102 protein-coding genes and 3 pseudogenes (1 of these 105 running past the window's edge) are annotated in these 114,649 nt (G+C 71.2%); 61 read left to right on the top strand and 44 right to left on the bottom strand.

Translation table 11 applies throughout. The features are described from left to right. The 3 genes from AB0J90_RS18000 to AB0J90_RS17990 all read right to left on the bottom strand — a co-directional run. Window positions 1-1,091, bottom strand: partial view of a DUF6461 domain-containing protein gene (locus AB0J90_RS18000; protein ID WP_363597131.1) — the beginning only. The gene continues 1,138 nt to the left of window position 1, outside the view; 1,091 of the gene's 2,229 nt are visible here — the first part of the coding sequence; it begins with the start codon at window positions 1,089-1,091; its stop codon lies beyond the left edge, outside the window. A 151-nt stretch (window positions 1,092-1,242) separates the two neighbouring features. After that, the gene (locus AB0J90_RS17995; RefSeq protein ID WP_363597129.1) at window positions 1,243-1,386 is read right to left on the bottom strand and encodes a hypothetical protein; all 144 of its coding nucleotides are present in this window, start codon (window positions 1,384-1,386) and stop codon (window positions 1,243-1,245) included. Window positions 1,387-1,515: 129 nt separating this feature from the next. Beyond that, complete coding sequence (locus tag AB0J90_RS17990) at window positions 1,516-2,445, bottom strand: SDR family oxidoreductase (RefSeq protein ID WP_363597127.1); 930 nt, start codon at window positions 2,443-2,445, stop codon at window positions 1,516-1,518. Between AB0J90_RS17990 and AB0J90_RS17985 the strand changes: the two genes are divergently transcribed. From AB0J90_RS17985 to AB0J90_RS17975, 3 genes are all read left to right on the top strand, one after another. Then, window positions 2,444-2,773, top strand: a complete 330-nt coding sequence (locus AB0J90_RS17985) for a hypothetical protein (RefSeq protein WP_363597125.1) — start codon at window positions 2,444-2,446, stop codon at window positions 2,771-2,773. The two genes, AB0J90_RS17990 and AB0J90_RS17985, sit on opposite strands and share 2 nt — an antisense overlap. Window positions 2,774-3,019: 246 nt before the next feature. Further along, window positions 3,020-3,721, top strand: a complete 702-nt coding sequence (locus AB0J90_RS17980) for a ThuA domain-containing protein (protein WP_363597123.1) — start codon at window positions 3,020-3,022, stop codon at window positions 3,719-3,721. Then, window positions 3,700-4,818 (top strand): Gfo/Idh/MocA family oxidoreductase, encoded by a 1,119-nt coding sequence (locus tag AB0J90_RS17975; RefSeq protein ID WP_363597121.1) that lies wholly within the window; start codon window positions 3,700-3,702, stop codon window positions 4,816-4,818. Before AB0J90_RS17980 ends, AB0J90_RS17975 begins: the two co-directional genes overlap by 22 nt. Before the next feature lie 18 nt (window positions 4,819-4,836). Here AB0J90_RS17975 and AB0J90_RS17970 read toward each other — a convergent pair whose 3' ends face one another. Together AB0J90_RS17970 and AB0J90_RS17965 are read right to left on the bottom strand one after the other, a co-directional pair. Then, entirely contained in the window at window positions 4,837-5,010 is a 174-nt protein-coding gene (locus tag AB0J90_RS17970) for a hypothetical protein (protein ID WP_363597119.1), read from the bottom strand. A gap of 254 nt (window positions 5,011-5,264) precedes the next feature. Further along, entirely contained in the window at window positions 5,265-6,296 is a 1,032-nt protein-coding gene (locus AB0J90_RS17965) for a medium chain dehydrogenase/reductase family protein (protein WP_363597117.1), read from the bottom strand. A gap of 150 nt (window positions 6,297-6,446) precedes the next feature. Between AB0J90_RS17965 and AB0J90_RS17960 the strand changes: the two genes are divergently transcribed. Then, a complete protein-coding gene (locus tag AB0J90_RS17960) occupies window positions 6,447-7,094 on the top strand; it encodes a TetR/AcrR family transcriptional regulator (RefSeq protein ID WP_363597115.1) in 648 nt (215 codons plus the stop codon). A gap of 18 nt (window positions 7,095-7,112) precedes the next feature. Here the strand turns inward: AB0J90_RS17960 and AB0J90_RS17955 are convergent, their stop codons facing one another. After that, window positions 7,113-7,811: a helix-turn-helix domain-containing protein gene (locus tag AB0J90_RS17955; RefSeq protein ID WP_363597113.1), complete on the bottom strand. Its 699-nt coding sequence runs from the start codon at window positions 7,809-7,811 to the stop codon at window positions 7,113-7,115. Between the two features lie 183 nt (window positions 7,812-7,994). Here AB0J90_RS17955 and AB0J90_RS17950 point away from each other — a divergent pair, with 183 nt between their 5' ends. Beyond that, window positions 7,995-8,522, top strand: coding sequence for an isochorismatase family cysteine hydrolase (locus AB0J90_RS17950; protein ID WP_363597111.1), 528 nt, complete (start codon window positions 7,995-7,997; stop codon window positions 8,520-8,522). Between the two features lie 6 nt (window positions 8,523-8,528). On the opposite strand, the gene AB0J90_RS17945 is transcribed toward AB0J90_RS17950, so the two are convergent. Next, window positions 8,529-8,891 carry an STAS domain-containing protein gene (locus tag AB0J90_RS17945; RefSeq protein WP_363597109.1) on the bottom strand — a complete coding sequence of 121 codons (363 nt, stop codon included), beginning with the start codon at window positions 8,889-8,891 and terminating at the stop codon, window positions 8,529-8,531. A gap of 193 nt (window positions 8,892-9,084) precedes the next feature. On the opposite strand from AB0J90_RS17945, the gene AB0J90_RS17940 reads away from it, so the two are divergent. From AB0J90_RS17940 to AB0J90_RS17925, 4 genes are all read left to right on the top strand, one after another. Then, complete coding sequence (locus AB0J90_RS17940) at window positions 9,085-10,005, top strand: ABC transporter ATP-binding protein (RefSeq protein ID WP_363597107.1); 921 nt, start codon at window positions 9,085-9,087, stop codon at window positions 10,003-10,005. Beyond that, entirely contained in the window at window positions 10,002-11,636 is a 1,635-nt protein-coding gene (locus AB0J90_RS17935; RefSeq protein ID WP_363597105.1) for an anibiotic ABC transporter, read from the top strand. The genes AB0J90_RS17940 and AB0J90_RS17935 overlap by 4 nt, the downstream gene beginning before the upstream one ends. A gap of 54 nt (window positions 11,637-11,690) precedes the next feature. Then, the gene (locus AB0J90_RS17930; protein WP_363597103.1) at window positions 11,691-12,182 is read left to right on the top strand and encodes a MarR family transcriptional regulator; all 492 of its coding nucleotides are present in this window, start codon (window positions 11,691-11,693) and stop codon (window positions 12,180-12,182) included. 90 nt (window positions 12,183-12,272) lie between these two features. After that, on the top strand, window positions 12,273-12,851 hold the full coding sequence (locus AB0J90_RS17925; RefSeq protein ID WP_363597101.1) for a dienelactone hydrolase family protein: 579 nt from the start codon (window positions 12,273-12,275) through the stop codon (window positions 12,849-12,851). Between the two features lie 72 nt (window positions 12,852-12,923). Here the strand turns inward: AB0J90_RS17925 and AB0J90_RS17920 are convergent, their stop codons facing one another. The 4 genes from AB0J90_RS17920 to AB0J90_RS17905 form a co-directional block, all read right to left on the bottom strand. Further along, entirely contained in the window at window positions 12,924-14,144 is a 1,221-nt protein-coding gene (locus AB0J90_RS17920; RefSeq protein ID WP_363597099.1) for a S8 family peptidase, read from the bottom strand. Window positions 14,145-14,211: 67 nt separating this feature from the next. Next, window positions 14,212-15,447 carry a S8 family peptidase gene (locus tag AB0J90_RS17915; protein WP_363597097.1) on the bottom strand — a complete coding sequence of 412 codons (1,236 nt, stop codon included), beginning with the start codon at window positions 15,445-15,447 and terminating at the stop codon, window positions 14,212-14,214. Between the two features lie 209 nt (window positions 15,448-15,656). Next, a complete protein-coding gene (locus AB0J90_RS17910; RefSeq protein ID WP_363597343.1) occupies window positions 15,657-17,777 on the bottom strand; it encodes a glycogen debranching N-terminal domain-containing protein in 2,121 nt (706 codons plus the stop codon). A 322-nt stretch (window positions 17,778-18,099) separates the two neighbouring features. Beyond that, a complete protein-coding gene (locus AB0J90_RS17905; RefSeq protein ID WP_363597095.1) occupies window positions 18,100-21,513 on the bottom strand; it encodes a BTAD domain-containing putative transcriptional regulator in 3,414 nt (1,137 codons plus the stop codon). 191 nt (window positions 21,514-21,704) lie between these two features. Here AB0J90_RS17905 and AB0J90_RS17900 point away from each other — a divergent pair, with 191 nt between their 5' ends. Both AB0J90_RS17900 and AB0J90_RS17895 read left to right on the top strand, forming a co-directional pair. After that, window positions 21,705-22,583: an alpha/beta hydrolase gene (locus tag AB0J90_RS17900; protein ID WP_363597093.1), complete on the top strand. Its 879-nt coding sequence runs from the start codon at window positions 21,705-21,707 to the stop codon at window positions 22,581-22,583. A 126-nt stretch (window positions 22,584-22,709) separates the two neighbouring features. Continuing rightward, window positions 22,710-23,159 (top strand): amphi-Trp domain-containing protein, encoded by a 450-nt coding sequence (locus tag AB0J90_RS17895; RefSeq protein ID WP_363597091.1) that lies wholly within the window; start codon window positions 22,710-22,712, stop codon window positions 23,157-23,159. A gap of 102 nt (window positions 23,160-23,261) precedes the next feature. On the opposite strand, the gene AB0J90_RS17890 is transcribed toward AB0J90_RS17895, so the two are convergent. Then, entirely contained in the window at window positions 23,262-23,720 is a 459-nt protein-coding gene (locus AB0J90_RS17890; protein WP_363597089.1) for a hypothetical protein, read from the bottom strand. A gap of 240 nt (window positions 23,721-23,960) precedes the next feature. Between AB0J90_RS17890 and AB0J90_RS17885 the strand changes: the two genes are divergently transcribed. Continuing rightward, window positions 23,961-25,769, top strand: coding sequence for a protein kinase (locus AB0J90_RS17885; protein ID WP_363597087.1), 1,809 nt, complete (start codon window positions 23,961-23,963; stop codon window positions 25,767-25,769). Window positions 25,770-25,786: 17 nt separating this feature from the next. Next, window positions 25,787-26,401 carry an FHA domain-containing protein gene (locus tag AB0J90_RS17880; protein WP_363597085.1) on the top strand — a complete coding sequence of 205 codons (615 nt, stop codon included), beginning with the start codon at window positions 25,787-25,789 and terminating at the stop codon, window positions 26,399-26,401. A gap of 74 nt (window positions 26,402-26,475) precedes the next feature. Here the strand turns inward: AB0J90_RS17880 and AB0J90_RS17875 are convergent, their stop codons facing one another. From AB0J90_RS17875 to AB0J90_RS17860, 4 genes are all read right to left on the bottom strand, one after another. Beyond that, complete coding sequence (locus tag AB0J90_RS17875) at window positions 26,476-27,108, bottom strand: hypothetical protein (protein ID WP_363597083.1); 633 nt, start codon at window positions 27,106-27,108, stop codon at window positions 26,476-26,478. A gap of 115 nt (window positions 27,109-27,223) precedes the next feature. Beyond that, on the bottom strand, window positions 27,224-29,587 hold the full coding sequence (locus tag AB0J90_RS17870) for a glycoside hydrolase domain-containing protein (protein WP_363597081.1): 2,364 nt from the start codon (window positions 29,585-29,587) through the stop codon (window positions 27,224-27,226). A 26-nt stretch (window positions 29,588-29,613) separates the two neighbouring features. After that, entirely contained in the window at window positions 29,614-30,591 is a 978-nt protein-coding gene (locus AB0J90_RS17865; protein WP_363597079.1) for a hypothetical protein, read from the bottom strand. A 53-nt stretch (window positions 30,592-30,644) separates the two neighbouring features. Further along, window positions 30,645-31,085 (bottom strand): hypothetical protein, encoded by a 441-nt coding sequence (locus tag AB0J90_RS17860; RefSeq protein ID WP_363597077.1) that lies wholly within the window; start codon window positions 31,083-31,085, stop codon window positions 30,645-30,647. Between the two features lie 284 nt (window positions 31,086-31,369). On the opposite strand from AB0J90_RS17860, the gene AB0J90_RS17855 reads away from it, so the two are divergent. Both AB0J90_RS17855 and AB0J90_RS17850 read left to right on the top strand, forming a co-directional pair. Next, window positions 31,370-32,029, top strand: a complete 660-nt coding sequence (locus AB0J90_RS17855) for an acVLRF1 family peptidyl-tRNA hydrolase (protein WP_363597075.1) — start codon at window positions 31,370-31,372, stop codon at window positions 32,027-32,029. 137 nt (window positions 32,030-32,166) lie between these two features. Further along, window positions 32,167-32,580 (top strand): type II toxin-antitoxin system Phd/YefM family antitoxin, encoded by a 414-nt coding sequence (locus tag AB0J90_RS17850; RefSeq protein ID WP_363597073.1) that lies wholly within the window; start codon window positions 32,167-32,169, stop codon window positions 32,578-32,580. A 165-nt stretch (window positions 32,581-32,745) separates the two neighbouring features. Here the strand turns inward: AB0J90_RS17850 and AB0J90_RS17845 are convergent, their stop codons facing one another. Next, complete coding sequence (locus tag AB0J90_RS17845; RefSeq protein WP_363597071.1) at window positions 32,746-33,588, bottom strand: alpha/beta hydrolase; 843 nt, start codon at window positions 33,586-33,588, stop codon at window positions 32,746-32,748. 182 nt (window positions 33,589-33,770) lie between these two features. Here AB0J90_RS17845 and AB0J90_RS17840 point away from each other — a divergent pair, with 182 nt between their 5' ends. Further along, complete coding sequence (locus AB0J90_RS17840; protein WP_363597069.1) at window positions 33,771-34,820, top strand: aldo/keto reductase; 1,050 nt, start codon at window positions 33,771-33,773, stop codon at window positions 34,818-34,820. A gap of 26 nt (window positions 34,821-34,846) precedes the next feature. On the opposite strand, the gene AB0J90_RS17835 is transcribed toward AB0J90_RS17840, so the two are convergent. Then, window positions 34,847-36,040 carry an MFS transporter gene (locus tag AB0J90_RS17835; RefSeq protein ID WP_363597341.1) on the bottom strand — a complete coding sequence of 398 codons (1,194 nt, stop codon included), beginning with the start codon at window positions 36,038-36,040 and terminating at the stop codon, window positions 34,847-34,849. Window positions 36,041-36,277: 237 nt separating this feature from the next. Between AB0J90_RS17835 and AB0J90_RS17830 the strand changes: the two genes are divergently transcribed. Then, the gene (locus AB0J90_RS17830; protein ID WP_363597067.1) at window positions 36,278-37,258 is read left to right on the top strand and encodes a LacI family DNA-binding transcriptional regulator; all 981 of its coding nucleotides are present in this window, start codon (window positions 36,278-36,280) and stop codon (window positions 37,256-37,258) included. Between the two features lie 72 nt (window positions 37,259-37,330). Here the strand turns inward: AB0J90_RS17830 and AB0J90_RS17825 are convergent, their stop codons facing one another. Both AB0J90_RS17825 and AB0J90_RS17820 read right to left on the bottom strand, forming a co-directional pair. Continuing rightward, on the bottom strand, window positions 37,331-38,173 hold the full coding sequence (locus AB0J90_RS17825; protein WP_363597065.1) for a hypothetical protein: 843 nt from the start codon (window positions 38,171-38,173) through the stop codon (window positions 37,331-37,333). Further along, complete coding sequence (locus AB0J90_RS17820) at window positions 38,170-39,099, bottom strand: ATP-binding cassette domain-containing protein (RefSeq protein WP_363597340.1); 930 nt, start codon at window positions 39,097-39,099, stop codon at window positions 38,170-38,172. Before AB0J90_RS17820 ends, AB0J90_RS17825 begins: the two co-directional genes overlap by 4 nt. 122 nt (window positions 39,100-39,221) lie before the next feature. Between AB0J90_RS17820 and AB0J90_RS17815 the strand changes: the two genes are divergently transcribed. From AB0J90_RS17815 to AB0J90_RS17800, 4 genes are all read left to right on the top strand, one after another. Continuing rightward, window positions 39,222-40,448 (top strand): sensor histidine kinase, encoded by a 1,227-nt coding sequence (locus AB0J90_RS17815; RefSeq protein ID WP_363597063.1) that lies wholly within the window; start codon window positions 39,222-39,224, stop codon window positions 40,446-40,448. After that, window positions 40,445-41,107 carry a response regulator transcription factor gene (locus AB0J90_RS17810; protein ID WP_363597061.1) on the top strand — a complete coding sequence of 221 codons (663 nt, stop codon included), beginning with the start codon at window positions 40,445-40,447 and terminating at the stop codon, window positions 41,105-41,107. Before AB0J90_RS17815 ends, AB0J90_RS17810 begins: the two co-directional genes overlap by 4 nt. A gap of 92 nt (window positions 41,108-41,199) precedes the next feature. Beyond that, window positions 41,200-42,138, top strand: coding sequence for a lytic polysaccharide monooxygenase (locus AB0J90_RS17805; protein ID WP_363597059.1), 939 nt, complete (start codon window positions 41,200-41,202; stop codon window positions 42,136-42,138). A gap of 67 nt (window positions 42,139-42,205) precedes the next feature. Continuing rightward, on the top strand, window positions 42,206-43,303 hold the full coding sequence (locus AB0J90_RS17800) for a helix-turn-helix domain-containing protein (RefSeq protein WP_363597057.1): 1,098 nt from the start codon (window positions 42,206-42,208) through the stop codon (window positions 43,301-43,303). Window positions 43,304-43,325: 22 nt separating this feature from the next. Here the strand turns inward: AB0J90_RS17800 and AB0J90_RS17795 are convergent, their stop codons facing one another. Further along, a complete protein-coding gene (locus AB0J90_RS17795) occupies window positions 43,326-43,799 on the bottom strand; it encodes a helix-turn-helix domain-containing protein (protein ID WP_363597055.1) in 474 nt (157 codons plus the stop codon). Window positions 43,800-43,918: 119 nt separating this feature from the next. Here AB0J90_RS17795 and AB0J90_RS17790 point away from each other — a divergent pair, with 119 nt between their 5' ends. The 3 genes from AB0J90_RS17790 to AB0J90_RS17780 all read left to right on the top strand — a co-directional run bounded on the left by AB0J90_RS17790 (window position 43,919) and on the right by AB0J90_RS17780 (window position 45,958). Next, entirely contained in the window at window positions 43,919-45,388 is a 1,470-nt protein-coding gene (locus tag AB0J90_RS17790; protein WP_363597053.1) for an MFS transporter, read from the top strand. 32 nt (window positions 45,389-45,420) lie between these two features. Further along, window positions 45,421-45,630: a hypothetical protein gene (locus AB0J90_RS17785; protein WP_363597051.1), complete on the top strand. Its 210-nt coding sequence runs from the start codon at window positions 45,421-45,423 to the stop codon at window positions 45,628-45,630. 121 nt (window positions 45,631-45,751) lie between these two features. Beyond that, window positions 45,752-45,958 (top strand): hypothetical protein, encoded by a 207-nt coding sequence (locus tag AB0J90_RS17780; RefSeq protein ID WP_326559927.1) that lies wholly within the window; start codon window positions 45,752-45,754, stop codon window positions 45,956-45,958. Window positions 45,959-46,054: 96 nt separating this feature from the next. Here the strand turns inward: AB0J90_RS17780 and AB0J90_RS17775 are convergent, their stop codons facing one another. Together AB0J90_RS17775 and AB0J90_RS17770 are read right to left on the bottom strand one after the other, a co-directional pair. After that, on the bottom strand, window positions 46,055-47,287 hold the full coding sequence (locus AB0J90_RS17775; protein WP_363597049.1) for a CehA/McbA family metallohydrolase: 1,233 nt from the start codon (window positions 47,285-47,287) through the stop codon (window positions 46,055-46,057). 107 nt (window positions 47,288-47,394) lie between these two features. After that, window positions 47,395-47,973 carry a TetR/AcrR family transcriptional regulator gene (locus AB0J90_RS17770; protein ID WP_363597047.1) on the bottom strand — a complete coding sequence of 193 codons (579 nt, stop codon included), beginning with the start codon at window positions 47,971-47,973 and terminating at the stop codon, window positions 47,395-47,397. Window positions 47,974-48,198: 225 nt separating this feature from the next. On the opposite strand from AB0J90_RS17770, the gene AB0J90_RS17765 reads away from it, so the two are divergent. Then, window positions 48,199-49,104, top strand: coding sequence for an alpha/beta hydrolase (locus tag AB0J90_RS17765; RefSeq protein ID WP_363597045.1), 906 nt, complete (start codon window positions 48,199-48,201; stop codon window positions 49,102-49,104). Between the two features lie 117 nt (window positions 49,105-49,221). Beyond that, window positions 49,222-49,704, top strand: a pseudogene (gene smpB / locus AB0J90_RS17760) (SsrA-binding protein SmpB); the annotation flags it as partial. A gap of 62 nt (window positions 49,705-49,766) precedes the next feature. On the opposite strand, the gene AB0J90_RS17755 reads toward smpB, so the two are convergent. Together AB0J90_RS17755 and AB0J90_RS17750 are read right to left on the bottom strand one after the other, a co-directional pair. Continuing rightward, a complete protein-coding gene (locus tag AB0J90_RS17755; RefSeq protein ID WP_363597043.1) occupies window positions 49,767-50,909 on the bottom strand; it encodes a ricin-type beta-trefoil lectin domain protein in 1,143 nt (380 codons plus the stop codon). 236 nt (window positions 50,910-51,145) lie between these two features. Beyond that, entirely contained in the window at window positions 51,146-52,339 is a 1,194-nt protein-coding gene (locus AB0J90_RS17750) for a hypothetical protein (protein ID WP_363597041.1), read from the bottom strand. Window positions 52,340-52,448: 109 nt separating this feature from the next. Between AB0J90_RS17750 and AB0J90_RS17745 the strand changes: the two genes are divergently transcribed. Then, complete coding sequence (locus tag AB0J90_RS17745; protein WP_363597038.1) at window positions 52,449-53,270, top strand: SAM-dependent methyltransferase; 822 nt, start codon at window positions 52,449-52,451, stop codon at window positions 53,268-53,270. Between the two features lie 32 nt (window positions 53,271-53,302). Here the strand turns inward: AB0J90_RS17745 and AB0J90_RS17740 are convergent, their stop codons facing one another. Together AB0J90_RS17740 and AB0J90_RS17735 are read right to left on the bottom strand one after the other, a co-directional pair. Next, window positions 53,303-54,034, bottom strand: a complete 732-nt coding sequence (locus AB0J90_RS17740; protein ID WP_363597036.1) for an MBL fold metallo-hydrolase — start codon at window positions 54,032-54,034, stop codon at window positions 53,303-53,305. Window positions 54,035-54,062: 28 nt separating this feature from the next. Further along, a complete protein-coding gene (locus AB0J90_RS17735) occupies window positions 54,063-54,365 on the bottom strand; it encodes a metal-sensitive transcriptional regulator (protein ID WP_363597034.1) in 303 nt (100 codons plus the stop codon). A gap of 99 nt (window positions 54,366-54,464) precedes the next feature. On the opposite strand from AB0J90_RS17735, the gene AB0J90_RS17730 reads away from it, so the two are divergent. Further along, window positions 54,465-56,555 carry a heavy metal translocating P-type ATPase gene (locus AB0J90_RS17730; protein ID WP_363597032.1) on the top strand — a complete coding sequence of 697 codons (2,091 nt, stop codon included), beginning with the start codon at window positions 54,465-54,467 and terminating at the stop codon, window positions 56,553-56,555. A gap of 91 nt (window positions 56,556-56,646) precedes the next feature. On the opposite strand, the gene AB0J90_RS17725 is transcribed toward AB0J90_RS17730, so the two are convergent. Together AB0J90_RS17725 and AB0J90_RS17720 are read right to left on the bottom strand one after the other, a co-directional pair. Further along, window positions 56,647-57,354, bottom strand: coding sequence for a hypothetical protein (locus tag AB0J90_RS17725; protein WP_363597030.1), 708 nt, complete (start codon window positions 57,352-57,354; stop codon window positions 56,647-56,649). Window positions 57,355-57,502: 148 nt separating this feature from the next. Next, entirely contained in the window at window positions 57,503-57,910 is a 408-nt protein-coding gene (locus AB0J90_RS17720) for a spore-associated protein A (RefSeq protein WP_363597029.1), read from the bottom strand. A gap of 148 nt (window positions 57,911-58,058) precedes the next feature. Between AB0J90_RS17720 and AB0J90_RS17715 the strand changes: the two genes are divergently transcribed. After that, window positions 58,059-58,775 carry a hypothetical protein gene (locus AB0J90_RS17715; RefSeq protein WP_363597028.1) on the top strand — a complete coding sequence of 239 codons (717 nt, stop codon included), beginning with the start codon at window positions 58,059-58,061 and terminating at the stop codon, window positions 58,773-58,775. A 126-nt stretch (window positions 58,776-58,901) separates the two neighbouring features. Continuing rightward, window positions 58,902-62,492, top strand: a complete 3,591-nt coding sequence (locus AB0J90_RS17710; protein ID WP_363597026.1) for an ABC transporter ATP-binding protein — start codon at window positions 58,902-58,904, stop codon at window positions 62,490-62,492. A gap of 52 nt (window positions 62,493-62,544) precedes the next feature. Here the strand turns inward: AB0J90_RS17710 and AB0J90_RS17705 are convergent, their stop codons facing one another. The 4 genes and pseudogenes from AB0J90_RS17705 to AB0J90_RS17690 form a co-directional block, all read right to left on the bottom strand. Next, the gene (locus tag AB0J90_RS17705; RefSeq protein WP_363597024.1) at window positions 62,545-63,300 is read right to left on the bottom strand and encodes a hypothetical protein; all 756 of its coding nucleotides are present in this window, start codon (window positions 63,298-63,300) and stop codon (window positions 62,545-62,547) included. Window positions 63,301-63,388: 88 nt separating this feature from the next. Then, complete coding sequence (locus AB0J90_RS17700) at window positions 63,389-64,540, bottom strand: hypothetical protein (RefSeq protein WP_363597021.1); 1,152 nt, start codon at window positions 64,538-64,540, stop codon at window positions 63,389-63,391. A gap of 86 nt (window positions 64,541-64,626) precedes the next feature. Further along, entirely contained in the window at window positions 64,627-65,247 is a 621-nt protein-coding gene (locus AB0J90_RS17695) for a methyltransferase domain-containing protein (RefSeq protein ID WP_363597338.1), read from the bottom strand. A gap of 48 nt (window positions 65,248-65,295) precedes the next feature. Then, window positions 65,296-66,267: pseudogene (locus tag AB0J90_RS17690) on the bottom strand (NAD(P)/FAD-dependent oxidoreductase); the annotation flags it as partial. A 78-nt stretch (window positions 66,268-66,345) separates the two neighbouring features. Between AB0J90_RS17690 and AB0J90_RS17685 the strand changes: the two are divergent. Continuing rightward, window positions 66,346-66,927, top strand: a complete 582-nt coding sequence (locus tag AB0J90_RS17685; RefSeq protein WP_363597019.1) for an XRE family transcriptional regulator — start codon at window positions 66,346-66,348, stop codon at window positions 66,925-66,927. A 75-nt stretch (window positions 66,928-67,002) separates the two neighbouring features. On the opposite strand, the gene AB0J90_RS17680 is transcribed toward AB0J90_RS17685, so the two are convergent. Both AB0J90_RS17680 and AB0J90_RS17675 read right to left on the bottom strand, forming a co-directional pair. Next, window positions 67,003-68,352, bottom strand: a complete 1,350-nt coding sequence (locus AB0J90_RS17680; RefSeq protein WP_363597017.1) for an MFS transporter — start codon at window positions 68,350-68,352, stop codon at window positions 67,003-67,005. A gap of 44 nt (window positions 68,353-68,396) precedes the next feature. Further along, window positions 68,397-69,590 carry a SagB/ThcOx family dehydrogenase gene (locus AB0J90_RS17675; RefSeq protein ID WP_363597015.1) on the bottom strand — a complete coding sequence of 398 codons (1,194 nt, stop codon included), beginning with the start codon at window positions 69,588-69,590 and terminating at the stop codon, window positions 68,397-68,399. A gap of 511 nt (window positions 69,591-70,101) precedes the next feature. On the opposite strand from AB0J90_RS17675, the gene AB0J90_RS17670 reads away from it, so the two are divergent. From AB0J90_RS17670 to AB0J90_RS17655, 4 genes are all read left to right on the top strand, one after another. After that, the gene (locus tag AB0J90_RS17670; RefSeq protein WP_363597013.1) at window positions 70,102-71,346 is read left to right on the top strand and encodes a sialidase family protein; all 1,245 of its coding nucleotides are present in this window, start codon (window positions 70,102-70,104) and stop codon (window positions 71,344-71,346) included. Window positions 71,347-71,489: 143 nt separating this feature from the next. Continuing rightward, on the top strand, window positions 71,490-72,191 hold the full coding sequence (locus AB0J90_RS17665; protein ID WP_363597011.1) for a DUF998 domain-containing protein: 702 nt from the start codon (window positions 71,490-71,492) through the stop codon (window positions 72,189-72,191). Window positions 72,192-72,230: 39 nt separating this feature from the next. Then, entirely contained in the window at window positions 72,231-72,602 is a 372-nt protein-coding gene (locus AB0J90_RS17660; protein WP_363597009.1) for a YciI family protein, read from the top strand. A 26-nt stretch (window positions 72,603-72,628) separates the two neighbouring features. Further along, complete coding sequence (locus tag AB0J90_RS17655) at window positions 72,629-73,921, top strand: DUF6596 domain-containing protein (protein WP_363597007.1); 1,293 nt, start codon at window positions 72,629-72,631, stop codon at window positions 73,919-73,921. 15 nt (window positions 73,922-73,936) lie between these two features. Here AB0J90_RS17655 and AB0J90_RS17650 read toward each other — a convergent pair whose 3' ends face one another. Together AB0J90_RS17650 and AB0J90_RS17645 are read right to left on the bottom strand one after the other, a co-directional pair. Beyond that, window positions 73,937-74,479 carry an AAA family ATPase gene (locus AB0J90_RS17650; RefSeq protein ID WP_363597005.1) on the bottom strand — a complete coding sequence of 181 codons (543 nt, stop codon included), beginning with the start codon at window positions 74,477-74,479 and terminating at the stop codon, window positions 73,937-73,939. Window positions 74,480-74,683: 204 nt separating this feature from the next. Next, window positions 74,684-75,001 carry a hypothetical protein gene (locus AB0J90_RS17645; RefSeq protein ID WP_363597003.1) on the bottom strand — a complete coding sequence of 106 codons (318 nt, stop codon included), beginning with the start codon at window positions 74,999-75,001 and terminating at the stop codon, window positions 74,684-74,686. Window positions 75,002-75,262: 261 nt separating this feature from the next. Here AB0J90_RS17645 and AB0J90_RS17640 point away from each other — a divergent pair, with 261 nt between their 5' ends. The 6 genes from AB0J90_RS17640 to AB0J90_RS17615 all read left to right on the top strand — a co-directional run bounded on the left by AB0J90_RS17640 (window position 75,263) and on the right by AB0J90_RS17615 (window position 83,217). Beyond that, entirely contained in the window at window positions 75,263-76,621 is a 1,359-nt protein-coding gene (locus AB0J90_RS17640) for a serine hydrolase (protein WP_363597001.1), read from the top strand. Window positions 76,622-76,895: 274 nt separating this feature from the next. Next, window positions 76,896-77,360, top strand: a complete 465-nt coding sequence (locus tag AB0J90_RS17635; protein ID WP_363596999.1) for a hypothetical protein — start codon at window positions 76,896-76,898, stop codon at window positions 77,358-77,360. 32 nt (window positions 77,361-77,392) lie between these two features. Further along, window positions 77,393-79,444, top strand: coding sequence for a sensor histidine kinase (locus AB0J90_RS17630; RefSeq protein WP_363596997.1), 2,052 nt, complete (start codon window positions 77,393-77,395; stop codon window positions 79,442-79,444). 11 nt (window positions 79,445-79,455) lie between these two features. Then, a complete protein-coding gene (locus tag AB0J90_RS17625) occupies window positions 79,456-80,103 on the top strand; it encodes a response regulator transcription factor (RefSeq protein WP_363596995.1) in 648 nt (215 codons plus the stop codon). A gap of 128 nt (window positions 80,104-80,231) precedes the next feature. Beyond that, window positions 80,232-81,425 (top strand): UDP-N-acetylglucosamine 2-epimerase (non-hydrolyzing), encoded by a 1,194-nt coding sequence (gene wecB, locus AB0J90_RS17620; RefSeq protein ID WP_363596993.1) that lies wholly within the window; start codon window positions 80,232-80,234, stop codon window positions 81,423-81,425. A 199-nt stretch (window positions 81,426-81,624) separates the two neighbouring features. Next, entirely contained in the window at window positions 81,625-83,217 is a 1,593-nt protein-coding gene (locus tag AB0J90_RS17615) for a right-handed parallel beta-helix repeat-containing protein (protein ID WP_363596991.1), read from the top strand. An 82-nt stretch (window positions 83,218-83,299) separates the two neighbouring features. Here AB0J90_RS17615 and AB0J90_RS17610 read toward each other — a convergent pair whose 3' ends face one another. Continuing rightward, window positions 83,300-86,620: a ThuA domain-containing protein gene (locus AB0J90_RS17610; protein WP_363596989.1), complete on the bottom strand. Its 3,321-nt coding sequence runs from the start codon at window positions 86,618-86,620 to the stop codon at window positions 83,300-83,302. Between the two features lie 777 nt (window positions 86,621-87,397). On the opposite strand from AB0J90_RS17610, the gene AB0J90_RS17605 reads away from it, so the two are divergent. Continuing rightward, on the top strand, window positions 87,398-87,982 hold the full coding sequence (locus AB0J90_RS17605; protein WP_363596987.1) for a hypothetical protein: 585 nt from the start codon (window positions 87,398-87,400) through the stop codon (window positions 87,980-87,982). Between the two features lie 132 nt (window positions 87,983-88,114). Further along, window positions 88,115-88,549 (top strand): cold shock domain-containing protein, encoded by a 435-nt coding sequence (locus AB0J90_RS17600; RefSeq protein ID WP_363596985.1) that lies wholly within the window; start codon window positions 88,115-88,117, stop codon window positions 88,547-88,549. 77 nt (window positions 88,550-88,626) lie between these two features. Here the strand turns inward: AB0J90_RS17600 and AB0J90_RS17595 are convergent, their stop codons facing one another. Then, window positions 88,627-89,097 carry a YbaK/EbsC family protein gene (locus AB0J90_RS17595; protein WP_363596983.1) on the bottom strand — a complete coding sequence of 157 codons (471 nt, stop codon included), beginning with the start codon at window positions 89,095-89,097 and terminating at the stop codon, window positions 88,627-88,629. A gap of 346 nt (window positions 89,098-89,443) precedes the next feature. Here AB0J90_RS17595 and AB0J90_RS17590 point away from each other — a divergent pair, with 346 nt between their 5' ends. Beyond that, complete coding sequence (locus tag AB0J90_RS17590) at window positions 89,444-90,115, top strand: FadR/GntR family transcriptional regulator (protein WP_326559895.1); 672 nt, start codon at window positions 89,444-89,446, stop codon at window positions 90,113-90,115. Window positions 90,116-90,238: 123 nt separating this feature from the next. After that, window positions 90,239-90,826: a serine acetyltransferase gene (locus AB0J90_RS17585; protein WP_363596981.1), complete on the top strand. Its 588-nt coding sequence runs from the start codon at window positions 90,239-90,241 to the stop codon at window positions 90,824-90,826. Window positions 90,827-90,846: 20 nt separating this feature from the next. Here the strand turns inward: AB0J90_RS17585 and AB0J90_RS17580 are convergent, their stop codons facing one another. From AB0J90_RS17580 to AB0J90_RS17570, 3 genes are all read right to left on the bottom strand, one after another. Then, window positions 90,847-91,758 carry a universal stress protein gene (locus AB0J90_RS17580; protein ID WP_363596979.1) on the bottom strand — a complete coding sequence of 304 codons (912 nt, stop codon included), beginning with the start codon at window positions 91,756-91,758 and terminating at the stop codon, window positions 90,847-90,849. A 53-nt stretch (window positions 91,759-91,811) separates the two neighbouring features. Beyond that, window positions 91,812-94,193, bottom strand: a complete 2,382-nt coding sequence (locus tag AB0J90_RS17575) for a phosphoketolase family protein (RefSeq protein ID WP_363596977.1) — start codon at window positions 94,191-94,193, stop codon at window positions 91,812-91,814. 69 nt (window positions 94,194-94,262) lie between these two features. After that, window positions 94,263-95,102, bottom strand: a complete 840-nt coding sequence (locus AB0J90_RS17570; RefSeq protein WP_363596975.1) for a universal stress protein — start codon at window positions 95,100-95,102, stop codon at window positions 94,263-94,265. A gap of 168 nt (window positions 95,103-95,270) precedes the next feature. Between AB0J90_RS17570 and AB0J90_RS17565 the strand changes: the two genes are divergently transcribed. From AB0J90_RS17565 to AB0J90_RS17495, 15 genes and pseudogenes are all read left to right on the top strand, one after another. After that, the gene (locus tag AB0J90_RS17565) at window positions 95,271-95,507 is read left to right on the top strand and encodes a helix-turn-helix domain-containing protein (protein ID WP_121159297.1); all 237 of its coding nucleotides are present in this window, start codon (window positions 95,271-95,273) and stop codon (window positions 95,505-95,507) included. Continuing rightward, entirely contained in the window at window positions 95,507-96,076 is a 570-nt protein-coding gene (locus AB0J90_RS17560) for a Clp protease N-terminal domain-containing protein (RefSeq protein WP_363596973.1), read from the top strand. Before AB0J90_RS17565 ends, AB0J90_RS17560 begins: the two co-directional genes overlap by 1 nt. A 225-nt stretch (window positions 96,077-96,301) precedes the next feature. After that, window positions 96,302-97,438: a S1 family peptidase gene (locus AB0J90_RS17555; RefSeq protein WP_363596972.1), complete on the top strand. Its 1,137-nt coding sequence runs from the start codon at window positions 96,302-96,304 to the stop codon at window positions 97,436-97,438. 126 nt (window positions 97,439-97,564) lie between these two features. Next, window positions 97,565-98,557 carry a diacylglycerol kinase family protein gene (locus tag AB0J90_RS17550; RefSeq protein ID WP_363596970.1) on the top strand — a complete coding sequence of 331 codons (993 nt, stop codon included), beginning with the start codon at window positions 97,565-97,567 and terminating at the stop codon, window positions 98,555-98,557. Next, window positions 98,550-99,590, top strand: a complete 1,041-nt coding sequence (locus tag AB0J90_RS17545) for a YihY/virulence factor BrkB family protein (protein ID WP_363596968.1) — start codon at window positions 98,550-98,552, stop codon at window positions 99,588-99,590. Before AB0J90_RS17550 ends, AB0J90_RS17545 begins: the two co-directional genes overlap by 8 nt. A 62-nt stretch (window positions 99,591-99,652) precedes the next feature. Then, entirely contained in the window at window positions 99,653-101,119 is a 1,467-nt protein-coding gene (locus AB0J90_RS17540) for a phosphatase PAP2 family protein (RefSeq protein WP_363596966.1), read from the top strand. After that, window positions 101,116-101,808 carry a helix-turn-helix transcriptional regulator gene (locus tag AB0J90_RS17535; protein ID WP_363596964.1) on the top strand — a complete coding sequence of 231 codons (693 nt, stop codon included), beginning with the start codon at window positions 101,116-101,118 and terminating at the stop codon, window positions 101,806-101,808. The genes AB0J90_RS17540 and AB0J90_RS17535 overlap by 4 nt, the downstream gene beginning before the upstream one ends. Further along, complete coding sequence (locus AB0J90_RS17530; protein WP_363596962.1) at window positions 101,726-102,319, top strand: ATP-dependent Clp protease proteolytic subunit; 594 nt, start codon at window positions 101,726-101,728, stop codon at window positions 102,317-102,319. Before AB0J90_RS17535 ends, AB0J90_RS17530 begins: the two co-directional genes overlap by 83 nt. 44 nt (window positions 102,320-102,363) lie before the next feature. Continuing rightward, complete coding sequence (locus AB0J90_RS17525) at window positions 102,364-103,395, top strand: hypothetical protein (protein WP_363596960.1); 1,032 nt, start codon at window positions 102,364-102,366, stop codon at window positions 103,393-103,395. An 80-nt stretch (window positions 103,396-103,475) separates the two neighbouring features. Continuing rightward, a pseudogene (locus tag AB0J90_RS17520) lies at window positions 103,476-104,021 on the top strand (DinB family protein); the annotation flags it as partial. A gap of 423 nt (window positions 104,022-104,444) precedes the next feature. Continuing rightward, window positions 104,445-105,833, top strand: a complete 1,389-nt coding sequence (locus AB0J90_RS17515) for a M1 family metallopeptidase (protein ID WP_363596958.1) — start codon at window positions 104,445-104,447, stop codon at window positions 105,831-105,833. Between the two features lie 191 nt (window positions 105,834-106,024). After that, complete coding sequence (locus tag AB0J90_RS17510) at window positions 106,025-107,446, top strand: cellulase family glycosylhydrolase (protein WP_363596956.1); 1,422 nt, start codon at window positions 106,025-106,027, stop codon at window positions 107,444-107,446. Between the two features lie 683 nt (window positions 107,447-108,129). Beyond that, window positions 108,130-109,104, top strand: a complete 975-nt coding sequence (locus tag AB0J90_RS17505) for a trypsin-like serine protease (protein WP_363596954.1) — start codon at window positions 108,130-108,132, stop codon at window positions 109,102-109,104. Between the two features lie 131 nt (window positions 109,105-109,235). Continuing rightward, window positions 109,236-109,676: a carboxypeptidase-like regulatory domain-containing protein gene (locus AB0J90_RS17500; protein WP_363596952.1), complete on the top strand. Its 441-nt coding sequence runs from the start codon at window positions 109,236-109,238 to the stop codon at window positions 109,674-109,676. Window positions 109,677-109,844: 168 nt separating this feature from the next. Next, on the top strand, window positions 109,845-110,792 hold the full coding sequence (locus tag AB0J90_RS17495) for a sporulation protein (RefSeq protein WP_363597336.1): 948 nt from the start codon (window positions 109,845-109,847) through the stop codon (window positions 110,790-110,792). A 141-nt stretch (window positions 110,793-110,933) separates the two neighbouring features. Here AB0J90_RS17495 and AB0J90_RS17490 read toward each other — a convergent pair whose 3' ends face one another. After that, window positions 110,934-111,287, bottom strand: a complete 354-nt coding sequence (locus tag AB0J90_RS17490; RefSeq protein ID WP_363596950.1) for a hypothetical protein — start codon at window positions 111,285-111,287, stop codon at window positions 110,934-110,936. A gap of 261 nt (window positions 111,288-111,548) precedes the next feature. Between AB0J90_RS17490 and AB0J90_RS17485 the strand changes: the two genes are divergently transcribed. After that, the gene (locus AB0J90_RS17485; RefSeq protein WP_363596948.1) at window positions 111,549-111,950 is read left to right on the top strand and encodes a hypothetical protein; all 402 of its coding nucleotides are present in this window, start codon (window positions 111,549-111,551) and stop codon (window positions 111,948-111,950) included. On the opposite strand, the gene AB0J90_RS17480 is transcribed toward AB0J90_RS17485, so the two are convergent. After that, entirely contained in the window at window positions 111,937-114,192 is a 2,256-nt protein-coding gene (locus AB0J90_RS17480) for an ATP-binding domain-containing protein (protein ID WP_363597334.1), read from the bottom strand. The two genes, AB0J90_RS17485 and AB0J90_RS17480, sit on opposite strands and share 14 nt — an antisense overlap. Between the last annotated feature and the right edge of the window lie 457 nt (window positions 114,193-114,649).

Genomic DNA, 114,649 nt, shown 5'->3' with positions numbered 1-114,649 from the left:
TCCCGACCCCGGGCATGTACGCGCAGCCGGTAGTCACCCGGCCAGGGCGGGGTGATCTGCGGGTCGGCCGCGTCTGGGTCGACCACCCGGGCACCGCCGACGGCCGCTCGCCAGCTGACCTCGACGATCTCCTCCCAGCCCGGCTCGACCTCCGGCGGTGGCCCGTCCAGGATGCTCGACAGGATCCGGACGTGTCCCGCCTCGATGCCCGTACGGATGACCGCACCACCCGGGACGACCTCGACCAGCCCGTTGGCGGCGAAGTCGACCTCCGGGATCTCGGTGCCCTCCAGCAGCGCGAACCGGTGCCCGGACACCGGTGCCGACCCGCTGGAATGGCGGGGGAGCAGGTATTCCGCCCGGGCCCGGGCGAGCAGGGCCGCGGCGTAGCCGGCGGGCATCGGGGCCTCGCGTAGCAGCAGGACCGCCGTGCCGATCGCCACACCGATCACCGCCGGTGGTGTGGTGGCCCAGGGCTGCACGCCCACCCGGTGCAGGACGGCGGTGGTGGTGGCCACGGCCAGTGCGAGCCGGGCCCTGCCGTGTGCCGCGGCGACACCCTGCTCGTCCACGATCTCCGGCGCCACCGCGAGGAGGGCGGCCACCTGCGGATGGGTGGCCAGCCGACGGGCCAGCGCGGCGACCAGTGGCACCGCGCCCGGTCGGATCCGTTCCAGTACGGCCGCCCCGGTGACCGCCTCGCTCGTCCCGCCCATGCTCGACACGGCGAGGTTGCCGGTGAACGGTTCCGGCAGGTAGCCGGTCAGGTCCGGTGCACCGGCCGGGTCCAGCACGGGCACGGTCAGTTCCAGCGCGCCGAGCAGGCGTTCGACCAGCAACGACGGCAGCGAGTCGAGTGCGTCCCGTACGGGCGAACCACCCGTACCGGGTCGGTCGCCGGAGCGGAACGGAACCACCGGCCGGTGCCCGAGGGCCGAGCCGCGGACGGATCGGGTGTGGGGGTCGGCGGTTGCCCCCAGCCGACCGAGTTCGGCCGCCGGTGCGGGCGGGATGCGGGAGATGACGAGCGGCAGCACCATGGCGACGGGCCCGGCCAACTGCGCCAGTACCGCATCGGGAACCTCGACCACAGCACCCCCGCTGCCGAGACCTACCGGACGACACACTTTGCCACGACCGGCTGGAGACCTACCAGCCCGGCCGGCGCCCACGGCTGGTGAGGAATATAGGGCTGATTCGATGCACGGGAAAGAGCTGACCAGGGACGAGGCTCGGGCCCCACTACCCGGCGAACTCCCAGGCGCCTCGACCAGGGTCGGGAGAATCCGGGCCGTGGGTGCGCGCAGGTTGATGGCGCAGAAAGACGACGACCCGACGCGCCCGGCCGAGCAGTTCGGCGGCGCCCGCCGGCAGAACGCTTTCCATCGGGAAATCCTGGCATCCCGTCGGGCCCCTGCCGGCGGCGCTGTCCACGGTCCTCGCGATGGCCGTGGTCAGCGTCGCCACCGGCGGCGGGAGGCGGACTCCGTACCGTTCGACGCTCCTGTTCCTGGTTCAGTTCTTGAAGTAGTGGCCGGCGTCGAGGTCCGCGATGAGCCCGGGCTGTACGGGGTCCCACCCGAGCAGTTGCCGGGTCACGGCGTTCGACGCCAGGGCGTCGATGCCGAAGAAGCGCGCGATCCAGCCGAAGTGGTCGCCGGCCTTGTCGGCGGGGACGGAGACCACCGGTAGGTCGAGACCGCGACCGATCGCCTCGGCGATGGCGCGAGTGGGTACGCCCTCCTCGGCGGTGGCGTGCAGTGCCACGCCCGCCGGGGCGTTTTCCACGGCGAGCCGGACGAGCCTGGCGGCGTCGAGTCGGTGCACCGCGGGCCACCGGTTGGTGCCGTCGTCGATGTAGCCGGAGACACCCTTCTCGCGGGCGATGCCGACCAGGGCGGCCACGAAGCCGTGGTCACCGGAACCGTGGACGGTGGGGGCGAAGCGCACGGACGACGAGCGCACGCCACGCGCAACCAGCGACATGGCCGCCTGGACGCCGGCGATTCGCGGGTGGGCGCCGGAATCGGGTACGTCTAGCTCGGTGGCGAGTCGGCCGGACGCGAGCCCGAGTACGCCCGCGGCGATCACGAACGGCCGGTCGGTGCCCTCCAGTTCGGCGCCGATGGCGTTGATCACTGCCAGGTCGGTCTGTGCCGCCGCCTCCATCCGGGAGAAGTCGTGGTTGTACCCGAGGTGCACCACGCCGTCGGATCCGGCGGCTCCGGCCCGCAGGCTGTCGAGATCGTCCAGGTTGCCGCGCTGAACGTCGGCGCCGAGGGCGGCGACGGACGCGGCGGCGGTGTCCGAACGCGCGAGGCCGAGGACCTGATGTCCGGCATCCAGCAGTTCGGGGATGACGGCGGAGCCGATCCACCCGGTTGCGCCGGTTACGAAACAGCTCGTGCTCGCGCTCGAGGCGGCCCCGCAATCCGCCTCGCCCATGCAGGCCGTCGCGGCTGCCCTCGACGCCGCCGCCGTGGCGCTGGGGCAGCACCCCGAGCGCTCCCGGAAGCGTCAGTCCGTCATCGACGCCCACGCCGAACTGCGGGAGCGTGAGCTGATCAAGCTGGCGTCGCTGGCCGCCGCCCTCGCCGACGCCCTGCGCCGACGCGGTGTTCCCGAGCCGGACGCGAGCCTGGCGGCCGAGGCGGGCATCGCCGTACTCCGTGTCGCGTTCGAGCGCTGGATCGGCGAGCCGCACGGCCCGGACCTGCCGCAGACCATGCGCGAGGCGCTCGACCGCCTCAAGATCATCACCGCCGTTCGCTGACCGCGCCCTGATCGGCAGGCTCGGAAACCACGTCGACAGGCGAAGGCCCCGCCGTCGGCGACCCCGCCACGGCCTGCGCCGGGTGGCCGGGCCGGGGCATGAGTCGGGTGGGTGAAACCCGGCGCACGGCGACTTTGCCGGCGAGCCCGAGTACGGTTTCGGTGATCGACAGGCATGAACGTCGGTGGCAGGTCGTCGGGGCGGATGCGGCCCCCGGCGGCCCACGGAACGTGGGAGGGAGCGGGCGTGGCGCAGCGGAGGGCACTGGTGGTTCGCGGCGGCTGGGAGGGACACCGGCCGGTCGAGGCGACGGAGCTGTTCATCCCGTACCTCGAACGAAGCGGATACGCCGTACGGGTCGAGGAGTCGACGGCGATCTACGCCGACGCCACCGAGCTTGCCGACACCGACCTCGTGGTGCAGTGCGTGACGATGTCGCAGATCACCGCGGAGCAGGTGGCCGGGCTCAGCGCTGCGGTCGTCGCCGGTACGGGCTTCACCGGCTGGCACGGCGGCATAGTCGACTCGTTCCGCGCGTCGTCGGACTACCTGCACCTGGTGGGCGGACAGTTCGCGACCCATCCGGGCCGGGAGCCGTGCGAGCGGCAAGGCGGCGCCGAGGACAACTTCCTGCCGTACCCGGTGAACATCACCGACCTCGGTCGGGAACATCCGATCACCGCCGGGATCGAGGACTTCGACCTGGTCACCGAGCAGTACTGGGTGCTGCACGACGACCTGATCGACGTACTGGCCACCACCGTCCACCCGACCCGGGAGTGGCACCCGTGGCAGCGGCCGGTCACCTCGCCCGCGATCTGGACCCGTCGCTGGGGGGCGGGGCGGGTGGTCGTGACGACACCCGGGCACGACCTGGACGTGTTGGCGCATCCGAGCGTCCGTACCGTGATCGAAAGGGGGATGCTGTGGGCGAGCCGCACCGCGTAGGCATCGTGGGTCTCGGGGTCATCTCCCGCGCGTACCTGGAAACGCTCGCGGACCATCCGGCGGTGAGCGTCGTCGCGGTGGCCGACCTCGACGCTTCCCGGTCGGCGGCGGTCGCCGCCGAGCTTCGCGACGCGGAGGCGATGAGCGTCGAGCGGCTGCTCGACCGTCCCGACGTGCAGACGGTACTCAACCTCACGATTCCGGCGGCGCACGCCGAGATCTCACTCGGCGCGATCGACGCCGGCAAGAACGTGTACGTCGAGAAGCCGCTCGCGGTCACGTTCGCGGACGGCCGCTCGATCATGGAACGGGCCGCGTCGGCCGGCGTCCGCGTGGGCTGCGCACCGGACACCGTCCTGGGCACGGGTACGCAGACCGCGCGCGCCGCGATCGACGGCGGCCTGATCGGGCGCCCGCTGTCGGCGTCGGCCGTCATGGTCACGGCGGGGCACGAGCGCTGGCACCCGAACCCCGACTTCTACTACGCCCCGGGCGGCGGCCCGCTGCTGGACATGGGCCCGTACTACGTCTCGGCGCTCGTCCACCTGCTCGGACCGGTACGCGCGGTGGTCGGAGCCGCCAGCAGGCTGCGCGCCGAACGGGTCATCGGCTCGGGTCCACGCGCCGGCCAGCGGATCCCGGTGCAGGTGGACACCCACGTGTCCGGGGTGCTGGAGCACGTCGACGGTGCCCTGTCCACCATCACGAAGAGCTTCGACGGGGTGGCGACGACGGCCGCGCCGATCGAGGTGCAGGGGGAGACCGGCGCGCTCGCCGTACCCGATCCGAACTACTTCGACGGCGAGGTCCGCCACTTCCCGCTCGGCGGCACCGGCTGGCGTGCTCTCGAACCTCGGGCGGGTTACGTCGGCGCTTCCCGGGGCGTCGGTCTGGTCGACCTTGTCCAGGCCGACGGCCACCGGCCGCCGCGTGCCGGTGGCGAGGTCGCGCTGCACGTGCTGGAGACGATGACCGCCCTGCTCCGTTCGGCGGCCGAGGGGCGGCGGATCGAGCTGACGACGGCGGTGCGGCGGCCCGTACCGGTTCCGCTCATCCAGGTCGAGGACTGGAAGGGACAGGATCCGTACGGACACTGAGCCGGGTCGTGCCACCCGTCATCGCTGCCCGAGGAGTACGCCCGGGGTCGAGGTGCGGGCGCGTTGGGTGACGACGACGCGGGCCAGTACGAGCAGCGCCGCACCGATCGCCGGGAGGGTGACCGGTTCGTCGAGAAGCAGGGCGGACCAGCCCAGGGTGAGGACCGGCTGGGCGAGTTGGATCTGACCCACGTACGCGGGTCGCCGGTAGGGACAGGACGAGGGCCCAGCAGATCGTCCGGGCGGTGATGGCCGGTAGCACCGCGATGACCACCGCGCCGTGGGCCGCGGTCTGCGTGGTGAGTGCGAGCGAGGTGAACAACGGGAAGCCGACCACCACCCCGGCGGCGACGACGGCGAGCCGGCGCCACTGCGTCGCGGTGGGCCGCGGCGCTCGCACCAGGCGGAGATATGCCCAGGCCAGCAGCCCGGCGCCGACCGTGCGGCTACGGGTTCAGGACGACCTTTCCGGCGACGGTGCCGGATTCGGCCAGCCGCAGGGCGTCGGCGGTACGGGCGAGCGGCAACTGGGCGGCGATCCGGGCGGTGACCTCACCGCGTTGCAGGGCGGCGAACACCTGGCTGAGGTCGGCGCGCAGCCGGGCCCGGAACCGGTTCTTGGCCAGTGCCCGCCCGGCCCAAATGTTGAAGAAGTAGGCGTGTCGGCCGTTGGGCAGCGCGTTCCACAGCCACACCCGACCGAGCAGCCTGAGTACGGGCAGCTGCTTCGACCCCGTGTCGTCGCGGGTGGAGGCGCTGCCGTACGAGACGAGGGTGCCGCCGGGTGCGAGGAGCTGCCAGGAGTCGAGGATGCCGCGACCGCCGACGTGGTCGAAGACGGCGTCCACCCCGCCGGGAGCGAGTACGCGTACCCGGGCGGCGATGTCCTCGGTGCGGTAGTCGATCGGGATGACGCCCTGCTCGCGCAGTGCGTCGTGGTGGCGTGCGGATGCCGTACCGATCACCTTCACGCCAGCGGAGCGGGCGAGTTGCACCAGGACCGAGCCGACCCCGCCGTTGGCGCCGTGCACCAGGATGGTCTGCCCGGCACGCACCCGCGCCTTGCGGTGCAGCATCTGCCAGGCGGTGATGCCGTTGACCACCATGGTCTCCGCCTCGGCCGGGCCGACCCCGTCCGGCACCGGCACCACGTCGGCCGCCTCGACGAGCACGTGGCTGGCCCAACCGCCGACCTTGACCAGCGCGGCCACCCGGGTGCCGGTCAGGCCCGGCTCGACTCCCCCGCCGGCTGCGAGCACCGTGCCGACCAGGTCGTAGCCGGGGACGAACGGGAGCGCCGGCTGGTCGTAGTAGCGGCCGCGACGCATCTGCTGCTCGGCGAAGGAGACGCCGGTCGCCTCCATCCTGATCAGGACCTGGCCCGGGCCGGGGGAGGGGACGGCCCGATGCCGGAGTTGCACCCCTTCCGGCTCCACCGGGCCCGGCAGGACAACCTCGACGAGTTCTTCGGCACCCACGACAACCTCCGTTGCGCTTCACGTTAGTTTCTTGCTTTCGCGTTCGTTATAAGTTCTAACAGCTCACGGAAGCGAGTGTCAAGAAGGTTCGTGATAGGTTCTAACTAAATCTCGGCCGTGTAGCCCGGTGGCAGGAAGGTGGCAGGCGCGATGGCGGAAGCCGGCACGGAGACCCCCCGCGAGCGCTACCGCGCCCAGGTGCGTACGGAGATCAAGGAACACGCGTGGGGGCAGGTCGCCACCGCGGGGGCGTCCGCGCTCTCGCTCAACGCGATCGCCAAGCAGATGGGCATGAGCGGACCCGCGCTCTACCGGTACTTCGCCAACCGCGACGAGCTGATCACCGCGCTCATCACGGACGCGTACCGGAGCCTTGCCGACGCCTTCCGTACGGCCGCCGTGACCGGTGCCGACGTGGCCGCGCTGGCGCACGCCCTACGCGCCTGGGCCTTGGATGACCCGCAGCGGTACCTGCTCATCTACGGCACGCCCGTCCCCGGCTACCACGCGCCGGACGACGTCACCCTGGTCGCGTCCGAGATCATGACGATCCTGCTGGACGCCTGCGCCGCGCTCCCACCGGGGCGTCCCGCGACCCCGTTCGACGCGTACCTCGAAGACCACCGGCAGTGGGCGTCGGATCACCCTGCCTCGGCCGCGGCGCTGCACCGCGGCCTGATCTGCTGGACCCGCCTGCACGGCATCCTGTCCCTGGAACTCGCCGGCCACTTCACCGGGATGGGCTTCGACCCGGCCCGGTTGTTCGCGGCCGAACTGGACGACCTGACGGCGCCCTGACCGCCGTACCTCGCCTGCTCAGTGCCGGGGTGCGAGCAGTACGTCGACGACCTCGCGCAGCGGGCCGATCAGATCGTCGGAGGTCGCGTCACGCAGTGGCTGCAGCCCGACGGCGGATCGTACGACGGCGACGCCGACACCGAGTGCGACCAGGAGTTCCGCCCGCAGCAGCCGGTCCCGTTCCGCCTGCGCCCGTGACGTGTCGTCCGGTGCCGGTGTCGGGTCGTCGCGCGTCCGCGACGGGTCCGAGGCTTCGAGCACCTGGCGGCTGAAGTCCTGTAGGGCCTGCCTGCGCAGGCTGTCCACCCGCTCGTCGCCGGAGACACGCAACAGCAGCAGCACCGGGTGCTCGCTGAAGTCCGGCCAGGCGCCGGCCGACAGTTGGTGGCTGAGGGCCTCGGCGAGGGCCGCGCGGTCCGGGGGAAACTCGCCTTCGGACCCGGGGAATCGGGGCGTGGCCGCCAGTGCCGCCTTGAACAGCCCCTCCTTCGAGTCGAAGTACCGCTTGATGAGTGCGAGGTTGACGCCGACGTCCGCGGCCACGTCCCGCAGTGTCGTGCGGTCGTACCCGAGGCGGATGAACCGGCCGCGCGCGGCCTGTAACAGCGCTTGCCGGGTCGCGGCCGCGTCCCGCCGCCGACGGTCGCCTTCGGGTCCTCCGGCGGTACGTGCGTCGGCGGTGTCGTCCGCCGACCCGCCGTTTCCTCTCGTCGCCACCGACGACCTCCCCTCAGCCCGTCCCATCCGAAAGCCACGCACGTCGTCGCAGCATAGCTCCGCGACCGGGTAAGTAATCACTCGTTGACATCGCGACTCGACGCGAGCTAGGTTGCGAAGTAATCAATTGATGACTTATTTCACGTACGGAGGGTGACGGTGGCCAAGCAGGCTCTCCTCGTCATGGATGTGCAACGTGTCGTCGTGGACCGTTACCCCGATCCCGGCTACCTGCCGCGCCTGCGCGAGGCGATCGGCGCGGCCCGTACGGCCGGCCTTCCCGTGGTCTACGTGGTCGTCGGGTTCCGTCCCGGATACCCGGAGATCAGCACCCGCAACAAGATGTTCGGCGGGCTCGCGGGCAGGACGGGAGCGGCCGGCGACGAGCGGGCCACCCAGGTCCACCCGGACGTGGCACCCGAATCCGGCGACATCCTGGTCACCAAGCGCCGCGTCAGCGCCTTCACCGGCAGCGACCTGGACCTGGTGCTGCGGGCCGGCGACATCGACCATCTCGTGCTCACCGGCATCGCCACCAGTGGCGTCGTGCTGTCCACCCTGCGTCAGGCGGCCGACCTGGACTTCGGTCTCACCGTCCTGGCCGACGGATGCCTCGACGCCGACCCGGAGGTGCACCGGGTGCTCACCGAGAAGGTGTTTCCCCAGCAGGCGGAGGTCATCACCGTCGCCGACTGGGTGGCGGCACGCTGACGGCTCTCAGAACTGCCCGTTGGCGGTGTCGGACGGTCGGACGGTCAGCCCCGTCGACTCCGGCTCGGGCGCGAGGAACGTGTCGAGTCCGGTGGCGGCGAGGACACGGGCGACGACACCCGTGGCTCCGGTGACCCGCAACCAGCCACCGGCGTCGGTGCAGAGGTTGTTTCCGCGTACGAAGCCGCCGAGGCCGGTGGAGTCGCAGAACGTCAGCTCCGACAGGTCGAGCAGGATGCGGTGGTGACCGGTCTCCAGGAATTGGTCGACCTGGTCGTTGAGCTGGACGACGGTCGCCAGGTCCAACTCGCCGGCCAGCCGGAGTACGGCGGGGTCGTCACTGCCGCCAGTCGCGATGGTGAAGGTCATGCGCCCGTTCTTCCTTGCCGGAATCCTGCCAGTGAAGCTTCGCACGCGACCGCCCGTGCAACTGCCACCGCTAGGTAACGATAGGAGGCGGTTGAGCGACGGGCGTCTCAGGCAACTCCGCTCAAGAATCTTGACGAGTTTCATACATTTCTGAGCTTTCATGATTTCGTGAAATCTGTGTAGCGTGGATGGCATGACAACAGCTATCTCGGTCTCCGGCCTGGTGAAGTTGTTCGGCCGGAGCCGCGCACTGGACGGGCTCGACCTGTCCGTGGACACCGGTGAGGTGCACGGCTTCCTGGGGCCGAACGGCGCCGGCAAGTCGACCACCATCCGGGTCCTGCTGGGGCTGCTCCGCGCGGACGCCGGCCAGGTGGACCTGCTCGGCGGGCACCCCTGGCGGGACGCGGTGGCGCTGCACCGACGGCTGGCGTACGTGCCGGGTGACGTGAACCTGTGGCCGAACCTGACCGGCGGGGAGGCGATCGACCTGTTCGGGGCGCTGCGCGGCGGCCTGGACAAGCGACGCCGGGACGAACTGGTCGAACGATTCCAGCTCGACCCGTCCAAGCGGGCCAGGACGTACTCCAAGGGCAACCGGCAGAAGGTCGCGGTCATCGCCGCGTTCGCCTCCGACGTCGAGCTCTACATCCTCGACGAGCCCACCTCTGGGCTGGACCCGCTGATGGAGGCGGTCTTCCAGGAGTGCGTACGCGAGGTGAAGGCGCGCGGCCGTACCGTCCTGCTCTCCAGCCACATCTTCTCCGAGGTGGAGGCGCTCTGCGACCGGGTGAGCATCATCCGCAACGGGCAGACGGTGGAGTCCGGCACGCTGGCCCAGTTGCGGCACCTCACCCGTACCTCGATCTCGGTGGAGACCGCGCACCCGATCGCCGGCCTGGTCGACCTGCCCGGCGTACACGACCTCCACGCGGACACCACGCACGCCAGGTTCGACGTCGACACCGCGCAACTGGACCACGTCCTGCGGCACCTGACCCAGTTCGAGGTCCGTTCGCTGGCCAGCGCCCCGCCCTCGCTGGAGGAACTGTTCCTGCGGCACTACAGCAACGAACTGGCCGCCCCGGACAACCACCTGGCCGGTACGCGATGAGCGCGTTCACCGGCACCGCCCGGCTCACCCGGCTCGCCCTGCGCCGGGACAGGGTGCAGTTGCCGATCTGGATCCTGAGCACCACGGTGTTGGCCGCCGTGTCGGTCGCCGCGACCCGTTCGCAGTACCCCACGGAGGCGGACCGGATCACCGTGCTGCATACGGCCGTGCAGACCCCGGCCCTGCTCATGCTGCGTGCCGCCCCGACCGGGGCGAGCACCGGCGAGATGGCGATGTTCCAGATCCTGGCGTTCCTGGCCGTGCTGGCCGGGTTCATGAGCACGCTCGCCGTCGTACGGCACACCCGGCAGAACGAGGAGACCGGCCGGACCGAGATGATCGGCGCGACGGTGGTCGGTCGGCACGCCAGCCTGACCGCCGCGCTGATCGTCACGGTCGTCGCCAACGCCGTACTCGCCGCGCTGGTCACGCTCGTGCTGGCCGGCGGCGGCGAGCCGGTGCCGGGCTCGGTCGCGGCGGGGCTCGCGGTCGGTGCCGCCGGCATCGCCTTCGCCGCGGTCGCGGCCGTCGCCGCCCAGGTGGCGGGGAGTTCACGGGGGGCGAACGGGATCTCCGCCGCGGTCATCGGAGCGGCGTACCTGGTCCGGGGGCTCGGTGACGCGTTCGGCGAGATCCTGCCCAACGGCTACACGATGACCAGCGGCTGGGCGTCCTGGCTCTCCCCGATCGGCTGGGCGATGCGGGTGCGTCCGTTCGCCGACGAGCGGTGGTGGGTGTTCGGGCTGCCGGTGGCCCTGTTCGTGGGCGCGGTCGGGCTGGCCTTCGCGCTGACCGTACGCCGGGATGTCGGCATGGGTCTGCTCGCGGCCCGGCCGGGTCCGGCTCGCGGCGCTCCGGGGCTGCTCGGTCCGTTGGGCCTGGCGTGGCGGCTACAGCGCGGCACGTTGATCGGCTGGGCCGTCGCGGTCGCGGTGACCGGGGTGGGCATCGGTTCGATCGGCGGCGCGGTCGAGGAGGGGCTGGGCGAGAACGAGGGCGTCACCAGGACCATCAACAACCTTGCCGGTGGTGGTGGCGGGGGAGCGCTGGTCGATGCCTTCTTCGCGGCGATGATGGCGCTCTTCGGGGCGCTGGTCGCCGGCTACCTGGTCCAGGCGCTGCTGCGGCTGCGGGCCGAGGAGTCAGCGGGGAGGGCCGAGGCCGTGCTCGCCACCGCCACCGGGCGGTTGCGCTGGCTGGGCGGGCACCTGGTGGTCGCGATGGTCGGGGCCGTGGTGCTGCTCGGGCTCGCCGGGGTCACGATGGGCCTGACGTACGGGTTGAGCGTGGGCGACGTCGGCGGCGAGCTGGCCGAGCTGACGGCTGCGGCGTACGTGCAGTTGCCGTCGGCGTTGATCCTGGCCGGGTTCGCTGTCGCGGTGTTCGGGCTGGTGCCCCGGATGGCCGTCGGGCTGGCCTGGCTCGGGTTCATCCTCTGCCTTGTCCTCGGGCAGTTCGGCGGCCTGCTGAACCTGCCGGCGTCGGTGCGGGACGTGTCCCCGTTCAGCCACGTGCCGGCGTTGCCCTCCGCCGAGATCACCGCGACGCCGCTGGTGGTGCTCTCCGCCGTGGCGTTGGCGTTCGGTGCTGCCGGCCTGGTCCTGTTCCGGCGGCGCAACCTCACACCGTGACGCCGTTCCGGGCCACCTCACCGTGATCTTCACAGAATAGTGAAAGATAGGAAGATGCAACCTGACGGCCGGCGCGACGAGGAAGCGGTCCGTCGCTTCGTCGAGCACTTCGCTCTCACGCTCAGCGACATGGGCATGCCCCGGATGGCGGCGCGGGTGTTCGCGGCGCTGATGGCCGCCGAGGAACCCGGCCTCACCGCGAGCGAGATCAGCGAACGGCTCGGGGTCAGCCCGGCGGCCGTCTCCGGAGCGGTCCGTTACCTCATGCAGGTCGGCATGGCGGTACGGGAACCGGCGCCGGGCTCTCGGCGGGATCTCTACAAGGCGCCAAGCTCGTCCTGGTACTCCTCCACCGTCCGGGGTGGGGTGTACCAGCGGGTCGCCGACGTGGTGCAGGAGGGCGTGCTGGCGGTCGGCGACGAGAATTCGTTGCCCGGTGGCCGGCTGGCCGACATGCGGGACTTCTTCCATTACGTCCAGGGCGAGATGGGGGTGCTCGTGGATCGTTGGGAGCAGGCCCGACGTGAGGCCCGTACCGGGTCCTGAGCCGGGTCGCGGTCCGGGAAACTGTCGGGGGCCGGGGCGATACTCGTCGCGGCGGAGCCGCCCGGCGCCGCGACGGTGAGGGGGAGCGGTATGGCCGAGGTGTTGTTGTTCCACCACGCGAACGGACTGACGGCGGGGGTGCGCGAGTTCGCCGAGCGGCTCCGGCGGGCCGGTCACACGGTGCACGTGCCGGACCTCTACGAGGGGGAGGTCTTCGACAGCCTCGAACAGGGTGTCGGGCACGCCCAGAAGATCGGGTTCGACACGATCCTCGACCGTGGTCGGGCCGCCGCGCAGGTGCTGCCCGCGCAACTCGTCTACGTGGGCATCTCCCTCGGTGTGCTGCCGGCGCAGATGCTGGCCCAGACCAGGGCCGGTGCCACGGGTGCGCTGCTGCTGGAGGGTTGCGTGCCGGCCACGGAATTCGGCGGGACGTGGCCCCGGGGCGTACCGGTGCAGATCCACGGGATGGACGCCGACCCGTTCTTCGCCGGGGAGGGCGACCTCGACGCCGCCCGCGCGCTGGTCGACAGCACCTCGGACGCCGAGCTGTTCCTCTACCCCGGCAACCGGCACCTGTTCACCGACAGCAGCCTGCCCTCGTACGACGAGTCCGCCGCCACCCTGCTCGACACCCGGGTGCTCGGCTTCCTCGACACCCTCGGCTGACCCGTTGCGGCGCGGCATCGTTGCGGGCCGCCCCGGTCCCGCGCCCCGAGGGCGGGGGACCGGGGCAACCGGTCAGGGACCGCAGTAGAGCAGGCGGTTGGGTGAGCCGGCACCCGGGTTGGACACCACCCCACCGGTCGCCACCGCCGCGAGGTGGCTCGCCACCTGCGCCGGGGTCCACGTCGGGTGGTCCTGGAGCAGCAGCGCGACGCAGCCGGCGACGTGCGCGGACGCCACCGAACTGCTGCTGATCGTGTTGGTCGCGGTGTTGCTGGTGTGCCAGGTCGACGTGATGCCCTGGCCCGGGGCGAAGATGTCCACGCAACTGCCGAAGCTCGCCGAACCCATCCTGGCGTCGGTGATCGTGGTGCCGGCGACGGTGAGCGCCTGTGGGACCCGGCCGGGCGAGTAGTTACAGGCGTTGCTCGCCGAGCTGCCCGCCGGTACGACAACCGAGATGCCCCGGTTGATCGTGTTGATCACCGCGGCGTCGAGCGCGGTGCTGGCGCCACCGCCGATGCCCATGTTCACCACCGCCGGGCGTACCGCGTTCTGCACGGTCCAGTCGATCCCGGCGATGACCTGCGCGAAGCTGCCGCTGCCGGCGCAGTTGAGCACGCGTACGGAGACCAGCCGGACATCCTTGGCCACCCCGTGCAACTGGCCGCCGATGATGCCGGCCAGATGGGTGCCGTGTCCGTTGCAGTCGTCCGCCGGCAGCACCCCGTCTACCGCGTCGAACCCGTCCACCGCCTGACCGGTGAAGTCGACGTGCGTCTTGCGGATCCCGGTGTCGATCACGTACGCGGTGACGTTCGGTGCGGTGTTCGGGTAGACGTAGAGCTGGTCCAGGGGGAGTTGGTGCTGGTCGATGCGGTCCAGGCCCCAGGACGGCGGGTTCGGTTGCACCCCGGCGTCCAGCGGTACGAGATGGTTCTGTTCCACGTACGCCACCGCGGGGTCGGCGGCCAGACGTCTGGCGGCCCGCTCGGACAGGCGCACCTCGAAGCCGTTGATGGCGGCGTGGTAGACGCGTGCGACCGTACCGCCGTAGTCGACGCCGAGCCGGTCGGCGCTGGCGGCGACCGCGGCCGGTCCGGCGGCGGTGGCCTGGTCGCGCAGCACGACCAGATAGCTGTCGGCCACGGCGCTGGCCCCGCCGGCGCGCAGGATCCGCCCCTCGGGCGGGTCGGCGCCCGGTGCAGCGGACGCCGGGGTGGTGGTGCCGACGCTGAGCACCGCGAGCAGACCGGCTGCGAGCAGGCGCCGGCCTCGGATACCTGATGTGGTCATCGTGTGGTCCCTCCGGGCAGGCGGCCCCGGGGCGAGACTCGCCCCGGGGCCGGTCGTTCGGTTCTGGTCAGTACGTCGGAGGCAGGTAGAGCAGCCGGTTCGGTGAGCCGGGACCGGGGTTGATCACCACGCCGGGCGTGGCGGTGGAGTTGATGTACGAGTGCACCGTGGCCGGTGGCCAGCTCGGGTTCGCCTGGAGCACCCTGGCTGCCGCGCCCGCCACGTGCGGCGAGGCCATCGAGGTGCCTTGCAGGCTGGCGGTGGCGGTGTCACTGGTGTACCAGGACGACAGGATGCCGACACCGGGCGCGAAGAGGTCCAGGCAGGTGCCGTAGTTGGAGAAGGTCGCCCGGACGTCGTTGCTCTGGGTGGCGCCGACGGTGAGCGCGGTGGTGACCGACGCGGGGGAGTAGCCGCAGGCGGGCTGGTTGTTGTTGCCCGCCGCCACCGCGTAGGTCACGCCGTCCAGGATGGAGTTCTGCACGGCGGTGTTGATCGAGCCGTTGAGGGCGCCGCCGAGACTCATGTTCGCCACCGCCGGCACACCCGCCCCGTGGTTGCTGGTCACCCAGTTCACCCCGGCGACAACCCCGGCGAGGGTGCCGCTGCCGGCGCAGTTGAGCACGCGTACGGCGACCAGTCGGACGCTCTTGGCCACGCCGTACGTGCGGCCGCCGACCGTACCGGCGACGTGGGTGCCGTGGCCGTTGCAGTCGTCGGCCGGAAGTGCGCCGTCGACCGCGTCGTAGCCGTAGATCGCCCGGCCGCCGAACTCACTGTGGGTGATCCGGATACCGGTGTCGATGACGTACGCGATGACACCGCTGCCGCTGCGTACGTAACTGTAGGTCGCACTCAATGGAAGGTTCGGTTGGTCGATCCGGTCCAGCCCCCACGGTGGGTTGGTCTGGGTCACCGAGGTCGTCACGGTGTAGTTCTGCTCGACGTACGCGACCGCCGGGTCGGCGGCGAGCCGCTTGGCGTCCGATTCGGACAGCCGGGCCTCGAAGCCGTTGAGCGCGTCGCCGTACACGTGGCCGGTGCTGCCGCCGTAGCGGGCGGCGAGGCTGCCCGCGCTGCTCTTGACCTCGGCCTGGCGGGTGCCGGCACGGCCGCCGACCGCGCTGTCCTTGAGTACCACGATGTAGCTGCCCGGCACGGCGGTGGTGCCGGCGTGGTACCTGATCTCACCGGTGGCCGGGGCCGCGGTCACCGGCCCGGCGACCATGACCGTGGCCACGGTGGTGGCGAGCACGGTGCCGATGACGGCCATCCGGCGCTGGGGTGTGCGTGGAAGCGTCAATTTTCCGAACCTCCCTCGATCGGGTCGCTCCCACGGGCCCCGTGACTCCGTGGAAGGCGGACCTGAATGATTGCGGAGATCCTACAGCCGCATTCATTAGCGTGTATATACCCGATGCAGGGAAACCCTTGGAAATGAATCTCCATTAGCAATTCCGAACAACAAATGCCAGGTCCGGTAAGGGATCGTTTTCGCTTACTGGACCTGGCTCAGCTCACGATGCGGACGGACGCCTTGTCCCCGGCGGCCTCGACGTTCCACAGTGTGCCCATGGCCGGCACGCCGTCCATCGCGACCCGCCCGAACTCCACCGGCAGCAGCGGGTCGGCGACCAGCTGGGCGTCACGGATCTCCAGGCCGAGCAGGGTACGGACGAAAAGCATCGGCGCACCCGCCGACCAGGCCTGCGGACTGCACGCGGTCGGGTACGGCACCGGCAACCGGCCGTACGGGCGGTCGTAGCCGGAGAAGGCCTCGGGGAGCCGATAGTTGGAGTACTTGGCCGCGTCCAACATCGCCACGATGATGCGGTTCGCCTCCTGCCGGAAGCCGTAGCGGGCCAACCCGTGCGCGATGAGCGAATTGTCGTGCGGCCAGACCGTGCCCGCGTGGTAGCCGATCGGGTTGTACCCCTCGTCCTCGGTGGACGTGGTGCGTACGCCCCAGCCGGAGAACATCGCCGGGGACATCAGGTGGTCCGCCACGATCCGCGCCCGCTCGGGCGGGACGATTCCGCTCCAGAGCAGATGCCCCATGTTCGACGTCATCGAGTCGATGCAGCGCTTGTCGCCGTCCAACCCGATCGCGTAGTACCCGCCGCGCGCCTCGATCCAGAAGTCCCGGTTGAACCGGTCGTACAGTTCGCCGGCCTGGGCGCGCTGCCGCCGCGCCAGCTCCGGGTCGCGCAGCGGACCATCGGCCAACTCCGCGAGACGCATCCGCGCGTCGTAGGTGTAGCCCTGGATCTCGCAGGTGGCGATCGGCAGCACCGGGATCGACCCGTCGGCGAACTTGATGCCGTCCCAGGAGTCCCGCCAGCACTGGTTGCCCAGCCCCTGCGCGGAACGGGTGGCGTACTCGATGTAGCCGTCGCCGTCCAGGTCGCCGTACTCGTCGATCCAGCGTACGGCGGCGTCGATGTTGTCCCGGAAGCCGAGTACGAGCGCGTCGTCGCCGGTCCAGCGCCAGTACTCGGAGAGCAGGATGAGCCAGAGCTGGGTGGCGTCGGCAGTGCCGTAGTACGGGTTGTGCGGTTTCTGCTTCAACTGGGTCAGCTCGCCGCTGCGGACCTCGTGCAGGATCTTGCCGGGCTCCTCGTCGCGGAAATCGTCGAACTGGGTGCCCTGGGCCGCCGCGAGCGCCAGCAGCGTGCCCCTGGCCAGGCTCGGCCCGGCGACGATCGTCTGGTAGGCGCTGATCAGCGAGTCGCGGCCGAAGATGGTGAGGAACCAGGGCAGCCCTGCCGCCGGGAGGATGATCGGTACGCCGCCCGCGGCCTTCTCGATCCGCAGTGCGGCCAGATCCGCCTTCGTCTTGTCGAGTACGCCGCGCAGCAGCTCGGAATCGAACCGCAACTCGGCGCACTCGTTGCTCCAGACGCTCACGGCGTCGTCGCGTACCCCGCCGAAGACCTCCCCGAAGTGTCGGTGCTTCGGGGTGACCTGCAGCGCGCCGAACTGGAGCGGGACGGTCAGCTCACACTGCCACTGCTGACCCGGTTCGAGGCGTACGTGCCAGACCAGGTCGTCACCCTCGGTCCGACTGGCCGGCGGCTCCGCCTCGACCCGGGTGCTGGCCCGGAAGACTCCGTTGCGGTAGGAGAAGTCGAGGTGTGTCCCGTGCGAGCCGTGGGACCGGACGATCGTCTCCGACCGGTCCGGAATCGAGTCCTTGATCTCGAAGAGGTCGGCGAAATCGGCGCCTGCCGACAACCGCAGATCGAAGGTAATCGGGCGGTTGGCGAAACACTCCAGCTTGATGCGCTCGTGCATGCCGTCGCCGATGAAGCGCTGCCGGCGTACGCCGATGCTGTTCGCCTGGATGCCGTCGAAGCCGGGATTGGTGAGGAAAAAGGCGGCCGAGTAGTCCTCGACCGTGCCGGAACTCAGCAGTAGGAGCGTTTCGCCGCCGATGCGCAGCACCCAGCGGTTCAGGAACCGGGTGTCGTCGTGGACCAGCCCGCCGATCGTGCCCTCGGGAATGTCGCCGGTCGCGTCCGAGATCATGAACGTCCTGCCCTCGACCACGGCGACCGCGTCCGGGCCCAGCTCCGGGGGTAGGTTGCGGACGACCGCGCTCGGCAGCCCGGGTTCCGACTCCAATCCCGGCATCGGATGGGCCGGGGTCGGCCTACGCACAGCGTCTGTCACGTACGCCTCCAGCCGAGAGAAACGGTGACATTCATAGGCTCACGCCCAGCCTAATGCTCACCCGACAGCGCGGGCCGGACAATGGCGGCTCCCGGCATTCGAGGGCATCGGACGATCCGACCCTCAATCACGATCAGTTCACGCGAATGGTCCTCCCAATAGCGGATCCGGACGTTTTCCCCAACGTGTTCCTCGCGGTCCCGGAGGTCGAAATCAGGGCGCGGCCGGGGGGCGGGCTCAGGTCCCGGGGCGCTGGCGCAACGGCACGGTCATGCACCCGATCCTAGGAATGCCGACGACCCCCGGCGGTCCCCGAAATGTGCCCTTCCCGCGCCGTCCGGTAGTGGCCGGCGGCTTCGGCGGAGAGCCCCAGCGCGGTGGCGAGGTCGCCGAGATACCCGGCCACTGGCCCGAAACTCAGTACGCCGCTGCCCGCCCCGGCCAGCTCGCCCGCGGCCGGCAACAGTCCCCTGTAGACACTCGTGATCATGGTCCGGTCGTCGAGGGCGAGGGCAGCGCGGGCGACGAGGCAGAGCCGGGCCTCCAGCAACAGGTCGCGCGGCGACTCCGGGACAAGCGACAACGCGACGGCGGCCTCCTCCCGACGGCCGGCGGCGAGCAGGGTCAGCGGCAGGACCCACGGCTCGTACGGACCCCAGTCACGGTCGGGCCACCCGGTCCCGTCCGGCACCGGCTTGCGGAGGTCGAGCGAAAGCAGGGCGAGGGGGAGCAGCCCCTGTGCCATGCCCGGCATCCCGCCGCCGTCGATTCGCGCGGACGCGGCACGGTACGCCGCCTCGGCCTGCGCCAAGTGCCCGGTGAGGGTCAGGCGCAGGGCGGCGTAGCACTGGGTGAAGACGCCGACCAGCGGCAGGTCGTACCGCTGCGCGAGACGGTCGGCCGCCCGCGCGTGCACGTCGGCGGCGTCCAGGTCGGCGACCGCGCAGCGGGCCTGGAGCAGGATCAGGTGACCCAGCACCTCGAAGGTCACCAACTCGTGCCGGGCACCGAGGTCGACCAGTTCGGCGCCGATGCCGGCGCGTTCGCCGGAGAGCCCGGTGCGCCCGAAGGCGTGCATGAAGCGGGCGTCGAGGGCGAAGGCCAGCACCGCCGGGTCGCCCACCGTCCGGGCAATCGCCTCCGCCTCGTACGCCGCCCGCCGACCCCGGTCCGTGGTGTCGCCGCGCGTCTCCAGCGCGATCGTGCTCAGCAGGCGGCTGCGCCGCTCCGCCCGGTCCTCGCCGAGCGCGGCCAGGGACTGCTCGGCGGCGCCGACGACCAGCCGGGACAGGTCCTCGTCGTCGTTGCGGGTCCAGACCGCCGGTACGTCGAACGCGGTGACGACCGTCGCGGTCAGTTCCGGATCACCGAGCCGCGCCGCCGTGGTGATGGCCTCGGCCCGGTACCGGCGTGCCTGGTCCAGGTCCCCGGTCACCGCGACCGTACGCCCCAGCCCCATCACCGCCGCCAGCCGCCCACGTACGTCAGTGGCGTCGGCGCGGTCGTGGGCGGCGAGCGCCTGCCGCCACAGCCGGGCCGCCTCGTGCGGGTTGGACCGCCGTTCGGCCTGCTCGGCGGCGGCGCGGGAGTACCGGGCAGCGCGGGGTGCGGTGACGCTGCTCGCGGCGCGGTCGAAGTGGTGGGCGAGCGCGGTCACGTCGTCCGGGTGCAGCCGCTCGATCGCTTCGGCGACGTCGGCGTGCCACCGGGCCCGGCGCAGCGCGGACAGGTCGCCGTAGAGGGTGTCGCGCACCAGGATGTGGGTGAAGCCCGGCCGCCCGTCGGCACCCCGTTCGACCAGGAAACCGGCCTCCAGGGCGCTGTCCAGGGCGTCGATGATCGGCACGCCGTCGCCGGCCAGCGCGGTCAGTACCTCCGGGTCGATGTCCCGGCCGATCACCGCCGCCTGCCGCAGGAGCATCTGCGCCGGTTCCGGCAGCCGGGCCAGGCGGTGCCGGATGACGTCGCGTACGCCCGCCGGGACGGTTTGCAGCGCGGCAACGCCCTCGGCGGCGAGCAGTCGCGCGAGTTCGCGTACGAAGAACGGGTTGCCGCCGCTGCGGCGATGGATCAGCAACGCGGTCGGCGGGTCCAGGTCCCGCCGGGCGACGGTGCGGGCGAGTTGCCCGGTCGCGGTCTCGGACAGCCCGCCGAGGTAGACCCGTACCGGCTCGGTGCGGGCCAGCCGGGCCAGGGCCCCGGTCAGCTCCGGGGTGATCTCGGTGGCGCGGTACGTGCCGACGACCAGCACGGGTCCGGTGAACGGCTCCGGATCGACCAGCAACGCGGTCAGCAGATCCAGGGTGGCCTCGTCGGCCCGGTGCAGGTCGTCGACGACCATCAGGGTCGGCCCCCGACCCGTTACCGCCGCCAACCGCGCCACCGCGGCCCGGCGCAGGCGGAACCGGGCCACCGCGGGGTCCTCGGCCGACCCGCCGTCCGCGCTGCCGGACCGGGCGGGACCGGTGAGGTCCGGGCCGGTCCCGGTCCGGCTTGGCGGGCGTGCGGATGCCGGACCCGGCTGGTCCCGGTCGGACGTCGGGCCGGTCAGCGCGTCGGTGATCTGCACCCACGGCCAGTCGGCCGGGGCGCCCTCGTACTCGGGCACACGTCCCCAGGCGGTGGCCCAGCCGCGCGCCGACAGTCGTCGCGTGAGCGCCTCGGCCAGCGCCGTCTTGCCCGCGCCCGCCTCACCGGAGACCAGGGCGAGTGTCGGCCGGCCGTGTCGGGTCACGGCGTCGGCCGTCTGCTCCAGCCGGGCCAGTTCCTCGTCACGGCCCACGAACGGGCGCGGTTCGTCGACCGCGGGCTCCCTGTCCGGTACGGCCACCGCGCCGACCCGCCCGGACCCGGGCGCCACCCCGCCGCCCAGCGGTACGCCGACCACGGTGCCAGCCTGCGTCACCGACGGGTCGAGGTGTGGGGCGTGGGCGAGGATGTCGGCCTGCAGTTGCCGCAGCCGGGGGCCCGGATCGACGCCGAGTTGCGCGGCCAGGGTCTGCCGTGCCCGGTGCAGGGCTGCCAGGGCTTCTCCCTGACGGCCCGCGCGGTACAGGGCGGTGGCCAGCAACTGCCAGGTGTCCTCGCGCAGCGGCGCAGACTCGGCGGCGGCCCGCAGGTCGACGGCGGCCTCGGCGGCCCGACCCAGCGCCAGCAGCGCCTCGGCCCGTCGCTCCACGGCCAGCATCCGCACCTCGTCCAGCCGGTCGACCTCCGCCCGTGCCCAGCTCTGCCCGGCGTACTCGGCGTACGCGGGGCCTCGCCACAGGCCGAGCGCGTCGTCCAGGCCGGCCAGCGCCGCACCGGCCCGCCCAGCGGCCAGCAGTGGGGCGGACTCGGCCACCCGCGATTCGAACCGCCAGGCGTCGACCGCGTCCGGTGCCGCCCGCAACGCGTACCCGGGTGGTGCGGTGACCAGCAGCCGGGCCGGCTGGCGGGGCGGCCGGTCCGGTTCCAGCGCCCGCCGCAGATCGGACACGAACGTACGGATCGCCGCCACCGCGCCCGACGTCGGCTCCTCCCACAGGTCCCCGGCGAGCCGGTCGACCGGTACGACCCGGCCCCGGGCGATCAGCAGCCGGGCGAGCACCGTGCGCTGGCGGGCACCCTTCAACGGAACCGGACCACCCCCGGTGCTGGCCTCGACCGGACCCAGTACGCCGAAGGCCACCTCGGGTGCCGTCGGCTGCCTGGTCATGGCACCAATGTATGCGGCTGTCCCGGTCGCGGGTCGCCGTGCCGGCGGTGTACTCATCCGTTGCTGACCCGCCACTCATCACCGCCCGGCACGCTCGACGGGCACGACCCGGTACGGCGGCGAAAGCTCCGATACCGCAGGAAAGAGCCATCCGTATACAGACCACCACTGCGACCCAGGAAAGGCCCACCGTGGAACCCAGGATCGATGGATTCGACTACCGGCGCGTCACCGTCGCCGAGGACGTCGCGCTCAACGTCGCCGTCGGCGGCTCCGGCAGCCCGATCGTGCTGCTGCACGGCTTCCCGCAGACCCACCTCATGTGGCGGCACGTCGCGGCCGACCTCGCCGCCGACCACACCGTGATCTGCCCCGACCTGCGCGGTTACGGGGCCAGCGACAAACCGGCCGAAACCGACGGGAGCACGTACTCGAAGCGGACCATGGCCGCCGACATCGTCGCACTCGCCCGCGCGCTCGGCCACGACCGCTTCGCCCTGGCCGGGCACGACCGGGGTGCCCTGGTCGCCATCCGCGCCGGTCTCGACCACCCCGACGCGGTCACCCGACTCGCCTCGCTCGACGTGCTGCCGACCCTGGACATGTGGGACGTGATGCACGGTGCCAGCGCCGCCGTCGGCTTCCACCTGTACCTGATGGCCCAGCCGCCGGGACTGCCCGAGCAGATGATCAGCGCCAGTGCCGACGCCTTCTTCGGCTACTTCCTCGACATCTGGACCCGCAACCCCGAGGCGATCCCGGCCGACGTGCGGGCGGCGTACCTGAAGGCGTCGCGGGAGGCCGTACCGTCGATCGTCGCCGACTACCGGGCATCGGCCGGCATCGACGTCGACCACGACCGGGCCGACCGGGCGGCCGGGAACCGGCTCCGCATGCCGGTGGCCGTCCGCCAGCAGGACTGGGGCGACGCGCTCGGCTTCGACGCGGCCGCACTGTGGCGCCCGTGGGCCCCGGACCTGGACCACGCCACCGTCTCCAGCGGTCACTTCATGGCCGAGGAAGGCCCCGCCGAGGTGGTCAAGACCCTGCGCTCGCTGCTGGCCCGATAACACCTTCCGAGCCGGCCCTGACCGCTCTGAGCTGGGCGTACGTCGGCGATCGTCGCCCTCGGAACGCCTTCGTCGACACCGGACCCGTCTGCTGACGGTCCATCGTGGAATGCGAGCATGTCGGGCATGCAAATCTACGAGGACGCCCGTACGGTGTCGCGGGCCGATCTGGCCGCGTGGCTGCGCCAGCTGGCCAGCCAGTTGGAGTCCGGTGGACAGATCTTCTACGGCGCCGCTGGCGCGGTCACGGTCGCCGACCAGGTCCGGTGCGAGCTGGAAATCGAGCGTGAGGGCGGCACGGAGATCTCGGTCGAGATCGAGTTCTCCTGGGCCGCGCCCGAGCTGGCCGGATCGACGGACGACTCGGACGAGGCGGAAACCGACGAGGACGACGAGGAGGAGAGCGAGGAGGACGGTACGGCGGCCAGCGAGCCCGAGCCGGCCACTGCCGTCGGCGAGTCCACCGAGGCCGAGCCTGCTGCGGCCGAGTCCACCGAGGCCGCCGAGGCCGAGCAGACGGAGGCTGAGCAGACGGAGGCCAAGCCGGCCGAGGCGAAGCCGGCCGACGCCGCCTAGGCGTCCGGGGTCGGGCGGCGCTCGGGCGAAGTGAGCCGGCGCCCACCGGCAACGGAAGAGGCCATGCCCCCGTTTGGACATGGCCTCTTCCGTTCTCCGGCGTCAGCAGACGGTGCTGGTCGAACCGCCGGTCGAGTTCAGGTAGCCGGTGACGTGGGTGCAGTGCGCGGCGGTGTTCGCCGCGGCGCCCCACAGCTCGGCACGGGTGGTGTTGTTCAGCTCGCCCACGCCGTAGTCGGAGCCACTGTCGGAGTGGTCGATCACGTGGACGTACAGGTCCCAGTTGGAGTGGGTGTTGCGGTACTGCTCCCAGACGTAGATGTAGGCGTAGTTGTAGCCGCAGCCGTAGTACTGCTTGACCGAGGCCGCCTCCATGCCACCGACCGTGAGGACCCGGGTCGTACCGATCTGACGGACGCTGGAGCAGCTGCTCGGCGTACTCGCCATCGCGGGCGAGGTGTTGAGCAGCGATACGGCGCCCGCGGCGGCGAGTGCGGCCGTGACGGCGAGGGTACGGCGGAGGAACGACATGACGCCCTGCTTTCTCTGCTGGATCTGCATAGCCGTGCTCCACGAAACCAGGCGGCGAACAGCGCGGGTAGGTGGCGAACTGGCCACCTTTCCGTCCCCTCGACCGCGACACGGGCAGCCGTACATCGCCGGGTCAGCGGTGCCGGTGGTGCCCGAGCTGCCGGAAAACTCCCCGATCGTCGCATCCTTACGGCGTACCGTCCGACGTGCTCGGTAGGATCGTCCATCAAGGCCCATAAGGTCGGGTCGATGTCGGGGGAGTGAACATCTGTGAGCCGCCAGGAGTCCCGAACGGTTGTGGGCCTGGACGTCGGCGTACCCGGCTGCGAGCATGCGGTCGAGATCGGCCGGGGCGGCTTCGGTGTCGTCTACCGCGCGTGGCAGCCGGCTTTCTCCCGTACGGTCGCGGTGAAGGTGCTCGCCGCCGACCGCCTCGACGAGTCCTCGCGGATCCGGTTCGAGCGTGAGCTGAAGGCAATGGGCCGGCTGTCCGGCCACCCCAACATCGTCACCGTGCACCAGGCGGGGCACACGAGGCCGGGCAACCCGTACATCCTCATGGCGTACGAGGAAGGCGGCTCGCTCGTCGACCGCATCCACGCCGACGCCGGTAGCGGCCGGGGGCCGTGGCACGACGCGGTGGCCGGAGGCGTCACCGTGGCCGGGGCGCTGGAGACCGCGCACCGGGCCGGGGTCCTGCACCGCGACGTCAAACCGGAGAACATCCTCGTCTCCCGGTACGGCGAGCTGAAACTCGCCGACTTCGGCCTGGCCCGCCCACTCGGGCAGATCGTCGGCCGGACGCAACGGGTGACGGCGAGTGTGCTGCACGCGGCGCCGGAGATCCTCCGTGGCGAGCCGGCCTCGGTCGCCTCGGACGTCTACGCGCTCGCGTCCACCGTCTTCACCTGGCTCAACGGCACGGCCGCGTTCGCGCCGACGGCCACCGAACCGATCGCGCGGGTGTTCGAACGCATCGCCACCGACCCGGTGCCGGACCTGCGCCCGTACGGGGTGCCGGAGGCGGTCTGTGCGGCACTCGAACGCGCGATGGCAAAGGACCCCGCGGCGCGGCAACCTTCCGCGGCGCAGTTCGCCCACGACCTGCAACGGGCACAGGAGGTGTCCGGTCAGCCGGTCACCGAGCTGGTCCTGGGCGGCGCCGATGCCGAGGGTTGGATCGACGAGGCGCCGACGGCGGTCACGCCCACCCGGTCCGGCATGTCGCTCTCCGCGCGGATGCGGGCGGCGCTGCACCTGTCGGCGACCACGCAGCACCTGGCACCGCCGCGGCGTACGGCAAGCCGGGTGATCGGCACCGCGCTGCTCGTCGCCGCGACACTCGCCTGCGGTGGCTCCCAGTTCGTGCCGGCACCGGCACCGGTCGACCTGGTGTCCAGCGTCGACTTCGGCGATCAGGAGCTCGGTGCCGAGGCACAGGAGCGCCCGATCACACTGCGCAACGGCGGATCCCGGATCGTGCGGGTGAACCGGGTGGCGCTCGACGGTGCGGGCGGCGCCGACTTCCGGATCGCCGCCGACCGCTGCACCGGGCGCACGCTCCAGCCCGACAGCAGATGCGACGTACGGGTCGCCTTCACGCCCCGAGCCACCGGCACCCGGCGCGCGACGCTGGAACTGGGGTTAGCCGGGCCGGGCGACGTCCGTACGGTGGTGGTCGCCGGCACGGGCCTGAACAGGTACGCCAGCAGGGACAACGCCCCGCCGGGTCCCTGCTACGCGGACGCGTACCAGGTCGGGCAGTCGGCCTACGGCTACGCCGGTGGACTCAAGGCGATCTCGGTCAAGCAGTACTGGTCGCCGAGCTGCCGCGCGGTGATGGCGTACGTCTGGATCTGGAAGCAGTACCGGGACAACGCCGGTCCGGCCGGCACATGGTCGGTCGACCTCGCCGTCGGCGACCGGCCGGTGCAGCGGGCCAGGGCCGTCGGTCAGCCGCTCGAACTGTGGACGGAGCCCGTACACGTGCCGGGCGGTTGCACCACGGCCACGGCAACGCTGGTCGGCACCGGTCTGACCAGCCAGATGACCGCCACCACCCCCGACCACTGCACCTAGGTCGGCGGGGACTTCGGATGGACGGTTACTTCGAGGTGCACCAGGCCGGCGCCGTACGGCTGGTGCCGCTCTCGGCCGAACTGCTGACCATCGGGCGGGCACCTACCAACGAACTGGCGATCGACAGCAAGAAGGTGTCGCGGCTGCACGCGGTCGTCGAGCGTTACCCGTCCGGGTGGGCGATCCGGGACCTCGGCAGCACCAACGGGACCACGGTCAACGGCAGCCCGCTGCGGCGCAGCCAGATCCTGCACGACGGCGACCGGGTCGAGATCGGACCCGCCCGGCTGCTCTTCCGGGCCCCGGCGGAACACCCGACGACCCGGACGGTGACCACCACCCCACCTCCGGCGCCGCCGCCGCTGACCAGGCGGGAGCGGGACGTACTCGACCTGCTCTGCCGGCCGTTCACCGAGGGCGGTACGGCGTTCCCCGAGCCGCCGTCGGTCCGGCAGCTCGCCGCGCAACTCGGACTGACCGACAGTGCCGTGAAGAAGCACCTGACGAACCTGTACGACAAGTTCGACCTGGTCGCCAACTCGGAACGGCGACGCTTCGCGCTCGCCAGCGAGGCGGTACGGCGCGGGGTCTTCAGTGCGCCACCCGTCGACAACTCCGGCCCGTCGGCCTGACCCGAGCCGGTCCGTGACGGGTACGGGCGCCGGACGAGCGGGCACCCGTACCCGTCACGGTCGTGGCCCGGTGGTCAGGCCGGCCGCTGGCGGCGCTCCAGCGCTCGCGCCGCGGACCGACGTCCCGGCTGAGCGAGGTCGACCGGTGACCCGGCGCCCATGCCGGGCCTGTCCCGCCAACCCCCGATCTTCGCCGCGACCCGCTTCAGCGCCGGGTCGCCGGGGGCGACGTCGATCTGGAAATGCCCCTCCTTGGGCTGGTACGGGTCGTCACCTCCCCAGCGCACCACGCCCTCGCACTCCGCCAGGATGTCGCGGACCACGAGCAGTTGCGCGGCGAAGAGGTTGCCGGCCGAACCGATCGGATACCGGCCCGCCCGGATGACGATCGCGGTGCCGGAGAGTTGGTTCGACTCGAACGGCGCCTTGACGTACCGCCCGGTGCGGTGGCCGTGCACATCGCCCCGGCCGAGCGGATCGATCTCGTAGCTGAAGCGGCGCGCGACGTGCAGCAGGACGGTCGCCACGGTGCCGGGCAGCAGCGCCACGACGGCGCCGCTGCCCTCCACCGGGTAGCTGTCGACCTTCGTCGGGTCGATGACGGGAAATCCGTTCTGGGTGGTGCTCCGGGTCCATCCACCAGGGCTCGGCGCCGCCCGGGACGGGGTCGGGAAGCCGCCGGCCGCGACGGCGGCGGCCCCGGACACGACTCCGATGGTTGTCAGTACCTGCCGGCGGGACAGTCGCATGCTCTCACTCAAGGGTCTGCCTCTGCTCTCGTACTCGCCACATCGGTAACGGCTGTTGTCGGTCCCGCACGCCTCAGTGCCCGCCCTGTGCGCGCAACGCCGCGACCCGTGCGTCCTCCAGGCCGACGTTGGCCAGGAGCATGTCGGAGAAGCCCTGGCAGAACTCGTCGAGCTTGTCGTCGGGCAGCAGATGCGGCATGAGCGTCGGGATTCCGCCGGTGCTCTGGATCAGGTAGGCCCGACCCGCGGAGACGACGAGGTCGTCGTCGAACGTGAGGATCTGCCGCGCGATCTCCTTGGCGTCCTGCGCCGAGCCGAAACGTCCCTCGTAGAACCGCTTGAAGCGGGAGAGGTAGCCCTCCCCCCAGTAGTTGGCGTGGACCGCCGCCACGATGTTGGTGCCGCCGCGGACGCTCATCCCGATGTTGTACGCATCGGAGTCCTCGATCAGGTCACGCAGCTTGAAGGTCCCGACGCCGTCGACCTTGGCCAGCCGCTCCATGCAGTACGTGTAGCCGGACGAGTAGCTGTGGCTGTCCCGCCGCCACTCGCCGTAGAAGGTCATCCAGTCCCCGGCCCAGCCGGCGACATCACCGCGGTTGGTGGTGGTGCCGGGCGGTCGGCCCTGGAGGTAGACCCCGTTGCAGGAGGCGGCGAGGTGGGACACCATCACGTCGACCCCGTAGAAGGGATCGCGGAACCGCTCGACCACCGGCACGCGGATGTCGAGGACGTGCGCGATGAATGCCCGGTCGACATCGCCGATCAGGCCCGCCCACAGCGCGTCCCCGTAGTCCTTGTGGCGCAGGAACTCCAACACCCGCTGGCTGGGGTTGACGTTGCCGCCGTACATGACCGCTATCTGGAAGAGCCGTTCGACGTACGTGACGAAGTCGCCGAACGGGGCGCTGGGGTCGTTGACCGAGGAGACACCCAGGTCCGATTTGGGTCGGTGCACGTTCTTGTCCACGTTGATCGAGCCACTGCCGGAACCGACCCACAGGGTCTGGATCTGGTTGAAGGCCCAGTTCTCCGGCAGCGGGAAGCCCATGTTGCCCGAGTACCCGGCCGACATGCCGGAGACGAACGACCAGCGGGCGTAGGTCCGCAGGGTGACCTGTTGGCAGACGTTGCGCGAGGCGTACACGCCGTGGACGTACCGCTTGCCCTGCCCGGCCAGCCCCGCGACGACGCCGTAGAAGTAGGGCACGATGTTCGAGTCGATGTCCTCCTGGGTGGCGTCGTAGTCGACCGCGAAGTAGATCACCGTACCGGCGTTGAAGCCGTAGCCGACCGCCGCGGCGTGCGCGCCGAGGGCATCCTGATAACCCTGTGAATAGGTGAAGTACGAGAGTTCCTCGCCGTAGTACTGGGAGATCGGGAAGACTCGCAGGCCGTTCTGGAAGATGGTGGCGAGTTCGCCGGGCTGGATCCGTTTGTTCAACGTCCCCCAGGGCTGCTCGTCCAGGTAGCGACCGACGATCTCGTAGCGGGCGGCCCTGAGTGCCTGCGCACGCTCGGGGGTGATGGTGGTGATGCAGTCCACCGCCGTGCCCGGGCGACTCTGGTCGCCGTGCGAGACCAGGAGTTGGCACCAGGTGGCGAAGTCGGCCTGGCCGTTGACCGGCAGCGCGGAGAACCTCTGGAAGTCGCCTACGGCGGTGGTGAGCGCGGCGTCGTAGTGGTCGGTGAAGGTGCTGTAGGTGCTCTGGTCCTCCTCCAGTCGTACCCGGTTGAAGACCATGCTGGCGCTGAAGATGCTCACGAAGATGCCGGTGTTGCCCTCGGTGAGCTGGTGCGCCCGCAGCCCGGCCTGGGTTCCCGGCCCGAAGACGCCGGTGGCCTGCTCGTCGCTCATCCCCAGTTCGTACTGGATCGCCAGGTAGAGGGCCTGTTGAACGGCCCGGGAGAAGATGCCGTCGCAGGGGATGACGAAGAAGTTCGCCCGGCTGAAGTAGCGGCCGTTCATCCACTGCTGGATCTCGCGTACGGATTCCGTGCCGCCGGCCAGCACCACGTACGCGTCCATGGTCAGCAGTGCCTTCACCACCTTGGGCTGCACCACTCCGCCGAGCCGGTCACCCAGGCCGGCATTGATCATGAGTCCGGTGACGGCGAACTGGGTGTCCAGGGTGAAGACGCCGGAGATGCCGCCGGGTTCGTATCCCTTGCAGTAGCAGGCGCACTGGATGATCCGGATGATGTTCTGGTTCGACTCGGTGAGCTTGACCCCGCCCCGTGCCGCCAACAGCCCCAGTGTGGTCGGGCCGAAGCTGTCCGAGAGGGCGGTGATGCCGAGTTCGTGCTGGAGTGCGCGGGTGAGGGCGTACATCGTCGCCCAACCGGTCTTGCCGTTCTCGGTCACGGTTTCGAAGCCCGCCACACCGCCGTAGGTGGCGTTCACCCACTGCTGGGCTTCCAGGACTTTCTGGTCCAAGGCCGTATCCCCCTGTTGGTCGTTGGCTAGCTGCCCCCGGTCGGAGCCCCCACCACCCCGGATGCGGTGGCGAGCACGGAGTCGATCCTGTTGCGGATCGCGGTCAGCTCGTCGCGGTGCTGGTGGATCATCAAGTCCTGGTACGCGCTCTCGACGCCGAACCACGTGCCCACGACGTTGGTCTGGCGCTTGCAGGCGACATCCGTGACGGCGGTCCGAAGCTCCGCCGGCTCCGGTGCCGCCGTACGGAGGTCCATCGCCCCCAGCGGGGCGAGGGGATCCGGGAAGCTGAGGCCCTCGGCCCTCATGCAGGTAGACCAGTCCGCGAACACGGCGGTCAGCCGCGGGTCGGTCTTCGACCGGTCGAACGCCGCGAGGTCGATCGAGGTGGTCAGCGACTCGCCCAGTGCGTCGCGGTCGGCCAGTCCGAGCTCACGCTGGGCCTGACCGGCGCAGCCACCCGCCGGGATCGGCTGCCCGCGGTGGGTTCGGCCGGTGGCACCGGTCTCACCGGGAGGGGCGTGCCGGCCGGACTCGTTCCCGGTCAGCACCAGGTTCTCCACCGCCGAGGGTTCCGGGCCGCTCGGCCCGTGCTCCGTACTTCCCTGGTCGGGGGCGAGGTGGTAACCCCAACGGGCGGCGGTGGCGGCGTCGGTCACCCCGTACCGGCGGGTCATCCGGCCCAGGCCCGCTCCACCACCGGCCGGGCGCCGCTCGGCAACCGCGAAGCGACGCAGACAGTCGTTGGTCAGCACCAGCCGGGCTGCGCCGAGCAGTTCCCGCTGGTCCGACGTGAGCTGGTACGCCGCAACCGGCAGCACCAGTTCGTCGACCCGGTCGGTGCGGGGGATGACGCCGATGGGCGGAGGGCTGACGGCGCCCAGCGAGCCCCGGATGGCCGGGGTCTTCTCCCGATGGTCGCCGTCCCCCGATGAACACGCCGTGCTGAGGCTGCCCAGCACCAGAATGGCGGCACAACCGACCGCCCATCGACGTACCCGCATTGCTGTCTCCTAGGTGGACGTACCCGTGCCGGCGGTGGCCGGGGCCGGGTGGGCTACGGGGCGGTCCAGCTCAGCGAGCTGTTCTTGTTGGTCACGCTGCCGAGGTTCCAGGCCCACGAGCCGTACTCGCCGGCGACGTTCAGGTCGACCCGGCTGCCGCTGTAACCGGGATCGGACCAGAGGATCGCGATCCAGTGGGTGTCGTGGTTCGCCGCCGACGCCGAGTTGTCCCAGACCCTCTGGCCGGCGCCGGTGCCGTTGTTGGGGAAGTAGGTCGCCGGGTTGGCCATGTTGTAGATGGAGTTCCGCAGACAGATGGTCGCGCCGGTGTGGTCCTGGGCCCACCAGAGCTGCACCGGCCCGCCGTTGCGGTCGCTGCAGTTCGGATCGATGGTGGCGTGGGCCGGCTGGGGTAGGGCGACGAGCGTCGCCGCGACGACCGCGGCACTTGTCAGCAGGCCCTGGACAGCCCGCCGTCGGCGGATGGATGTCACTGTTAGCTCCCGTTCCCCAGGCAGGACCTGGATGAGTGGATCCGTTGCCAGGGACGGTATGGAAGGGCCGCATCGGTGGCGTATCGGTGCTGCATCCACCGGCGTTGATCGGCGGGTGGCCGTGCCGTGGTGGGCCCCGCGACGGGAACGGGAAAGGTCGCGGCCAGGCGATCCGGGCGCCGGGCCACTCGGGTCGCCCGCGCACGGGCCCGTGGTTTGCGAGACTTCACCCTGGAAGGTGATGGCTCAGCAGGCAGCCACGCCCTGATCAGGCTGGAGGTCGGGTGACGAAGGCGCGGCCCGCCGCCGGTGGTGGGCGTTGGGTGGAGATCTCACCGGAGCGGATCCGGGGCTGGCTCGACGGCTTCTACGGCCGGCACGACGGTGCCACCGAGCAGGGGCTCGTGCTGACCGGGGTGAACAACGGCGACACCGCCACCCTGTCACCGCCGCCGGGGCTCGCCGACGTGCGGGACGTCGACACGCTGCTTGCCAGTCTGATCCGACCACCCCGCATCGCGCTGCTGCTGGTACGCAAGGGCGCGGTCGCCACCGGCGTCGTGGACGGTACGAGCGTGACCGTCTCCAAGGTCGAGCGCTTCTACGTGCAGGGTCGCACCGCGGCCGGCGGTACGTCGCAGCACCGCTACGCTCGACGTCGCGAGAACCAGGCCCAGGCCGCCGCCCAGCGGGCCGCGGACATCACCGCCCGGGTCCTGCTGCCCCACGCGCCGGGTGTATCCGCCGATCCCGACGACGCCTTCCGGGCCCTGGTCTGCGGCGGGGACCGGTCGATGATCGACGTGGTGCTGGCGGACCGGCGGTTGTCGCCGCTGGTGCCACTGCGCCATCCGCGGCTGATCGAGTCGCCGGAACCACGCCTGGCCGTACTCGAGGACGCGGCGGTCGCCGCGAGGAGGATCTGCATCCACCTGGTGCCGTGACGGGTACGCCGGACAGGACCCCCGCTGTCCGTCGCCCCGCCTGCCGTCCGGCCACTCGGATATCGGCATCGGCCGACAGGCCACTGTGGCCGGTCCGGCCGAGCGGGAGTGTCGTACCCCCGGGGCAGCATGTGCACATGGCTGCCCCCGCCCTGGCTCACAGCATCGACCAGTCGCGCGTTCTGCCGCTGCGCGAGGTCCGCACCCGACTGACCCAGCTCGTTGCCCTGGCCGAGCTGACCGACACCGTCACGGTTGTCACCCGCGACGGCGACCCGCGCCCGGTCGCCGCGATCGTGCCGGCGTCCGCGGCCCGGTCCGTGGCACAGGCCCGCGCCGACGCCGAACGGGTCGCGGCGGTCTCGGCGGGTTGGGCCCGCCGCCTCGACGAGCTTCACCAGCAGGGCATCCGCCGGCACGCTGCCGAGATGCGTGCGGTCACCGACGCCCTCGCCGAGGCGTGGGCCGAGCTTGACCGGCGGGTCACGCCGGGCAGCGACCCGGCCCTCGCCCGGCTGCGCGGCGCGCACGCCGACCTCCTCCGCGGCTGAGCCGACCCTCCGTGCCGAGCCGGCTGGCGGGGCGATCAGGGCCGGCTGGCGGGGCGATCAGGGCCGGCCGGCGGGGCGATCAGGGCCGGCCGGCGGGGCGAGCTGAGCCGGCTGGCAGCGCGAGCTGAGCCGGCTGGCAGCGCGATCAGGCCGAGGACGAACGGTCTACGGCCCGGTGTTCGTGGCGCGCAGCCAGTCCATCGCCACCGCGCTCGCGTCGAGGACCGAGACGTGGCCGTCGCGCGGACGCAGCCACAGTTCGGACGCGGGGCAGTTGTCCACCAGCCAGTCGGCGTGGGAGGGCGGCACGACCCGGTCCTGCCCGCCCTGCACGAAGAGGGCGGGTGCGCCGACCCGCGTCACGTCGAAGCCCCACGGCGCGACGAAGGCCAGGTCGTCGGCGACCAACCCGTCCGGCCCTTCGCCACCCGCCCGCTGGGCGTCCGCGCCCAACGACGCCCAGGTGCCGTCCAGCGCGGCCCAGTCGGCCGAGGTGAAGCTGTTCACGTCGAACTCGTCGGTGGCCGCATGACGCTCGCGTGCCGCGCGTCCGGCGGCGGCGGCACGCAGGCCACCCGGGGCGACCATGCCGGCGTACCAGTCGAAGGCCTCGGTGAACGGCGCCAGACCGGCCAGGCAGACCACGCCGGTCACCCGGTCGGGCAGCAGGGCGGCACAGGCGAGGGCGTGCGGACCGCCGCCGGAGGCGCCCATCACCGCGAACCGGTCCACCCCCAGCGCGTCGACGATCTGCGCTACGTCGGCCGCCGCGGACGCCACGTCCCGACCGGCAAGGGGACTCGACCCGCCGTAGCTGGGCCGGCCGTACGACAGCAGGCGGATGCCCCTCGCGCGGGCCGCCGTCAGGAGGGGTTCGAGCGGGGCGCCGGTCTGTGGTGAACCGTGGTGCCAGAGCACCGTGAACGGGTCGACACCGTCTGTGACGCCGCTGTCGTAGGCCTGCACCCGGCGGCCGTCGCGCAGCCGTATCTCCTGCTGGGACACCATGATCGGAACAGTAGCCCCAGGGTGGGACAAGACCTGTCCGGTGGTGGCCCCGGACAGGTCGTACGGCAGGCGCCGGGCCTGCGCGGAATCGACGGATATCAGCAACCTGACCGCGTACGCGTTCGGCCCGCGCCGCGTAGCCTTTGCCGCGCGGGTGACTGTCCGGCGACGGGAGAGAGCGCGTGCGATATCGAACGCTGGGCCGCAGCGGGCTGCGCGTGTCGGAGCTGTTTCTCGGCACGATGACCTTCGGCGAGGACTGGGGCTGGGGCGCGCCGGTCGAGGAGTGCCGCAAGCTGTTCACCGCGTACGCCGAGGCCGGCGGGAACGTGATCGACACGGCGAACCGGTACACCAACGGTGCCAGCGAACGCATCGTGGGCGACCTGCTCGCCGCCGACCGGGACCGGTTCGTGGTCGCCACGAAGTACACCGTCTCCAACGACGGCACCGATCCGAACGCCTCGGGCAACCACCGCAAGAGTCTGGTCCGTTCGGTGGAGCAGAGTCTGCGCCGGCTGGGCACCGACTACGTAGACCTGCTCTGGGTGCACATCTGGGATCGGGGTACGCCGATCGAGGAGACCATGCGCGCGCTCGACGACATGGTCCGGTCCGGCAAGGTCCTCTACGTCGGTGTCTCCGACAGCCCGGCCTGGGTGGTCGCCCGAGCCAACACGCTGACGCAGTGGCGCGGCTGGAGCCCGTTCGTGGGGCTCCAGGTGCCGTACAGCCTGGTGCAGCGTGACATCGAGCGGGAACTGTTGCCGATGGCCGCCGAGCTGGGGCTGGGCGTCGCCGCCTGGTCCCCGCTCGCCCGCGGGCTGCTCTCCGGCAAGTTCACCCGCTCCGAACCGGCGACGTACGGCCGCTCGGAACCGGCGACACCGACCCGGATCAGCAGGAGCGACGCCAGCGAACGGGAGCTGGCGATCGCGCGCGAGGTGGACACCATCGCCGACGAGTTGGGCGCCACCTCGTCACAGGTCGCGCTGGCGTGGCTGATGGCCGGCCGGTCGAACCTGCACCCGGTGGTGGGCGCCCGCCGGATCGAGCAGCTCACGGACAACCTGGCCGCCGTCGACCTGGAGTTGCCGGCCGAGGCGGTACGGCGGCTGGCCGAGGTGAGCGCGATCGAACTCGGCTTCCCGAGTGACTTCATCGCCTCCACCAAACGATTCGTCTACGGGCGGGTGGGCGAGCGGGTGGACCTTCCCGAACCGGGCAGGTGACGCGGCAACCTCCGCTGCCTGCCCGGTCAGGTGCCGATGGGCGTGGGCCGCTCGGCCGGCTTACGCGTCGTCGGTACCAGGGCGAGCGCCGGTACCAGCAGGATGGGCACCACGAGCAGCGCCTGCAACGTACCGACGTGGTCGCCGAGCAGTCCGACGACCGGCGGCCCGGCCAGGAACGCGGTGTAGCCGATCGTCGCCACCACGCTGACCCGGGCGGGCGCCCGGCTCTCGTCGTCGGCTGCGGCGCTCATCCCGACCGGGAAGCCGAGCGAGGCGCCCAGCCCCCAGAGCGCGACGCCGGCCAGTGCCACCGGGGTGGAGTTGGCGAAGACCGCGATCGCCACACCGACGACGGCCAGGGCGATCGTGGCGAGGAGGACCGGCACCCGACCCCACCGGTCGAGCGCGATCGTGCCGGCGGTCCGCCCCACCGTCATCGCGGCGACGAAGATCCCGAACACGGCGGCGCCGGCCGCCTCGCTGACCCCGTGCCCGTCGATGAAGGCCACCGCCACCCAGTCGTTGGCGGTTCCCTCGGTGAAGGCCATCACCAGCACCAACAGGCCGACGAGCAGCGTACGGGGTTCGCGCCAGGCGCGTAGGACACCGCTGTCGCGGCTGTGGTGGCCGGTGGCCGATTCGTCGTCGACCTGCTCGCCGGCCCGGGCGGTCAGGAAGGAGCGGACCGCGACCAGCGTGCCGAACAGCACGAGGGCGGCGGTCAGGGCCAGGTGCGCGAGGACGGGGAAGCCGGCGTGGGCGCTGGCGGCACCGAGACCGGCACCGGTGACGGTGCCCAGGCTCCAGGCCGCATGGAAGCGCGGCATGATCGTGCGCCGCAGTCGCCGTTCGACCAGTGCGGCCTCGACGTTCATCGCCACGTCGGTCAGGCCGGAGCCGTAGCCGATCGCGGCGAGACCGACGGCGACCACCGGGACCGAGGCCAACCCGCCGATGCCGACGCCGACCACCACCAGTCCGACCGCGACGAGCGTGGTGGCGCCGGCGGTGGTGCGGGGGGAGCCGGCCCGGTGCACCACTGCTCCGGCCGTCACCATCGCCAGGATCGCGCCCAGCGACATCGCGAGCAGCAGCAACCCCAGTTGTCCGGCGCTGAGACCGAGCCCCTCGCGCGCGGCGGGCACCCGGGAGAACCACGACGCGACGGCCAGGCCGTTGAGCGCGAAGACGAAGGCCACGGCGGTACGGGCGGCGATGACCTGCGGGCCTGGCGGCGCCGCGGCCGGGGGCGTCGGTACGGCCGGACCGGCCTTGGTCGAGCTCACGGGTGACTCCTTCCGCGTCGGGGTGGCCGACGCACTAGAAGATCGCACCCCTGAGAGCGCTCTCACCGCAAGGGTAACCTTGTCCCTGTTACCTGAAACGGGCCGCCCGGCGCCGGTTTCCGGTGCCGGTGGAGGGCCGGAGGGCCCGGAGCGGAGGATGACATGACGATGCCGCCAACACGGCGGATCACGCTCGAGGACGTGGCGAAGGCCGCCGGTGTGTCCCGTGCCACCGCCTCGCGGGTCATCTCCGGATCCGGCCCGGCGTCCCCGGACGTACGGGACCGGGTCCGGACCGCCGTACGCCACCTTGGCTACCAACCCGACCAGGTGGCCAGATCACTGGCGAGCGGTACGGGATTCCGGCTGGTCATCGCGATCGTCGGCACGACACCCCGGGTGCTCGACGACCCGTACGTCGACCGGGCGGTCGCCGCGGCGGCCGAGACCGCCTCCCCGTACGGCGTCGGGGTGTCCCTGCAGTGGGTGCCGCGCGCCGCTCCCCGCCTGGACAAGCTGGCCGACGACCGCAGCGTGCGGGGCGTGGTGCTGATCAACACGACCGAGGCCACCCTCGCGGCGGTGCCGGCGGCACTGCACCGACGGGTTGCCTCGATCGGCATCGGCTCCAGCCGGGTGCCGTCCTTCGACGTCGACAACGCCGCGGGCTCCAGCGCGATCGTGCACCACCTGTACGCGTCCGGCCGGCGTCGCATCGCCATGGTCACCGGTCCGCCGTGGCTGCCGTGCGCCTGGCGCTCGGTCCGGTCCTACCAGAACCTGATGCGCTCGACCGGCCTCCCGGTCCGCCTCGTCGCCGGGGACTTCTCCGCGGCCGGCGGCCAGCAGGCGATGCGTACGGTGCTGCGGCGCTGGCCGGACACGGACGCGGTCTTCGCGATCAACGACGCCACCGCGCTCGGCGCCATCGCCGTCCTGCGCGAATCCGGCCACCGGGTGCCCGACGACGTGGCGGTGGCCGGATTCGACGACATCCCGTTCGCCGAGCTGAGCGCCCCGGCGCTGACCACGGCAAGCCACCCGGTCGGCCAGATCGTCTCCGCGGCGGCCACCGCGGTCCTCGAAGGATCCCGGGTCGCCCCGGCCGCCATCTTCCCCTCGACCCTGGTCCGCCGGGCCAGCGCCTGACGTCGCCGGCTGCGGGGGCGTGGGCGCACCCCCGCAGCCAGCGCTCACACGTCGTGGCGTCGTACGAGGCGCTCACACGTCGCGGCGTCGTACCACGACCAGGGCGACGAGGGTCGCGACCAGGGGCCAGACCGCGTAGACGATCCAGGACTCGGTGATCGTGGCGATGCGGACGTCGGGCCCGGTCGGCACCCAGTCGACGGTCAGGCGCTGCCACGCGGTGAGCAGCATCGCCTGGTCGAGAGTGGCCGACCAGCGGCTGTCCGACGCGAAGAACAGCGGCAGCATCAACAGGACGAAGATGCTGGTGATCACGGTGGCGGCGGCGTGCCGGATCAGGACGCCGAAGCCCAGGCCGATCAGCGCGCAGATCGGGGCGAGCAGCGCGGACGCCACCAGGGCCCGGAACACGGACGGATCGGTGACCGAGACCGCCGCGTCCCGCAGGTCGAGGATGGACTGGGAGACGACGAACGTACCGGTGGCGATGAACGCGCCGGCCACGGTCCAGACCGCGGTCACGACAACCGCCTTGGCCAGCAGCACCGAGCCGCGGGCGGGTACGGCCACCGTGGTGGTACGGATCAGGCCGCTGCCGTACTCGCTGACCATGGTGATCGCGCCGACGCTCGCGGCGACCAGCATCAGGGTCAGGTACCCCTCCAGCGGGAAGGCGTCGCCCAGCGCGAACATGTGCTCCCGCTGCACCTGCGGGGGATAGCGCGGGAAGTTGTGGTAGTCGCCGAGTGCCGCCAGCGCCGCGGTGCCGAGGGCGAAGAGCGCGGCCAGGGCGAGCATCCACCCGGTGGACCGCAGCGACCACATCTTGATCCATTCCGCGCCGAGCAGGTCCCGGAAGCGGGCGGGCGGTTCGACGACGGGTGCCGGTGGCGTCACGGCGGCGTACGTGCTCATCGGGCCTGCCCGGCCAGGTACTCGACGCTTGCGGCGGTCAGTTCCATGAACGCTTCCTCCAGCGAGGCGGTACGGGTGGTCAGTTCGTGCAGCACGATCCGGTTGTCGAGGGCGAGTACGCCGATCCGTTCCGCCGGCAACCCGGTCACGGCGAGCTTCTCGGACCCGGCCGACCCCTCCGGCTCGACGTTCGCCCCGGCCGCCGTCAGCACCGCTGTGAGCTCGGCGGCCTGCGGCGTACTCACCAGCACGCTGAGCCGGGTGCTGCGGGCGGCGAAGGACCGCAGCGACTCGGCGGCGATCAGCCGGCCCCGGCCGATGACGACGAGCTGGTCGGCGGTGTTCTCCATCTCCGTCATCAGGTGACTGGAGAGGAACACGGTGCGGCCCTCGGCGGCGAGGCGGCGGAACAGGTTGCGCACCCAGAGCACCCCCTCCGGGTCCATGCCGTTGATCGGCTCGTCGAACATCAGCACGGGCGGGTCGCCGAGCAGTGCCGTGGCGATGCCGAGCCGTTGTTTCATGCCGAGCGAGAACCCGCCGATGCGGCGGCGGGCGACCTCGGACAGGCCCACCTCCTGTAGCACCTCGTCCACCCGGCGGCGGGTGATGCCGTTGCTACGGGCCAGCGCCGACAGGTGCGCCACGGCGCTGCGACCGCCGTGCACCTGGTGCGCGTCGAGCAGTGCCCCCACGTGCCGCAGCCCGCGCGGATGGCTGCGGAACGGGACACCGCCGACGGTGGCGGTGCCGCCGCTCGGGGCATCCAGCCCGAGGATCATCCGCAGCGTGGTCGACTTGCCGGCCCCGTTCGGGCCGAGGAACCCGGTGACCTGTCCGGGTCGTACGGTGAAGGAGAGGTTGTCGACGGCGGTCGTGCCGCCGTAGCGCTTGGTGAGTGCGTTGACTTCGATCACAACGCCGATCCTGTCGAGCGGACCGGGCGCGGACATCGGGCCGGCGGCGGCAATCGCGGCCCGGACTCAGCCCGCGGGCGTACGTCCGTAGGCTGCTGTGCCACCGGTACGGAGCTGGCTATTCTCGCAGCGTGGACGCCATCTCGCAGTCCTTCCGAGCACCGTTGCGCGACCGCCTGCCGCTCCCGGTGTGGACGGCCCTGGCCTGGGCCGGGGTGCTGGTGTTCCCACTCGTCCTGGCGGTCACCGTGGTCAACGGGTCGAACGACGGTCTCCTGGGCCTCGACCTGCTGGGTGTTCCCCAGCGGTACCTGCTGCCGGCGATCACCGTGGCCCTGCCCGCCACGCTGCTGCGCCGCCAGCCGCTGGTCACCCTGGGGTTGACGCTCGTCAGCCTCGTCGTTGTGACGACGACCCTGCAGACCTCGCAGCCGGGCTACGCGGCCGACCTGCGCAACATGCACCTGCTGGCGATCGGCGTCGCCGTGGGTTTTGTCGCCGCGACCCGTACCCGTCGGGTGTCGGTTGTCGCGGCCGCCCTGGCACTCGTGGTCCAGCTCGGCAGCGGCCTGGTCATCGGCGGCTTCGGGCCGGCCACGCGGCCGGAGGTGCCCACCCTGGCCCTGCTCACCGCCTGGATGATCGGCAACTCGGTACGCACCCGCCGCCGCTACGCCGAGGCGGTACGCGCCCAGCACGCCGCCCAGGCGGTCACCGCCGAGCGCCTGCGCATCGCCCGTGAGCTGCACGACATGGTCGCCCACAGCATTGGGGTGATCGCGATCCAGGCCGGTGTCGGTAGCCGGGTGATGGACACGCAGCCGGCCGAGGCCCGCAACGCGCTCCGTACGATCGAGGCCACCAGCCGGGAAACGCTCGCCGGACTGCGGCGGGTGCTCGTCGGCCTGCGCCGCGGCGGCGAACAGAACGAGGCGGACCCGCCACCGCCCCCGGCGCCGGGACTCGACGACCTGGACCGGTTGGCGGCCACCACCTCGAAGGCCGGTGTCCGGGTCGAGGTGCGGTGGCAGGGGGAGCGGCGCCCGCTACCGGCCGACATCGAGCTGTCCGCGTACCGGATCGTGCAGGAGGCGGTGACCAACGTCGTACGTCACGCGGGGACGCCGCGGTGCCGGGTCACCGTCGACTACCGGGACGAGGAACTTCGGATCGACATCACCGACAGCGGTCGGGGCTGTCCGCTGCCCGGCACCGGCTACGGCATCACCGGGATGCGGGAACGGGTGGGTCTGCTGCACGGCGAGTTCACCGCCGGGCCGCGCCCCGAAGGCGGCTTCCAGGTGACGGCGGCGCTGCCGCTGCCCGTGCCGGCCCGGTCACCGGGGCGGCTGCCGTGACCGTACGCGTCGTGCTCGTCGACGACCAGCCGCTGGTCCGCTCCGGCCTGCGGGTGCTCATCGCCGACACCCCCGACCTGGACGTCGTCGGCGAGGCCGGTACGGGCACCGAAGCGGTCCGGGTGGTCGGTGAGGTGCGGCCGGACGTGGTGGTGATGGACATCCGGATGCCCGACATGGACGGGATCGAGGCCACCCGCAGGATCACCGCCGGAGCGGGAACGGCACGTGTGCTCGTACTGACCACCTTCGACGAGGACGAGCACGTCTACGGCGCACTCCGGGCCGGGGCGAGCGGATTCATGGTCAAGGACATGGCCCTGGACGACATCCTCGCCGGGATCCGGGTCGTCGCCGCCGGGGACGCCCTGATCGCGCCGAGCGTCACCCGCCGCCTGATCGCCGACTTCGTGGCCAGCCGTCAGCCCGCCGCCCGGCAGCCGAGGCGACCGGTCGTGGGCATCACCGACCGGGAACGGGAGGTGCTGACCCTGATCGGCCGGGGGCGGTCGAACGGGGAGATCGCCGACGAGCTGTACATCACCGTGGCCACCGCCAAGTCGCACGTCGCCCGGCTGCTCAGCAAGCTCGGCGCCCGCGACCGGGTGCAGCTCGTGATCACCGCGTACGAGGTGGGGCTGGTGGCGCCGTCCGACTGAGGCGGGTCACGCAGAGCCTTCGGCGGCGGTTCGGGCGGGCGTCGAACCTTTCGCCACCGGTTCCCGTACCTCCGGGCGGGAGGTCGACCAGGATGACCGTACGTCGAAAGCTCTTCGTCTTCGCCGCCGCGAGTGTGGCCGCGGCGCTGCTGTCCGGGCTGCCCGCCGGGCCGGCTCTGGCCCACGGGGCGCCGGGTAACCCGCTCAGCCGGTCGGCGGCGTGTGGCCCGGAGGCACCCCGGACCAACGGCTCGGCCGCGTGCCGGGCCGCGGTCGCCGCCGGCACCGTCGTGGAACAGTGGGACAACGTACGGGTTGCCGGGGTGGACGGACGCGACCGGGAGAAGATCCCGGACGGCAGGTTGTGCAGCGGCGGCGTCGCCAAGTTCAGGGGCCTGGACCTGGCCCGGGCGGACTGGCCGGCGACGAAGCTCAAGGCGGGTGCCGAGTTCACCTTCACCTATCGGACCACGATCCCGCACGAGGGCATCTTCCGGTGGTACGTCACCCGCGACGGTTACGACCCGACCCGGCCATTGGCCTGGTCCGATCTCGGTGAACGCCCGTTCCTGAGCGCCACCGACCCGCCGCAGACCGATGGCGCGTACCGGATGCGGGGCCGGCTGCCCTCCGGGCTCGCCGGCCGGCACGTGATCTTCGCGATCTGGCAGAACACGTCCACTCCGGACACCTACTACTCCTGCTCGGACGTGATCTTCGAGGCCGGTTCGGGACCCACCAGCGCCGCTGCCCGGCCCGGCGGTGCCGTCTCGGCGAGCGCCCGCCCCGGCACCGCCGCCTCCACCGGCGCCAGCCCGGCGACCGTGACCGGCATGGGATCACCGGCCGATCCGCCCGGTGCCGGCGCGGGTACGGCCGCCGCCGCGACGACCACCGACGGTGGCGGAGCGCTCTGGTTCGGCCTGGCCGGGTTCCTGCTCGCGGCCGGGGTGCTGGTCCCGGTGGTGCTGAGGCGGCGGTCCCGGCGTACCGCACGGCGGGTGTCACGGGCGCCGGCCTGGCCCTCCTGACCCTCCGTTACCGAAACCGGGGGCAGCGAATAGGGAATGTCCCGGAGTTTCACTAAGATCGCTGTTTGTGTCGGGTGTGGATGCGCATTTTCCACTGCCTGGCCGGGCCGACGGCCCGGCCGAGTTCGTGGCCCTCTTGCAGCAGCTCAAGGAGCGGTCCGGGTGCACCTACCGGCAACTGGAGGAACGGGCGGTCAGCGCCGGTGACGTCCTGCCGCGCAGCACCATCGCCGACGCGCTGCGCCGGCAGTCGGTGCCGCGGCCGGAGGTGGTCGCCGCCTTCGTCCGGGCCTGCGGCGCCGGCCCGGAGGAGGTCGAAACCTGGCTGACGGCCCGGGACCGGATAGCGTCCGCGAGCCCCACCCCGTCGACGCCCTCGGCTCCCGTCGAGCCACCGTCACCTGCTGCGAGCGAACCACTGCCACCGGCAACGAGCGAATCGCCACAGCCGGCGCCGACCGGACCACCACAGCCCGATTCGGCGGCACCGGGTACGCGGTCGACTTGGCTGCGCCAGCTCGTGGTCCTGCTGACCACTTTCGCGGTGCTCGCCGCGGTGGCCGGTGGGGCCTGGCTGCTGTCGCAGGCGCGGCCGGGCGGGCCGTGGTCCTCCGATGGCGGCACCACCTTCCCGCCCGACGATCCTCGGCCCACCGCGTCGACGGCCCGCCCGGAGCTGTCCGGATGGGTACGCATCCGCGTCGCCGACCGGCCGGACCGCTGCGTTTCCGAGGGCCGCGAGCACACCGGCCAGTACCCCGCTGCGGTCGCGGTCCAACGGGCGTGCGCCGGAGCCGAACCGCCCCAGACCCTGTTGCAGCGGGTGGGCGGCGAGCACTACTTCATCAAGTGGGTCCATCCGGTGGAGGGGACGGGGTGCCTGACCGTGCTCACCGGCGGGTCGGTGGTGGGGGACATGCTCGAACCCTGGGATGACTGCCGCGAGGACCGCGCCGCCCAGCTCTTCCGGATCGAGCCGGTCGACCTGCCGGTAGCGGGCGGCTACCGGCTACGGCCGGCCTACACCGACCTCTGCCTCGGCTTCCCCGACGGTGGGCCGGGCTCGGGCGCGGAACTGCTCCGGGAACCCTGCACCGGCGCGGCGGAGCAGGAGTTCCTGATCGAGTTGATCTCTCCGACCGCTGTTCCGGGCCCCACCGGCTGAGCCGGTTTTCCGTACGGGCGGCTCAGCGCTGCCCGGCGAGGACTTCCCGGGCGATGAGGTCACGCCGGGTCGCCTCCGCTTCCGCCGCCTCCTGCTCGGCGGCCTCGCGGACGTCGTACGCGGAGCGGGCGGCGGCGATCTCGTTCTGGTGCCCCTCGGTCCAGGTGACCAGCGCGCGGATGGTCTCGTGCAGGGTCGAGCCCAGCGGCGTGAGTTCGTAGTCGACCCGGGGCGGCACGGTGGCGTGCACCGTACGGCGCACCAGGCCGTCGCGTTCCAGGTGCCGCAGCGTACGGGTGAGCATCCGCTGGCTGACGCCGTCGATCGACCGGCGTAGCTCGGTGAAGCGCAGGCTGCGCCGGTCGAGCAGGGTGATGACCAGCAGCGACCACTTGTCGGCGATCCGGTCGAGGATCTGCCGGACCTCGCAGTCGGCCCGGGTGTCCCACTGGAGGACCTCGTGGTCGTCGGTATCCGCGCAGTAACCGGGGGACATTGAAGTGCCGCCTTCCATGCCTACCGATGGTGCCTGACGATGCTGTTGGTTACAAGAGGGAACCGGCAGTCGTCGGAAGAACCGACGCCGGTCCCGCCACACTCGTGAGGAGTTGGCTGGTGTCCATATCGAATCGCCGGATGGACGGTCGTGCCCGAGCCGTGCTCTTCGTGCTCTGCGGCGCGATCTTCCTGGAGGGGATCGACGTTGCGATGCTCAACGTCGCGCTGCCGTCGATCCGGGCCGACCTCGGGCTCAGCACCGGGATGCTCAGCGGGGTGGTCAGCGCCTACGTGCTCGGGTACGGCGGTTTCATGCTGCTCGGGGGCCGGGCCGCCGACCTGCTCGGCCGACGGCGGATGTTCCTGCTCTGGCTCGTCGTCTTCCTCGTCTTCTCCGGCCTCGGCGGTTTCGCCACCGAGGGCTGGATGCTGCTGGTGGCGCGGTTCGTCACCGGGGTCGCCGCGGCGTTCCTCGCCCCCGCCGGGCTGTCGCTGGTGACCACCAACTTCCCCGAGGGGCCGCTGCGCACCAGGGCACTGGGCATCTACGCCGGCATGGCGGCCGGCGGCTTCACCCTCGGCCTGGTAGCCGGCGGCCTGCTGACCTCGATCGGGTGGCGGTGGGTGTTCTTCGCCCCGGTCATCCTGTCCGCGCTGATCCTCGCCGCGGCCATCCCGCTAGTCCGTGACTCGGCACCCCGTGACCCGGGACCGAGGCAGCGCCCGGCGGGCGGGTTCGACCTGGCCGGTGCGTTCGGCATCACCGGTGCGATGTTGTTGTTGGCGTACGGCGTGGTCCGGCTGGAGCGTCCGGGTGACGGCCCGGCCGGTACCGTCGCCGCGTTCCTCGGCGGACTGCTGCTGCTGGCCCTGTTCGTCTCGATCGAGCGGCGGTCGGCCAACCCGCTGGTACGCCTGGGCATCCTGCGCAACCCCGCCCTGGTACGCACCAACCTGGCCGCCCTGCTCTTTGTCGGGTCCTTCGCCGGCTTCCAGTTCCTGGTCACGCTCTACCTCCAGGAACTGCGCGGCTGGAGTGCCCTGCAGACCGGGCTGGCGATGCTGCTGATCGGTCTCGACGTGGTGCTGTCGCCACTGCTCACCCCGCGCCTGGTCGACCGGTTCGGCAACGTACGGGTGCTGTTCGGCGGGCTGCTGCTGGCCGCCCTGTCGTACGCGCTGTTCCTACCGGTCGGGCCGGACTGGACGTACGCGGCGATGGTGCCGACGATGCTGCTGCTCGGTCTCGCCTTCTCCCTGGCGTACGGGCCGTTGACGATGGCCGCCACGGACGGCGTACGGGAATCCGAGCACGGTCTCGCCGGGGGCCTGCTCTACACCGCTATCCAGTTCGGCACCGCGCTCGGCCTGTCGGCGGTGACCGCCGTCAACGTCGCCGCGCTCACCGAAGCCGACTCACCCGGCGCGACGCTCGACGCGCTCCGGGCCGCGCTGCTCGTGCCGCTCGTCCTCGTGGTCCTCGGCGCCGCGATCACCGCCTTCGGGCTGCGCTCCGGCAGGTCCACGGGGACTGCCGAACCGGTCCCGGCGCACCAGCCCGCGGCGGCGGGCACGGTGGGAGGTTAACCCGCCACCGGGCGTGGGTACGGGTCTGCGGTATGAGTGCAGAGAGCAGTGACCGCAGGCAGGTCGAGCGGCGCGCCGAGTACCTGCTGCCGGAGGAACGGGCGGCCGGCAGCGAGGACCCGCTGGCACAGGCGGAGGCGATCCTCACCGAATCCGACCGGCGTACCGCGGGGCTTCCGGCGGGTCCCGGATCGGTTGTCGAGCACCGTACCTCGGACCAGACGGTGAGCCCGACGGACTGAGTTCGTGCCTTGCCCGGTGGTACTCGGTGTCGCTTTGATGGCCGACTGGCGGGTAAGCCCGGATCGTCGTAGTCTTCCCGCGGTTCGGCGCGGTGCCGGACTGTCTAAGGAGGACAAAGGGATGCTGGGACTCGAGAAGAAGCTCTCCAAGGCGTGGGAAGGCAAGAGCGCCCAGGAGATCGCCGACGCACCGGTCACCGCCATCGAGGGTGTCTCGGCCGGCGACGCGGAGCTGCTGCTCAAGGCGTTCGGCATCAAGACGGTGCGCGACTTCGGCACCAACAAGTACTTCCGGTGGGCCGAGTCGATCGTGACCCTGGCTGACTGAAAACGCTCGTACGCCCGACGGTGAGGTGCCGCGCCGTCGGGCGTACGACGGCCTACCCGGCGGCCGACCGGACCGCCGGACCCGGCTTTCAAGGCTTCACGGCTGGAGCCACCAGGGGCTGGAGTAGGCCACGCCCCAGTCGTTGCAGGGGTGGCCGGCGGGACCAGGGCTCGGGTTGGCCTGGGTCGGGTCGGACACCCGCAGCACCACCCAGTTGCCGTCGGCGAGATCGAGCGGGACGGTGAACCGGGTGACCTGACCGGCGACGGTGTCGACCACCAGCGGCACGGTGGGCGCGTCGCTGCCGGGGCGCAGGACCTGGACCCGCAACGGTTTGCCGACCCATTCCGGACCCCGGTCCAGGTCGATCTCGAAGCTGACGTCGCCGCGGATCACCGGGACCACCCCGCCCATGCGTACGCCGTTGGCGGTGGCGTCGAGCCGTAGGCCGGAGACCCGGGTGGCGAAGAAGCGGCGGGCACGCATCGCGGCCAGCACCTCCTGCCGGGTGTTCTGGGTGACCCAGAGACCGGTACGCCCCTTGCCCTCCGGGAAGCCCCAGTTGGTCCCGTGCTCGTCGGACACCCCGGTGAGGCCTGGGCGCCAGCCGGCGTTCAGGCAGGCCACGAGCGGTGACGTCTGCCCGCTGCCCCAGCCGTCGAAGAGGTAGTCGTCGCCCCGGTTGAACATCTCCAGGCCGATCATCGGCTCCCGCACACTCGACGTGTAGCGGAAGTTGTCGAACCGGCCGATCTCGCGTCCGGGGTGGTTGAAGCCGGCGACGCCGCCGGAGCCGGCGATCCAACTGTAGAGCCGGCTCATGCTCGACGACTGGAGCAGGTCGGTGTAGTTGCCGGAGAACCAGACGTTGACGTGGCCGAGCAGCGGGTGGGACCACTCGAAGCCCCGGATGGCGGTGTACTGGCCCGGGTCGTCGGCGGCGTCGGCGAGGGCGCCGGTGCGATCCCACTCCGAGCGGGAGAGCCCTTCGATGGAGAACAGCGTGGCGTGGTCGGTCAGCGCCGCGACGTCCAGGCCCGCGTCGCGCATCGAGGCGAAGGCGAGCGCCGGGTCTCCGTCGCCGTCGGACATCACGGTGTGGTTGTGCAGGTCGGCGTGGACCAGCGTGGTGCCCTGGGTCAGCCGCGAGGCGCGGGCGGCGCCGGTCCCCGCGGCCCGGGTCGGTCCGGCGGCGAGCGGTGCGGTGGCCGCCCGGGCGGTGCCGGGTGCGGCGGCGAGCGTCAGCAGCCCGCCCGCGGCGCCCGCGATCAGCGTGCGTCGGGTCGTACCGTCATGGCGGTGTCCGGTGTCCGGATGGTGGTGAGTCATGCGGGACAGTGCATACGACGGCCGGCAACGGATAGATAGGCGCAGTTGTCCGTCCGGTGAAGTCTGTCAATCGCTTACCCCGTGCGCGCGGGGCCGTACGCCGGAGGTCAGCGGCGGATCGCGGCGTCGACCAGCGTCTCGGCAACCGTACGGGCGGCGGCACCCGCACCGGCGTTGCCGTCGAGTTGGGCGGCGACCGAAGCCCCGTCGTAGAGCAGTACGAGTTGCTCCGCGAGCTGGTCCGGGTCGGCGACCCCGGCCTCGGCCGCGAAATCCCGGAACGTCGATCGGGTCCAGCCCCGTGACGTGGCGCAGGCCTCGCTGACCTTGCCGCCCGGTGTGGCCTCGGCGCTGGCGTTGACGAAGGCGCAACCCCGGAAGCCGGGCTGGTTGAACACGTCGGTCAGTGCGTCGAACACCGCGAGGATCCGGTCGCGGGGCGCCTCCACCCCGGCGAGCCTGCGAGCCACCCGGTCCTGCCGGCGGGCGAGCCGGCCCAGCAGGTACGCCCGGATCAGCTCGTCCTTGCTGCCGAACGCGTTGTAGAGGGTCGCCTTGGCGACCCCGGCGTGCTCGATCACCCGGTCGATGCCGACGGAGTGCACGCCTTCGGCGTAGAACAGCTCGTCGGCCGCTGCCAGCAGCCGCTGCCTGGCCGACGCCCTACCGGTGGTTGTCACGGACATGCTCCGAGATTACTAGACAGGTCGCCCTAGCCGAGGCGGAGTTTGAACATAACGGTCTGTCTAGCCGGCTTTGCGGGTGTGATTTCCGCTACGTGCCTGGTCGAGGCGCCGATGGCCCGGGTCTCCGGGACTCTTTATCTCGTAAGGTAATGTTCCTTCCGGGTATCACTTTATCCCGTACGGAATTATCTGCCGTGCTCGACGAGCCGAACCAGGAGACCACTCATGCCCGAGGTGACCCTGCCCGACGCAAGCACGATCGAGGTGGAGGTGCGCGGGACCGGACCGACCGTGCTGCTCCCGGTCGACCCCCGGCCCACCGAGGGGGCGGCAGCCGACGAGATGAGGCGCTGGGGCATGGATCCCACCCTGGGCCGGACCCTGGTCGACGGGCTCGCCGACACGTTCCGGGTGGTCGCGTTCGACTACGAGGGACACCTCAAGACGGACCCGAAACCAGACACCCTGACCCCGGACGCCATCGTCGAGGACCTGCTGACGGTGGCCGACGCGGTGGGCGCCGAGCGGTTCGCGTACTACGGGTACTCGTGGCTGGCGCTGAGCGGGTTGCAACTGGCTCTGCGTACCGATCGCCTGTCCGCGCTGGTCATGGGCGGCTTCCCACCGATCGACGGACCGTACGCGGAAATGCTCGCGGTCACCACCGCGACCCACGCGATGTCGCCTCCGGCCCCGACCAGCCCGCCCGCCGACCTGTCGGCGGCCCCGCCCGCCGACACCGCGCAGGACCCGACCGGGTCGCAGGCCTGGACGGACCCGGCCGACTTCGACTGGTCGTCGGCGGAGGTGACGCTGCCCGAACCGCAGACCCGGCAGTTTATGACCCTGTACCTGGCGCTGCGGACGTTCGACGACCGGGCCGCCCAGGCCGGCATCACCTGTCCCCGGCTCTGTTTCGTGGGCTCCGCGGACACCATCCCGTACGGCGAGCGCTGGGGTGGCGTGACCGTGGACATCGCCGGCCCGGTCGACAAAAGTCGGGCCGAGTTGGAAGCCCTCGGCTGGCAGGTACGGGTGCTCGACGGGCTCGACCACACCCAGGCGATGCAACCGGCGAACGTGCTGCCGATCCTCCGCCCCTGGCTCACCGCATCCCTCTCCCGTCGCTGATCCGCGTCGTCCTGCCGCCGCTCGGGTCGCTCGGGTCGCTCCGGCACAGGGCGCTCGAAGTATCTTGGTAGCTCCGCATCGCGCGGGCCGGACAGTCATCGGGAGGCAGCCGCGTCCAGGGAACCCGAGCGCAAGCTCATCGCCTCGAACAAGAAGGCGCGGCACGACTACGCGATCCTCAAGACGTACGAGGCGGGCATCGCCCTGCTCGGCACCGAGGTCAAATCGCTGCGGGCGGGCCGGGCGTCACTGGTCGACGCCTTCGCGCAGGAACTGGACGGCGAGATCATGCTGTACGGCCTGCACATCGCCGAGTACGCGTACGGCACCTGGACGAACCACCAGCCGCGCCGGACCCGGAAGCTGCTGCTCCGGCGTACGGAGATCAACAAGATCCTGGACCGGGTACGTGACCCCGGCCTGACGCTCGTACCGCTGTCGATCTACTTCTCCAACGGGTGGGCGAAGGTCGAACTCGGCCTCGCTCGGGGCAAGCGTTCCTACGACAAGCGGCAGACCCTGGCCGAGCGGGACGCGAACCGCGAGATCGCCCGGGCGCTCAGCCGACACCTCAAGGGCCAGTCCCGCCAGCGCGCCTGACCGTCCGCCCGAAGGTGCCCCCTCCTGCCCGGCATACCCGACAGCAGGGGGCACCTCCTGCCTTAGCGGACGGACCAGCGTTGGGCGGGGGTGGCGTTGCAGGTGTAGAGCTGGGCGACGGTGCCGTTGGCGGTGCCGCCGCCGGCCACCTCGACACACTTGCCCGAGGCGGGCACCACCATCGAACCGTCGGTGCCGAAGGTGAAGCGCTGCGCGCCGGTGCCGTTGCAGGTCCAGATCTGCACCTTGGTGCCGTTGGCGGTGCCGCTGCCGGAGATGTCCAGGCACCGGTTGCCGTACACCCGCAGCTCACCGCTCGCGGTCCGGGTCCAGCGCTGGTTCGTCCCGCCGTGACAATCCCAGATGTGCACCTGGGCGCCGGCCACGGTGCTCACGCCGGAGACGTCGAGGCACCGCCCCGACTGGGGGTTGACCAGTGACACCGGGGTGCCGACCGGTGGCACACCCGGCGGGGTCAGGCTGGCCGGCACGGACTGCAGGGCGGTGAACCACCGGGCCGCCATCTTGTCGTAGCCGGCGGCGTTCGGGTGCACCCCGTCGGCGAGGTCGGCCGTGGTCAGGGCCGAGAACATGTCGACCAGGTGGGTCTGCGGCCCCTTCTGCGCCACGATCCCGGGAATGGTGGCGTTGTACGCCTGCACCCGCGCCTGCAGGGTCGGGTTGGTCTCGGGGGTGATGGTGGCGACGAACAGTTCCACCGAGGGCGCGTTCAACCGGATCTTGTCGATCAACGCGGAGAGCCGGGCCGGCGCGTTCGGTACGTCGTAGTTCTGGTTCATGTCGTTGGTGCCGATGTGCAGCAGCACCGTACGCGGGTTGGTCGCCTGGAGCCAGGCGACGATGTTCGCGTCGAGTTGGTCGATCCGCCAGCCGGAGTGGCCCTCGTGGTCGTGGTCGCCGAGGCTCGCCGGCCCGTTGAAGCCGGAGCCGACGAAGTCCACGGTGTACCCGCTGGCGACGAAGCGCTGCCACAGGTTGATCCGGTAGCCGCCGGGGACGTTGAAACCGTCGGTGATCGAGTCACCGAGCGGCATGATCCGTACCCCGCCGTTGGACTCGGCCAGTGTCACCGGCGGTGCCTGGACGGTGGTTGCCTGCGCCGGGACTGCCTGGGCCAGGGCGATCCCGGTGGTGAGGGCGAGTCCGAGGCCGGCTGCGGCGAGCCGGCGTCCGTTCCATCGCATGGTGGTCCTCTCGTCGGTGCCGGCCGGGGGACGGTGGCGCGATTGCACCGCTGGGCGAGAGCGGAAGCGCCGGTACGGTCGGCTGTATCGAGACTTCGCGATGGGATCGATCCCACGCGAGAGCATCGGCGGCGCGGACCCGACGAACGCCGCCGCCACTGCGCCGAACGGTCCACCGGCATCGACGGCCGGCACGAAGCACCCCGCACCCGAGGCCGGGTCTTGCCGCGCACTGCCTAGCGGTCGGCCCGGGCAGCCGGGGTGGCGTACGCGTACGAGCGCAACCGGGCGTGCGGGTTCGGCAGTCCGTACTCGCCGAGCAGCATGCCGAAGTTGCCGAACTCCAACTGGTCGTACCGCCAGGTGTCGGGTGCGTCGGCGAGCACGCGTACCAGTCGTCTCTGGTCGGGGTCGAGGCTTTCGAACGGGGTGCCGGCCGGCACCGGACCGGACGGGAAGGCGTACCGCAGCGCCTCGCCGAGCACGGTCAGCGCCTCCACGGCGTGCACCAGCGGCAGCCGGGCCAGGTTGGCGGCGAACGCCGCATCGGCGTGCGCGGCACCGAGTCGACCGAGCGCCAGGGTCGCGTACCCGGCCAGGTCGCCATCGAGGTACGGGATCCGGTGGTCGGGCCGGCTGCCGCCACCGGCCCAGCGCAGCAGTTCGGCCGCCACCGCTGCCCCGGCCGACGAACCGTGCAACCGGGCGAGTGCGATCGCACCTGCCCAGCGGACCAGTGGAGAGCCACCGTCCAGCGCGGCGGACGCGACCCGGTCGGCGCCGTCGGCGTCGAGCAGTCCGGCGGCGACGACCGCGACCGCCGCCGGTCCCTCGTCCGTACCGGCCGCGATCTCCGCCAGCGCCGCGAGACTCGCCGCCGCGTGCTCCGGCGCCGCCGTCGCCGGGAACCACCCCAACGTGTACGCCACGATGGTGCGCAGGTCGGAGTCGTCCTCGCGGAGCAGGGCACGCAGCACCGGCAGGCCGTCGCGTACGGCCTCCCAGGCGGTCAGGTCGGCGTACGCGTCGATCCGGCCGTGGTCCTCCGGGGGCAGTTCCACGCCCTCCCGGTAGCGCCGCAACGCCTGCTCGCCACCGTCGGCGCGGGTACGGATGCGGTCCACGTCGATCCCGTCGGGCAGCCACGCCTCGTCGGAACCGATCGCGACCAGGACCAGGAACTGGGCGACCAGAACCCGGTCCGGGGTGGCCGGGTCGGCGACCAGGTCGAGCAGGAAGGGCACCGCGTACGCGCTCGCCTCGTAGCGACTGCCCTGGTGGACGAGGCTGCCCCACAGCTCGCCGAACGCCGCGTGGCGCACCGACTCGTCCTCGTCGGCCAACTCGCGCAGGTTCGCCGGTACGTCCTCGGCGGTGCCGTACGCGTGCCGCAGCTTCGACCAGTCGACGGCGTCGATTTCCGGTGACATCGCCCCATCCTGCCCCATCCGCTCACGCGGTCCACAGAGGATCGGAGGACGGCGAGCGACCCGTGTAGGGTCGCCTGCACGAGTGGCGACATCGTTTACGGAGGCTTTGGTGGAACGTCGTAGCGAAGATGCGCGCGGGGTCGATCTGCGTACCGACCGGGCGCACGGCGCGCGAATCTACGACTACATCCTGGGCGGCAAGGACAACTTCGCCGCCGACCGCGAGGCCGGCGAGGGCTCCTTGCGGATCTGGCCCGCATTGCGGGTTCACATGCAGGCCAACCGGTCCTTCATGCACCGGGTGGCGCGGTTCCTGGCCGCCGAGCGCGGGATCCGGCAGTTCCTCGACATCGGCACCGGGCTGCCGACCTCGCCGAATCTCCATGAGATCGTGCAGTCGGTCGACCCGACCGCGCAGGTGGTCTACACCGACAACGACCCGCTCGTGCTCACGCACGCGCGGGCGCTGATGGTCGGGACGGCACAGGGACGCACGGCCTACGTCGCGGCGGACATGCGTGACCCCCAGACGATCATCTCCGCGCCGGAGTTCCTGCAGACCCTCGACCTGACCCAGCCGGTCGGGTTGCTGCTGATCGCGATCGTGCACTTCATCGAGGACGACGCGGAAGCACTGCGGGTGGTGCGGCAGGTCGTGGACGTGCTGCCGTCGGGCAGCTACCTGGCGATGTCCATCGCGACCGACGAATTCGACCGGGTCCCGCTGGCCGAGGTCCAGCGGGAGTACAACCGGCTCGGCGAAACCCTCGTCTTCCGTGACCGTGCCACGGCGCTCGGGTTCTTCGACGGCTTGGAGTTGGTCGAGCCGGGGCTGGTCCAGGTGCACAAGTGGCGCCCGGACGGGTCCGAGGATCCGGGGATCGCAGACAAGGACATCGCCATGTACGGGGCGGTCGCGCGTAAGCCCTAGGTCGGTCCCGTGCCCGCGTGGTGAGGCCGCCGTCAACCCCCGGCGGCGGCCAGCAACTCCCGCGTCTGTTCGGCGGTGTGCGGGTGGTCGTGGCTGTCGACGTACCAGTCGAAGCGGCCGGAGACGCCCTCGTCGAGCAGCCGTCGGACCAGGCCCACGTCGTAGCCGTCGCCGGGTTGTCGCAGGTGCAGCGGCGGCGGGTAGAAGCAGTCGCCGAGCAGGAGTACGCCCGAGTCCGGCACCGCCACCACGGTCGAGTCCTCGGCGTGCCGTCCGCCGACGTGGCGCAGTTCCACCGCGGACGGCAGGGTGAGGGTGTCGTCGAATTCGGTGTGCGGCGGGATCACCGCGAAACCCGACCAGTCCGGCATCGCCCACGCCCGGCCCCGGTAGCTGGGGCCGAGCAGGGGGTTCGCCTCGACCTCGGCGCGCAGGTAGGCATGACTCCACGGGCGCAGGGCCTCCTCGGCCAGGATCCGTGCCCCGGCGCGGTGACCGATGACCTCGACCTCCGGCCAGGCGCAGGCGCCCCAGACGTGGTCCCAGTGGTGGTGGGTGTAGACCAACTGCCGTACGGCCGGTAGTCCCGCCGCCTCGATCGCGGACCGGATCCGGCGCGCGTGGCCCGGACTGTTACCGGCGTCGACCAGCACGCTGCCGGTGTCGTCGGCGATGACGGCGACGCCGCCCTGGACGTTGCCCGAGTCCTCGTCGTGGGGGTACCACCACACCCGTCCGGCGAGTTGCCGCAGCGACCGACCCATCAGCGCACGTTAACACCGGTGCGCCAGGTCAGCCTCGCTTCATCAGCCGGCCGACGGCGGCCATCATCTCGGTGGCCATCTCGTCGGCCCGCCCCTCGGCGGCGCCCTCGTGCATGCAGTGCCGGGCGTGACCGTCGAGCAGGCCGAGGGCGACCTTGTCCAGGGCCGCCTGTACGGCCGAGATCTGGGTGAGTACGTCGATGCAGTAGCGGTCGTCCTCGACCATCTTCTCGACCCCCCGGACCTGTCCCTCGATGCGTCGCAGCCGGGAGAGCAGCTGGTCCTTGCTGGCGGTGTAACCGCGGGTCGGGGCGGGGGCGGGTGTGGTCATCGGTCAACTATAGCTAACCCCCTGGGGGTATGTTACGGTCTCGCTGTTGATACCTCCGGGGGGTATATCTTCGGAGGTGATGGCGAGGGGGTCTGGGGAATGCGAGCCGACATGGCGACCGAGGCGGACCAATCGGACACCGAGCCGCATCACCACCACGAAGGGCACGGTGAGGCGGGCGGCGGCCACCAGGGACACGACAAGCACGCCGGGCACGACCCGGAACTGTTCCGGCGGAAGTTCTGGCTGAGCCTGGCGCTCACCGTGCCGATCGTCGTCACCAGCCACATGGTGATGGACTGGTTCGGCTACTCGATCGACTTCCCCGGCATGTCCTGGGTCGGCCCGGTGCTCGGCTCCGTCGTGTTCTTCTACGGCGGCTGGCCGTTCCTCGTCGGCGGCCTCGCCGAGGTACGCGACCGCGCGCCGGGCATGATGCTGCTGATCTCGATGGCGATCACCGTCGCGTACGTGGCCTCGCTCGCCACCAGCGCCGGCGCCTTCGACCTCGACTTCTGGTGGGAACTCGCCGCCCTGGTCACCATCATGCTGCTCGGCCACTGGCAGGAGATGAAGGCCATCGGACAGGCGCAGGGAGCCCTGAGCGCGCTGGCCGCGCTGCTGCCAGACGACGCCGAACGGGTCGACGACGACGATCGGGTCAGCCGCGTACCAGTGCCGGAGCTGCGGGTGGGAGACCTGGTGCTGGTACGCCCCGGCTCCCGCGTACCGGCCGACGGGCAGATCACCGACGGCCGGGCGGAACTGGACGAATCGATGATCACCGGAGAGTCCCGCCCGGTACGCCGGGAACCCGGTGACCGGGTGGTGGCCGGCACGGTCGCCACCGACTCGGCGATCCGGATCCGGATCGCGGCCGTCGGCGACGACACCGCCCTCGCCGGCATCCAACGGCTCGTCGCCCAGGCGCAGGCGTCGAGCGGGCGGGCGCAGGTGCTCGCCGACCGGTTCGCCGCGCTGCTGTTCTACGTCGCGCTGACCGCCGCCGTACTGACCTTCGGCGCCTGGGCCGCCTTCGGTGACGTCGACGAGGCCGTGGTGCGTACCGTCACGGTGCTGGTCATCGCCTGCCCGCACGCCCTCGGGCTGGCGATTCCACTGGTGATCGCGCTTTCCACGGCGGTGGCGGCGAAGGCCGGGATCCTGGTCAAGGACCGGCTGGCGCTGGAGCGGATGCGCACCGTGCAGGCTGTCCTGTTCGACAAGACCGGCACCCTGACCAGGGGCGTGCACACGGTCACCGGGCTCGCCGTCGCACCCGGCCAGACCGAGGACGAGGTACTCCGGCTCGCCGCCGCGGTCGAGGCCGACAGTGAGCACCCGCTGGCCAGGGCGATCGTCGCGGCCGCCGCCGAACGCGGTGCGCCGGCCACCGCGACCGACTTCAGGTCCCTGACCGGGCGCGGCGTCCGCGCCACCATCGACGGCCGGGAGTACGCCGTCGGCGGCCCCGCCCTGCTCCGCGAACTCGACGTACGGGTGCCGGCCGAACTCGCCGCCACCACCGATGGCTGGTCGGCGCGGGGTGCGGCCGTACTGCACCTGGTGCGGATGGGGGACGGGTCGGCCGAGGCGCTGGGCGCGCTCGGACTGGCCGACGAGGTCCGCCCCGAGGCGCGGGAGGCGATCGCCCAGTTGCGCCGGCAGGGCGTACGGAAGATCGTCATGATCACCGGTGATGCCCGGCCGGTGGCCGACGCGGTCGCCGCCGACCTGGGCTTCCGGCCGGGCGTGGACGAGGTGTTCGCCGAGGTGCTGCCCGCCGACAAGGACCGGGCGGTGGCCGACCTGCAAGCCCGTGGGCTGCGGGTGGCGATGGTCGGTGACGGGGTCAACGACGCTCCGGCGCTGGCCCGTGCCGACGTCGGGATCGCGATCGGTGCCGGCACCGACGTGGCGATCGAATCCGCCGGGGTTGTCCTCGCCTCGTCCGACCCGCGCGGGGTGACCGGCGTGATCCGGCTGTCGAAGGCGTCGTACCGCAAGATGTTGCAGAACCTGGGCTGGGCCGCCGGCTACAACATCGTCGCGATCCCGCTGGCCGCCGGAGTCCTGTCCTGGGCCGGCCTGACCCTCAGCCCAGCCCTGGGCGCCGTCCTCATGTCCGCCTCCACCATCGTCGTAGCCGCCAACGCCCAACTCCTCCGCCGCCTCCCCCTCACCCCCTAAACCCACTGCGGCGATCTTGCACTTGTGGTGGTGCAGAAACCCGGACCGGTAAGGCGATTCGGGCGCCACAAGTGCAAGATCGCCGGATGGGTCAGCGGGGGGCGACGTCCGTCAGGTTGGCGCCGGACGGCGGTGCGAACAGTCGCTCGTCCACGGAGTCGGAGAACTTCACCAGTTCGATGGAGGCGCGCTCGCCGGTGTTCGAGATGCCGGAGAACGAGGCCAGTACGCCGGACTCGGTGACGCAGACCGAGAAGTCCTGGAGCAGTTCGTCCGTACCGCCCTGGGGGTCCTTGATCCCGGTGACGTCGGCGCAGAGCGAGTCCTGTCCGGCGATCGTCTTCTCCGAGGTGTCCACATCGGTGTTCGGCACTATCGCGGCGGCGGCCACCATGCCCAGGGCCAGTTCGGGGGTGATGAACGCCGGTCCGGCGACTCCGGCGACCATCGTGGCGTCCGGCCCGGCGGAGGCGTTGTTCGGCGTCCGCTGGCACTCGCCGCCATCGCAGATGATCATGCTTTCCGGGGTGGTGATCAGCCGGCCGTCCCCGTTGCTCAGGACCGACCGGGGCGGCTGCTGGGCAAGGGTGATCGTGGCCTGTTCGGCGCCGACGATCGTGTACTCGGCGGTGTAGGTGAGTTCGGCGGCCTTACCGAGCCGGTCGGCGAACTCCGACAGCGCGCCCGCGGTGTCGACGGCGTTCTGCACGGTGCTGATGACGCCGCATCCGGCGCCCAGCGCGACAACGGCGGTGAGGCTGAGAAGCAGGCCGGCGACGCGGCCACGAGACGAGGTCATGCCAGTTACTGTGCGACCGGCGGCGGCTCCCCGACGGGTACGTCACCGTACGCGGCACGAATCCGGGAGAAGCACGCCTCACCCGACGGCAGTGGTCCGGGCCGGGGCCTGGGCACGAACCACTGCCGTCGGGCGAAGCGCTCCGGCCTCAGCCGCAGTGGTCGTTCCACTCGATCATGCGGATGTACTTGTTCCCGACGATGCCGCCCCAGTCGACACAGTCGTTCGGCGCGTACACGTACACCGGGCCGGCGTACTGGGTGTAGTTCCCCTCGTCGTCGATCCAGGTCCCACCGGAGCGCTCGATGCTCGCGGCCATGAAGTCCCGTACGCCGGGGGTGTTGGTGATGGTGACGACGCAGTTCCAGCCGTTGTTGTACGTGAGGAAGATGGTTCCTGCCCCGTTGCCGGCACCCATCGAGTCGATCACGCTGTAGCCACTGCCGCAGGCGCCGTTGTAGCTGGCGGCCTGGGCCGGAGCCCCGGTCACGGCAACGGCGGTGGCGGCCAGTGCGGCCACCGTGCCGACGCCTGCCAACCTTCGGAGAACGTTCATGGGGTTCCTCTCGTCGACGCCATGAGCCGTCTGCCAGGCAACCAGGCTCCGGACCGTGCCGACAGGTGGCGAATTGGCCACCATTTCCTCCCCGTACCCGGTGGCGGTTCGCTGCTCCGGCGACAGCGGGGCAGGCGACAATGCCACGATGAGCGGGCAGGCGGACCAGAGCGGACCGGACCACCACGCCGGCTCCTCGCCGCACCCGGTGCCGGCCTGGCGGCGCCGACATCCGGGGGAGCACCGGTGGCCGGTGACCCTGGTCATCGCCGCCGCGATCGTGCTGCAACTGGTCACCCCGCCACAGCTCGCGTTCAGCCCGAGGTGGCTGCTGCCCGCCGTCGAGGGAACGCTGCTGCTCGTACTGCTGGTGGTGAACCCGTTCCGGATGAACCGCGAGTCAGCCGCCGTACGCGTGGTCGAGCTGGCCCTGGTCGCGGCGGCGACGATGGCGGTGATCTGGTCCGCCGGCCGGCTGGTCATCCTGCTGGTGACCGACGCGGCCCGGCAGGACCCCGCGACGATCCTGCTCAGCGGGGCGGCCATCTGGCTCACCAACGTGATCGTCTTCGCGCTCTGGTACTGGGAACTCGACCGGGGCGGTCCGGCGGCGCGGGCGAACGTGCGGCGCCCGTACCCGGATCTGCTCTTTCCGCAGATGACCGCCGCGGACCTGGCGCCGGCCGACTGGCGGCCGGTCTTCCTCGACTACCTGTACGTGGCGTTCACCAACTCGACCGCGTTCAGCCCGACCGACACGCTGCCGCTCAGCCGCTGGGCGAAGACCGCGATGATGCTCCAGTCGGCCGTGTCGCTGCTGGTCGTGGCACTGATCATCGCCCGTGCGGTGAACATCGTGCACTAGCGGCGTGCCGGCGAGCGGCCCGGAACGACGCCCGTATCGATGATCACAGTCCGCGGTAATTGCGTTGAGTGATCCCGGATTTACCGCCAGGCTGGAGGCTCCGCCCACTACGCCCGGGAGCTTCCGATGCGCCTGCTCCGCGATCTGTGGGCCACCTCGCCGCGCCGTGTCGCGGCCGTGGCCTGCCTCATCGTGCTCGGTGCCGCCGGGCAGTCCGCCGCGTTGGCGCTGGCCGGACCGGTGCTGCTGGACCGCTCGACCACGCTGTTCACCGTGCTGGCCGTCTCGCTGGTCTTCGCGGTGCTCAGCGACCTGCTGGTGGGCCTCGTCGCGGCCGGGCTGACCGCCGACTGGGCCGCCGACGTCCGCCGCCGGCTCTGCCGGGTCGCCTTCGGCCAGGACCTGCCGAGGCTGGAGACCACACCCGTCGGGGAACTGCTCGACCGGATCGACGGCGACGTCTACCAGGTCGCCGCCGAACTGCGCGGCAGCGGCGTACGGATCGCGCAGCTACTGACCGTCGGGGTGCTGTCGATCGCGCTCGCGGTCGGCGTCTGGTGGCCGGCCGGGGTGGTCATGCTCCTGCTCGGCGTACTGCTGGCGATCGGCCTGGCCGCACCCACCCGCAAGATCGGGCCGGCCCGGATGGGCGAGGAGGAAGCCTGGTCGGACCTGGCCGCGGTGATGGAGGAGTCGATCCACGGACAGGACGACATCCGCACCAGCCTGGCCCGCCCGTACGTACTGCGGACGTACGCCCAGCGCGCCAGCCGGGTGCTGGCCCGGGGACGGGTGGTGTGGGTGCTCTCCGCCCGGGTCACCACCATCGCCGTCGGTGTCACCCGCGCCGGCATCGCCGCCGTCGTACTCGGCGGGGTGTGGGCGCTGACCACCGACCGGATCGACGGGGCCCGGCTGACCGCCGTCTGGCTGCTCGCCCTCGCCTTCGGTGCGACCGTCGAGCACGTCAGCCGGATGGTGCCCGAGTTGCAGTACGCCCTCGGCGCCTGGGGGCGGGTGCAGTTGCTGCGCGACTCACCGCAGGAACCGACCGGTGGTGCCGACCCGATCGACGGTGACCTGGACGTCCGCGGCCTCACCTTCGGCTACGGCACGGCCGAGTCGGACAGCGGGCGCCGGCTGGCCCTGCGCGACGTACGACTGACCTTCAGCCGAGGCCACTCGTACGCCCTGATCGGGCGTACCGGCTCCGGCAAGTCGACCCTGGCCAAGGTCCTCACCCGGGCCGTCGAGGTGCCGCGCGGCGCGGTGTTCCTCGGCGGGACCGACCTGTGCGACCTGGACCTGGAGGGCCTGCGCCGGTGGATCGGCGTGGTCCCGCAGCGCACCGAGATCCTGGCCGGGACGCTCGCCGAGAACGTCGCCCTGTTCGACCCGGAACTGCACGCCTCGGCGGCCGGTGCCCTGGACGAACTGGGCCTGACCTCCTGGGTGGACGACCTGCCCGACGGCATCGAGACCAAGCTCGGCGAGGGCGGGCACGTCCTCTCGGCCGGACAGGAGCAACTGGTCGCGTTCGCCCGGATCCTGGTCCGCGACCCGCACGTGGTGATCCTCGACGAGGCCACCGCCCGGATGGACCCGGTCACCGAGTCACGGGTCCAGTCGGCCACCGAGCGGCTGCTGCGCGACCGGATCGGGATCGTCATCGCGCACCGGCTGTCGTCGGTGCAGCGCTGCGACGAGGTGGTGGTGCTCGCCGACGGAGAAGTGGTCGAGGCCGGACCGCTGCGCGAGTCGGAGCGCTTCGCCCGGCTGCTCGCCAGCACCCAGGCCACCTTCGACGTCGAGCCGGAACCGGCCCGCCGGGTCGGGGCCGGGGTGGGCGTCGGTGCCGGTGGTGGGCTCGCGCTGGCCCCGCCGGACGGCGACACCCTGCTGCGGGTGGATCCGGTCCGGGGCGCGCAAAGCGGCGCGGCGACGGCGAACGGGACCGCCACGGCGGTGGCCGAGCTGGTGCCCGTACCGCAACGCGCCGCCGTACGGGCGAAGGCCGATCCGCCGCCGCTGCCCGAACCGGCCCGGGCGCGTACCGTGCGGGAGATCTTCCGGCTGGCCGGCAACGACCCGCGCTTCGGGCTCAGCGCGCTGGGGATGTTCCTGTTCATGGTGCTGCTCGGACTCGACGGCGCGATCCTGCCGTGGCTCTGGGCCGACCTCGTCGACGGGCTGGACGACCCGCTCTGGCCGGCCGTCGGGATCGTGGCCGGGCTGGTGGCCGTGGTGCCGATGTCGTACTACACCGGGCGCTGGTTCCCGGAGTGGTGGGTCCGGCAGTTGCTCCGGATCAGCCTGCGACTGGTGCACGGGCAGACCGGTCCGCGCCGGGTCAGCGCACACACCCCGGCCGAGGTCGTCGCCCAGGGCGGCGACACCGAACGGGTGGTGATGCTCGCCGACAACCTGCTCGACCAGGCGGCGTGTTTCGTACTGCTGATCTCGATGACGGTGGTGTCGGGGACGCCGGTGCCGGCGCTCTTCTTCGGCGGCACGATCCTCTTCTCCGGCCTGGCCGCCGCCCTGTTCGGGCCGATCCTGGAGCGCTCCGCGCGCAAGACGGTCGCCGCCCGAGCCGCGTTCGCGACCGCCCTGGTCTCGTCGCTGTCGGCCGCCCGTACGGTGAAACTGGCCGGCGCCACCCGGTCGGTGCTGGCCCACCTCGCCCGACTCGACGTCATCCGCAGCGACCGGCAGCGGCGGGAGATCTCGACCCAGGTGTGGGCCCGTTCGACCCCGTCGATGATCGGTGGACTGCTGCCGATCGCCGCCTGGGCGCTCTACCTCAACGGCTCGCTCTCCTCCGGCGCGACCCTGGTGGCGGTCTCGACCCTGGGGGCGGTGCGGTGGTTCGCCTGGACCACGGCATCCCTGGTCTCGCAACTGCCGTCGGCCCGGGTCTGGACCCGGCGTACGGTCGCGATGAGCGGGGTCGGGGCGTACTCGGCGGCGGTGCCGGGGGTGGACCTCTCCGAGGGAACCGCACCCGCACCCGAGGCGGCACCCCGGCACCCGCTGCGGCGGCTGGACCTGGTCGGCTTCAGCGCCGTCCACGAGGACGGGACGGTCGGCGTCCACGAGGTCGACCTGACCGTCGAGACCGGACAACTGGTGCTGGTGGTCGGGCCGGTCGGCGCGGGCAAGTCGTCCCTGCTGCGAGCCCTGGCCGGGATCGTGCACCACACCGGGGACATGCGCTGGAACGGGCAACCCGTCACCGAGCCCGAGCTGTTCCTGCGCCCCAACCAGGTCGGCTACGTGGCACAGCTACCGCGGGTGCTCTCCGGCACGGTCGCCGACAACATCCGGCTCGGGCACGAGGTGGACGCCGTCGGCGCCATCTCGACCGCGCAGCTCGAACACGACCTGGCGGCGGCCGGGGGCGGGCTCGGGCTGCTGATCGGGCACAAGGGGACGCGGCTGTCCGGTGGGCAGTTGCAGCGGCTCGCCCTGGCCCGCGCGCTGGCACCGCGTACGGAGTTGCTGATCGCCGACGACGTCTCCTCGGCCCTCGACGTCACCACCGAGCTGGAACTGTGGCGGGCGTTGCGCGGGCACGGGGTGACCGTGGTCGGCTCGACCTCGAAGCGGGCCGCGTTGGCCCAGGCCGACCACGTGGTGGTGCTGGTCGACGGCGCGGCGGTGGCCCAGGGCACGTGGCGGGAACTGGCCGACCGGTGGGGCCACCTCGCGGGGTGAGCCCACCGGGGCGGTCTTCCCGGCGCCCACCGGCACGGTTCGGGCGGGTCGGTCAGCGGCGGTCGACGGTGAGGGTGGAAACACCGGCGGTGGCGTCGATGTCGTACCGGTCGGTGGCGGTCTCCCAGGCCGGCGGTGTGATCACCGTGCCGCCGGCCACGCCCGAGCGGCTGCTGCCGTCCACGGTGACGGTGCCGGCGCCGCCGCCGGCCCGTACCCGTGCCGGAGCGTCACCGGTCAGGTGGACCAGGAACTGGCTGGCGCCGCCACCCATCACCACCCGGACCGTGCCGCTCGCGGGCGGCAGGATCACCTCGGCGCGGTTGGTGCCGGCGCTGAAGTCGACCTCCGCGACCCGGCCGCCGGTCAGGTCGACGGTTTCCTCGCCGGCACCGCCACCGAGCCGGATCCGCCAGCGGACCGCGTCGCTCAGCACGATGCTGACGATCGCCGGCCCGGCCCGACCGGTGCCGGCGAGTCCCGCCAATACGGTGTCCCCGTCGACGTGCACCGACGGCCGCACCTTGGCATCCTCCGGGGTGGAGATGCGGTAGAGGTCGTCGCCGAGCCCGGCGGTGCTCACCCGGACCACGTCGGAGCCGTTGAGCAGGTCGAGCGTCGCCTCCTGCCGCTCGGCGCGCGCCCCGGCGGCCACGTGGTCGGCCGCGCGGTCGGACTCGGTAGCGGTCGTCCGGTCCGGGTTGTCGTCCGACCAGCGGCCGTCGTGCCAGGTGCAGGCGGAGAGCAGCATGGCGGCGGCGAGCAGACCGCCGGCCGCCCGCCGACCCCGGACCAACGTACGGGTCACCTTCGTCGCCTCCTCGTTTCGGCCTGTACGCCGCTACTACCCAGGGCGGGCATCGCCGACGCCCCGGAGGCTGGTGCCCTGCCGGCGATCATCGGCGGAAGGCGAGCACCCCGAGCACGCCGACGATCGCCAGGGCCAGCATGGCCAGGCCGAGCCCGCCGAGCAGGCGGGCGACGAACACACCGTCCGGTCCCTCCGCCGGCTGCGCTCGGCTGCTCGCCGGGGACGCGCTCGACCCCGACCCGTTCGGCTCCGAGCTGCTCGACTCCGACGTGCTCGGTGATGCCGGCCCGGTCGTACTGGCGGCGGGCGCGGGCGCTGTCCTGCCCGCCGGGGTGTAACCGAGCACGGTCGGTCGGGTGGTGGCCGGTTGGTCCGAGGTCTCGGAGACGGTCAGCAACAACCGGCCGTCGCGGCTGTACGTGATCGACTCGCCCTGGGGTTCGTCCGGCAGTGGCGTGATCCGGGGTACGCCACGGGTGACCGCCTCGACCACGTTGCCGTCGGTGACGTCGAACTCGATCGCGTCGGCGTAGGTACGCAGCACCACCCGGCTGCCGTCCGGCGCGGTGGCGCCCCCGGTGACCATCAGCCGACCAAAGGCGGACCAGGGATTGTCGGTGCCGGTACGGGGCAGGCTCAGCTCACCGACCTTGCGCATCCGTACGGTCGCACCGGCCCGCAGCGGCCCGTCGGGTACGTACAGCCGAGGTGTGCCGGGGTCCTTGGTGACGACGATCGGCGTGCCGTCGCCGGCTAGCAGCAGTGCCTCGGCGTCGTGCGCACCATCCGGATAGGACAGTCGGTGCAGCACCGGTGCCTTGGCGCCCTTGGCCAACTTCCACAGCGCGACGTTCGTCCGGGCCCGGTCGTTGTCACCGATGTCGGCGATCCAGATCGTGCCGTCTCGGGCGATCGCCACGTCCTCGGTGTCACGCGGGCGGCTCGGGTACGACACCGTCCTGGTCACCTTGCACGATCTGTCGAGGAAGAAGACCTTCCGGCGGCTCTCCAGGTCGGCACTGTCGTTGACCACGACGTAACCGTCGTCGGTGGCGACCATGCCGGAGATCTCGATCAGCCGTTCGTCGGCGATGACGCAGACCTCGGTGCCCTTGGCCGGTGCGGCCACCACCGGTGTCGGCGCCACCGCTTGCGCCGGTGCGGCGGTGAGCCCGAGGAGCGGGGGCGTGGCCGCGACACCGACCAGTGCCGCCACGAGGATCCCGACGCGCAACATCGCGCAAGTCTGGCACCACCGGAACCGTCCCGGCCGACAGGGGAGGCGGACCGTGACGGTCCGCCTCCTGTTCCGGAGCCGCGTCGTCAGTGGCGGCGGGTGGCTCGCAGGACGGCGTCGTGGATGGTGACGGTCCGGCCCTCCGGATCCGTGGCCTGCCGTTGCGGTGTCGCGACGACGATGTCCCATGCGTTCGGGTCGAGGGCGGCCGCTACCTGTTCGGCGGTGAACATCAGGTCGGCCCGGTCGGGACGCCCCATCGAGGTGTCCAGGTCCGACGGGTGGTGACCGACGACGAGCAGGGTCCCGCCCGGCCGTACGGCCGCCGCCAGGCGGTGGTGCAGCGCCTGGAGTGCCGGTCGGGGCAGGTGCATGAACTGCGCCGACACCAGGTCGTATTGCGCGGGTGCGGGATCCCAGGACATGACGTCGGCCTGTTGCCAGGTGAGCCGCTCGGCGACGTCAGCGCCCTGCTCGGCGGCCCGTGCGGCGGCGCGCTCCAGCGCCACCCCGGAGATGTCGACGCCGGTGACCCGCCAGCCCAGGGAGGCGAGCCAGATCGCGTCGGCGCCCTCGCCGCTGCCGACGTCCAACGCCGTCGCCGGTGCCAGGTCGGTGGCGGTGCTGACGAGGTGCGGGTTCGGGTTGCCGCTCCAGATCCGGTCGGCGGACCCGTAGCGCTCGTCCCAGAACTCCCGGGTGAACAGGATCTCGTCGGTCGAGTGCTGGTGTGCGGCGCCGTGTCCGGGTGCCGCCGTACGCGACCCGCGGTGCGCCGCGACCGCCGCCTCGGTCTCCTCCCTGATCAGGTCCGCGTTGATCGCGGCGGCGGCGGTGACGCCACCAGCGGCCGCCATGACCACCTGCGCGCCGAGGTCGGTGACGTTGCCGGCCACCCAGACGCCCGGCACCTCGGTCGACCCGGTGGGGTCGGCGGCGATGCTCTCCCCGACGCCGCGCGGGTCCTGGGTGGGTTGTAAGCCCAGGGTGGCCAGCACCTGCGAGGCGGCCACGAACCTCGGGGCGACCACCAGTGCCTGGCGCGCGACGACCGTCCCGTCGGTCAGGCGTACGCCGGTGAGGTGGTCGTCGGCCACGTCGAGGGATTCGACGGTGCCGGGAACCACCCGGATGCCCCGGGCGGCGAGTTGTTCGGCCTGCTCGTCGGTCAGCTCCGGTGCGGTGTGGGTGAACAGGACCAGGTCGGGTGTCCACTGCCGGAACAGCAGCGCCTGGTGTACGGCCATCGGCCCGGTGCCGAGGATGCCGATCGCCCGGTCCCGCACCTCCCACCCGTGGCAGTACGGGCAGTGCAGCACGTCCCGGCCCCACCGCTGCCGCAGACCTGGGACGTCGGGCAGTTCGTCGACCAGTCCCGTGGTCACCAGCAGCCGTCGGGCGGTGACCAGCCGACCGTCGCCGAGAGCCACCTCGAAGCCGTCGTCGGTGCGGCGGGCGCCGACCGCCTCGCCCTGGATCAGGAGGCCGCCGTAGTGGTCGACCTCCTTGCGGCCAGTTTCGAGTAGTTCATGTGGGTTCATGCCGTCACGGGACAGGAACCCGTGCACCCCGGCGGCGGGGGCGTTGCGGGGCGATCCCGCGTCGATCACGATCACCGAGCGCCGGGCCCGGCCCAGCACCACCGCCGCGCTCAGCCCGGCGGCACCCCCGCCGACGACCGCGACGTCGAACGTCCGGGTCGGCTGTTCTGCCAGTTCACTGGTCATGGTGACCACCTCCGCGACCACTGTGCGACCGTCGGCACAGATCGGCAAACATTCTTGCCGTTGTGGCAAACTGGGCCGATGGACGACAACCTGGAGAGCGTGCTCACCGCGGTCGGACCCCGGCTGCGTACGCTGCGCCGGCAACGCGAGATCACGCTGACCAGCCTCGCCGAGGCGACCGGCATCTCGGTCTCCACCCTGTCCCGGCTGGAGTCCGGCCAACGCCGCCCGACCCTGGAACTGCTCTTGCCACTGGCCCGCGCGTACGGCGTCCAGATCGACGAGCTCGTCGGCGCACCACCGACCGGGGACCCCCGGGTGCACCTGCGCCCGGTCAACCTCAACGGCATGACCCTGGTGCCGCTGACCCGTCGCGCCGGTGGGCTCCAGGCGTACAAGATGCTCATTCCGGCGGCCCGGCCGACGACGGTGCCGGAGCCGAAGACCCACGAGGGCTACGAGTGGCTCTACGTCCTCAGCGGGCGGCTCCGGCTGGTCCTCGGCGACCAGGATCTTGTGCTCGTACCGGGTGAGGCGGCCGAGTTCGACACCCGCGTACCGCACTGGTTCGCCAGCGCCGACCCCGCACCCGTCGAGGTGCTCAGCCTCTTCGGCAGCCAGGGCGAACGCGCGCACGTACGCGCGAGATCCCTACCCTGACGGCAGCAACGGTGGGGCGATCGGGCATCGGAACTCGACGCGTCACGCCGGGCCCGATCCGGGGCCCGGCAAGGGTTACCGGGAGTCGGTCGCGTCCGCCTTGTCGGCTGCCGGTGCCGTTGACTGCGGGTCGGAAGGCGCGGCGGTCGTCGTACCACCGGCCGCCACCCCCGGGCGCCGGGTCAGGATCCGGATCAGCAGGGCGACGATCACCGCGAGCCAGAAGATCGACAGGCCGTCGTAACCCAGCGCGGCGGCCATCACCCCGGCGAGCAGGGCACCGAGCGCGGAGGCGAGCTGGACGAGGAAGTCCGAGGCACCCTGCGCCATCGTCCGAAGCTGACCCTCCGTGGCCGAGGTGATCAACACGGAGCCGGCGAGATAACCCGCCGACCAGCCGGCGCCGAGCAGCGTCAGTCCGATGCCGACCATCACGGTGTCGCCCTCCGGTGACATCGCGAGCACCACCGCGGCCGTGGCCATCACGCCCAGGCTCGTCACCAGCAGTGGGTACGGTCCCAACCGGTCGGACAGGTAGCCGACCAGGGGACCGGGCAGGTACATCGCCGCGGAGTGCATGCCGATCACCAGGCCGATGGAGGTGAGCGTGGCAGCGCCGTGGCTCAGGTGGATCGGTGCCATGTTCATCAGCGAGATCATCGCGGTGTGTACGGTGACCACCACCGCGATGCCCTGCCGGATCATCGGATTGCGCAGGCTCGCGCCCAGCGCGGCACGGGTGTTGCGGCGCTCGCGTACCTGCTCGCGTCCCATCGACCGGGCCAGCAGCAGCGGATCCGGCCGCAGCGTCACCAGCACCAGCAGGCCGGCCAGGGCGAGGCCCACGGCCACCGCGGCGAACGGTGCGGTGAACTCCGCGAGGCGCCCCGCACCGAGCTGTTCGACCCCACCGGCCAGCGGCGGGCCGACCACGGATCCGGCGATGGCGCTCCAGGACAGGATGCCCATCGACCGCCCGATCCGGTTGGAGTCGGCGAGGTCCGTCACGGCGAATCTGGCCTGGAACCCGGCCGAGAGCGCCGCGCCGACACCCACCGCGCCGACGAGCAGCAACGGATAGCTCGACAGCGACGCGCTGACCACCACCAGCGCGGAACCGGCCGCACCGGTGAGGTAGCCGGTGGAGATGCCGGCGCGTCGACCCCGCTTCGCCGAGAGCGCGGCCAGCGGGATGCTGAACAGCACCCCGCCGCAGAAGATGAGGGCCTGCGCGAAGCCGGCGTCACGGGCCGATCCGGTCATCCGCTCGGCGATCAGCGAGACCAGTGGCCCGGTCATCGCGAAGACCAGGGAGAACACCGCCTGTACCACCAGGATCGACACGACGACGCGACGCTGGATGCGGCGCAGCGCCGGGTCGTCGGCTTTGGTGGCCTGAACCGGTGGGCCGGGCTGGGTTTGCACGGTGCTCTCCTGGGTGGAAGGTGGGGCACCGTGCTCGCCGGTGCCTATGCGGCTGGTTTCTGCGGGGCGGATTCCTGCGGGGTACGGCGACCGACCTCGTCCGGGGCGTCGGCGATCGGATGTCCGTCAGTACGCCGGGCCGGCACACCGGCGGCCAGTACGTAGACGGCGGTCTCGGCGGCGCCGTCGACGCCCAGGGCGGCCTCCAGTTCGGAGTCGCGGAAGGCGTCGGTCTGGCACGGTCCGAGCCCGACCGCCGTCGCGCAGAGTGCGAACGTCTGCGCGAGATGACCGGTGTCGAGCAGGACGGTACGGAGCATCCGGGCACTGCGGTACTTGAACATCGCCCGCTGCACGTCGATGGTGAGGAAACAAACGAAGCCGGCGGTCGTCACCATTTTCTGGTCGAAGGTGAGGCGTCCTAGTTGTACGGTGTCGAAGTCGTACGAGAGGACCTCCAGACTATGGTCCGACGGCGAATAACGGTAGAGCCCCGGCGGGATCGACTCGACGTTGCGGACCGCCACGTAACATTCGCTCTCGTGCCTGGCGCCGCCGCACGGACTGGTTCGCAGCATCAGCTTGCCGAGTACGCCGGCATCGAAGAAGTGCATCGGTGCGAACGTGTAGTGCAGGACGGTGGAAAAGCTGCGCAGTGGCACCGCGTCCTCGGTGAAATGACGGTGGGTACGGCGCGACAGCAGTACGTCGGCGAAATCGCGGTCCAACGGCAGGAACGACCGGGTGAGCATGATCCGTTCCGCGTCGACATTGCGCGCGAACATCTCCGGCGCCGGCCCGCTCGCCCTGATCTCGCCGAACACGGCGGCGCGGCTGGCCGCGATCTCGGGGTCCGCGCTGGCGCCTTCGGTGCTGATGTACGCCGTGTCCTTCGTGTCGAAGTGGAAGAACTGGGCGGACTGTCCCCAGGCCTGCCAGCGGTCGAGGATCCGGTCCTCCTCCTGCGCGGCCTGCCGCGTACGCAGCAGTCCCGCCTCCGCGAGGTCGGTGACCGCCTCCAGCACCGAGGCCGGGTCGTAGTCGTCGAAGCGGTGGCTGACCTGCTCCGGATCCGTCCAGTCGTCGAACTGGCTCAGGATGTCCAGTGCCGCCCCGTCGACCGCGACTCCGTTCTTCTCGCCGTTTTCCGGGGTCCGATCCAGATAGTCGTCGAGCACCATCTCACCGTTCACCCAGTACGCCACCAGCGAGCGTGCCCGCCTCAGTTCCATAGCCATTTCCTCTCCGTGGGGCGCCAGACAGCCAGAAAAGGGGGACGGGGCTACCGTCCCCCTTTTCTGCTAGGAAGTCGAGGCCGAGCCCGTTCTGCCCTGAAGGGTGTTCGGTCGGCAGAACAGGGAGCCCGCACGACCCGACTCGTCCACCGGTCCTGATCGGGATCAGGTCGGCTTGCAGGCCAGCATCTTCTTCTCACGCAGAACGGTCTTGCGCACCTTCACGGAAACCTTCTTCATGTTCGTCACCCCCTCGTCATCGGTTGTGAACATCCTTGACGTTCACATTCTGTGACGACAACTTCGAGAGTGCTCTGGTCGGAAATGCGGCGCGGTGGGGAATAGTCTCGTCCGGGCGTCACTACCGGCCCGGACGGGATCTGGCTCACCGGCCGCCTGATCGGCGGGACGGTGACCGTGCCGAGGTTCACCTTGAATTCATCGCTCCGGCTTCGCCGGGAACGACCCGGTCGGTCCACTTTGTTGCGTACATGTCGGTTGACAGCATGGCCGCATGACCAGGTTGAAGAGGACATCCCTCGTACTCATCGGAGCCCTGCTGGCCGGCGTCGCCGCGCAGGCGGTGGCACGACCGGCGGACGCGGCCGCGGCCGTACACAGTGAGAGGTTGCTGTTCGACGGCGGTGGAGGTGAGGTGCTCAACGGCATCACCTACCACTCGTTCCGCATCCCGTCGCTCGTCCGCACCAGGGCCAACACGCTGCTCGCCTTCGCCGAAGGCAGGGCGTCGGACAACCGGGACTGGGGCAACATCAACCTCGTCTACAAGCGGTCGACCGACAACGGGGGCACCTGGTCCGGGCTGCGCGAGGTGGTCGGCGCCGGCCAGGGGACCTGGGGCAACCCGACGGCGGTGGTCGACCAGAGCAACGGCAAGATCTGGCTCTTCATGTCCTGGAACCCGGCCGGCTACAGCCAGAACGGTGACGACGGCACCACCCGGATCACCGCCTGGGACCACCGCAAGGTGTACGTCTCCAGCAGCACCGACGACGGCGTGAGCTGGAGCGACCCGGCAGACCTGACCGCCACCCTCAAGCCCAGGACGTTCGGCAACGGCGCGACCTGGGCGTGGGACGCGATCGGACCCGGTGTCGGCATCCAGACCACCGGCGGTCGGTTGGTCGTCCCCGCGCTCTACCGCAACATCTACAGCGACGACCACGGCCTCACCTGGAAGGTGCAGCGACTCACCACCACCGGCGGCGCCGCCCAGGAGGGTACGAGCGAGGGCACGGTGCTGGAGCTGACCGACGGACGGCTGATGCGCAACGACCGGGCGGTTTCCTCGGTCTGGGAGAGCGCCAAGCGTCGTTGGGTGTCGCGGGGGACGATCGAGTCCGGCTTCAGCGCGTACGCGCCGGACAACACGCTGCTCGACCCCCGCGCGCAGGGGTCGATCATGCGCTACAACCTCGACTCGCCGACCCGGATCGTCTTCCTCAACTCGGCGAGCACCGAAACCCGGACCAAGATGACCGTACGGATCAGCTACGACGAGGGCCGGACCTGGCCGATCTTCCGGCGGCTCGCCGACGCGCCGCTGCCGGCCTGGGCCGGGCTGGGCAGCGGCAGCGTGGCCGAGGGCGGCTACTCCAGCATGACCAAGACCGCGGACTACACCGTCGGCGCCCTGGTCGAGGTGAACGAGAACACCGGCAACAGCGACACCTCGCACCGCACGATCGTGTTCCGCAAGTTCAACCTCCCCTGGATGCTCAACGGCGCCACGGAGTAGCCGGCGTCCCCGGGCCGGCGGGACGGGCGCCCGGAAATCTCCGCAAGAAAAGTTCGGCGCCGGTGTCGAAATCTCCTCCTCCCGTTCGAGCAACAGGTAGCGGGCCGGAGAGCGGCCCCACGAACCGAAGGGGGACAGCGTCCATGTCCCAGTCGAATCCGCCCGTCACGGTCGAGGCGGTGGCCGACCGGCCGGCCGCCGCCGGGCTCAGGCTCACCGGGCGGCTCCTGGCCGCCGGTGTCGTCGCCGGCCCGCTGTACGTCCTGGTGTCGGTGGCACAGATGGTGGCGCGGGACGGCTTCGACCCGACCCGTCACGCCTGGAGCCTGCTCGCCAACGGCACGGCGGGATGGATCCAGGTCACCAACCTGATCGTGACCGGCCTGCTGGTGATCGCCGCGGCGGTGGGGCTGCGGCGTTCGCTCGACCCCGGACCGGCCGGCACCTGGGCTCCCCGGCTGCTCGGGATCTACGGCCTGGGCCTGGTCGGCGGCGGGATGTTCCGGGCCGACCCGGCACAGGGCTTCCCGGCGGGTACGCCGGAGCAGGGCACCGGCACCTCCTGGCACGGGCTGCTCCACTTCGGGCTGGGCGGCGTCGGCTTCGTCGCACTGGTCGCGGCGTGTTTCGTGCTCGCCCGCCGGTTCACCGCCGACGACCAGCGAGGATGGGCGGTGTTCTCACGCCTGACCGGGGTGCTGTTCCTCGCCGGTTTTGTCGCCGTGGCCGGCGGTGGCGGCAGTTCCTGGGCGACGCTGTCGTTCACCGTGGCGATCGTGCTGGCCTGGGCCTGGCTCTCGCTGATCTCGGTGTACCACCACGGCCGGTCCCGCCGACTGCACTGACAATCCTTCCGCCCCGACACCACCCGAGGGAGTTCGACCATGCGATACCTGGCACTGCTGCGGGCCAAACAGCCCACCACGCCCGTACCACCGGAGTTGATGGCGGCGATCGCCAAGCTCGGTGAGGAGGCGACCAACTCCGGCAGCCTGCTCGACACCGGCGGGCTGGCGCCGAGCGCGGCCGGCGCGCGGGTCACCGTCACCGGCGGGGACCTGACCGTGACCGACGGCCCGTTCGCCGAGGCGAAGGAGGTCATCAGCTACGCGCTCTACGAGGTACGGGCCAAGGAGGAGGTGGTCGAGTGGACCTCGCGGTTCATGAAGGCGCACCGGGACCTCTGGCCGGGCTGGGAGGGCGACGCCGACATCCTGAAGGTGTACGGCCCGGAGGACTTCCCGCTCCCGGAGTGACCCGATCGGTGGTTGGATCGGTGGTCGTGACGGCTACCGATCCGGCACCGGACGATCCGGGGCAGGCCGCCAGACGTGCCGTGGAGGCGGTCTGGCGGATCGAGTCCGCCCGGTTGATCGCCCGGATCGCCCGGCTGGTCCGCGACGTCGGGCTGGCCGAGGAGATCGCCCAGGACACGCTGGTCGCCGCGTTGGTGCAGTGGCCGGCGACCGGCGTACCCGAAGATCCTGGGCCGTGGCTGACGGCGACCGCGAAACATCGCGCGGTCGACCTGCTGCGACGGCAGCAGCGGTACGCGACCAAGCTCGACCTGCTCGGCCGCGACGTCGAAATCCAGCAGGAGTACGCCGAGGCGGCCCTCGACGACGCCCTCGACGACCACATCGGCGACGACCTGCTGCGGCTGATCTTCACGGCCGCGCATCCGGTGCTGCCGGTGCAGGCGCGGGTGGCGCTGACCCTGCGGATGGTCGGCGGCCTCACCACCGGCGAGACGGCGCGGGCGTTCCTGGTGCCGGAGGCGACCGTGGCCCAGCGCATCGTCCGGGCCAAACGCGCGCTCGCCGCCGCGCGGGTCCGGTTCGAACTGCCCACCCCGGCGGAACTGGTGGACCGGCTCGCCTCGGTACTGGAGGTCGTCTACCTGATCTTCAACGAGGGGTACGCCGCGACCGGCGGCCCGAACTGGTCCCGGCCCGAGCTGTGCCAGGAGGCGTTGCGGCTGGGCCGGCTGCTCAGCGGCCTGCTGCCGGACGAGGCCGAGGTGCACGGCCTGACGGCCCTGATGGAGTTGCAGGCCTCCCGGCTGGGCGCCCGGACCGACCCGCAGGGGCAGCCGGTGCTCCTGCCCGACCAGGACCGCCGCCGCTGGGACCGGCTGCTCGTCCGGCGCGGGCTCGCCGCCCTCGACCGTGCCGAAACCCTCGGCGGCGGCGTCTACACCCTCCAGGCCGCGATCGCCGCCTGCCATGCCCGCGCCACCCGCGCGGAGCTGACCGACTGGTCCCGGATCGCGGCACTCTACGAGGTGCTCGCCCACCTCCAGCCGTCCCCGGTGATCCTGCTGAACCGGGCTGTCGCGGTCGGCCTGGCCGACGACCCGGTACGCGGACTCGCGCTCGCCGACGACCTCACCCGCGAACGGGCGCTACGCGACTACCCCCAACTCCCGGCCGTACGCGGAGAACTGCTGGCCCGGCTGGGACGGGCGGACGAGGCGCGCGCGGAGTTCACCCGAGCCGCCGAACTCACTCGCAACGACGGTGAGCGGATCCTGTTCCAGCGGCGTGCGGACGGCCTGCGCCAGCCAACGGAGTAGCGGCGGCCCGATCGGCTAGTCCGGCAGGCGGGCGTCGGCGAGCTTGGCGAGGATCTCGTCCACGGTCTCGTCCGGCGTCTGGTCGGAGTTGTCCAGCCACAGCCCGATCCTCGGGGTGTCCCGACGCAGCGACCGGTCCAACACCTCCACCGTCCAGTCGCCGTAGCCGCGCTTGCCCCGGAGGCTCTCGCGCGTGTGCACCACCTCCGGCCTCGGCGCGAGGACAACCAGGTGCCGGGGCCGGGCGGTCAGCAGGTCGACGTACTCGGCCAGTTCGGGACCGAGGACGACGTCCTGCACCACGGCGGCGAAGCCCGCCTCGGCGTACCCGTCCGCGACGCTCGCGGCGAGCCGGTAACGCAACCAGAGCTGCGCGGTCGCCTCGGTGGTCTGCTCCGGCGTGAGCTCCTCCCGGTTCGTGACCATCATTCTTCGGAACACGTCTCCTCGGACGTGGGCGGCGAGGGGAAGCCGTTCCGCGAGGCGCTGCGCCACGGTCGACTTGCCGGCTGCCATCACCCCGGTGATGACGATGACGCCAGGGGTCGGGACGGACACTCCAGCCTCCTCCGGTATCGCGGGTCGTGCGAACCCGCCGGGCTCCAGTCTCCCAACGGACCGCCCGGCCGGTGTGTCGTACGGCGGAGCGAGTCCGGCGGGTGGTCCGAGGACCACCCGCCGACGTCACCCACTTCACCAGCCGCGAGACGGCACGGAACCGATGGTCAGCCCGCTCTGGCCAGCCGTGGTCGTCGGTGCTGGTCAGTCGGCGTGCCCCCAGCCGTTGCTGTCGACCGCGCCGGGGTGGTCCCAGCCGTTGGCGGTGACCGCATCGGGGTACTCCCAGCCGTCGGCGGTGACCACGCCGGGGTGGTCCCAGCTGTTGGCGGTGACCGCATCGGGGTACTCCCAGCCGTTGGCGGTGACCGCGCCGGGGTGGTCCCAGCTGTTGGCGGTGACCGCGCCGGGGTAGCCCCAGCCGTTGGTGTGCGCGTCGCCGGCCTGGGCCGGTGTTGCCATGATGCCGAGTGTCAGTGCCGCCGCGAATGTCGCGCCGACCAGTAGACGTCCTACTCGCATGTTCCATTCCTTCCTGAAACCCCCGTTGACACTGTCGAGTCTGACCGGACCGGTCGTGTCACATCCACTGCGATCTACACCATTCGGACTGCGCCGAATTGCTGGCGACCCGGCCCGGTGCGGGTGGCGGCTCCCCTCGCCGGGGCCGGTTCGGCCGGGTTCGTGCGGGTCGTCCGCGACCCGCCGGGGGCGTACGCACGGTCGGGTGATGTCCGTGCCGAGCCGCCTCGGTCGGCCTGTACGGCTGGCTACGTTGCCGGGGTGAACCAGAACCGACCGCGGGTCGCCCGGCACCGGCGAACCGCCGCCATCGCCGCCACCGTCGCCCTGCTCTGCGGTCGGCTGGCCGTGCTGGCGGTGACCACCCTGATGGTGATCGTCGGGATGCCGGCACCCGCGCACTCCGGCCGTCCCGACATCGGGCCCGCCGATGGTCGTGACCCCTGGTCCGCCGACCACGCCGATCCGTCGCCGCCACGGACCGAATTGGCCTGGCTCGCCACCGAGAACGCCATTTTCGCGGTCGACGCGGCCGAACGCATCGTGCGGTACCGGGGCTGCGACGGTGACACCGGCCGGGTGTTGGACCAGGGCATGAGGGTGACCGACGGGGTCGCCAGCGGACGGGTGACGGTCAACGGCATCACGTACGTCTACCGGGTGCCGTTGCGCGGTCGCACCGAAGGGGCGGTCGAGATCCACCGCCCGGACCTGGAGCCCGTGGTGCTGAGCGGTGAGGTGGTGACCAATCCGCAGCCGCCCGTCGACCGGCGGCGCGGTGCGGAGCTGTTGCCGCTGACCGAGCAACTGCGGGAGATCGTGGCAGCGTCGCCCAACCCGACCGGCGTTGCCGTACGCGACCTGTCCGGCCGGTACGGCGACCAGCAGATCGGGGTGGACGGCACCTTCCGGCCGAAGGCCGCGAGTGTCATCAAGCTGTGGATCCTCGCCGAGCTGCTGCGCGAGGTCGACTGCGGCTGGCAGTCGTTGACCGACGGTGTGCTGGTCCTGCCCGAGGATGTCGTCGGCGGCTCCGGCGAATTGCAGCACGAGACGTTCCCACAGGTGGTGACGCTCTACCGGCTCGCCCGGTACATGATCATCTACAGCGACAACACGGCGGCGAACGTACTGATCAACCATCTCGACGGGTTCGTCCGGGTGAACGCGCTCATCGACACGATGCTGCTGAAGCAGACCGCGCTCAACCGCAGGATGCTCGACACCGCAGCGGCCGCGCGTGGCGAGGAGAACTACCTCACCGCGGACGACGTGGTGTCGCTGCTCGGCGCGGTCTGGGACGGGAACATTCTCTCGCCCGCGTCCCGAGCGCTGATGATCTCGTTCATGCTGGAACAGACGATCAACACGAAGATCCCGGCCGCGTTGCCGCCGGGCGTGCCGGTCGCGCACAAGACCGGCGAACTGCCGGACGCCTCGCACGACGTCGGTTACCTGCTGATCCCGCACTCCGAGGTGGCGGTCGCCTTCGTCACCTCCGGCCCGGAGGCCACCGGCGCCGAGACCGTACGCCAGCTCGCCCGAGCCGTGTACGACTACCTCGTACCCGTCGATTCCGCCGTCACCGGCCTCGGCCCCGCGCCCGACGGCGGAAAGTAGCCGCAGACCGGCTGGTTTCCCCCGCCGGGGATCACGGGCGACGGGTACGGCACCGGTCCCGTGCGGGCGGCGCTTTGTCCCGCCGATCGGGCCGAACTCCCGGGTCTGCGGGACATCGTCCGGGCGACGATGGTCTCCGAGCGTTCGGCAACGAGGCTCGGACCTCAACGACGATCCCGAGTGGACGCCGCGTCACCTACGCTCCGGCGAACCGGCGCGCTGACGGTACCGACGACCGCCGGTCCACCTCCGACCATCGAAACGAGGAGTCATGATGTCTGACGTCCCCACCGAGACCGACCGGCGGATCCTGCTGCTCGCCGCCGACAACACCTTCGCCCACCTCTACGGCGATCTCGGCGCGGTGCTGGCCGAGCCGGAGCTGGGTGACAGGTTCGGCGGAGCGGTCGAGTTCTTCCACACCGACGGCCAGCGGCTGGCCCCGTACTTCGGGCCCGACTGGCGGATGGCCGACCTGCAACCGAGCGCCGAGCCGGCCGACCCGGACGAACTCCAGCGGCGGCTCCAGGCGGTCTTCGAGCACCTGGAGCGGTACCTCAAGGACCACCCCGAGCTCACCGACCGGTACCGGACCACCGTCGAGCAGTTGGTCGACGAGATGCCCGCGCCGAGCGGCGGCACGTTGCAGGACGCGATCGACGCGCTGCCGTGGCACATGCACGGCAACACCGGCAATTTCCTGCACAACGCCATGCACGCCGCAGGCTGGGCACACTGACCGTCCGCCGGCGCCCGGGGAGGCCCGACTTGATGTCCACCGCAGCATCCATGATCAACCGCCGTCGCGTGCTCGCCGCGGCGGCGGTGGTCGTCGCCGTACTCGTGCTGGTGGGGCAGTGGCTCGCGCCGGCACCGGGTGGGCCGACCGCGATGACCGCGGTGATCGCCGCGTCGTTCACCGGGCTGGGCGGCCTGGTGCTGGCCGGCGTACCCGGTCACCGGGTCGGGCGGCTGATGCTCGCGGCCGGACTCACCGCCGCCGTCGCGGTGCTGGCGCTGAGCTGGCTCACCTGGTTGCCGCTGGCCTGGCTGGTCCAGTGGCTGTGGTGGCCGCCGTACGGCCTGATCTTCCTGGCCCTGCTGTACTTCCCGGACGGAAGGCTGCCCGGCCCGCGCTGGCGGCTGGTGGCGGCGCTGATCGTCGCGTCGACCGCGGTCACCACCGGCGCGCTCGCCGTGGCCGCCCTCGACGACCCCCGCAACCTGCTCTTCTCCGGCGAGCTGGCCGCGACCGAGCGGGCCCGACTACTCGTACGGATCGCGCTGCTGTCGGTCGGGGTCGGCCTGCTCGGACTGGTGGCGGTGCTGGTGTCGCTCGTGCAGCGGTGGCGACGGTCGGTCGGGGAGGTCCGCCAGCAGCTCGCCTGTCTGCTCGCCGCCGGGGTGCTGTTCCTGCTCGGGTTGCTGCTCGACGGGCTCAACCTGGCCGGCGCCTGGGTGCTGATGGTGATCGCCATCCCGGCCGCGATGACGCTCGCCGTACTGCGCTACCGCTTGTACGGGCTGGAGCAGGTGATCAACCGGACCCTGGTGTGGCTGGTGATGAGCCTGCTGGTGATCGCCGGTTTCGTGGCCATCGTCGCCCTGCTGCGCGACATCCTGCTGCGCGGCAGCACCTCCAACGCCTCGCTCGTGGCGACCGGCCTGATCGCGGTCACCTTCGACCCGCTGCGGCACCGGGTGCAGCGCGGGGTGAACCGGCTGCTCTACGGCGACCGTGACGACCCGTACGCGGTGCTCGCCCGGCTGGGTGACCTGCTGGAGCGGACCGTGCAGCCGGAGGCGGTCCTGCCGCTGCTGACCGGCACCATCGCGCGCTCGTTGCAGGTGCCGTACGTGGCGGTCGAGGTCGACGGGACGGACGGGCCGAGACTGCACGCCGAACACGGCCGCGCGACCACCTCGGTCGAGCGGTTCGACATGCTCACCCACGGGGAACGGGTGGGGAGCCTGATCGTGGCCCACCGCCGCTCCGGCAGCCGGTTCACCCCGGTCGAGCGCCGGCTGCTGAGCGACGTGGCGCTGCACGCCTCGGTCGCCACGGCCACCGCCCGGTTGATTCGTGACCTGCAGGAGTCGCGGGAACGGTTGGTGATGGCCCGCGAGGAGGAGCGTCGGCGGCTGCGCCGGGACCTGCACGACGGGCTCGGCCCGACCTTCGCCGGCATGTCGATGCAGGTACGCGCGGCGCGGAAGATTGCCGACGGGCAGGACCGGCTCGGCCGGGTCCTCGACGGGCTCGCCGACGACCTGCGCACCTGCACCCAGGAGGTACGGCAACTGGTCGACCAGCTGCGGCCGGCGGCGCTGGACCGGGGGCTGGAGTCGGCGCTGCGGGTCGAGTGCGAGCGCTTCGACGGTCCACAGTTGTCGGTACGCCTGAGCGTGGAACACGACCTGCGCGGGCTGTCCGCGGCGGTCGAGGTGGCGGCGTACCGGGTGGTGTCGGAGGCGCTGACGAACGTGGCCCGGCACGCCGGGGCGAGCGCCTGCGAGGTGACCGTACGCCGGGACCACCAGCTCGTGGTCGAGGTGGTCGACGACGGGATCGGTTTCGCCGGTCCCCGGCCCGGTGGGGTCGGTGTGGAGTCGATGCGGGAGCGCGCTGCCGAACTGGGTGGGGACTGCGAGATCTCCGAGGTGTCGCCGCACGGCACGAGGGTCCGGGTCCGGCTGCCCTGTGCCGAGTTCGCGCCCGCCGAGACCGGTACGGTTGCCGTACGACAGGTTGGTCCCGGTGACCCGGTCGAGCCCGGTGGTGCGGTCGAGCCGGAACCGGTCGCCCGGTCGCTGGGTGAGTGAGGCGGCGAGTCATGTCCGATCGGGTACGCGTGTTGATCGTGGACGACCATCCGGTGGTACGTCGTGGGCTGCGCACCATGCTCGAGGACGAGCCGTGGGTCGAGGGTGTGGTGGAGGCGGCCTCGTGCGCCGAGGCGCTGGTGGCGGCGGTGACCGAAGGGGTCGGGGTGGTCGCGATGGACGTCGCGCTGCCCGACGGTGACGGGGTGGACGCGACCGCCCGGATCATCCAGAGTCGACCGCACGTGCACGTACTGATGCTCACCATGGCCGACGACGAGGACGTGGTGAATCGCGCGTTGCGGGCCGGTGCCCGTGGTTACGTGCTCAAGGACACCGATCCGGACACCATCCTGCACGCGCTGCGTACCGTCGCCGGAGGCGGTCTGGTGCTCGGTCCCCGGATCGGGCCGCAGGTGCTCACCACGCTGCGCCGCCAGCCGGTCGAGTTGCCCGCACCGTTCGACCAGCTCACCCCGCGTGAGCGGGACATCCTGCGGTACCTCGCGGCGGGTGAGGGCAACGCCCGGATCGCCCGCCGGTTCGGGCTGAGCGAGAAGACCATCCGCAACCAGGTCTCGGCGGTGCTGGCCAAGCTCGGCGTCGCCGACCGCGTCCAGGCCGCCCTGCTCGCCCGCGACGTCGGCCTCACCGGATAGCCGCGTCCGGCTCGGTCGAACGGCACCTGGTTTAGTCGTTTATGCGGCAAACGTCCGTTTGGCTGGTTAACGTGACATCGGCGTCACGGCTAACTGTCAAGGGGTGTCTCTGATGTACGGACCACGACGTGCGGGCTGACGACTCGGCCACGAACGAGGTCGTGGTGCTGCTCGGTACCCGGTCGGAGGCGGTGAAGGCCGCCCCACTGGTACGCCGGTTGCGGCTGGACAGCCGCATCACGGCGACGGTGGTCGACAGCGGGCAGCACCCCGGACGGGTGCCGGAGGCACTGGCGCCGTTCGACCTCGCCGCCCAGGCCACGCTGCAACCCGTACGCCGGACCGGGTCGCTCGCCGAACTCGCCGCCGCGCTGCTCACCGCGACCGACGGTGTGCTCGCGCAACGCCGACCCGCGGCCGTGGTGGTCCAGGGCGACACCCTCACCGCGCTGGTCGCCGCAATGGTCGCCTTCTGGCAACGCATCCCGGTCGTGCACCTGGGAGCCGGTCTGCGCACGCACGACCTGGACCGGCCCTTCCCGGAGGAGGCGAACCGCTCCATGCTGTCCCGGATCACCGCCCTCAACCTGGCACCCACCCCGACCGCCCGCCAGCACCTGCTCGACGAGGGCGTGCCGGACAACCGGATCGTGCTCACCGGCAACACCGTGGTCGACGCGCTGCACCATCTGCTCGACCACCAACTCGCCCAGCCGCCCGACTGGATCGACCCGACCCGCCGGGTGGTCGTCGTGACGCTGCACCGGCGGGAGAACTGGGGCGGTGGCGTCTTCGGCCTCTGCTCCGGGCTGCGTTTCCTCGCCCGCCGCTTTCCGGACGTGCAACTGGTCATGGTGACCCATCCGAACCCGACGCTCGACGCGGAGATGACCGCGCAACTCGGCCGTACGCCCGGCATCCGGCTGACACCGCCGCTGGTCTACCCCGAGATGATCGGCCTGCTGAGCGTGGCCGACCTGGTCATCACCGACTCCGGCGGCTTGCAGGAGGAGGCCGGCACGCTCGGCGTACCGGTGCTGGTCGCCCGGGACAGCACGGAACGCCCCGAGATCCTCGACTCCGGCCACGGCACCCTGGTCGGCACCGACCCGGAACGGCTCGTCGCCGCCGCGACCCAGGAACTGAACGTACGCTCCACCGCCGAGCGGGCGCTCCCGTTCGGCGACGGGCGGGCCAGCGTACTGGCGGCCTCGGCCATCACCGACCTGCTCGCCCTACCGTCGTCACCGGGCTCGCCGCCCCACCCACCCACCCCCACCTTCCACCCCGCCCCCCTCCGCCCCACCGCCCCCGCCCGCTAACCCCGCCCCTCCCTCCGCCTCCCCCCGACCCCGAACCCGCTCTTGTAGAGAAAGAGGGGGTATCCGGCGCGAAATAACCCCCCTCTTTCTCTACAAGAGGGGCGATCTTGTGGGGGGAGAGAGGGGGAGGGGAGGTGCGGCGTTAGGTCTGGGCGGAAGTGGGAATCGACCGGGTTTCGGGCGACGGAGGGGGACGGGCGTGTCGGTGCCTGAGGATCTGGTCTGCAACGCCCGCGATCATGGGTTGGCGGGGGACGGGGTGACCAACGACCAGCCGGCGTTACAGGCGCTGGTCGACAAGCTCGGTACGGCGTACGCGGCCGACGGGCTGGCGCGGGTGATCCACTGCCCGCCGGGCGTCTACTCGATCCGGGACACCGGCACCGTGTGGCGTAGCGGGATCTCCCTGGTCGGGGACGGGATCGGCGCCACCAAGTTCGTGCTCAGCAACGAGGGGAACCGGGTCGACCCGGTGCCACTGGCCTATTTCACCGCCGTGCAGCACGGGGCGAGCCGGGAAAACCACATCGCCGACTGCACGTTCGCCAGCTTCGAGATCGACGGCTCAGGTGTGCAACTGGCCCGCTACGACTACCTGGCCAAGGGTCTCGGCCTCCAGTACGTGATGCGCGGCCGGTTCCGCGACCTCTACATCCACGACACCGCCGCCACCGGTCTCGGCTGCGACTTCCTCCAGGACACGGTGGTGCAGGGCGTGGTCGCGCTGCGCTGCGGTCGACTCGACACCGGGGAGCAGATGGGCGGTGCCGGCATCGGCATCGGGATCGGCGGCTGGGGGGCCAGCGAACGGCTCACCGTCTCCACCTGCACCGCCGTCGGCAACGGGACCAACGGCATCTTCCTCGAACTCCAGCAGAAGATGTGGCCGCCGCCGCGCGGCATCAGGATCACCGCCTGTCATGCCGAGGACAACCGGTTCGGCATCTCCGACTGGGGCGCGGAGGGCCTGATCGTCAACGGCTGCACGATGATGGGCAACCACGAGGCCGGCTTCGACGTCTCCGCCCAGGGCACCTGCGGGATCGCCGGCCGGGGCGGGATCGTCGCCGACTGCGTGATCGACGCGAACATCCTGGACGGGCTGAGCATCGGCAACACCCCCGGCCGCTACACCGTGCGCGGCAACCGGATCAGCCGCAACGGCCGCTACGGCTACCGGGAGCACAACCTCGCCGAGGACTCGATCCCGGCCCGCGAGGTCGTACTCGACGGCAACGAGATCTGGGAGAACGGCCTGGACGGCGTACGGGTCGACGCGGGGCTGATCGACGGTGCGATCGTGAACAACCGCATCCGGGACAACGGCCGGCGGGAGGCCGGTGCCGCCAGCGGCTCGGGGGAGCGGGTCAGCTACACCCGTACCGCCGTGCGCGACGACGGCGCGAACTGGCTGCCGGACGGGCACCGGGGCAAGATGGTGACGGTGGGTAACTGGACCGCGATGGTCGCCACCAACACCGCCACCGAACTGCTGCTCGCACCGGTCCGGCCCGGTGCCACCACGGCCTGGGCCGGGGGTACGCCACCAGCCGGCGCCACCTACCGGCTGCCGGACGCACCCCCGAACCGGGCCGGGATCACCCTGGCTGCCGCCACCTCGGAGCTGACCCTGCGGCACAACCGGGTCTGGGACACCCAGCGGTACAAGTCGCAGACGCACGGCCTCTGGGTCACCGGCGACGGAACCCGCGGCTCGGCCGACTTCCAGGACAACAACTTCGCCGGCAACGCGGTCGCACCCACCCGGGTCGACACCCCGCAGTACGCCTGACCGGCGCACCGGCACACCGAACGGAGAATGAGTGGCTGTCCGGGTGGACAGCCACTCATTCGCTACCGGTGCGTTGACTTGACTACGGGGTGGTGCTTCCGAACTCGACCCAGTTGAGGTTGACCAGGCCCGTGGTCGGGCCGCCGGTCACCGGGGTGAACACCAGGTAGAGGCGTTGCGGGCCGCCGGGGTAGGTCACCGGGATGGCCTGACTCGCGTAGGCACCGTTGCCGCTGGTGGCGTTGAGTACGGCGGTGGCGACCACCGCCCCGGTCGGCGAACCGACCCGGAGTTCCACGTTGGCACGCGGGGTGCCGACCGTGGCGGTGGAACCACCCGAGTAGCGAACGGTCACCGTGCTCACGCCGTCGAAGTTGATCGGCTCGAACGCGATGTAGTCGCCCGCGTCGATGGCGCCGACCTGTGAACCACCACCGGTGTCGGTGCTGGCGGCGATCGTCACGCCCTGCTGGACCTGGGCGTGCTCGGCCTGCTGGCGGCGTACCTGGATGATCGCCTGGCCGACCGTGGTCAGCGCCGGCTGGCCGTTGGCACCGAGGTCGGTGTACGTGGCGCTGATCCCGCCGTAGAGGTAACCACCGGCGTGGTCGGCACCGTCGGCCGGCGTCGGCAGGGTGCCGGTGCAGCCACTGGTCTCGGTCTCGCCGTGGCCGTGGGTGTCGTGACCGAGCACGAAGGAGACCGTGACCCGGCTGCAGTCGATCGTCCCGTCCTCGGGGTCGGTGACGGCGACCGTGAACGGCACCGTGTCACCCCAGTTGAAGAACGTACCGCCTGCCGGCACCGTCACGGTGACCGTCGGTGCGGTGTTACCGACCACGATCTCCCTGGTCAGCACCGCCGTCTTGCCACTGGAGTCGGTCACCGTCAGCTTGGCGTTGTACACCCCGTTGGCGGTGTACGTGTAGGTCGGGTTCGGGTCGGCCGAGTCGACCGTGCCGTTGCTGTCGAAGTCCCAGGCGAAGGAGATCGACTCACCCGGGTCCGGGTCGGACGAACCGGCGCTGGAGAACTGCACCGGCAGCGGGGCCCGGCCGGAGGTCGGGTTCGCCGACAGCGCGGCGACCGGGGAACGGGTGCCCTTCACGTACCGGATCATGGAGAGCTGGGCGTCCGGGTTGGCCCGGAAGAAGCCGTCGCCGTACTCCAGCACATAGAGGTTGCCGTCCGGGCCGAACTCCATCTCCATCGGGTTGTCGAAGATGACACCGGGCAGGAACGCCTCCACCCCGGTCAGCTGGCCGCTGCCGTTGGTGCGCATCATGAACAGCTTGTCCCGGGTGAACTCCCCGAAGACCACGCTGTTGTTGTAGTACTCGGGGAACTTGGTCTCCGAGGTGCTCTCCGAGTTGTACTTGTAGATCGGTCCGCCGTGCGGGCCGACGCCACCGGTGCCGATGACCGGCCACTGGAAGTCGCAGGTCGCGGGCGGGGTCTGCAGGTACGCCCCGGCGCAGGTGGTCCGGGCCTCGTAGGTGTACCAGAACTGTGGCTGGGCGACCGCCGGCAGGACCGTACGGCCGGTGTTGCGGGGCGAGTTGTTGACCGGCGCACCGCAGTTGAACGGCTCCCCGGAGGTACGGGTGACGAAGTCGTAGTCGATGTACGGCAGGCTCGGCGAGTAGCAGTACGGCCAGCCGTAGTTGGCCGCCTTGTTGGTGGCGAACCACCGGCCGGTGCCCTCCGGACCACGGGTCGCACTCGGCGTACGCGAGTCCGGCGAGTAGTCGCCGACGTACACGAAGCCGTTGCTGTCCACGTCGAACCGGAACGGGTTGCGCAGGCCCATCAGGAAGATCTCCGGACGGGTCTTGTTGTCGTAGTCGGTGTTCTCCGGGAACAGGTTGCCGGCCGGGATGCTGTACGTACCGTTGTCCTTGACCTTGATCCGCAGCACCTTGCCGCGCAGGTCGTTGGTGTTACCGGCCGAGCGCTGGGCGTCGTAGCCCGGTCCCTGGGTGGGGGACTCGTTGATCGGGTTGAAGCCGTCCGAGCCGCTGGCGTTGGTGTCGTCACCGGTGATCAGGTAGACCAGACCCTTGCCGTCGAACTTCACCTTGCCGGCGACGTGGCAGCAGATGCCCCGGTCGGTGTCGACCCGCATAATCTGCTGCTCGGTCGCCATGTCGAGCCGAGGGGTCGGTCCGTCGACGAACTTCACCCGGGAGAGCTGGTTGTAACCCTTGAACGCGTTCCAGACCGTCGGGTCCGTGCTGGTCGCCGGGGCGTCGCCCTCGTTGACACCGGGGGTCGCCGGGTTGTCCAACGGGGTGTTCAGCGGCGGCGAGTAGTAGATGTAGACCCACTTGCTGGTGGCGAAGTCGGGCGCGATCGAGATCGTCTGCAACCCGTCCTCGTCGTGCTGGTACACCGGGATGGTGGTGATGACCGGGCTGGCACCCGTCGTCGGGTCGTACAGCCGGATCTCGCCGCCGCGGGTGTTGTGCAGCACCCGCCCGTCGGGGAGGACCGACAGCGACATCGGCTCGCCCGGCTCGTCGTTGAGGGTGACCTTCTCGTAGTTGCCGAGTACGGTCGCACCGCAGTCGCCCTCGACCACGCCGGCCGCCCACTGGATGCCGCCGAGCAGGTGCTTCTTGAAGCCACCGACCCGGTAGGTCTCGATCGAGTGGCCGAGCCCGGTGTAGAAGGAACGACCGCCCTGGTAGTCCTTGCACCAGCTCACCGGGTGGTCGAAGCCCATCGTGCCGCCCGCGAAGCTCTTCTCCTGCGCGGTGGCGAGCACGTGCGACGAGCCCCGTACGTTGGTGGTGAAGTTGTACCACTCCTCGGTCAGGGTCAGCGTCTGCGGCGTCGCCTCGGTGGCCGGGTGGACCCGGTCGGCGACCTCGACGACACCCGCCTCGGTGCTGGCCACACCGGACGCCTTCGCGCCGACGAGGTTCTGGTAGAACGCCCAGTCCGGCTCGGTTTCGGCGGCCGCGTGCACACCGACGTACCCGCCGCCGGCCTTCACGTACGACTCGAACGCCGCCTCCTGGCCGGGGTTGAGCACGTTGCCGGTGGTGTTGAGGAAGACCACCGCCCGGTAGTCGGCCAGGTTCTCGGCGGTGAACGCACCACCGTCCTGGGTGACGGTGACGGAGAACCCGTTCGCCGCGGCCAACGACTGGATCGTACGGACACCGTCGGTGATGGACGGTCGACGCGTACCGGCGGTCTTGGTGAAGACCAGCACCCGGTAGTCCTCCGGGGCGCGGGCCTCGGAGCGCAGCGCCGCCGGTCCGTTCTCCTCGGTGACCAGGCGTTCCTCGGCGGAGCCCCGATCGGGCGCGGCCGAGGCCGGTACGGCCACCAGGCCGGGAAGCACGATGGTGGCGCCGGCCACGGCGGCAAGCCACCGGCGCAGGGGTCTTGTCATATGTTCCTCCGGGGGTGTGGAGCGGGCATGCGGCGGCACCCGCGGACACCGGACGCGCACGGGCCCGGTGTGCTGGTGTGGTTGTCACGATGGGGTGTGACGCCGCATCCGTATGGATGGTGCGCGATCTCGCAGGACCCGCCACCGGCCGCCGATCGGTGACGCCGGGAGTTGTCTGTTACCGGGTGGTCGCGCGCGCCGACACGACGATCCACGTTTCCTGCTGTCCGGGCCGGTCGTGGTGCACCGGTCCCGCCACCCGCCTGTACGGCGGAGGATCGTGGGCTTGGCCGCGCTTGCCCGGCCAAGGTTCCGGGTATGGAATCGGGGCCGGTCGGCCACCGTCCTACCGGGTCAACTGGCCGCGGCGGGCCAGGGGAGTGTGCGTGGGCGGCTGGAGGCTGTCTTGTCCATGTCTCGCTACCTTCCTCGCGACCTGGGCCGCGGCGACGATGCGGGAGTTGGGGGTGGGACAGTGGCGCCGCCGATTGCGCCGCTGAAACGTTTTTGCGGGTCTCATGCAGGGGTTCTGGAGAGGCTCTGGCTGAAACAGAACCTTAATCCGTGGGCAACACGAAAGATAGACCCAAGACCAACTAACTTCCGTCGATCCCAGCAGAAGCCTCTGCGTGCCGTGACAAAAGTCCGAAACCATGCCGTGCCGCCCGTGGCTGGGCGAGGCCGGTCGGGAGGGAATGGGTGAGGGTTGTGAATCTTGTGTGACGGTGCTCGCCGTGGCGCGCCCGGTCCAGGTGGGACTGGCTACGCTCACGATTCGTGAGCACCCTTACCCGCGTACGTGTCTGGCTGGTGCTGTTCGTCGTCGGCCTGGTTGTCAGTGGCGTCACCGCGTTTCCCCTCGAGGCGGAGAGCCGCCTGCTGGTCCAACTGCTGCACGCCGACTGGTCACCGGCCCCGGAACACCTGCCGGTGCTGGTCGACTGGATCGACCACGTGCACCGGGGCATCGTCGCCACCAACGACGAGTACCCCTTCCTCGCGTACGGAACGGACTGGCTGGCCTTCGCCCACCTGGTCATCGCGATCGCATTCTGGGGTCCGTACCGGGATCCGGTGCGTAACGTCTGGGTGGTCCACTTCGGCATGATCTCCTGCGTCGCGATCGTCCCGCTGGCGCTGATCGCCGGCCCGGTCCGGGGCATCCCCTGGTGGTGGCAGCTCATCGACATCTCGTTCGGCGTCTTCGGCATCATCCCGCTGCTCTTCGCCCACCGGGGGATCCGTACCCTCGCCGCCGCCTCGTCCGACGCCGCCGCCTCGTCCGACGCTGGCGGTTCGTCCGGCGACGCGGGTGTGCCCGGCGGAGGCGACGCGCTGGCATCCGGGCCCGCTCGGGTCTAGCCGAGCCGGCCCACCGCCGACAGCCGGTACGGGTCCGGCGACGCTTCGAGGTCGGGCCGTGACCTTATGATGTTCGCGCGGTGTGTGTCGTCGTGGAGTTGTCGGTGACGGGTCGAGGCGAGGTTGGGCGCGGTGGTCAGAGGTAGGTTCATCCGGTTCGACGAGGCGCGTGGGTACGGGTTCATCACACCGGACGGCGGTGGTGAAGACGTCTTCGTGCACGCGAACGTGCTGGGTGACGGGAAATACGCGTTCGTGCCGGGCGTGCCAGTGGAGTTCGACGCGGTGGAGAGCGATCGGGGCATGAAGGCCCTGGCGGTCCGAATTCTCAAAGCGGACCACAGCGGGGCGACGGTCGGCAACGGAACGCTGTCCAGTACGGTCCCGGCCGCGGTCGAACGCACCGACGACGACGGCATGTGCGACGTACTCACGCCGGCTGGTTTTCGGCACGAGGTGACGGAGTTGCTGCTCGACGCCGTACCGACGTTGACCGCGGCACAGATCGTCCAGTTGCGGCAGGCGCTGTCCGTGCTCGCCCAGCGACACGGCTGGGTGGAACACTGACGGTGGACCGGGCACCGCATTGACCCGAAATTGTCCCGCTCCGTGGATTTCCGCTGTCCGCGGCGGGCCGTTCCCGGCTAGCGGGGCGGTTCGGGGTCGGTCACGTCGGCAACGGTGGCGTCCAGGGAGCGCAGCGCTTCGTCGGCCGCCAGCGCGATCGCGACGCCCCGCTCACCGGCACCGAGGGTGATCTGACGTCCGCGTACCCGCTCGTCGGCGACGACCGGCCACGCGTTGGTGGAGCCGAACGGGGTGATGGTGCCGCGCTCGTACCCGGTCGCGTCCTTGGCCGTGCCCGCGTCGGGCAGCGAGAGCCGGTTGACGCCCAGCAGTGCGCGCAGCTTGGGCCAGGAGATGACCCGGTCACCCGGCACGAGGACGAAGACGTAGTCGTTGTCGCCCCGACGGATCACGATCGTCTTCACGATGTCCGCGACCGCCATGCCGAGCGCGGCGGCGGCCTCGGCGACACTGCCCACCGGCCCGTGCCGGATCACCTCGTAGGGGACGGCGGCGGAGTCGAGGGCGGCGGAGGCGGAGCCGGGCATGGCTGCACAGTACCTCCGGTCGCGGCGGGTCGGCCGGGGGTTCGGTGAGCAGGCGCTCCACCTGCGTATCCATCGGATGTCGCCGGCTGCGTCGCGGTCGGTGACCGGCCCGGGAACACGGCGTTCGCCGGCTCACTTACCGACAGTGGTTGTGAAAGCGTTCAACGGGCTGGTAGACATCGGATGTATCACGGCCGTTGGGTGCCCGAGAGCCGGATGATTCGCACCGAGCCGGGCGGTCGGCGCCGCGTCGCCGCCACGCCGGGCGGTGCGGGTTCGCCGATTCCGGTGGCGCCGCACTGCGAGCCTGTGACTGACTGACCGCGCGGGCCGGAGGGGAACGAGCATGGCGCTCACCGACGAAGCGATCCACAAGATCAAAGAGATGATCGTCTCCGGCGAACTGCGCCCCGGCGACCGGCTGCCCAAGGAGGCCGACCTGGCCGACCGGCTGGGCCTGTCCCGCAACTCGCTGCGCGAGGCCGTCAAGGCACTGTCGGTGATCCGCGTGCTGGACGTACGGCAGGGTGACGGCACCTACGTGACCAGCCTCGACCCCGGTCTGCTGCTCGACGCGATGAGCTTCGTGGTCGACTTCCACCGCGACGACACGGTGCTGCAGTTCCTGGAGGTCCGCCGGATCCTGGAACCGGCCGCCGCCGCGATGGCCGCCCAGCGGATGACCGAGGAGGGGATCGCGAAGCTGCGTACGCTGCTCGACGGCCTGGGCGGCGAACCGACCATCGACGCGCTGGTCGCCAACGACCTCGAATTCCACCGGCAGATCGCCGCGGGTGCCGGCAACGACGTGCTCTGCTCGCTGATCGACAGCCTCTCCGGTCCCACCACCCGGGCCCGGATCTGGCGCGGCCTCACCCAGGAGAGCGCGGTCGCCCGCACCCGCGAGCAGCACGCCGCGATCCTCGACGCGATCGCGTCCCGCCAGCCCGAACTGGCCCGGTCCTGGGCCACCGTGCACGTGGCCGGCGTCGAGGAGTGGTTGCGCCGCGCGCTCTGAGCGCCGGCCGCCGACCAGCTCGGTGGGGGAGGCGTGACCGATACCGCCTTGTCGCATTTCTGACCCATTGCCCTGGGCCGTTCGGCTAGGGGGCTACCGACCACGAGTCTTACGCTCTGCTTCATGTTCGATACCATCCGGCAGGACTTTCGGCGGAACCGGGACCCGTTGGTCCGGCTGGTGCTCGCGGTCTTCCGCTTCGGGCAGTGGACCGCCGCCCGCCGCACCCTGACCCGCAGGTGCGCGACCGTGCCGTACAAGGTGCTGAACCTGCTGGTCATCAGGCTCGGTACGAACAGCGACCTGCCCCGCGAGCTGACCTGCGGTCCGGGACTGCGCCTGTTCCACCCGTACGGGCTGGTGTTCCACCGGGACGCCCGCCTCGGCCGGGACGTGAACGCGTACCACCAGGTGACGATCGGGCGGCGGGACCACAGTGGTGAGCCGGTCATCGGCGACGAGGTGACGCTGGGCGCGGGTGCGACCGTACTCGGGCCGATCGTGATCGGGCGGGGCGCGAAGATCGGGGCCGGGGCCACCGTGCTGGACGACGTCCCGCCCGGCGGCCGGGCCCTCGGACCGAGGGCCCGGGTCACCGGCCTACCCGTCGGCGACCAGCCGACCAGCGGTGAGCACCCAGCCGTCGACAACGGCGGTGAGCACCTGGTCGGTGGTGCGCCGGCCGGCAGTGTGCGCGAGAGGGTCGACTGATCCGGCGCGGGCCGGGGCCGCTACCCGGCGGTGTCGGACGGCAGTTCGCGGATCACCGCGACCGGGGATTCCGCGTGGTGCAGCAACTGCTGGCTGACCGAGCCGAGCACGAGGCCCCGGAAGCCGCCGTGGCCACGGGTGCCGACGACCACCAGTTGCGCCTGCCGGCTCGCCTCGACCAGTACGGCACTCGGGTGACCGGTGACCACCTCGCCGGTGATCGGCAGGTCCGGATACCGCTCCCGCCAACCGGCCAGGTCCTCGTCCAGCGCGGCCGACTCGGTACGGGTGACCTCGGCCGAATCCACGTCGGTCCGATGCCATGGTGCCGTCGGCTCTGCCCAGGTGCGGATCGCGTGCAACGGCACGGCCCGGCTCACCGCCCGTTGCACCGCCCAAGCGAGCGCGAGCCGGGCGTACGGTGAACCGTCCGCCCCGACCACGATCCGCCTCCGTCCGGTTTCGGCACCCGTACCGTCGGCGGGCCCGCCGGGCAGCGGGCGGACCACCACGACCGGGCAGTGCGCGTGGGCGCTGACCGAGAGGGTGGTCGAGCCGGCGAGCAGGCCGCTGAAGCCGCCGTGCCCACGGCTGCCCAGCACCACCAGTGCCGCGTCGGCGGACCGCTGCCGCAGCCCGATCCCGGCCGGGGTGTCGAGCACCTCACCCCGTACGGTCAGGCCCGGATGGGAGTCGGCGGCCTCGGTGACCGCGGCGGAGACCACCTCGCCCACCGCCCGCCGGGTCGTCTCGTCCGGCCAGGTGCCGGGCCCGGGACCCGGTCCGATCCAGCTCGCCGCGGTCATCCACTCGAAGGCGTACGCCAGCAGGACCGACGTACCGGTCCGGGCGGCCTCGTCCAACGCCCAGGCGAGCGCGAGTCGGGCCCCCTCCGAGGCGTCGTAGCCGACCAGTACCGGTCTGTCGCTCATGCCTGCCTCCAGACGACGGTGCGGGCGGTCCCCGGTGGGTTCACCGTGCCGGGTCAACCGCGGGTGCCGACCCAGCGCCACTCGGCCACCCGTGGGGCGTCCTCGCCGTAGCGGCGGGTGTAGTCGCGACACTCCTGCCGGGCATCGACCATGGACTGGCGCAGGTGCGCGGCTCGGGCGGACAGCCCGGGCACCCGGTCGATCACGTCGACCACCAGGTGGAACCGGTCGAGCTGGTTGAGCATCACCATGTCGAACGGCGTGGTGGTGGTGCCCTCCTCCTGATACCCGCGTACGTGCAGGTTGTCGTGGTTGGCCCGGCGGTAGGTCAGCCGGTGGATCAGGGCCGGATACCCGTGGTAGGCGAAGATCACCGGTTTGCTCCGGGTGAAGATCGTGTCGAACTGGGCGTCGGGCAGGCCGTGCGGATGGGCGACCTCGGACTGCAGGCGCATCAGGTCGACCACGTTCACCACCCGTACCCGCAGGTCGGGCAGGTGTCGCCGGAGCAGGTCGGCGGCGGCCAGCGTCTCCAGGGTCGGTACGTCACCGGCGCAGGCCAGCACCACGTCCGGCTCGGCCCCCTCGTCGGTGCTGGCCCAGCCCCAGATCCCGAGCCCGCGCTGGCAGTGCAGGACCGCCTCGTCCATCGACAGCCAGTTCGGGCTCGGCTGCTTGCCGGCGACCACCACGTTGATGTAGTGCCGGCTGCGCAGGCAGTGGTCCATGATGGACAGCAGGGTGTTCGCGTCCGGCGGCAGGTAGACCCGGACCACCTCTGCCTTCTTGTTCACCACATGGTCGATGAAGCCCGGATCCTGGTGCGAGAAGCCGTTGTGGTCCTGCCGCCAGACGTGGCTGGAGAGCAGGTAGTTCAGCGATGCCAGCGGCCGCCGCCAGGGGATGTCGCTGGTCGTCTTGAGCCACTTCGCGTGCTGGTTGACCATCGAGTCGACGATGTGGATGAACGCCTCGTAGCTGGTGAACACGCCGTGCCGGCCGGTCAGCAGGTAACCCTCCAGCCAGCCCTCGCAGAGGTGTTCGGAGAGCACCTCCATCACCCGGCCGTCGGGGGAGAGGTGGTCGTCGCCGGGCTGCCGCTCGGCGACGAAGACCCGGTCGGTGACCTCGAAGACCGCGTCCAGCTTGTTGGAGGCCACCTCGTCCGGGCCGAAGAGCCGGAACCGGTCCGGGTTGGCCACGATCACGTCGCGCAGCCAGCGCCCGGTCGGGGTGGTCGCACCGGCCGCCGTGGCGCCGGGTTCCGGCACGGCCACGCCGTACTCGCGGTAGTCGGGCAGCACCAGGTCGCGCAGCACCTCGCCACCATTGGTACGCGGGTTCGCGCTCATTCGCAGGTCGCCCTCGGGAACCAGTTGGCACACCTCGGGTACGGGTGAACCGGTGGCGTCGAACAGCTCCTCGGGACGGTAGCCGCGCATCCACCGTTCCAACTGGGCCAGGTGCTCAGGGTTGTCCCGTACCCCGGCCAGCGGGACCTGGTGGGCGCGGAAGGTCCCCTCGACCCGCCGGCCGTCGACCTCGTGCGGCCCGGTCCAGCCCTTCGGCGTACGGAGCACGATCATCGGCCAGCGCGGGCGCTCGACCACGCCGGTGCTCCTGGCCCGGCCCTGGATGGCGGCGATCTCGTCCAGGGCCCGGTCCAGGGCGGCGGCGAGTTCCCGGTGCACCCGGTCCGGTTCGTCACCGGCGACCACGTACGGGCGGTAGCCGTAGCCGTGCAGTACGGAGAGCAGGTCCTGCTGGGGGATCCGGTCCAGGATCGTCGGGTTGCCGATCTTGTAGCCGTTGAGGTGCAGGATCGGCAGCACGGCCCCGTCGCGGGCCGGGTTGAGGAACACGTTCGACAGCCAGCTTCCGGCGAGCGGCCCGGTCTCCGCCTCGCCGTCGCCGATCACGCAGGCCACTATCAGGTCGGGGTTGTCGAACGCGGCGCCGTAGCTGTGCATCAGCGAGTAGCCGAGTTCACCGCCCTCGTGGATCGAGCCCGGCACCTCGGCGGAGACGTGGCTGGGGATGCCACCGGGGAAGGAGAACTGCCGGAACAGCCGTTCCATGCCGGCCTCGTCCCGGTCCACCGACGGGTAGCGCTCGCTGTACGTCCCCTCCAGCCAGGTGTTGGCCACGATCGCCGGCCCGCCGTGTCCCGGCCCGGTCACGAAGATCATTGGCAGTCGGCGTCGGACGATGGTCCGGTTCAGGTGCGCGTAGAGCAGGTTCAGGCCGGGGCTGGTGCCCCAGTGCCCGAGCAGCCGGGGCTTGATCTGCTCCGGGGTCAGCGGCTCGCGCAGCAGCGGGTTGGTCATCAGGTAGATCTGGCCGACGGTCAGGTAGTTCGCCGCCCGCCAGTACAGGTTCAGCCGACGCAGCTCGTAGTCGGTGAGCGGGGCGTGCGGATCCAGCGCGGTCTCCATCGGTTCGAGCCTCTCGCGTGTCGGGTGCTCGCGCAGCCGGATCGGTGGATGTCCCCCGAGCGGGGACGCTCAGGCCTGCACGTACAGCTCGTGCGCGGTCCGGACGATGACCACCGGGGCGGGCGAGTGGTAGAGCAGGGTCTGGCTGAGCGCGCCGAGCATGCTGCGCGAGGGTTGTTCCCCGCGCATGCTCACCACCACGACCTCGGCCGCGTGCGACTCGCCGAGCAGGATCTGCTTCGAGTCGCCGCTGCGGACCCGGGGCAGCACCCGTACGTCCGGGTACTTCTGCCGCCAGGGCTCCAGCGCCGCGTCGAGCTCCTCGGCCACCGAGGCGTCCGGCTCCTCCGACGGGTCGTCCGCCTCCCAGATCCGGAGTGCGACCAGTTCGGTGTCACGCCAGTTCGCGGCGTCGAAGGCGAAGCCGAGGGCGGTTGTCGTACCGGCACTGCAGTCGATGCCGACCAGCACCGGACCGGGCGGTGGGGAACTTTCGCGTACGACCAGCACGCTGCACCCGGCGCGGGCGGCGACCTGTACCGACAGGGCGTCGATCGGTACGGCAGTCTGGGCGGAGAGCCCGCCGTCGCCCAGCACCATCATCGCGGCGCTGCCCGATTCCCGAAGCAGGGTGGTGAGCGCCGGCCCCTCGATCAGCGCGCAGGTGAGCCGGAGTTCCGGTTCGGCCTCCGTCGCGGCCCGGGCGGCCTCGTTGAGGAGTCGGTCGGCGGGTCCGCGCTGCTCTCCCTCGAGCGGCGTGGACGGGTCGGCGACCCAGTTGAAGGCGTGCACGATCCGTAACGTCCGTTGGTGTGCCGCCGCCTCGTGGGCGGCCAGCCGTACCGCGGTCATGCCCTGTGCGGAGTCGTCCACCCCGACCACGACCGGCGCGTTCGCGGACAGGCTCATCGTCGTCACCTCCGGGCCCGGTCGCCGACGCCGGGTGGGCGGGCTGGCTCGCAGCGCTTGTCTCCGGTACTGACAGTAGTGGCGGGTCCGGGTCGGCGGACCGGTTCCGGGCTTCCGTCCTGTCAACCAGGGTTGACAAGACGGGGCCTGTCAACCTAGGTTGACAGGATGAGTCAGGCAACGGATCTCGCGGCGGCGGCCGGCAGCACCGACCCCCGGGTCGGGCTGCGGGCGGTGCTCGCCCTCCGCCGGCTGCTCGAACGACTGGAGATCGTCCAGGTCGACAACGCCCGGCGCCAGGGCTGGTCCTGGCAGGAAATCGCCGACGCCCTCGAGGTCAGTCGGCAGGGAGTCCACAAGAAGCACGCCGGCCGGTCGCCGGCACCGACCCGGGGAGAGTCCTGATGTGGAACCGGTTCACCGCGCAGTCCCGGCAGGTCGTGGTCGGCGCACAGGCCGAGCGGCGTCGACTGCGGCACGACTTCGTCGGCACCGAGCACCTGCTGCTCGGCCTGCTGGACGACAACAACGGCCCGGTGGCCGCGCTGCTGCGCGACGCCGGGGTGGACCCCGAGCGGGTACGGGCGGAGGTCGCCGGCATGCAACGGCGCGAACTCGGCGAGAGTGACGCCGAGGCGCTGCGCTCGATCGGCATCGACCTGGACGCGGTCCGGGCCAGCGTCGAGGGGTCGTTCGGCGAGGGGGCGCTGGAGGCACCGCTGCCACCGGGGCGACGGCGCTTGTTCGGCGGGCGCCGCACCCCGACCCGGCTCTCCCCGCGGGCGGCCAAGGTGCTGGAGTTGGCGCTGCGCGAGTCGCTGCGGCTGCGCCACGACACCATCGGCCCCGAACACATCCTGCTCGGCCTGCTGCGCGAGGGGGAGGGGCTGGCCGCGATGATCCTCGTCCAGGCCGGACTGGACCTCGACGAGCTGCGTCGCCGGGTGGTCCACTCCCTCGGCGCGGCTGCCTGACGTACGCCGGGACTGGTCGTCGCCGGCCCGGACCGGGACCGGCGCGACCGGCTCCGGTGTGACGGTCGCCGGCCTGACGACTGCAAGGTATGACATAGAGGATATGTATTTGCATCAATCGATTGGGGCTAGCGTGAGGCGCACTGACGGCGTTGCCGCACCGGACCGGGATCCGGCCGGAGCCCTGCGCAGCGTTCCTCATACCCCCAATCGAAGGGACCGTCAATGCAGCACAGATCCTCGTCTGTCGCAGCGGCAATCCTGCTCGCGGCCGGCATGCTGGCCACGCTGCCGCAAGTGGCCTCGGCCAAGCCCACCAGCGAGGCGGCACCGGCCGTCTCCGCGGAGATCCTCAGCGCCATGCAGCGCGACCTCGGCCTCACCGCAGGCCAGGTGCAGGCGCGGCTCGCCGCTGACGACCGGGCCGCCAAGGCCGAGGAGACGCTGCGCGGCAGCCTCGGTGGCAGCTTCGGCGGCGCCTGGCTGGCCGACGGCAGCCAGGTTGTCGTCGCGGTCACCGACGCCGCGTCCGCCGAGCGGGTACGCGCCGCCGGTGCGCAGCCGAAGGTCGTCGCCCGCAGCGAGTCGGCCCTGACGGCGATCAAGGACACCCTCGACGCGAAGGGCACCGCCGCGCCGAAGTCCGTCACCGGCTGGTACGTCGACGTCACCAGCAACACCGTGGTCGTCGAGGCCACCGCGGACGGTCTCGCGGCCGCCAGCACCTTCGCCGCCACCAGCGGCGCGCCGGCCGGCTCGGTCCGGATCGCCGTCGCGGCCGAGGCCCCGAAGACGCTCTACGACATCCGGGGCGGGGACGCGTACTACATCGGCGGCGGGCGCTGCTCGATCGGCTTCTCCGTGAACGGCGGCTTCGTGTCGGCCGGACACTGCGGCACCACCGGACAGGCCGTCCAGGGTTCGAACCGGGTCGCCGCGGGCAGCTTCGCCGGCTCCTCGTTCCCCGGCAACGACTACTCGTTCATCCGGACCAACTCCAACTGGGTCCCGCGCGGTGTGGTGAACCGGTACAGCGGCAGCACCACCGTGGCCGTACGCGGCTCGACCGAGTCGGCCGTCGGCGCCTCCATCTGCCGCTCCGGCTCCACCACCGGCTGGCGCTGCGGCACCGTCCAGGCGAAGAACCAGACCGTGCGCTACTCGCAAGGTTCGGTCGGCGGCCTGACCCGTACCAACGCCTGCGCCGAGCCGGGTGACTCGGGCGGCTCGTGGCTCAGCGGCAACCAGGCCCAGGGCGTCACCTCCGGTGGCTCGGGCAACTGCTCCAGCGGCGGCACGACCTACTTCCAGCCGGTCCGGGAGATCCTCTCCGCGTACGGGCTGAGCCTCGTGCTCGGCTAAGCAGCGGCAAGACCACGAACGGGCCGGCGTACCCACGCCGGCCCGTTCGCCAACGTCATACCGATGCGGGGTACGTCACGGCCCGCCGGGTCGCTCGGTTCGGCGACTTGCTGCACACTGACGCCCGTGAGCCAGCAAAGCGACACCAGCAGTGACGGCGGCGTACGCTCCGCAGTCGTGGTGAACCCGACCAAGGTCGACGCCGCACAGTTGCGCAACACCGTCACCCGTGCGCTCGCCGACGCCGGCTGGCCCGAACCGCTCTGGTACGAGACGACGGTGGAGGACCCCGGCCGGGGACAGGCGCAGCAGGCCGTCGAAGCCGGGGTCGAGGTGGTCTTCGTCTGCGGCGGCGACGGCACCATCCTGTCCTGCGTGAACGCGCTGGCCGGCACCGACGTCGCGATGGCGGTGCTGCCGGTCGGCACCGGCAACCTGCTCGCCGCGAACCTCGGGCTCTCCGGCGACGTGGCCGCCGGCATCGAGGTGGCGATCGAGCGGGGGCGCCGGCTGCTCGACGTCGGGGTGGTCGACAACCAGGTCTTCACCGTGATGGCCGGCATGGGCTTCGACGCGCAGATGCTCGCCGCCACCTCCGAGACGACCAAGGCCCGGATCGGCTGGCCGGCGTACCTGGTCGGAGCCGTACGGCACCTGCGTGACCGACCGATGCGGGTGTCCATCCGGGTCGACGAAAATCCACCGCTGCGCCGCCGGGCGCGCACCGTGCTGGTCGCCAACGTCGGGCGCCTCCAGGGCGGCGTACGCCTGCTGGCCGACGCCGAACCCGATGACGGCTACCTCGACGTCGCCATCCTCACCCCGCGCACGATCGGGCAGTGGGCCCAACTGCTCTGGGGAGTGCTCAACCGGCACAAGCGGGTGCCCCAGATGGAGGTCTTCCGCTGCCGCCGGGTGCAGATCACCAGCAACCGCCGGCAGCCGAGGCAGCTCGACGGTGACCTGATCACCCCCGACAAGGCGCTGCGGGCGCACATCCGGCCCAAGGCGCTGTGGTTGTGCGTACCGGAGCCGGCCGAGGCGCCGGACCTGGCGGTGGACGCCGAGTCGGTGACCGAGCGGGGGGCGCGCCGGGTGGAACGAGTCCACGGTGAGTAGCACCCGCATCGTGCCGGAGACCCGGCTGATGGCGGACGACCAGCTCTCCGCCGACGACGCCTGGCACACCCTGCGCCGATACGGCGGCTGGCACCTGCTGCGGGACGCGTTCATCCGGTTCCGGTACGGCGACGGCTTCAGCCACTCCCGCGCCACCGCCCTGCAACTCTGCCTGGCGGTGGTCCCGTTCCTGATCGCCCTCACCGGCCTGATCAGTGACCTCGGCGTGGAGGACGGCGGGCGCGTGGTCGCCGACACCGTGGTCGCGCTGACGCCGGGCCAGAGCGACGCCATGGTCGAGGAGTTGCTGGTCGACACCGAGCGCACCGAGGAGGCCGGCGAACTCGCCCTGGCCCTCGGTCTGATCACCGGCCTGTTCGCCCTCACCACCACGATGGCGCAGGTCGAGCGGGGCGCGAACCGGATCTACGGGGTGGAGCGGGACCGGCCCGCCCTGCGCAAGTACTTCCGCGCGGTCCTGCTGGCGCTCGGTGCCGGCGTACCGGCGCTGTTCGGGTTCCTCATCCTGGTCGGCGGCGGACCGCTCGGCGACTCGGTGCAGCGCTACTACGCCTGGGGCGAGGTCGCGCACACGACCTGGAACGTGCTCCGCTGGCCGTTGAGCCTGGGCCTGACCGTGTTCGCCGTGGCGGTGCTGTTCCGGTACGCGCCGCGTCGCCACCAGCCGAGCGTGTCCTGGCTGCTGTTCGGCGCCACGCTGGCCACCGCGCTCTGGTGGCTGGCGAGCGTGCTGCTGGCCACGTACGTGAGCCTCAGCGACGGGTTCGGGGAGACGTACGGAGCGCTCGCCGGGATGATGGCGCTGCTGCTCTGGGCCAACCTCACCGGGATCGCGCTTCTCGGCGGTCTGGCCTTCAGCGCCCAACTGGAGGCGCTGCGGATCGGGGTCCCCGAGCCGGCCGAGCCGGACCGCTGGCAGCCCCGTACCGACCCGACCGTGCCGGTCGCGCGTACGGGCGCACACGACGTCGTCGCCGACGACCAAACCGACTCGGCGCCGCATTCGTCCTGAGTCCGGGTGTACCGCGCGACCCCATCGGGTATCGGCACGCCAGGCATCGAGGAGGTGCGGGTGTGAGCGCGGTCAAGGACATACTGCGGCGACCGGGCGGCCAGTTCACCGAACGGAGCCTGGCCGGCCTCGTGTTCATCGTCGGCACCGGGGCGGGATTCGCCCTGCTGCTGACCCTGGTCCGGGTCGAGTGGGGACCGCTGCGCCGGGTCGACGGTGGGGTGGCGGCCTGGTTCAACGAGCTGGTCTCCGCGCACCACCCGCTGGTCACGGTGCTCCGGGCGATCACCGACCTGGGCGGCCGACCGATCATGGTCTGGCTGGTCACGGTCGCGGTGGTCGGGCTGCTGATCCGCCGACAGGGCCGGTTGGCCGGCTACCTGCTGGTCACCGGTGCCGGTGCACTGGCCCTGGACCCGTCGCTCAAGGCACTGGTCGGGCGCCTGCGGCCGGTGGTCGACGTACCGGTGGCGTCGGGGGTTGGCAACAGCTTCCCCAGCGGACACGCACTCGGTTCGCTGGTCGCGTACGGGGCACTGCTGCTGGTGTTCCTGCCGGCCATCCGGCCCCGGTGGCGGCGCCCGGCGATCGCGTTCGTCGCCGTACTGGTGTTCGCGATCGGGCTGACCCGGATCGCGCTCGGCGTGCACTTCGTCTCCGACGTGCTCGGCGGCTGGCTGCTCGGGCTGGGCTGGCTGGTCGTCACCGGGTACGCCTTCCGGCTCTGGCGACGCGAGCGGGGCCGCCCGGTGCCGGAGCTCACCGAGGGGCTGGAGCCGGAGGCCCGGCAGGACCTGCGGCCGGCGCCCGCCGAGGAACGGATGCTGCCGCACCCCTGGGCCGGCAGCGCCGAGCTGGTCACCGGCTGGGTGCTGGTGTTCGCCGCCCTGTACGGCTTCGGCATGCTGGTCAGCTACCACGCCGACGGTACGTTCGTGGCGTGGCTGGACACCGAGGTGCCGCGCTGGTTCGAGGAGCACCGTACGGCCACTCTCGACTCGATCAGTTACGGCTGGAGCAAGGCCGGTGACACACACGCCATCCTGCTCGTCTCGTTGATCTTCTGCCCGCTGATGCTCGCCGTCTGGCGCCGCTGGCGACCGGTGCTGTTCGTCGTGCTGACCATGTTCGGCGAACTGTCGCTCTTCCTGACCAGCGCCCGCGCGGTCGACCGGCCCCGTCCCGCGGTGGAGAACCTGGACGGCCAGATGCCGACCGCGTCGTTCCCGTCCGGGCACATCGCCGCCACCCTGTGCCTCTACGTGGCGATCGCGGTGCTGGTCATGCCGCGTACGGACCGGTGGTGGCGCTGGCTGACCGTGGTCGCCGCGGTGGTGATGCCGCTCGGCGTCGCCCTCTCCCGGATGTATCGAGGCATGCACCACCCGAGCGACTTCGCCGGTGCCATCCTGCTCACCGCGCTCTGGGTCGGCCTGCTCTACCTGGTGGTACGCCCCAACGCGGACCTCGAACAGGGCGACCCGCCGAGCACGCCGGAACCGGCCGCGCTGGCTAGAGTGGCGGCATGAGGATCGGCCCGGAGCAGACCGTCCCGTCCGTCACCACCAGCCCGGCCCCGCCGCGTGTGGTCCGGGCACCGGCCAGCCGCGTCGCGGCCACGGTCGGGCCCTCGCCGGCCGTCAGCGGTGCCACGCCGCCTCCGCTGCTGCGCCGCCTGATCGGCTCGGTGCTGCGCCGGGTCCGGCTGCGACAGGGGCGGACGCTGCGCGATGTCGCCCGGATGGCGGGCGTCTCGGTGCCGTACCTGTCCGAGGTCGAGCGGGGCCGCAAGGAACCCTCCTCCGAGGTGCTGGCCGCGATCTGCCGCGCGCTCGGACTGCACCTGGCCGACCTGCTCGAACAGGTACGCGACGACCTGTCCCGGATCGAGCCCGCCCGCCCGGTCAGCCCGCCACGTGCCGACCGGCACCAGGCCGGGCAGCCGCGAGCCGGGGTGCCGTCGGCCGTCGGCCGGGCCAGCGAGATCTCTTGCGCTGTCAGCGGATCTCCCCACAGCAGAAACCGTTCCCTGCGCCCACGCCGCGGAGGGAGGCTGCACGAGTCGGTTATCCGGGCGAGCACCTCGCCCGCCGGCCGGGCAGGAGGCGGGATCTATGAACGGGCACAGGGTGTGGATGCGCGCCGAGGCGCAGGCCTCGTTCGGCGATCAGGTCTACGACCGGTTGCTGCAGGAACGGATCATCTTCCTCGGTACTGAGGTCGACGACGACTCCGCGAACCGGATCAGCGCGCAGATACTGCTGCTGTCGGCCGCTGATCCGGGGCGGGACATCAAGCTCTACATCAACTCGCCGGGCGGCTCGATCAGCGCCGGCATGGCGGTCTACGACACGATGCAGTTCGTCCCGAACGACGTCGCCACGATCGCCCTGGGCCTGGCCGGTTCGATGGCACAGTTCCTGCTCTGCGCCGGCACCGCGGGCAAGCGCTATGCGCTGCCGCACGCGCAGGTGATGATGCACCAGCTCTCCGGCGGCATCGGTGGCACCGCCGCCGACATCGCCATCCAGGCGGAGAACATGCTCCACGTCAAGCGGACCACGCACGAACTGCTGGCCCGGCACACCGGGCGTACGGTCGAGGAGATCACCCGTGACTCCGACCGGGACCGGTGGTTCACCGCCGAGCAGGCGAAGGCGTACGGGATGATCGATCACGTGATCGCCCGAGCCGGCCAGATCCCGGATCCGGAGCCGGCACCGGCCTGACCGCACCGATCGGCCGCTGGTCCCCGGACACTACTGTCGAGCAGGTGACCAGGCCAGGGGCGGACGGGGGGATCCCACCGGCGGCACCGCCGCTGGAGCCGGACGTGCCCCGGTGGATCCAGCTACCCGTACGGGTGCTCGCCGCGCTCGTGATCGTGCCAGTGGGCCTGCTCTGGGAGACGGTCCGGCTGACCGGCCGGCTGCTGTACCGCTACCTGGTCCGTCCCGTGGGCCGGGCCGCCGACCGGCTGCTCTGGCGCCCGCTGGTCTGGTCGGCCCGGCACCTGCTCTGGTTGCCGCTGGTCTGGTCGGCCCGGCACCTCGTGTGGTTGCCGCTGGTGTGGGCCGCCCGTCATCTCGTCTGGTTGCCGCTGGTCTGGGCCGCGCGGGGGCTGGCCTGGGCGGCACGGTACCTGCTCTGGTACCCGTCGACCTGGTTGCTCCGTTACCTGGTCCTGGTACCGCTGAGCTGGTTGCACCGGCTGCTCGCCCCACCGGCCAGGGCGTTCGTACGGGTGCTCGCGTCGGCCGCCCGCTGGCTGCTGGCCCGGCTCGCCGTCGCGCTGCGCCTGATCGAGGCGGGCATGGTGTGGATCGGGCGGGTACTGGCGTCCGGCGCGCGTTTCGGCTGGTGGTTGCTCGGGGTGCTGGTGTGGTCCCTCTACCGGTTCCTGTTGCGCCCGTTCGGGCTGGCGGTGCGCTGGTCGTGGCGGCACGGTGTCGTCCCGGTCGGTCGCGCGATCCGCTGGTCGGTCGGTCAACTCGCCCGCCTGCTGCGGCCGGTCGGGTGGGCCGTGGTCTACCTCGGACGGCTGATCGGGGCCGGGGTGCGGTTCGGCTGGTGGCTGTGCGGGGTGCTGGTGCGGGCCCTGTACCGGTTCCTGCTGCGCCCGATCGGGCTCGCGGTGCGGTGGCTGTGGCGGCACACCGCCGTACCGGTCGGGCGAGCGGTTGGTCGGGTGTGGTCGGGAGGTGTCCGGCCGGCGCTGCGGTGGTTACGCGAGGACGTGTTCGGTCCGGTGAAGGTGACCACCCGACAGGTCTTCGTCGCGCTGGGTTTCCGTCGGCGGGCATGAGTTGTCGCCGGGCCCGAATCGCCCTGGTGTCGGGCGCCGGCGGGACGTGAATGTCCAGCTCAGTCCGTAATCTGTCGCTCATGAACATCGACTGGAACCGCGAACTGCTGGACCAGCTCGACTGGCACTGGCGCAACCAGCTCCGGCCCCGGCTCGACGGCCTCAGCGACATCGAATATCTCTGGGAGCCGGTGACCGGCTGTTGGAGTGTCCGTCCGCGAGGCGAGAGCCGTACGGCGCAGGCGTTCGGCACGGGCGAGCATCTTCTCGACTTCGCCTATCCCGAGCCCGACCCGGCGCCGGTCACCACGATCGCCTGGCGACTGGGGCACCTGATCGCGAGCGTGTTCGGCACCCGTACCGCCTCGCACTTCGGCGGGCCCCCGGTCAGCTACGACTCGTTCGCGTACGCGGGCACGGCGGCGGAGGCGCTTCGGCAACTCGACGAGGCGTACGGCCGTTGGGTCGCGGGGGTGCGGGGGTTGGGCGAAGCGGGCCTGGCCCGCCCGTGTGGTCCCGCCGAGGGACCGTTCGCCGAGTACCCGCTCGCCTCGCTGGTACTGCACATCAACCGCGAGGTGCTCCACCACGGCGCGGAGATCGCGCTGCTGCGCGACCTGTACCGTGCCGGGGCGGTACGGGGGCCGGGGCCGGAATCGGGGCCGGAATCGGAATCGGGGCCGGAATCGGAATCGGGGTCGGGATCGGATCGACCGGCCACCGGGGCGAGCCCGGTGCCGGGATCGAGTTGACCGGAGGCCGGGCCGGAGCGGAGGCCGGCACCGGGTCGACGGGACAACGGCGAGACGACGAGACAGTGATGAGCTTGACTATCTTGCGTTGGGGCGGGTAGCGTACCTGGCTTAACCGGTTAAGAGTCCGGCTGGCGTGACATCCTGTGGTGGGGATGACGGCGTCCGGGCGGATCGGGCGGGCGACCGTCGGACCGCCCGGACGCCCGCGTCCGCCGCTCACGCACGGCTCACGTTCTCCTGTCGTCCGGCCCGGTGTCTTCCCCGACCCGAACGCCGGCACTAGCGTGACGCGCTATGCACATGATTCGACGGATCACGGCGGTCGTCGCAGCGGCGACCCTCACCCTCACCGTCACGGGTGTACCGGCCAGTGCCGGCAGGAGCAGGGTCGGCGCGCCCGGTGCCGGGGACGGCTACTTCCCGCTCGCCGGTAACGGCGGCTACGACGTACGACACTATGGACTGGAGATCCGGTACCAGCCGGCGACCCGGGCGTTCTCCGGGGTGGCGACGATCGAGGCGCGGGCCACCGACCGGCTCGACCGGTTCAACCTTGACCTGCGCGGATTCGACGTCCGCTCGGTCACCGTCGACGGGAAGTCGGCGCGTTTCGACCGCGACGGTCAGGAACTGCGGATCTCGCCCCGGCACGGCCTCTCCTCCGGCGAGCGGTTCACCGTGGTGATCCGCTACGACGGTACGACCGGCCAGCCGACCGACAACGAGGGCGCGCTCTACGGCTGGGTCTCCACCCCGGACGGCGCTTTCGTCGCCAACGAGCCGGAGGGGGCGTCGACCTGGTACCCGGTCAACGACCACCCCACCGACAAGGCCAGTTACGACTTCCGGATCACCGTGCCGGAGGGCAAGACGGCGGTGGCCAACGGTGAGCTGGTCAGCCAGCGGACCCGGGGCGGCTGGACCACCTTCACCTGGCGGGCCACCGACCAGATGGCCAGTTACCTCTCCACCGCCTCGATCGGCGACTACGAGTTGCGGCGCAGCACCGGCCCGAAGGGGCTGCCGATCATCGACGCGATCGACCGGGACCTGGGACCGGACGCGGCGGCCGGGCTGGCGCGTACGCCGGAGATGATCGCGTACTTCAACGAGCTGTTCGGGCGTTACCCGTTCACCTCGTTCGGGGCGATCGTGGACGACGACGAGGACGCCGGCTACGCGCTGGAGACCCAGACCCGGCCGATCTACTCCGGCCCGCCGTCGGAGGGTACGGTCGCGCACGAGCTGGCCCACCAGTGGTTCGGCAACAGCGTGAGCCCGGAGCGCTGGCAGGAGATCTGGCTCAACGAGGGCTTCGCCACGTACGCGGAGTGGCTCTGGACCGAGCACACCGGTGGCACCACCGCGGCGGCCCGGTTCGACACGTACTACGCCCGCCCGGACACCTCCGGCATCTGGAACCCGCCGCCGGGTGACCCGGGCGCGGACAACCTGTTCGCCGGTTCGGTCTACACCAAGGGCGCGATGACGCTGCAGGCGCTGCGGGAGAAGATCGGCGACCGGGCCTTCTTCACCCTGCTCCGCACCTGGTACGCGGCAAACCGCGACGGCACGGTCGGCACCCCGGACTTCGTCCGGCTCGCCGAGCGGATCTCCGGCCAGCGGCTGAGCGCCTTCTTCCAGACCTGGGTCTACACGCCGGGCAAGCCCACCACCTGGTGACGACGGCATAGGTGCAGGGGCCCCGTCGCCGTCGAGGCGACGACGGGGCCCTCAACTTAACCGGTTGCGTTCATCGATACATGCCCCTACTCTGATCCGTGCGCCGCAGGAAGCCGGGTGGCAGCTGCCGGGCAGCAGTTGCCGAACCCTCACGTCCCCTCCCCGTTCCGGGGCTCTTCCTGAGGTAGGCCATGAAAACACGTGTCTCCGCCGCGGTCGCGGCGCTGCTCGCCGTCCTCGTCTCCGTACTCGCCTTCATCCAGCCGGCGCACGCCGCGGCCGGCTTCACGGTGAGCGGGGGACAGTTGCTCGACGCCAACGGCAATCCGTTCGTCATGCGCGGGGTCAGCCACGCGCACACCTGGTACCCGAGCCAAACCGGTTCATTCGCCAGCATCAAGGCGCTCGGCGCGAACACCGTACGGGTGGTGCTGAGTTCCGGCGCCCGCTGGACGCAGAACACCGCCAGCGACGTGTCCAGCGTGATCAACACCTGCAAGCAGAACCGGCTGATCTGCGTACTGGAGGTGCACGACACCACCGGGTACGGCGAGGAAGGTGCGGCGATCACCCTCGACCAGGCGGTCAGCTACTGGATCAGCATCCAGAGTGCGCTCGCCGGCCAGGAGCGCTACGTCATCCTGAACATCGGCAACGAGCCGTTCGGCAACAACGCCAGCGTCAGTGCGACCTGGCCGACGGCGACCCGCAACGCGATCACCCGGCTGCGCGACGCCGGCTTCGACCACACGATCATGGTGGACGCCCCGCACTGGGGTCAGGACTGGCAGTTCATCATGCGCGACAACGCGCAGTCGGTGTTCAACAGCGACCCGGACCGCAACACGGTCTTCAGTGTCCACATGTACGGCGTCTTCGACACCGCCGCCGAGATCACCGATTATCTCGGCCGGTTCCGCAGCGCCAACCTGCCGATCGTGGTCGGCGAGTTCGGCCACAACCACTCCGACGGCAACCCGGACGAGGACACGATCATGTCCTACACCCAGGCCAACGGGATCGGTTACATCGGCTGGTCGTGGAGTGGCAACGGCGGCGGCGTGGAGTACCTGGACATGGTCACGAACTTCGACGCCAACAGCCTGACCTCCTGGGGGCAGCGGATCTTCAACGGTGCGAACGGGATCCGGCAGACCTCGCGTGAGGCGAGCGTCTACAGCGGCAACCCGACCACCCCGCCGACAACGCCCACCACCCGCCCGCCGACCACGCCCCCGACCACTCCGCCCACGACCCGGCCGCCCACCACGCCGCCGACCAGTCCGCCGGTGACCACGCCGCCCGCGGGTACGCGTACCTGTACCGCGACGTACACGATCACCGGTCAGTGGCAGGGCGGTTTCCAGGGCGACGTGCGCGTGACCGCCGGCAGTGCGGCAATCAGCGGCTGGACGGTGAACTGGACCTTCGGCAACGGGCAGACCGTCAGCCAGTCCTGGAACGCCACGGTCACCAGCAGCGGTTCGGCGGTCACCGCACGCAACGTGGGCTACAACGGCAGCCTCGGCGCGGGTGCGGGTACGAGCTTCGGCTTCATCGGTACGTGGAACGGCACCAACAGCGCGCCGACCCTGCGCTGTACGGCGGTTTGACCCACCGCGAGCCCGTCCGCTGACCCACCCGGGTGAGTGACATCGGGACCGATCGGAGAATCCCTGTCCCGTCACCGGTGGCCGGACCCTTTCCCGGGGTCCGGCCACCGGCCTTTCCGTCGGCTCCTTCGGCCCGTTTGCGGGTACGGGTGATCGGCGCCCTCGCATACCGGTAATCGCTGCACCGCGGGGGTGGTTGAGTGCAATCGCGGACCCGCCCGAAAGGCCCGCGATAATTGAGTTGCATGTCGTCGCATTTATTGCATCCGGTACCGCCGCACCGGAATGGGTGTCAGCGAACGTGAATGATCACCCCTTGTCGAATTAACGGGCGGCAGAGCGACTTCTACCGTACCGATGGGATTTAACTCCTTGTCGCGGATCTGACACGGTATATCCCGGTAAAGCCGTCGCGGCTCCCTTCCTTCTCTGTAATCGTCGCTCTACAGTGAGCGATATCAGCAGGTGGGAGTAGTAGCCCGCCGCAGGGGGGTGCCGAGTCGAGATTGTCCGGGGAGCCTGAACCGGCAACCGGTTGACGACCGGCTCTCGGCATGGCCCGCAGGCGTCGGCCGCGGACCATCGCCGCTATCAGTTCGAATATCCGGCCGGGCCATAGGTCTGGGGCCGCATATCGCCGTGCTCGTTAGAGCCCGGGTACGTGAGGGAAAGGGAGTTCCCGAATGAACACAAGAAAAGGGCTGGGTCGAACCTGGGTACGCGGAATGACGGTGATGGTGACCATCATGGCCACCGGTCTGACCGTCGCGACCGCCCCGGCGAGCGCGGAGCGGGCCTCGGTCCGCCCCGACACGCCGGTCGCCAGCGACGGCTCGCGGATGTCGGTGCCGAGCCGGGCCTCGGTCGGTGGCGTCTCCGGCTTCGCCGGCACCGGCAAGATGGTGGGTGCGAACCTGACCGCGCCGAGCGGCTCGTCGGCCACCGCCCTGGGTACGGAGTCGATTTTCGGTCCGGACAACCGGATCCGGATCAACCCGACCACGTCGTTCCCGGCCCGCGCCGTCGTCATGATCACGCGCAGCGGTGGCGCGCACTGCACCGGCTGGATGTACGGCCCCGACATCGTGGCCACCGCCGGGCACTGCGTACACACCGGCGGCAGCGGCGGTTCGTGGTACACCGGCCAGCTCACCATCTGGCCGGCCCGCAACGGTGCCTCTGCGCCGTACGGATCGTGTTCGGTGCGTCAGCTCTACTCGGTCACCGGCTGGACGGTCAGCGGAGACGAGGCGTACGACTACGGTGCGATCAAGCTCAACTGCACCATCGGCTACAGCACCGGCTGGTTCGGCTACTGGTGGCAGGCGGCGAGTCTTGCCGGTGCCAGCACCCTGATCAACGGCTACCCGGGTGAGAAACCGTTCGGCCAGCAGTGGCGGGGCGACTCGGTGGCCCGCACGGTCGCGGTGAGCCAGGCGAACCAGATCTTCTACAGCAACGACACCACCGGCGGCATGAGCGGCAGCCCGATCTACCAGCTCCGGGCGGCGGGCAGCTCGTGGTGCACCGGCTACTGCACGATGGGGATCCACGCGTACGGCTTCCCGCACATCGGGTATCCGCACAACACGTACAACCACGGAACCCGCCTCACCGAGGCGCGGTTCAACAACCTGCAGGCCTGGAAGGCGGCCTGATCGATCAGACGGGTGGGCCGGGGGCACGTTCCCTCGGCCCACCCGCCTGTCCGCTCACCGACTGTCATCGCGACGGAACCGGAGTGGCCCCGCGCACGTCATATGGTTCAGATCATCATAAGGAGCTACCAATGCGGTCAACTCGTGCTCGCGTACTCGTCTCCGCGGCCTTCGCGGTCGCCGTACTCTCGGCCTGTGCCCAACCCGGCGAGGCGCCCGGCGCGGCCGGCGGGCCGGGCGGCGACTCGCCGATCTCCGCGGCCGACCGGGCCGGCGACTCCGGCCGCGCCACCAACCGAGGTACGGTCACCGGCCGCGTCCTCGCCGCCGACGGCTCACCGGTCGCCGGTGTCGCGGTCGCGCCGAAGTCGCTGGACGACCCGGCCAGGGCGATCCCGGAACTCGTCGTCACCACCGACGAGACCGGAACCTTCCGGTGGTCCCTCGAACCCGGCCGGTACGAGTTCCAGGCCCAGCCCGCCGCCGGTGCCGCCGTTTCCGGTCGCGCCGCACCGCAGACCGCCACGGTGACCGTCGGCCAGACCGCCACCGTCGACCTCAGGTTCGGCTGACCACCTACCCGCGCCTCGGCCCCGGCGCCCAGTCGGGTCCGTCGATGACGGATTCTCACGTCCGGACACGCACAGGTGACGGTCTGGCTGCTCTCAGCGATCTCACAGGGACGACAACTACTGTGTAGTACGTCGTACGTCGATCCACGGTGGATGGTGTCAAAGCCCATGGTCTTCAAGAAGATGTTAAGCGCCCTCGGCGTCGGTGGTCCGAGCGTGGACACGGTGCTGTCCAACCCGAACACCCGACCCGGTCTGGTGCTCGACGGCCAGGTCAACCTCCGCGGTGGGGACGCCGCGGCCAACATCGAACACATCAGCCTCGCACTGGTCACCCGGGTCGAGATGGAGTCCGGCGACAACGAGTACGCCGGCACGATGGAGTTTCACCGGCTGCCGGTGACCGGTGCGCTCCAACTCGCCGCCGGCCAGCAGCTCAGCATCCCGTTCCAGCTCCCGGTGCCCTGGGAAACCCCGATCACCGACGTCTACGGTCAGCGCCTGCACGGCATGACCATGGGTCTGCGTACCGAGCTGGCGATCGCCCGCGCGGTGGACAAGGGCGACCTCGACCAGGTGTCGGTGCACCCGTTGCCGGTGCACGAGCGGATTCTCGGGGCGTTCAACCAGCTCGGCTTCCGGTTCAAGGGCGCGGACCTGGAACGCGGTCACATCCGCGGGGTCCAGCAGACGCTCCCGTTCTACCAGGAGATCGAGTTCTTCGCCGCTCCGCAGTACGCGCACGTCGTACGCGAGGTCGAGCTCACCTTCGTCACCAACCAGTACAGCGTCGACGTGATCATCGAGTGTGACAAGCGCGGCGGCTTCTTCACCGGCGGCCACGACAGCTTCGGTCGCTACTCGGTCCAGCACGCGGGCGCCGAGGCGGTCGACTGGACCCGTCAGGTCGACGCCTGGCTGAACGAGACGATCTCCGGTTACGGCAGCCGGGCCAAGCAGGGCGGCCATGGCTACCACGGCGGCCACGGTGGTCACGGCGGCGGAATCGGTGGCGCGGTCGCCGGTGCCGCGCTCGGCTTCGGCGGTGGCCTGCTCGCGGGCGAGATGCTGGAGGACGCGTTCGGCGGCGACGACGGCGGCGACTTCGGGGAGTAGTCCGCAGCCGCCCCGGGAAACCGGGCCGATGCGGGAGAAGACGTGCGGATGCCGCGGTCGCCAGGGAGAACCTGACGACCGCGGCACCGTGATGCTCAGGGAGTAGACCGCTTCCGGTCACGCCCGAGGGCGCCCTCGTGGTTAGCGGTTGCCACCGCGACGCCACGAGCTACCGGCCTTCGCAATACCCCGGCTGAGCATGTAACCGATGCTCAGCAGGGCGATGAAGAACCAGGCCCGGTCAGCGCGGAACACATCGAGGCCCGCGTTGTCGTTGCCGATGATCACCGAGGCGGCGATCACGCCACCGACGGCCAGCAGAAAGACGTAGAACTCGGTGGTGAGGAAGGCGGGCTTGGTCTCGCTACCCGGCTTGCCACCACGTCGGCCCACAGGCTGGTCGTACCCGGCGTGACGATCCGACATGTCCATGTCGTAACCCTGCATGTGCTGCTGATCCGACATGGGCCGGTTCATCGTGGGCTGGTCCGACATCGGTCGTTGCGACCTGGACGGAGTCTGCGTACTCATCTTTTCCTCCTCAGGATTCGATGAGGCTTTCCGAACGCTCCCTCGGCCACGAACCGCTCGGCCCGTGGTGAGGGCGGCACCACCTGGCTACCCGGCGCACTTTCCGGCAAACGGCCGGTCCTCGATTGGCTTCGTCCCAGCTCAGGGCGGTTCGGGAATCGTTTAGCGGGCCGCCGCGCGGGCAGGCATCCGGTACGGATGGCTTCCCATTGAGGTGGTGTAAACGTGCGCGGAGACGACGAGAAACGACAATCGACCCGGCGGGCCGAGGATCGGGTCGGTCGGGACGAGTACGGGCCAGCCGCGACGGACGAGGTGACCCTGCCGGGGGACGAGCGGCGGGAGGCCCAGAAACGGGACGTCGACGACCCGGCGGACGCCAAGGCTGATACCGGCGTTTGGCGAGATGGTGGCCCGACCCGGACACCGCGGGGCATGGTGACCACCACCGGTGGCACCGCCGGCCCGGCGAGTGTTCGCCGGACCGGCCCGCCACGGGGCAAGGGCAAGGTGGCGCCGACCACCACCGGGGACGCGACCACCGGCGGGATGAGTACCCCGGCCGGGGGTTCGACCAGCGACCAGTCCAGCGACGCCAGTCAGGTCGGCAACTTCACCGACCGGTGAGACCCGCTTCGCTGGTGCGCAGTACGCCGAGCCGCTGGGTGGCGCGGGTGAGTGCGACGTAGAGGTCGCTGTGGCCGCGCGGCGACTCGGCCACGATCCGGTCCGGCTCCACCACCAGTACGGAGTCGAACTCCAGGCCCTTGGCCTGGGGCACCGTCAGCACGACCACCCGGCTCTCCAACTCGGGGTGTTCGCCGATGGCCGCCTCCGGCACCGCGTCGGTGATGACCCGGCCCAGTTCGGCGGCCAGGCCCTCGGGCACGATCACGCCGAGCCGGCCGTCGTCGACCGCACCCGCTTCGGCGAGGGTGCACTCGACCAGGCGAGCGGCCAGCTCGGCCGGCTCCACCCGTACGTCCCACGGCGGTACGCCGGTGCTGCGTACCGCCCTGGGCGGCTCCAGGGTCGGGTCGATCTCGGCCAGTACCCGGCCGGCGACCGCCATGATCTCGGCCGGGGTGCGGTAGCTGACGCTCAGTTCCCGGATCCGCCACCGGTCCGCCACGTACGGCCCCAGCACCTGCCGCCAGGAGCCGGCGCCGCCGAGCGCACCGGTCTGGGCCACGTCCCCGACCACGGTCATCGAACGGCTCGGGCAGCGGCGCATCAGCAGTCGCCAGGCCATCGGGGAGAGTTCCTGCGCCTCGTCGACGATGATGTGCCCGAAGGCCCACTTCCGGTCGGCCGCGGCCCGCTGGGCGGTGGTCAGCCGGTCGCCGGTTTCCTGACGTTCGGCCAGCGCGTCCGCGCCGAGCAGGTCGGTGACGCCGAGGATCTCACCGCCCTCGGCCTCGTCCTCCGTGTCGATCGACCGGGAGCCGAGTGCGATCTCGAGCGCGCCTTCGGCGTACTCGATCAATTGCTGGCGTTCCCGCTCGGCCAGCGCCTGCGCGGACCGGTCGTCCTCGCCGAGCAACTCGGCGCACTCGTCGAGCAGCGGTACGTCGGCGGGGCTGAAACCGCCGGCCGGGTCCCGGTGCAGCAGGTCCAGTTCCGCCTCGGTCAGCCCGGCCCCGACCAGCTCCGCCCCGGCGGTGGCGATCCGCTCGGCGGAGCCGAACAGGTCGGACAGGAGCTGCTGCGGGGTGAGCACCGGCCAGAGTTCGGCCAGCGCGTCCTGCACCCCGGTTTCTTCGCGCAGCTCGCGCCGGATCTCGGCGAGGTCGGCCTCTTCGAGGAGATTGTCCCCGCCGAGCGGGTCGGCGCCGATCCGGTCGGCGACCTGCCGGGCCAGCGCGTGGATGATCTCGATGTCGAAGAGCGGCTGGGCCAGGTTGTGCGGCCGGCCGGAGCGGCGGGCCCGTTCCCGCGCCGCGAGCACGGTCTGCCGGTCCAGGCGAAGCGTGTCCCGCTCGACCACCACGTCCATGCCGTCGTCGGGCACCTGCTGCCGGTCCCGGATCGCGGCGGCGAGCAGCTCGGTCATCACCGGCCGACCCTTGATCTCGGCCACGACCGGTGACTCGGTCCGGGTCGCGGTGACGCCGGGGAAAAGCTCACCCACCGTACGCAGCAGCACGCCGGTCTCGGCCAGCGTCGGCAGGACCTGCGAGATGTAGCGCAGGAAGGTGGCGTTGGGGCCGACCACCAGCACACCACGGGTGGAGAGTTGCTGCCGGTGGGTGTAGAGCAGGTACGCCGCCCGGTGCAGCGCCACCGCGGTCTTGCCGGTGCCGGGTCCACCCTGCACCACCAGCACTCCGGGCAGGTCGGCGCGGATCACCCGGTCCTGCTCGGCCTGGATGGTCTGCACGATGTCGCCCATCCTGCCGGTTCGGCTGGCGTTGACGGCGGCGAGCAGGGCGGCCTCACCGGTCAGCCCCTCGTGCTCGGTCTTGCGGGCGGCGGCCAGGTCGAGCACCTCGTCGTTGATCCCGGTCACCTTCCGGAACCGGGTACGGATGTGCCGGCGGCGCCGTACCCCGTCCGGTGAGGCGGCGGTGGCGAGGTAGAACGAGCGCGCGACCGGCGCCCGCCAGTCGATCAGCAGTGGGTCGTATTCGCCGTCCTCGTCGAAGATGCCGATCCGGCCGATGTAGCGCGGCGGACCCTCGTCGACGTCGAGTCGCCCGAAGCAGAGACCATCCTCCACCGCGCCGTACTGCTCGACCTGTTCGGCGTACATGGCGATGGTGCTGTCCCGTTGGGAGCGGGCCTGCTGCGTACCGCCGACGCTGCGCAGCTGTCCGGCCAGGCGTTGTGCGGCCCGGTCGCGCAGCCGGTCGAGTCGCCCGTAGAGCATGGAGACGTAATCCTGCTCGCGGCCGATCTCGTCGGCGTGCTGGTCATCCGAGATTTCGGAGTACCTTGACAAACCTTCTCCCCAGTAGCTAAGATGCTGTGAGAACGGTATTATTGTGCCGTTCTTTTTTCGTATTCAAATGACGAACATAGCGCGGTGACGCGTACACCGACCATGGTCCTATCGGTCGGTGTCGCGTTCCGGTTGATCGCCGAAACCATTATCGACTCGGCCGCCGCGATCCTCCCGCTCCGGGCTCACCGTCGCCGCCCGCGCTGACGGCAGACGGCTCGCGCGGCCGGGCAACCATCCACGCCCGTCGCCGCTTATCGCGGAAACACGCTGGCGGGGGAGCGGGCGACGATCACGCTCGTCCGGCTCGACCTCTGACGAGTTCCGCCGGTCGGCATCGCCCTGGGGCGACGACACCGACCGGCGGATGCTCCGACTTGTCAGA

Origin of the sequence: Micromonospora sp. NPDC049523 (assembly GCF_040676775.1) — a bacterium.
Classification (GTDB): Bacteria; Actinomycetota; Actinomycetes; order Mycobacteriales; family Micromonosporaceae; genus Micromonospora_G.
This window is presented reverse-complemented; position numbering and strand designations above follow the sequence as displayed.

Coding starts and splice junctions, on each gene's coding strand:
- AB0J90_RS17665 (WP_363597011.1), top strand. CDS start 71,490: ATGTCCCAGTCGAATCCGCCCGTCACGGTCGAGGCGGTGGCCGACCGG.
- AB0J90_RS17730 (WP_363597032.1), top strand. CDS start 54,465: ATGCGAGCCGACATGGCGACCGAGGCGGACCAATCGGACACCGAGCCG.
- AB0J90_RS17750 (WP_363597041.1), bottom strand. CDS start 52,339: ATGTCACCGGAAATCGACGCCGTCGACTGGTCGAAGCTGCGGCACGCG.
- AB0J90_RS17535 (WP_363596964.1), top strand. CDS start 101,116: ATGAGGATCGGCCCGGAGCAGACCGTCCCGTCCGTCACCACCAGCCCG.
- AB0J90_RS17825 (WP_363597065.1), bottom strand. CDS start 38,173: ATGAGCACGTACGCCGCCGTGACGCCACCGGCACCCGTCGTCGAACCG.
- AB0J90_RS17635 (WP_363596999.1), top strand. CDS start 76,896: ATGTCTGACGTCCCCACCGAGACCGACCGGCGGATCCTGCTGCTCGCC.
- AB0J90_RS17670 (WP_363597013.1), top strand. CDS start 70,102: ATGACCAGGTTGAAGAGGACATCCCTCGTACTCATCGGAGCCCTGCTG.
- AB0J90_RS17920 (WP_363597099.1), bottom strand. CDS start 14,144: ATGACCACATCAGGTATCCGAGGCCGGCGCCTGCTCGCAGCCGGTCTG.
- AB0J90_RS17785 (WP_363597051.1), top strand. CDS start 45,421: ATGAGTGCAGAGAGCAGTGACCGCAGGCAGGTCGAGCGGCGCGCCGAG.
- AB0J90_RS17675 (WP_363597015.1), bottom strand. CDS start 69,590: ATGGCTATGGAACTGAGGCGGGCACGCTCGCTGGTGGCGTACTGGGTG.
- AB0J90_RS17590 (WP_326559895.1), top strand. CDS start 89,444: ATGGCGCTCACCGACGAAGCGATCCACAAGATCAAAGAGATGATCGTC.
- AB0J90_RS17715 (WP_363597028.1), top strand. CDS start 58,059: ATGAGCGGGCAGGCGGACCAGAGCGGACCGGACCACCACGCCGGCTCC.
- AB0J90_RS17515 (WP_363596958.1), top strand. CDS start 104,445: ATGCACATGATTCGACGGATCACGGCGGTCGTCGCAGCGGCGACCCTC.
- AB0J90_RS17610 (WP_363596989.1), bottom strand. CDS start 86,620: ATGACAAGACCCCTGCGCCGGTGGCTTGCCGCCGTGGCCGGCGCCACC.
- AB0J90_RS17795 (WP_363597055.1), bottom strand. CDS start 43,799: ATGTCCCCCGGTTACTGCGCGGATACCGACGACCACGAGGTCCTCCAG.
- AB0J90_RS17895 (WP_363597091.1), top strand. CDS start 22,710: ATGCAAATCTACGAGGACGCCCGTACGGTGTCGCGGGCCGATCTGGCC.
- AB0J90_RS17830 (WP_363597067.1), top strand. CDS start 36,278: ATGCCGCCAACACGGCGGATCACGCTCGAGGACGTGGCGAAGGCCGCC.
- AB0J90_RS17910 (WP_363597343.1), bottom strand. CDS start 17,777: ATGCCGGGATTGGAGTCGGAACCCGGGCTGCCGAGCGCGGTCGTCCGC.
- AB0J90_RS17805 (WP_363597059.1), top strand. CDS start 41,200: ATGACCGTACGTCGAAAGCTCTTCGTCTTCGCCGCCGCGAGTGTGGCC.
- AB0J90_RS17480 (WP_363597334.1), bottom strand. CDS start 114,192: ATGCTCTACGGGCGACTCGACCGGCTGCGCGACCGGGCCGCACAACGC.
- AB0J90_RS17555 (WP_363596972.1), top strand. CDS start 96,302: ATGCAGCACAGATCCTCGTCTGTCGCAGCGGCAATCCTGCTCGCGGCC.
- AB0J90_RS17575 (WP_363596977.1), bottom strand. CDS start 94,193: ATGGAGACCGCGCTGGATCCGCACGCCCCGCTCACCGACTACGAGCTG.
- AB0J90_RS17585 (WP_363596981.1), top strand. CDS start 90,239: ATGTTCGATACCATCCGGCAGGACTTTCGGCGGAACCGGGACCCGTTG.
- AB0J90_RS17570 (WP_363596975.1), bottom strand. CDS start 95,102: ATGAGCCTGTCCGCGAACGCGCCGGTCGTGGTCGGGGTGGACGACTCC.
- AB0J90_RS17775 (WP_363597049.1), bottom strand. CDS start 47,287: ATGACTCACCACCATCCGGACACCGGACACCGCCATGACGGTACGACC.
- AB0J90_RS17710 (WP_363597026.1), top strand. CDS start 58,902: ATGCGCCTGCTCCGCGATCTGTGGGCCACCTCGCCGCGCCGTGTCGCG.
- AB0J90_RS17725 (WP_363597030.1), bottom strand. CDS start 57,354: ATGACCTCGTCTCGTGGCCGCGTCGCCGGCCTGCTTCTCAGCCTCACC.
- AB0J90_RS17495 (WP_363597336.1), top strand. CDS start 109,845: ATGGTCTTCAAGAAGATGTTAAGCGCCCTCGGCGTCGGTGGTCCGAGC.
- AB0J90_RS17580 (WP_363596979.1), bottom strand. CDS start 91,758: ATGAGCGACAGACCGGTACTGGTCGGCTACGACGCCTCGGAGGGGGCC.
- AB0J90_RS17765 (WP_363597045.1), top strand. CDS start 48,199: ATGCCCGAGGTGACCCTGCCCGACGCAAGCACGATCGAGGTGGAGGTG.
- AB0J90_RS17945 (WP_363597109.1), bottom strand. CDS start 8,891: ATGACCTTCACCATCGCGACTGGCGGCAGTGACGACCCCGCCGTACTC.
- AB0J90_RS17865 (WP_363597079.1), bottom strand. CDS start 30,591: ATGCGGGTACGTCGATGGGCGGTCGGTTGTGCCGCCATTCTGGTGCTG.
- AB0J90_RS17530 (WP_363596962.1), top strand. CDS start 101,726: ATGCGCGCCGAGGCGCAGGCCTCGTTCGGCGATCAGGTCTACGACCGG.
- AB0J90_RS17935 (WP_363597105.1), top strand. CDS start 10,002: ATGAGCGCGTTCACCGGCACCGCCCGGCTCACCCGGCTCGCCCTGCGC.
- AB0J90_RS17850 (WP_363597073.1), top strand. CDS start 32,167: ATGGCTGCCCCCGCCCTGGCTCACAGCATCGACCAGTCGCGCGTTCTG.
- AB0J90_RS17630 (WP_363596997.1), top strand. CDS start 77,393: ATGTCCACCGCAGCATCCATGATCAACCGCCGTCGCGTGCTCGCCGCG.
- AB0J90_RS17735 (WP_363597034.1), bottom strand. CDS start 54,365: ATGACCACACCCGCCCCCGCCCCGACCCGCGGTTACACCGCCAGCAAG.
- AB0J90_RS17930 (WP_363597103.1), top strand. CDS start 11,691: ATGCAACCTGACGGCCGGCGCGACGAGGAAGCGGTCCGTCGCTTCGTC.
- AB0J90_RS17780 (WP_326559927.1), top strand. CDS start 45,752: ATGCTGGGACTCGAGAAGAAGCTCTCCAAGGCGTGGGAAGGCAAGAGC.
- AB0J90_RS17595 (WP_363596983.1), bottom strand. CDS start 89,097: ATGCCCGGCTCCGCCTCCGCCGCCCTCGACTCCGCCGCCGTCCCCTAC.
- AB0J90_RS17565 (WP_121159297.1), top strand. CDS start 95,271: ATGAGTCAGGCAACGGATCTCGCGGCGGCGGCCGGCAGCACCGACCCC.
- AB0J90_RS17685 (WP_363597019.1), top strand. CDS start 66,346: ATGGACGACAACCTGGAGAGCGTGCTCACCGCGGTCGGACCCCGGCTG.
- AB0J90_RS17925 (WP_363597101.1), top strand. CDS start 12,273: ATGGCCGAGGTGTTGTTGTTCCACCACGCGAACGGACTGACGGCGGGG.
- AB0J90_RS17660 (WP_363597009.1), top strand. CDS start 72,231: ATGCGATACCTGGCACTGCTGCGGGCCAAACAGCCCACCACGCCCGTA.
- AB0J90_RS17770 (WP_363597047.1), bottom strand. CDS start 47,973: ATGTCCGTGACAACCACCGGTAGGGCGTCGGCCAGGCAGCGGCTGCTG.
- AB0J90_RS17905 (WP_363597095.1), bottom strand. CDS start 21,513: ATGACCAGGCAGCCGACGGCACCCGAGGTGGCCTTCGGCGTACTGGGT.
- AB0J90_RS17625 (WP_363596995.1), top strand. CDS start 79,456: ATGTCCGATCGGGTACGCGTGTTGATCGTGGACGACCATCCGGTGGTA.
- AB0J90_RS17960 (WP_363597115.1), top strand. CDS start 6,447: ATGGCGGAAGCCGGCACGGAGACCCCCCGCGAGCGCTACCGCGCCCAG.
- AB0J90_RS17755 (WP_363597043.1), bottom strand. CDS start 50,909: ATGCGATGGAACGGACGCCGGCTCGCCGCAGCCGGCCTCGGACTCGCC.
- AB0J90_RS17560 (WP_363596973.1), top strand. CDS start 95,507: ATGTGGAACCGGTTCACCGCGCAGTCCCGGCAGGTCGTGGTCGGCGCA.
- AB0J90_RS17505 (WP_363596954.1), top strand. CDS start 108,130: ATGAACACAAGAAAAGGGCTGGGTCGAACCTGGGTACGCGGAATGACG.
- AB0J90_RS17720 (WP_363597029.1), bottom strand. CDS start 57,910: ATGAACGTTCTCCGAAGGTTGGCAGGCGTCGGCACGGTGGCCGCACTG.
- AB0J90_RS17500 (WP_363596952.1), top strand. CDS start 109,236: ATGCGGTCAACTCGTGCTCGCGTACTCGTCTCCGCGGCCTTCGCGGTC.
- AB0J90_RS17890 (WP_363597089.1), bottom strand. CDS start 23,720: ATGCAGATCCAGCAGAGAAAGCAGGGCGTCATGTCGTTCCTCCGCCGT.
- AB0J90_RS17880 (WP_363597085.1), top strand. CDS start 25,787: ATGGACGGTTACTTCGAGGTGCACCAGGCCGGCGCCGTACGGCTGGTG.
- AB0J90_RS17985 (WP_363597125.1), top strand. CDS start 2,444: ATGCAGGCCGTCGCGGCTGCCCTCGACGCCGCCGCCGTGGCGCTGGGG.
- AB0J90_RS17510 (WP_363596956.1), top strand. CDS start 106,025: ATGAAAACACGTGTCTCCGCCGCGGTCGCGGCGCTGCTCGCCGTCCTC.
- AB0J90_RS17845 (WP_363597071.1), bottom strand. CDS start 33,588: ATGGTGTCCCAGCAGGAGATACGGCTGCGCGACGGCCGCCGGGTGCAG.
- AB0J90_RS17990 (WP_363597127.1), bottom strand. CDS start 2,445: ATGGGCGAGGCGGATTGCGGGGCCGCCTCGAGCGCGAGCACGAGCTGT.
- AB0J90_RS17490 (WP_363596950.1), bottom strand. CDS start 111,287: ATGTCGGACCAGCCCACGATGAACCGGCCCATGTCGGATCAGCAGCAC.
- AB0J90_RS17700 (WP_363597021.1), bottom strand. CDS start 64,540: ATGTTGCGCGTCGGGATCCTCGTGGCGGCACTGGTCGGTGTCGCGGCC.
- AB0J90_RS17950 (WP_363597111.1), top strand. CDS start 7,995: ATGGATGTGCAACGTGTCGTCGTGGACCGTTACCCCGATCCCGGCTAC.
- AB0J90_RS17940 (WP_363597107.1), top strand. CDS start 9,085: ATGACAACAGCTATCTCGGTCTCCGGCCTGGTGAAGTTGTTCGGCCGG.
- AB0J90_RS17740 (WP_363597036.1), bottom strand. CDS start 54,034: ATGGGTCGGTCGCTGCGGCAACTCGCCGGACGGGTGTGGTGGTACCCC.
- AB0J90_RS17995 (WP_363597129.1), bottom strand. CDS start 1,386: ATGGAAAGCGTTCTGCCGGCGGGCGCCGCCGAACTGCTCGGCCGGGCG.
- AB0J90_RS17645 (WP_363597003.1), bottom strand. CDS start 75,001: ATGCGAGTAGGACGTCTACTGGTCGGCGCGACATTCGCGGCGGCACTG.